Genomic DNA, 115,343 nt, shown 5'->3' with positions numbered 1-115,343 from the left:
TCTTACACGCGATCGCGCATGCGGCGAATCAAATCAGTATAGGCGGTGACCGCGTCTTGGGGGCTCCCGTCGAACACAATACGTCCGCCGTCCAAGAGCAATGCCCGGTCAATCGCATATTCCGGTCTGGTGATCATATCCGTGTCGTGCGTGGCGAATACCACTTGACGGTCAAGCGCAAACAGGGCGCGCGCCACGTGGGCGGTTCCGATTTCGTCAAGTCCCTTCGTCGGCTCGTCGGCGACCAGAACCGTAGGATTAAGGCATAACGCGGCTGCGATGGCCAGCAGATGACGGTGCTCACTGTCGAGTGCGTCCGCCGGCCTGTCCCGCCACACCGACAAATCAAGCTGCGCCAACAGCGAACCGATACGCGCCTGACGCTCCGCATCCGCGATGTGTCGCGCCTGCATATGCGCGTCAAGCGCCTTCGCGATGTTTTCGCTGCGGTAGAAGCTGTTCGGAATCTCCTCGCGTCGTACGCAGCCGACCAGCTGTTCGACACGTTTGCGGTCTTTGCGGGGGCCGGGGTGCAGCGTGTGCTCGCCCGCGCGGATCGTGACCGAACCTGAAGTGGGGGCGAGCGAGCCGTCGAGCAATTTCAGTAGTGTCGTCTTGCCTGAGCCGTTCAGACCGATTACCGCGGTGCGTCGCGTGTCGAGGGTCAGGGTCGTGTCGTGCAAGCCCGTGTTGCCATCCTCATACGTGTACGAGGCCTGTGCCAACGTGAACGTCACATGGTCGGGGCGGGGCGTGTTATCCCTGCGCGAGAACAATCCTGAGAAGATACCCATACCAGTCATCCTAGCAGCGAGAACCAGGCTTGAATCCGCGCGAAAATGTCCGGGGCCGAGCGTTGCAGCGAATCATCGCGGCCGGTGACGAAACACGAGGCGAGAAGGAACAGGATGCTCGCCAGCAGGAGCAGCATGATCAGGGTGCGCCTGGTATCAAGCGCAAACCGTTGCCAGCGTCCCGTCATGCGACCGTCTAGCACATGTGTGCCGGTGTCTCCTGTGCCGCCTGTGACCCCTTGTTCGGGCAGTTCGCCGAGCACCCACAGTAGTCCCGGCAGGCTTGCCAGTGTGATGAGCCACCCGAAATCGCAGATATACCGCCAGCCCAACCCGGCTTTGAACGCATCGACCAGCATGATGGCGATGCCGAGCATCAACATGCAGGAGAACAGCGCGCCAAATCGCTCACGACGATGCCGACGCAACAGCGGAATGAGGAAGGCCAGCAACGCCATCGGACACATGGCGAACAATCCGGCGACCATCGGCTCGGCGAAGCCCCAATGTGGCAATGGCGTGGGGTTGATTGCCACGAATGGGAACGTCGATTGCAGTCGGGGCGGCAGCAGCAGATAATAGCCGATGATCCATGGGATATTCGCCACCGGTTCGCTGTATGAGGTCATGTCGTTGACGGTGATCTGATACGAATTGCCGAAATTGAACAGCGAGCCGAAACGTAGCGCGTTGTAGACGCACACCGGAATCACCACCGCGATTGCGGGCAGGATCACCGCCGCGGGGCCGGCCAATAGTTGGCGCGTCGCCTTGCGCGTCCTCACCAATCTCGCCATCTGCCTGATTTGCCGCCAGAACATGGGGAAGATCAGCAATGCGCTCAACGCGAAGGTCGGGCGGCATCCCGCGTTCGCCGCGATGCAGGCGGCGCCGCAAGCCAACCGCGGCAACGACAATCCGGGCGCGTCACCCACATGCCACAGCCGGCGGGAGCCTTCCGGACGTTCAGCTCCCGCCCACAGCCACAATCCAAGCGTCGTGAACATCAGCGAGGCGGCGATCGGCACGGAATAGAAGTTCGTGCGAAGCCACAGATACCCTACGTTAGAACCCAACAGCAGTGTCACCAAGGCCATGCTCATGGCGGCCACCGAGCAATTGGGGGCAACATGCCGCAGCATTCTGATTGTCAGCAGCGAACCGAACAGGACGAATCCGAACAGGAACACCAGCACCGCGCTTGCCGACGGCAGCATGGCCGGCATGCCGTCTATCACGTGTGACAGCGCCTGATAGGGTACGAACAGAATAATCGCCGGAATCACACCAAAATACGAGTACCAGTGCCCGTGATAGAACGCGTAATCCCAATAGATGGGGGATCCCCCCGCGTCCAGCAGACGTTCTCTCAGGGCAGGATCGTACGGATTGGCACTCTGCGCAAACGTTGATGACACCGGCAGATCAAGCCAGACCTTGCCTTGCAGAAGCGCATCGGCGATATGACCATACTGGTCGAAATCGTACGTGTATCCGTTCGGGGCTTGGAATACCAATGGTTTCCAGATGGTGGCGATAATCGCCGCGCCGGTGAGCGAAATCACCCCGACAACTGCCATCACCGCGAAAAAGGCCAAGCGCTGGGCGGCGCTCGCCGGGTTGACGCGAATGCGCCACAGCGCCGAACGAGGTCGCCAACAGGCGATGAGGACGGCGATGGCGGCCATCACGGCGACGCGCAGCCAATCGACTTGGAATGCGACGCGAACATTGGGACGGACCGCGAAAATCGGAACCTGGGTGCCGGCGGGAGCCTGAATCCACAGTTTCACCATATGCTTCGCGTCCGTGCGCAGATACAATGAGCGCGGCTGGGATATGTCGACCAGCGTGGACGAGCCGGCGCGGCCGTCCGAATCAAGACGGACACGAACAACGGATACGATGCGTGAGCGCGTCGTCCCTGCTGCCCCGGTGACTTGCGCCAGATCGAGGCGAACATAGTGTGAACTGCCGTCCACAGGTACGGACAGAAACGCCTTCGTCTGATCGGTCACTTCCAGCGTGCCGGAGGCTTCACGCACCAGTCCTGAGCCTATGGTGTTGAGCGTGGCGGGTGAATCGGTGCTCGCCGCCACGCCTGTCCAATACGGCAGGTTGAACACCACGCATTCGAGCACGGCGATGATGAGTACAGATACGAGGGCGAACCGCGCCGCCGGATGGGACCGGCCGCGGCGGACAAGAGGTTCGTGGACAGACAGCACGGTTTTATTCTAAGAGCAAGACCACCCCGCCATGTCTGCGCGCATTGGGACAATCGCCGTATGACACGATTCAGGAAGTATACGGACGCACACGGCAGCCAGCCGAAACCATCGATGTTCGCCAAGCTGAAAGAATCGATTCGCCATTCGGTATTCGGCCAGTCGGATGGCAACGGGCACGGCTCATCCGCGCCGGCGAATCCCTTCGGGCGGGCGCTGTCGAATCCAGACAATGTGGTGGACGAGCTGAGCCGTCACGCCATCAAACTCACGCCAATCGTCAAGCGCCGGGTCTACGAGGGCCTGTCGGGCGTGCCTGAGGGTTTGCGCCTTGGATGGGCGCAGTTGCCGCAGACACGCGGGCGGGCGTTCTCTCTGGGCATGTTCATCGGGGACGATCGTTTCGCCCAAATTGCGCTCGCCGACGATCGCGGCCGTGTATTCGCCGGAACAGACCCGACGATGGATATTCAAGGCGCTGAAATCCGATTCATGTTCAGCAAGGACGGCGAATCGCGGTTGCCGGACCATACACGGCTGGGAACAGGGGCTCGCGCGCAGGCGTCCATGGGCGTACGTGCCGGCGATTTCCTGCGCGGTGTAATCGGAGGCGAGCGCAACGACGAATCCGAGGTCGATGTGTTGCAAGGCAGCATCGTCGGGCGTGGACAGGACGGGCGGATGATGTGGCTCGCTTCGTGGATCAAACGTAACAACCGCTATACGCTGGAACAATTGCGCGCGGAGCTCGACCCCCAGATGCGTTGCGACCTCGAATACCGCGACGCCATCGCTATTGCCTTCTTCACCGCCTATTTGCTGCTCCAGATGAGTGGCTTACTTATCGGCTTCGGATCGGGCAATATCTTCCGCAGACTCAACCGTGAGGCCCCGATGGGGGCAATCCGGCGTAGCGTCCGCGACACGTTGGAAGCGCGGGCGCATGGCTTGCGCTCTTCTGGCCTTGAAGACTACTTCTCCGACCTCATGCGGGAGGCCGGAGCGCTTCAACCGGTCGCCGGTCTGGAGGCAGTTCATGGCGCCGAGCCGCTGCACTTGTACACTTCGAGTTTCTCGGGGAGCTATTTCTTCAGCTGGGATTCCTCGCTTGAATTCTCGCCGGCGCTTGCATCCTTGGTGATTGAAGGTGGGCTCAACCGTTTCGCCGCCGTCAGCGCGGTGTTGGAACGCAACGCGAGAGTCGGACAGCAGCCGATTGAAGACAATGTCACCCGTGCGCAGGCGGCGCAGCTTGATATGGCGTTGCTCAACGATCCCGCGCTTATCGCTCTGCGCAGCGACGACCGCACGCCGTTGGACCCGTTGCATGACGACGGTGTCGCCCCGCTGCATACCATGATGCGTATCGCGCGGGATGCCGCCGAGCAGACGGCCCATGATTTTCCCGACCCGACAGGGCGTGCGATGACGGGCACCAAGGATGCCGCGGGGTCCGAATGGGTGTACCGCCAGACGTTGTCCCTGCTGCTGCGCAGCATGCGTCTGCCCTTCCGGTTCGACGTTGATTTCCGCACGAACCTGCATGACGGCAACGTGGCAATTGCCTTCACCACGGCGGGCGCCGCGATGATGCCGAAAAGCCGGTACAGCGAACGCCGGCATGACTGGGTGAAACTCGAGGAGCATGAGCGCGCCGCGATGAGTGCGGCATACAACCTGCGCGTCGGCCTGATGATGGCCGGTATGGCGTTCGCCGTGGACACACGGGTGCGGCAGGTGTCCGTGACCATCGATTCCATCGGGCTTGAGGAAGCGGTTGCCGAACAGGACAGCGCCATCGCCAAACTCATGGGCGAGGCGCTTAAAGCGTTCGAACGCATGCGCACCCAGGAGCCCGGAGCGGTGATGGGCGGCAAATCCGCGCCGAAGGACGGCGATGTGCACGGCGATCCGTCGCTGGCGTCCCCCAAGCCGGGAGACGGGTCGCATGATACCGCCGATTCACAAGCGGGGGAGGGGCGTATTCCTGCCGACGGGCTGAGCACGCAATCCTCGTTCGAACATGGCGAAGGTCATGGCGAGGGTCAAGACGAAGGTCATGGTGCGCCGGATTATGCTTTGAAATCCGCGGAAGAGCAGGAATTCGAGGATTTGATGCAGGGCGCCGACATCGACGAAGCGGTATTCAGCGTTCCGCAAGGCAATAACGAGCGAGATGGGTCCGGAGCTGAATCTTTCACCATTGCCGATTCCGGTTCGACATCGAGCACATTGGACGCTGTGAACGGGGCTGCCGGGCAGGACAGGTCGGACGGATCCGACGACCGAAACAGTTCGCTTGGGCAGAATGAACCGGACGAATCGAACGGAATCGCGGGCAACGCCGGAATCGCGGGCAACGCCGGGAACGCTCACACGGGCAAACGCGGCGACGACCCGCTGGAAGCCCTGCGCAGCAACCCGACCGTACGGCATATGGTCGCGGTCACGTTTAGCCGGGACGCGTTCCTAGGCTATGTGCACAATCATGGGCTCAACGACCCGCTCACCACGTACCGCATGTTTGATGCGGTCATGTCGGTCGATCCCGATGGCGCGCTTGAACCGGTGGACACCGACCTTGATTTGCGCGACGCCAAGTTCAGTCCGCTCGCCTCGCAGCAGGAGCCGGAGTTCTCGGAAGCCCATTTCGGCCCCCAGACCAGCCGGGTTCTGGGATGCACGGATGCGACCGGATTGTCCATTCAGCGAGTCGATCTGCTGCAGCGTGCCGTTACCGATTTCCATCATCTCGCCTCGGATGACAGCATGCCGTCGGTCGCCAAAGCGCAACACGCCATGCGCATCGTCGAGCATATCGGCGATCCGGAACTCTCCCAGCTCGCCCCACAGGTCGGGGCCGCGCTGATTGACGGCAAGGACACCCCCGACTTCGATTTCACTCTCGCCAAACGCTTGGATGCCGAACGTGTCAAAGCGCGCGACCTGCTGTTCTCAGGGCAGCCTGACCAGGCGATCGAGGTCCAGGAAGCGGCGGTCAGCCGGGTTGACGCATTGTTCGCGCAGTCGAAAGGCGTGCCCCGATACTTCAACTCCTACGCGGAACGGGTGGTGTACAACCGCCTGTTCGCCACGGCGGGGGAGCGCACGGTCTTGATTCCCGACAGCCTGTTCTACGCGCATATGGAGCTTGCTGACATCCTCTCCCAAGTCAAGGGGGCCAAGGCATCGCTGAAGCATCTCAACGCGATGGTCTCGTACGCGCCCGCCTACCCGCTGTCGCATATGCGTTTGGCGGTGCAGCTGGCCAGGGACGAGGATTGGGATTCCGCACGCGCCGCCTGTCTCAACGCGCTGCGGGTTGCCCTCGACCGGGCTGATGCGGCGTTCGCATACTATCGGTTCGCATACTCCGAATGGATGCGCGACCGGTTCGACACCGCTGCCGCCGCCTACCTTATGGCCGCCCATATCGCCCCTGGACAGTTCTCCACACTTCCTGCGGAGTTGGATGAGCTCATGGAACGGGCACGTTCGCAATGCATCCCCGTGCCGCACGATGTCGTGGATGCGGCGACGGTGCTGACTGAACATGATCTGCCGGTGTGGCCGCACACCGAAGTCGAACCGATTGTGCGTCAGGCCGCGCGGGTGTGCGTCGACAACGGCATGTTCGTGCCCGCCCGCACGCTGTCCATCGCGGATGCGCGGTTGAACGACGGGCAAAGCGACGGTATCGATATGGCGCAGGCGCAGTTCCTCCGGTCCCTGGACGCATGAACCGGTGATGTCGCGGCGATGCCGGCGCTGATCGGCGGGGTGCGTGACGCGCGGCGGAATCGGTTGTGTGACGCGGCCGTGTGAAGTCCGGCATAAGGCGACACACGGCGGCACGCGGTGACGCGCGACGAAAAACGCTAGTGGCGACGCGCGGCGGAATCGGTGACCGCTCCTGAAGCCGGGCATCATCATGCGCTCATGGTGACGGGCTTCTACTATCATCGAGTGCATGGAAGCGGGCGTTCGGCTCGCGCAACGATGACGAATGGCGGGTTTGGCATGACTGCACATGATGCACACAAGGCTGGCGAGGCTGAAGGGGAACAGCTGGCATGGGATTTCGACGCTCCTGATCAGGAGTCTGGAAATACGCCTGCAACGGGCACACAAGGCATTCCGGTGGCCGCAGACGAAGGCGTGCGCAAGTACGCGCCCGGCAGTGTGCAGTGGATTGCGGCTTTGCGTGCGGATGACGAGGATGCGCTGCGGCTCGACCGGCTTGATGTCAGCGTCATGGATGCGGATGCGGCGGCACGGCTGTGGGCGAAGGTCGCCGCGTGGGTGGAAAGCGACCAGGTCGCCTACTATATCGACGATTCGCCGGTTTCCTCGGATGCCGCCTATGACGCGCGCATGCGCTGTCTGCAACGTCTTGAGGCTGCGTTCCCCTCGCTTGATTCCCCGCAGTCGCCCACCCACCGTGTCGGAGGGGCGTTCTCCAATGATTTCGTGTCGGTGCGTCACCCTTCGCGGATGATGAGCCTCGACGACGTGTTCTCGATTGAGGAGCTGCACGACTGGTACAACGGTGTGCGGGAAGACCTCGAATGGCCGGAAGACAAGCCGCTGCCGATGACCTGCGAAGTCAAAATCGATGGACTCGCCTTGAACCTCATCTACCGCAACGGCGTACTCGAACAGGGCTTGACACGCGGCGACGGCGTGGTCGGCGAAGACATCACGATGAACGTGCGCACGATTTCGACCATCCCGCAGAATCTTGCCGGCCCTGCTTCGGATATCCCTGAATTCGTGGAGATTCGCGGCGAAGTGTTCATGCGGTGGGATGATTTCCACGCGCTCAACGAACGCAACGAGGACGAGGGACACGCCCCGTTCGCCAACCCGCGCAATGCGGCCGCCGGTTCGCTCAGGCAGAAGGACCCGCGGATCACCGCGACCAGACGATTGAGCTTCTACGCGCACGGCCTGGGCACTTTGCGTTGGGGTGAGGGCAACGCGCATCAGGGGCACGACCAGGTGGACGATCAGTCGCAGGCGTACGACCTGTACAAGAAGTGGGGAATTCCGGTATCCCCGCATAACCGCGAGGTCACGGATTTCAGCCAGATTCTCGACATGATCGACTACTACGGCGAGCACCGAGGTGATATCGAGCATGCGCTCGATGGCATTGTCGTCAAGGTTGACGATTTGGCGTTGCAACGCCGGCTGGGCGCCACCTCGCGCGCCCCGCGCTGGGCGATCGCCTACAAGTACCCGCCGGAGGAGGTCAACACTGAGCTGCTCAACATCATTGTGCAGGTCGGGCGGACGGGGCGTGTCACGCCGGTCGCTGTACTCAAGCCTGTCTATGTCGCTGGGTCGACGGTGGCGCGCACCACGCTGCATAATCCGTTCGAGGTCAAGCGCAAGGGCATTCTCATCGGCGATACCGTGGTTGTGCGCAAGGCTGGCGATGTGATTCCGGAGCTTGTTGGACCGGTGCTGGAACGGCGTAAGGGCAGGGAAGACCAGTTGCGTGAGTTCGTGATGCCCACCCGCTGCCCGTCCTGTGGAGCGGTGCTCGCCCCGGCGAAGGAGGGTGACAAGGATATTCGCTGCCCGAATGTCGAATCCTGCCCGGCGCAGCTGACCGAGCGGATTATCAACCTGGGGTCGCGCAAGGCCTTCGACATCGAGCATCTGGGCGACCAGAGCGCAATCGCGTTGACCAATCCGGAGGAGAACCGGCCGGATTCCGTGGCATCCTACGACCCGTACCGCACCGAGATCGACGTGAAGCCTGGCCAAGAACCGGAGCCCTATGAGCCTGTGGAAGGCTTGCAACTGCCGCCCATGCAGACGCCGGTATTGTCCAGCGAAGCAGGACTGTTCGGGCTGGACGCCGATATGCTGCGCGATGTGCAGGTGTGGCGTGAGGCGCCGATTATCGAAGTGCGCGAGCAGACTGACGAAAACGGAAAGAAACGCAAGATACGCCGTCGGATTGGCGGATCTGGCCTGTGGCATCAGGTGCCGGCGTTCTGGACGACACCGACGAACGCGAAAGCCGCGACCAGTGGGAAGGCGATCGAACAGGCGAACGCGCGCGGGGACGATCTGGAATCCTACCCGGGGTACGCTGTGCCGCGCGACGCGCATGTCGTGCGCGAGCTGACCCGGACCCTGCGCGACGGCACGGTTGCACGCCAGCCGGTGTACGTGCGGCCGATGGAGAACACGTACAAGCTGCTCGAAGAGATCAACAAGGCCAAGCAGGCGGATTTGTGGCGTGTACTGGTTGCATTGTCCATCAGGCGGTTGGGGCCGCCGACCGCCCGCACGATTGCCGACCATTTCGGCTCGCTTGAGGCGATTGAGCATGCGAGTGTCGCAGATTTGACTGAAATCGGCGGTATCGGCGAGGAAATCGCCAGTTCGGTGGTCGACTGGTTCGCCAAGTCACGCGAGCCAGGCGATTGGCGCGGCAGGATTCTTGCCGCCTGGAAAGCCGCCGGAGTGGGGCAGGTTGAGCATGAGAACACCGAACCGCAGACCTTGACCGGCATGACGGTCGTGGTGACCGGATCGTTGGAGGATTTCAGCCGGGAATCCGCCAAGGAGGCGATCGTATCGCACGGCGGCAAGGCCGCGGGGTCGGTCAGCAAGAAAACCACATACGTGGTGGTCGGCGAGAATCCTGGCTCGAAAGCAACGAAAGCCGAGGAACTCGGCCTGCCGATTCTCGACGAAACCCAGTTCCACCGCCTGCTGGACACCGGCGAACCGGGAGAACCCACTGCTCGTGCTGGCGCTGGCGCAGCCGATACGACCCAACCCGAACTCGCTGACTGATCTCTCCCAACCTTCTGCCGACACTGAGACCGCCCTCAGCGTCGGCAGAAGCAGCAGCTGCACAAACTGGCTATGCTGACAGGGCTGTTTGCGTAGACGTTTTGGGAAGAGGCTGCGTTGGAGTATTGGGATGGCGTTGCACACCCGTGTTGTTCGGTGCTGTTTACTTGGCACTGGACATGAGGGATTGGGCGAGGGTGGTGAATTGGGCGGCGAGCGGAGTATCGGCCAACTCGCCGGATGGCGTCAGTACGGCCGGTCGCCCGGAATCGTCGATTTCGCGGATTTCCGGCTCGAGCGGCAGCTGGGCAAGCAGCGGCACATCATATCCGAGCGCGCGGGTCAGCTGTTCGCTGACACGCTGTCCACCGCCGTGTCCGAAAATCTCCAGCCGTTCGCCCTTGTGCTCGAAATAGCTCATATTCTCAACGACCCCTCGCACTTTCATCGGCACCTGCAGGGCGACCAGACCTGAACGTACCGCGATTTCCGAGGCACTCGGCTGCGGGGTCGTCACCACCACAAGTTCGGCATTCGGCAAGGTCTGCGCGACCGAAATCGCCATGTCACCGGTGCCGGGAGCCATATCGAGCAGCAGCACGTCCGGGCTGCCCCACCACACGTCCGACAGGAATTGCTCAAGCGAGCGTTGCAGTCTCGGCCCGCGCCACAGGATTGCGCGCTCCGAGCCGGCGAACATGCCAATCGACATGAGTTTGACGCCCCACGAGACCACAGGCATGAGCATGCCGTTCAGATTTGTGGGTTGCGTGTGTACACCAAACAGCCGCGGAAGCGAGAATCCGTAGATATCCGCGTCGATGGCAGCGGTATCGTAGCCGAGCGCGGCGAAGGTGGCGGCGAGATTCGCCGTGACCGAGGATTTGCCGACCCCGCCCTTGCCGGAAGCGATGGCGAAGATTCGCGTCTTGATGCCCGGCTTGGTGAACGGGTTCTGCCGGCGTTCGGCCTTGAGCTGGGCGACGAGGTTCGCGAGCTTGTCTTGGCTCATCGCGCTTACTTCGATGTGGGGGATGAGCGTGGCATCCGGGTAAGCCGCCACAGCCTCGTTGATTTGGTTCGTGATGGTTTTCGACAACGGGCATCCCGCCACGGTGAGCTCCACGTGCACAATCACGTCGTAGGTCGAAGGGAGTGCATCGTGAGGGGTCGCCTCGATTGCGGCGATCATGCCCAGATCGGTGATGGAACGCCCCAATTCTGGGTCGATGATCTTGCTCAACCGGTGGTAGATGGCGATTTCGATGGCATTCGGCTGACTGTTCGGGACGTGCGCTGTGCCGTCAGTGTTGTCAGTGCTGTCAGCGCTGCTGGTATTGCTCGTGATGCCGGTGGTGCCGTTGATGCTGTGCGTCGTCTGCTGGGAAGTCGGGGTGTGTGCCATGGTTCCTCCTGATTGTCCTTGAACACCGTAGCGCGCTTCCGTCCGCCACGCCAGTGGCGAAGCGCGTATACGGGGACCGATTACCGGACAAACGTCCCGATGACAACGATGTCATGCTGTGATCAGGCGTATCCCGCACACATGCCGGAAGACCTCACGCACCACTGAAAAGCGTGACAGAGAACATCCCGCACACATACGAAAAACGGGAAGCAAGCCCAAACTTGCTTCCCGTTTCAGCTACTGATTAGCGAAATCAGATGTTGAAGTACAGCTCGTACTCGAGCGGCGTCGGCTGCAGGCGAGCCTGGTCGATTTCACCGCGCTTGAGATCAACCCAAGTCTCCAGCAGATCGTCGGTGAACACATCGCCGGCGGTCAGGAAGTCGTGGTCTTCCTCGAGGGCGTCGAGCGCCTCGCCGAGGGAGCCTGGCACCTGCTTGATGCCCTCATGCTCTTCCGGCGGCAGCTCGTAGAGGTCCTTGTCCACCGGAGCCGGAGGCTCGATGTGGTTGAGCACACCGTCAAGGCCTGCCATCAGCTGTGCGGAGAAGGCGAGGAACGGGTTGGAGGACGGATCCGGAGCGCGGAACTCGATGCGCTTGGCAGCTGGGCTCGTGCCAGCCAGCGGAATACGGATGGCTGCGGAGCGGTTACGAGCGGAGTACACCAGGTTGACCGGAGCCTCGAAGCCCGGAACCAGACGATGGTAGGAGTTCAGCGACGGGTTGGTGAAGGCGAGCACGGAGGAAGCGTGCTTGATCAGGCCGCCAACGTACCAACGAGCGATATCGGAAAGCCCGCCGTAACCCTTCTCGTCGTAGAACAGCGGCTTGCCGTCCTTCCACAGGGACTGATGGCAGTGCATGCCGGTGCCGTTGTCGCCTGCGATCGGCTTCGGCATGAAGGTCACGGCCTTGCCGGCGAGGGCTGCGGTCTCGTGAACGACGTACTTGTACTTCATCAGGTCGTCGCCAGCGTGCTGCAGGGTGTTGAAGCGGTAGTTGATCTCCTGCTGGCCGGCGCCCGCGACCTCATGGTGCGAACGCTCGAGGATCAGGCCGACCTTCTGCAGGTTGGCAACCATGTCGTCGCGCAGATCCTGGTAGTGGTCGGTCGGCGGGACAGGGAAGTAGCCGCGCTTGACGCGGTTCTTGAAACCGATGTTCGGGGTGCCGTCATCTTCGGTGTCAACGCCGGAGTTCCACGGAGCCTCGATGGAGTCAACCTCGTAGAAGGAGCGGCGCATGCTGTTCTCGTAGCGCACCTTGTCGAAGATGAAGAATTCGGCTTCAGGCGCGAAGGACGCGGTATCGGCGATGCCGGTGGACTTGAGGTAGGCCTCAGCCTTGCCTGCGACCTGGCGCGGATCGCGGGAGTAAGGCTCATCGGTGATCGGGTCGACGATGGAGAAGGCCACGTCGAGCGTCTTGTGCTTGCGGAACGGGTCAATGAACGCGGTGGAGACATCCGGCACCAGCTTCATATCGGACTCGTTGATGGCCTGGAAGCCCTGGACGGAGGAACCATCGAACGGCATGCCGTCGGTGAAAGCATCCTTGAGGAACTCGCTGGCGGGAACCGTGAAGTGCTGCTGAATACCGATGAGATCGGTGAAGCGAACGGAGACGTACTCAACGCCCTCTTGGTTGATCAGGGCCTCGACGTCTGCTTTGGTTTCGAGTGCAGTCAAGGGACCGCTCCTTTCATGTGAACTTACAGGCTCCAAGTCTAGGTTCGTCGGTTTCGGCCACTCGCCGTTTGCGTTACGAACATGTTTCGTACTTTGGTAACATTTGGGTGAAATCGTTGGAAAATCAAGGTTCTGTATTTTTTAATCCGTAAGGATTTCGTGCATTTGGCGTTCGAAACATGGACATGTGAGCGTATCTGGGCGTCTTGGGCGGACGATGTGCGCATGCGTTGGCGCCGTCTCGGGCGGCGTGCGGAACGACGAATGCCCGGCCGGAGACAAGTCCGACCGGGCATTCGTGTGGTGTTGTTATGTGATGTCGCTGTGCGTTTAGTGTTGCCGCGACCAGCGATATGGGTCAGCGACCGCGCAGCGCTCGACGATTGACATGCTGGGCGCGCGTCGGGTCGATGCCCTTCGGGATACCGTAGCCCTGCTTGAGCTGCAGGGTGCGCAGACGCTCGTTGAGCGTGTTGAGTTCGGTTTTGGTCAGGTAGAAGCGGGTGCGCGGGTGGATTTTCTTCGCGATCCACAGCTTGTGGTGGGTCGGTTCGTAGCTCTTGCACTTGAGCACGGCACGACGCACGTCCTTTAAGCGCACCTGATGTTCGCCGGTGCCCACGCAGATGCGGTAGACCGGGATTGACGAGCCGGCGGTGACGCCCTTGATCTTGCGCTCTTCGCGGTCCATCGCGCGGCTGACGCGCTGCTCGTCGCCCTCACCGAGCAGGTAGATGCCGGAATTGCTGGTGCCGCGCCAGATCATATCCTTCGTCTTCGGATCGACCCACACCGGTTCCTGCGGGAAGGAGTAGCCGGCCTTGCTGATATTGCCCAGCACACCGATGGCGGCGCCCGGCTGGCCTTCGAGCTTCGCGTAGCCGACTCGGTCAGCGCGGTTGGTGAGCACCATGGTGAAGAACAGGGCGCCCAACATGACCGCGGTGATCATGAGCAGGATCCAGGCGATGACCGACCAGTGGAATACGATGCCGAGCACAATCGCGACGACAATCGGCGCGATGAAGGCGCCTGCGGCCAGCCAAGGCAGCTTCTTATCCTCTTTGTAGGTGAACTTGAACAGCGCGATGATATTCTTCACCATGTTCTGGCGCTTGCCGCCATTGCTCTTTTCAGCCTTGTCTGCCATTTGCGATCCTTATCTTCTGGGAAACGGACACACTGGGCACCACTCTATCAAACGGTGTGGAAGCGCCGGAGGCTGCCCGCGGGTAGCGAAATCGCTGTCTGCGGGCAGCTTTCCGCGGTCGGTTCTGGCTCGCGGTGTTGCGTGCGGCTCAACGCGTATGCAACGGCCGCCCGTCCGCCTTGAGCATCGCCTCGCCGAGCGTCTCGCTGAAGGTCGGATGCGGGTGGATGAGCCGCGCCGCCTGGCTCAGCGGCACATGGTTGCCGACCAGTTGCTCGGCTTCGGCGATCAAGTCGCTGGCCACAGGCGACATCATGTGAACGCCGAGGATCACCTCGGTATCCGGGTCGCTCGCCCGCATGCCGCTCACCACGGACATCGAACCCGCGGAGCCGCTCATCAGCATGCGCGCGTTCGACAGCATCGGGTACAGGGTTTCCTTGACTTCCTGCACATCGTCACGCTTCTGCGCCTCGTCAAGCGTCATGCCGACGGACGCGACCTCTGGCGTGGAGAATACGATCTGCGGCACGGCGTCATCGTCAACCGGCGGGGGATTGAGCCCGGCGATCGATTCCGCGATGACGATGCCCTGCTCGTACGCGCGGTAGGCGAGTGCTGGCCCGACCGTAATATCACCCACCGCCCACACGCCGGGCACATTGGTGCGTCCGTATGCGTCGGTGACGACGAAACCGCCGTCGGTCAGGGCGATCCCGTTCGAAGCGAACCACGGACTCGACGTATTCGGCGTCCGGCCGATCGCGGCGAGTACCACTTCGCCGTATGCGGTGTGATCCGCCGCGTCGTCGCCACGCGTGTAATGGACCGTCGCGCCGAGATTGACTCCCGTATCAACATGGCTGACGGAAGCATGGTCGATGATGGTGATGCCATGCCGTTTCAGTTCGCGCGTCAACGCCATGGACGTCCGGCGATCCCACGCCGACAACAGTCGGTCCTTGCGGATCAGCATGGTCACGTCGGTGCCCGCCGCATGCCACATCGAAGCGAATTCGATGGCGATGGCCCCCGCTCCGATAATCACCGCACTGGACGGGAACTGGTTGCGCGCCAACGCTTGCGTCGAGTCGATAAGCGCCCCGCCGAACGGTTGGCCGGGCAGCGGCTTGGGCTCCGACCCGGTGGCAAGAATCACATGATCCGCGCTGAAGACCAACGTCTGACCGGCTTCCTCCGGAACCTCAGCATTACGGAACCGTTGCACCTGCTGCTCTCCGGCGCTCGGGGTGACGGTGACGGTCGAGTGGTCCGTCAGCGCCGCCTGCCCGCGGATGACCGTGACCTTGCGGTGGGCGAGCAACCCGGCCAGCCCCTTGGTCATCGTGTCAACGATATGCAGCCGATAATCGCGCAGCGCACCATAGTCCACGCCGCTGAGCGTGGCGTCGATACCCAGCTGCCGGGCGCGGCCGATCGTGCCGATGGTTCGGGTTGCTGTCAGCAGCGCTTTGGACGGGATGCACCCGCGGTTCAGGCACGTGCCGCCGAGCGTGGCGTCCCGTTCAATCAGCACAACGGATTTGCCGAGTTGCGCGGCTCGTAATGCGGTGGCGTATCCGCCGGGGCCTGCCCCGATGATGACGATGTCGGCATGTTCACTCATATGGCCTCCTTGCGCATGGCCCGCCGCGCTGCCGTGTGCGCCGGGCTTCGGTTCAGGTTGCAATGTCTTCCAGTCTAAGGTGACGCTTCTACCTGCCGGTCGTATCCGCCCGTGGCGAAGCGTGCGGTTGGCGGACAACATGCCACCACATACAACAACCCCGCTGCGGTGGTATGCCGCAACGGGGTGTCAGACAAAACCGGAAAAGCGACCGAACGAAACTCAGTCCGGCCAGTTGCCGCGCTTCGGGGAGGTGGGCTTGGGCAGACGCCACCGGCGGATCTGGATTGACCGGCTCCACGCGTACATGCACGAGCGCGAACCGCGGGCTACCGCGCGGTCACCGAACTTGGCGACCAGCTTCTTCTTGAGCTTATGCCACATCACCACGATGTCGATGATTACCGCGAACAGATACGCGTACATGAGAATCGTCAGCACGATCACTGCTTGCGGGCTGCGGGAGCTGAACACCATCATGACGACCATCATCACGACAATCACCGGAATGAAGAACTCGCCCAGATTGTACCGGGCATCCACATAATCGCGGATATACACACGCCACGGCAGCTGCTCCGACTTCGGCATATGACGGACGTCGCCGTTCTGCATCGCCTCGTATTCCGCGTCTTCCCTCGCACGAATCCGCTGCTTGGCGGCCTTCGCACTCGCCTGACGATCCTTGGGAACAAGCGGACGCAAGTTCTTCGCCTGTGCTTCCTTGCGTTTGGGGGTCGGACGCCCCTTGCCCTCAGTGGTTTTCGCGCCTGATTCCTTCGACGCGGCCGGTTCATCCTGCTCGGCCGGCTGCTCGTCGGTGGTCTTCTTGAACGGGTTCCATGTCATGCTTGCAGGTTACGGTGACCACTAGACGCTCGCAGCCCGGCAATCCGCCCGGAACCGCCGAAAACCAGCCCGATGGGAACTGCCGAACGCCACGGTATCACGGTAATACGGTATGCGGATGGTGCGCGGCGGCGACACATCACACATCGCACACACGATGACCAGATATATAAGGAGAACCCATGACCGCGTTGAATGAACAGACCGTCCGCGCACGCGTAGAAGCCGACTGGACCAGGATCGTCGACCTGCTCAAAGAGAAAATCGCGCTTAAAGCCGTGTCAGCGCAAGGCATCACCGGCGAGCATATGAAGCGTTCGGCTGAATTCGTCGCCGGCGAAATGCGCAAGGTCGGTATCGATGCGCATGTCGAACAGTCCACCAACCCAGACGGCACCCCGGGAGCATGGGAAGTCATCGGCTCGCATATCGTCGACCCGAAAGCGCCCACCGTGCTCCTGTACGCGCACCACGATGTGCAGCCCGCCCCGAATCCTGCGGACTGGAACATCGACGACCCCTTCACCGCCACCCAGGTGGGCGACCGCCTTTACGGGCGCGGCACCTGCGACGACGGCGGCGGCATCGCCATCCACTCAGGCGCGCTCAACGCGCTCGGCGATGACCTGCACGTCAATATCAAAGTGTTCTTCGAAGGCGAAGAGGAAATGGGCTCGCGCAGCTTCATCCCCTTCATCGAAGCGCACCGCGACGAATTCGAATCCGACGTCATCATCGTCGCGGACTCCGGCAACTGGACCCCGGACATCCCCAGCCTGACCACCAGCCTGCGCGGCAACACCACGCTCGACGTGAGCGTGAAAGTCCTCGACCATCCCGTCCACTCCGGGCAGTACGGCGGGCCGATCCTCGACGCGAACACGCTCGCAGCCATGCTCATCGCCTCCATGTACAACGCGGACGGCGAGCTCAACATCCCCGGACTGCTCTCCCAAGAGCCGGTCGGCGGCCTGCAGCAGGATCTCGACCCCGACAAGGTGCGTTCCGACACGTCCCTCGTGCCCGGCTACCGGTTCGCCGGCACCGGTTCGCTTGCCTCTCGCCTGTGGACCAAGCCGAGTGCCACGGTCATCGGATTCGACGCGCACCCGGTTGACGGATCGTTCAATGTCATCGCCAACGAGGCACGATTCCGCCTGTCTGTGCGCACCGCCCCCGGTCAACGACCTGAAGAGGCGCAGCAGGCGGTCGCCGATTTCCTCACCGCGCACGCGCCATTCGGTGCGAGCGTGACCGTGACCCCGCTGGACAACGGCATGGGGTGGGCCATGGACCCTGACGCCGAAGCGACCGAGGATGCGCTCGCCGCCATGCGTGAGGCGTTCGGCGTGGAGCCGATCAACAAGGGTGAGGGCGGTTCCATTCCGTTCATCCCTGAATTGCAGCGGATCTTCCCGAAGGCGCAAGTGCTGGTGACCGGGCCTGAAGACCCGCAATCCAATGCGCACAGCCCTAACGAGTCGGTCAGCCTGCCCGGATTGAAGAAGAACGTGGTCGCCGAGGCGCTACTGCTCGCCAAACTCGGGCAGTGATGCGGCGGCGGGTGCCGCGGTCGAAGTGATCGATCGCGCTTGTCCGTTCCCTTCGGTGAGGCGGTGGTGCCGGTGCTGGCGTGGATGCCGGTGTCGGCACCACCGCCTGTTGTGTGGTTGCGGGTGGTTGCGTATGCCTTGGCATGCGTGACGGTGCTGATTGGTTGGTTCGGGGAGCTGGTTGAGGTGTGTTCGGGGTGCTGCGTATGTCTCGGCATGCGTCAGAGGGTGGATTGGCTGGTGTTGGTCGTTGGTTGCAGGGCAAATGTCATGTTGCGCATGTTCTGGCATACATAACAACACAGATTCGCTCGCATAACGATCCCCACCAGCCTGCCGCCCGCAGCCTGTCAGCTTGCTGGCACTTCGTTGACGGTCAGCGTTGCGGGCAGGTTGTCGCCGGAGTCGCTGTTCACCCGGTTGAAGGTCTCCCCGCTGATATCCTGTTCGGTTGCCGTGCCGGTCTGCGCCTTCGCCTTCGCAGTGTCGGGGGCGAGGTAGATGCCGGCGTCCGCGCCTGTCACGTAGTATTGCGAGGCGAGGTCGCCGGACAGTCCGCTGTGTACGAGGAACAGCAGGTAGGTCGATCCGGTTTCCATCATTGCCCCCGCGGTCTGGTTCTTGGTTGAACCGGTCTGGCGGACAACGACGGTCTCATCGCCGGCATCGCCTTTCTTCGTCGTGATGACTTTGACCGTGGAGAGGGTGAAGTCCGTCTCATCGTCGATGTCCTGGACGACTTTCTGATCGGCGACGGTGCCGACGACCACCAAATCGGAATCATCCGTGATCGCTTTGACGGAGTCGTACATTTTAGCGCGGGATGTTCCGTTTTCGCTTGCCGTAGTGCTCCCACCGGTCTGGGTCGGTGTGCTGCCGGAACCGCAGGCGCCGACGCCAAGAGCCAGCGAGAAGGCCGCCATCATTGCCAAAATCGGCTTCACGAGCCGTGGTTGTTTCTTCATTTCAGCACGCTTTCCATAGTTGGGTTGGTATTCACTGCCGTAATACTCTGCAAATTCCGTATGCAAACACCCCTCCTTTGCTCTGCTCGATGTCTGACGCCAATGTCAATTCACAATGATATTTCATAAATGAACCCGGAAAATACGGCAAACGTTCCCGGCAGTCTGCCTGGTGAAATACGGATACTCTGCGAACGACGCGCGAGATGAAAGCGCCTACTGGAAACCGCTGGGATAGGCTATACTGAAAGCAATATGTTCCTTTGCTGGTTAGTCAGTGGGGGGGCTTGGCATAACGACTCCGATGGCGGAGCGCATAGGAAGGGGAGAATGCCATGAAGCCCAAGATGATGCATGTTGTTGCGGTTGGTCTTGCGATGGCGATGGTGCTGTCTGGCTGTTCGATGCGCACTTCTGCACAGAAGCAGGAAACTACCTCGTCTCCTTCAGCGTCGGCGTCACAGACGGGCGGGAAGATAGCGTCGTCCTTGCAAGAATATGCTCAATTCTTGCTGGATGCGGATGCAAAACACCCGTCGATGGCCGACGAGCAGAAAGAAACCATCGAGCGTGCCGTCAAGAACAACGGTAAGCTTACACGCGCTGACTATGAGCAGGCGTGGAGCACATATCGCACGTGCATCACTTCACGGGGATGGACGTCCCCGCCCGTGATACAGCATGGGGACTTGTACGGTGAACCACAGGTCAATACGAAAGGGATGAGTAAGGAGCAGTCAGACAGATTGTTCGAAGACATTCAGGATTGTGCATTCAAATACAAGACCAATGTAGACTCGCTGTACCGTACGCAAGTTGGTAATCCTGGTTTGTCTTCCGATACGGATCAACTGATTGTTGACTGCCTCATCAAGAATGGTGTAGTTCCCGTGTCGTTCACTAAGGAACAATACAAGAAGGAAATGGGAGATGACTGGTCCCCAGGAGAGAAATACGTGGGACCGACATCATTTTCCATAAGCGATGAGCGCGTCCAATCCTGCTTCTTCGCCCAAGGCTTCTATTTCAACGACGATGCGGGAACGTCGGAACCGGTATGGAAACCGATATCTTGAACAAGCCAGAATAGTTGATATCAGTATTCGATGATGAAATCTGCAATAGTCCAAAGAAGGTGATGGGTGATGAGATGTGTATGGCAGAGAATAATCGGTATTGTTGCCGTTATTGTTTGCGTCGGGGCCTGCGCCAGTGCATGTTCCGCGCCGTGGTCTGGGAAGACGCAGGCAGGCAAGGCTAACACTTCAGGGGAACCTTCTGCTTCTCAATCCAGTGCTGATCCGGATTTTGGGGAAGATAGTGGCCATCTTGCTTCTTCACTGCAAGCGTTGGCAAAACGAATGCTGAATGATGACAATACCTTGAAAAAAGAGAAAAAGGACAGCGATGATGTTATGAGCACCCAGCAGCGGGACATCATCGTACGTGCGACAAAGAACAATGGTAAAATATCGCGTTCGGACTACGAGCAGTCTTGGATGAACTTTCGTTCCTGCATCGTGAATCGTGGCTGGACCGATCCGAAACCCCTTTCATATGGTGGGTTCTATTCCATGCCCGCTATGAATTATGCTGGCTTGACAGATTCGCAAAGCAAGAAACTTGACAAAGATTTATCGTATTGCATCGGGCATGAAATGATGAATGTTGATTTACTGTATCGTACGCAGGAGGGCAATGCCGAACTGTCTACGGATTATCATCAGCTTATTGTCGATTGCCTGATTAAGAAAAACGTTGTCCCGACATCGTATTCGAAAGACCAGTTCTCGAAGGATACGTCGAGCGACTCGGCCCCGGAATTCTTCCATAGTGCAGAAGCACAGGAATGCTTTGCGCTGTATCAGTACGGGTATGCCGAAACGTCAGATCAGGCGTCGTACTGGAAACCGTTGGGATAGACCGCGCATCATCCACACCGATTGCCGGTATACGATAGTCCGTTAGCAACAAGAGAAGGGGAACATCGATGTTTCGTCATGAGCGTGGTGTCAAAGGCAAAGTCGACAACAAACGCCGCCGGCATGTCAATATTGCGGCGTGGGTCATCATGTCCATCGTGGTGGCCGCCGCAATCACCGCGGGGGCGTGCGCGATGTTCATGCCCGACCGTCCGCCCGCACTACTGGGCACATCCGGAGAAGTGACGCAAGCCAAAGTGTCAACGCAGCAGTACAATGGCGCGCAAACAGTCACACTGATCCCCAGCATCGCCAGCGACAGGACCATTCTGGGCAACAGCACCGGCACCGTGACAGCGGATTATTCAGGCAACGGGCTATCTTCCGGCCATGCCTGCATGCGCGTCAACGACCGTGCCGTCATCGCCCTGAACACGGCCCTGCCGTTGTACCGTGACCTGCACGTGGAAGACCGGGGGCAGGACGTGCGTGCGCTGAACAATGAGCTGTCCCGGCTCGGCTATCAATCCGACGCCGACAGCGACCGGTACTCATGGAACACCCAGCAGGGGTGGAAACGCCTCATGGCGGACAACGGTTCGGACAGCGACGGTACGCTCCTGCTCAGCGACATCCTATGGATTCCCGAGCAGAGCGTCACTGTCAGCAACTGGCAGGGAACCACAGGCGCAAGCGTCACCCAAGGGTCGCAGATCGGCGATATTCCAGGGGCTTTGGTCAAACTCAGCATCAAGAACACGAACCCCTCGGACCAGGATCGGGTAATCACCGTATTCGGCCAATCGACCACGCTGCCCGCAGGCCAGACCGCCATCGACAACGCCGACTACCTCAAACAGGTTTCGGCGACGGAGGAATACAGAACCCAGACAAAGGACACGCTTGCGGCGGGCATCAGTGGCACGCTCTCCCTGGCGCAATCCATTGAAGCGCTTCGCGTGCCCGCGGGCGCCGTATTCGGCCTGAACGGAAGCAAAGGGTGCATCATGACCACGGGCGGGACGAAACATGCCGTCACCGTTGTCGGCTCTTCGCTAGGCGTCAGTCTTGTGCAGCTCAATGACGGCGGCAGCACGGCATCCATCACCTCGGTGGAAATCGGGTCGAAGATCGCGGGCGCAACATGCTCCTGAAAGCAATAGACCTGGCACACCGTTTCCCCGGAACGGATATTCTGTTCGAACATCTCGATTTCGAAATCAGCCCGGGGCAGACCGTCGCGCTGTGCGGGCCTTCCGGATGTGGTAAATCCACCTTGCTGTCGATCCTCGCGGGATGGGTGAAACCATGGGCGGGGCAAGTCGAACGCGACGACATCCACCGCATCGGGTGGGTATTCCAAAACCCCTACGGTGTTCCGGAGCGGACCGCGCTCGACCACGTGGTCTTCCCGCTGCTGTGCCACGGCATGAGCAGGCGTGAAGCGATCCCTGAAGCGTTGCAAGCCATGGGACTGTTCGATCTGGAATATGCGGCGGACCGGAGGTTTTCCGAACTCTCCGGCGGCGAAGCGCAACGGTTGATGCTCGCCAGAGCCGTATGCTCGCACCCTGATGTGCTGCTCGTCGACGAGCCGACCGCGCAGCTGGACACGCGAACGGCGGCATCCGTGAGCGAAGTGTTGGGTAATCTCGCTGGGCAAGGCATGATCGTGGTCGTGGCGACGCATGACCCGCGTGCCAGGGACGCGTGCGACCGGGTCATCGATTTGGCTGATTACGCGCCGGTCGGTGCTGAAAACGCGGATGGGGACGCGGGCCAGAGCGCTGCTGCACGTGTGGACGGGGGCGCTGCAGAGATCGCGGTCGGAAATGTCGATGTGAACGCTGCTGGAAGCGTTGCTGGAAGCGTGGGCGGAAGCGCCGATGGAAGCGAGGGGGTTAGGTCATGAATCTCCGGTCAATCTGCTCCGAAGCCGTGCGAAACATCAGCGCGGGAACCACGCGGGCGGCATGGTTTTTCCTCGTCATGCTCATCACCGGCGTGCTTCTCGGCGGGTACGAAGCCATGTCCATCGTGCAGCTCGAACAGGAAGCGATCACGCGCATCAGTTCGAACGCCGATACGAAAGCCCTTATCGGTGCAAGCGTCGATGGCCAAGCGTGCGACGGGCTTGAAATGGTCCACAACGGGCCAAGTCTTGCAGGAGCGGCCCGCGCTGCCGAAAGCATCACCGCGTCTTCGACGCCCGGCATGGAACTGCCCGCGTACGAAGTGACCCCGGGCTTTATCAAACTGCTGGCATCCGGGCAGAAAACGGCGAACGCGGTATCGTCGTCTGCGTCCTCGTCTTCGTCTTCTGCATCCTCGTCTGCGCAACAAGGGGCGACATCAACGCAACAGGAAGTGAACGAGACCGCCGACACCTCGGGAATATGGATTTCAACCGACGTTTCGCATGATTTCGGACTGGTCAAAGGCAGCGTCATGCAAACCAACCGTGGCGATATGACCATCGCCGGCGTATTCTCCTGGCCCAACGACGGCCGTGACACCAGATTCGCCTATGCCGCGATGATCCCGGTCTCGGCATCCTCCGGCGAATTCACCGAATGCTGGGCGAAGCAGTGGCCGGTCAGCGAACAAACCAACGACCTGCTGTATTCGACGGCGATCGTTTCGGGAACGGGCGGAAACACGACGGTCGCGCAGGTCAACAAATCCTTCGACTCCCGGTACAATGCGTACTCCAGCTATAAGAACCGCATGACGGTATGGTTGCCGTACGTCTCACTGGCGGTCGGGGTGATTGCCGGGGTGATTTCCGTGCGGCGTAGACGACTGGAATACGCGGGTGCCTTGCACGTAGGGCAAACCAAAGGTGCCCAACTGCTCGAAATGACTCTGGAAACGCTGATCTGGGCGGGACTGGCGACCATAGCGTGCCTGGCGTTGCTGTGCGCGTACTGCTGGCGCATGTCCGCCGACGGCTGGATGAACATCTTCATCGCGGCCTGCCGAATCCCCGCCACCGCGTTCGCCGGGGCGATGGCCGCGACGTTCCTCGCCGGACTCAGCGTGCGGGAGTCCCAGCTGCTGCGGTTCTTCAAGAGCCGGTAGGGGTGCGGGTTGGGCGCGCGGTGGGCGGTTCCTGTGTGGTGTGGGTTGCAGGACATCCAAAATACTGGCGTATCTGCGAGCCGCTGGTTCCGGCCGGGCGTAGGTTGGAGAGGGAAGACCGCCGCTCCCGCGTGATACCGCATGTGGAATCATGCGGACCGTGCAAAATCATGGGGTGCCCCTACACTGAACAATCGACACGGGGGCTTGGCTACAGCCAGGCTGAGATGGGGGTTTCCTCCGACCGAATGAACGTGAACCGGGCAATGCCGGCGCACGGACGTCGTTCTTCCCGTGCCTGAGAACAACCGTTCAAGAAAGGCACATATCATGACACAAGCCGCGAATACCGCAGCATCATCCACAGTGAATCTCAAGTGGCGTGTCGTCGACATCGCCGTCGCATCGGTGATCGGCGTGGCCAGCGCGCTGATTTATTGGCTGGTCGCCCTGCTGACCGCCGCACCTTGGACCGCGCTGGACGCGATCGTCCCCGGTCTGCCTGGCCTCTTCAACGGATTGTGGCTGTTCGCCGGCCCTTTGGCCGCCATCATCGTGCGCAAGCCGGGCGCCGCAGTGTATGCAGAGGTCGTCGCCGGCATTCTTGAAGCGTTGATGGGCAACATGTGGGGCGGTCTCGCCACATTCCTCATCGCCTTGGTACAGGGCGTGTGCGCGGAGCTTGCGTTCGCGATTGTACGCTACCGCAAGTGGACCCTGCCGGTTGTCACCCTGTCCGGCGCGCTGTCCGGGGTCGGATGCTGGGCGTACAGCTTCATCGAGAATCTTCAGGGCATCAATCTTGCCGGGTCCTACGGCATCGTCTACCTGATTACCACTGTGGTGTCTGGCCTGTTGATCGCCGGCATCCTCATGTGGTACCTGTACCGTGCGATCGCGCGGACGGGTGCGCTCGACAAGTTCGCGTCAGGGCGTGAGGTGCGCGGTATCAGCGCCTGAGAGACAACACCGTCTGAAATCCACCTCTGAAATCACCGTCTGACAGCACCATCTGAAAGCGTCAACGTCTGAATCCCCGGGGCTTGCGGCGGAGCGCCGATACGGCTTCGCAAGTCAGCGGCATAAGACCCGCCACCAGTATGGGTGGGCGGTTTCGGGATCATTGCAGCGATATACCAACCTGTGCCGGGCATCATCGAAATCCGGCATCGCATAGGAAGACATGAATATGAGCAACAACTCTTCGAACGCATCCAATACATCCAACGCATCCGTCGCCACAGCGACATCTACTGGCAATTCGGCAACTGTTCAACCCGAGGCGACCCCGGTGGCAGCGGGTCGTCCCAGCCTGAGGTGGCGCGTCGTCGATATCGCCGTCGCGTCGGTGATCGGCGTGGCCAGCGCACTGATCTTCTGGCTGGTGTCCCTGATTTATTCACTGGGTGTCGGCGACCTGATCGGCCTGGTTATGCCCGGATTCCAAGGCATCTATAACGGTTTGTGGCTGTTCGCCGGCCCCTTGGCGGCGGTCATCGTGCGCAAGCCCGGCGCCGCCACGTACGCGGAACTGCTCGGCGGGGTCATCGAAAGCCTGATGGGCAACCAGTGGACGGGCATGGACACGTTCAGCACGTCGCTGATGCAGGGCGCGTTCGCCGAACTCGCGTTCCTCATAGTGCTATACCGCGTGTGGAACGTGCCGATTACCATGCTGTCCGGCGCGTTCGCCGGGGTCGCCGTGTGGCTGCATGACATTTTCATGCGCGGCCAGGCGTTCACCGGTCAGTACATCACCATCTATCTGGTCACGTCCGTGATTTCCGGCATCGTATTCGCCGGCATCGTGGTGTGGTACCTGTATCGGGCGATTGCGCGGACCGGTGCGCTGGACAAGTTCGCATCAGGGCGCGAAGTGAGGGCGGCAGCCTGAATAACCGCGAGGCGATGAGTCTCGCTCCAAGCGCCGGCACTTCGACGGAACTGTTCAAGTGCACGGCAGCACAGTATGGCAGTACAGCACAGTAGGCATGGGGTGGAACCGTGATCCGGCGGACGGCGGCTCGCGATACAGTAGCGAACGACGGCAGAACAACGGTTCCGCGCCAGCGCATTCGAAGACGGCAGGACACAGGACGCGATGAAGTCAAGCGAACACGACAACAGCAGCACGATGACGGCAGGATCGATACAACCGATATCGGTATCGACACAACCGGCGCGCCTCGAATTCCATGATTGGGGCTACCGGCATGCTTCACGCCGCCACTTCGCCGTCCGCGGCCTCAACCTGAGCATCGAACCCGGCCAGCGCGTACTGCTGCTCGGGGCGTCCGGCATAGGGAAATCCACCATTCTCGAAGGCGCGGCCGGATTGCTCGGCGGCGATATCGAAAGCGTGAACACCGCCGCCAACGGCACGACCAGCACCATTGACGCGGACGGCGGGCTCACCGAGGGCAGTGTCACCGTCGACGGCACGCCCGTCAGCCAGGCCAGAGGACGCGTCGGCCTTGTTTTGCAGGACCCGGATGCGCAGGCGATTTTCGAACGGCTCGGTGACAATGTCGCGTTCGGCCCGGAAAATCTCAACGTGCCGCGCGAAGCGATCTGGCAGCGCGTCCGCGACAGCCTTGACGCGGTCGGCATGCACGGCATCCAGCTTGACCGTTCCACCATGCACTTGAGCGGCGGGCAAATGCAGCGCCTCGCCCTTGCGGGAGCACTTGCCATGCAGCCGGGCGTCCTGCTGTTGGACGAGCCCACTGCCAACCTCGATCCGGACGGTGTGGACCAGATCGTCGGCGCGGTGAGTCACGTACTCGACAGTACGCACGCGACCATGATGCTCGTCGAACACCGTGCGGAACCATGGATTGACATGATTGACAGGGTCATCGTTCTCGGATTGCAAGACAGCCAGCCTGCGAGCAAGACCGGGGAATCCGGAGGAGCGGGGGAAACGGCGGAATCCGGCGAACAAGGCGAACCGGGCAGCGGCACCGTCATCACCCAGCAGGGCGACGAAGCCGAAGTGGGCCGCCACGGCGACCAGCGTACGGTGATTATCGCCGACGGCACTCCGGACGAGATCTTCTCCGACCGCAGCATCGATTTCGCCGGCCTTGGCATCTGGCTGCCCAAACGCTACCAGCGCCCCGAAGACGCCATCACCCGCATCCACACCGACAGTGAACCCGAATACGATCCGGCAACCGGCACCGGCGAGCCGATTCTGACCACCAGCGGCCTGAGCATCGGGCACAGTGAAGACGCCATTGCACGCGACATCAACCTCGCATTCAAACCCGGGCAGATCACCGCGCTCGTCGGAGCGAACGGCGCCGGAAAATCCACGCTCTCCCTGACCCTTGCCGGCCTGCTCAAACCGCTCGAAAGCTCCGTTAACGCCAGCCGCGAACTCGCCGGGAACGCGCACGGCACCCAGCCAATCAACTGGAAATCAACCGAACTCGCCTCCCGCATCTCCTACGTTTTCCAAAACCCCGAGCACCAGTTCGCCCGAGGCAGCGTCATCGACGAAGTCATGCTCGGACCGCTGCGCACCGGCATCGCACCCGACGAAGCCCGCCGCCGCGCGCACGACCTGCTCGAACGCTTCAACCTCAGCCGGTACGAGAACGTCAACCCGTACACGCTGTCCGGAGGCGAAAAACGCCGACTCACCGTGGCCGCAGCGCTCGCCGCCGCCCCACGCGTGCTCATCCTTGACGAACCGACGTTCGGGCAGGACCGCCGCACTTGGATGCAGATCGTCCACCTCATCCACGGGCTGCGCGGCGACGGCGTCAGCATCATCGTCGTCACCCACGACCATGAGCTCGTCACCGCGCTCGGCGCACGAGTCATCGAACTCATCCCGCAAGGCGGGCACGGCCAATGGGACGACGAGCAAACCATCCGCGTCAGCCCGGTCAACGAACGCCACGAACAGCCGCGTGCCTCCAGCAGGTCAAGCGTCATCGCATCCATCAACCCCGCCTACCGGCTCTTCGGCGCCCTGCTCGCCTCCCTGCCGCTTATTTTCAGCCTCGACTGGGTGTCCGCATGCACCGCACTTGTCATCGAATTCCTGGCGCTCGCTTGCCTCGGGCTCAAACCGCTGCGGGTCGTCAAATCCACGTGGCCGGTATTCATCGGGGCGCCAGGTTCGGCGCTCGCCGTACTGCTGTACGGCAAACAGGGGGGAGCCGTCTGGTGGCATTGGGGCATGATCACCGTCAGTGAACGGTCGGCGTGGCTTGCCTTGGCTACCGGCTTGCGCATTCTGGCGGTCGGTATTCCCGCGATTATTCTGGTGTTGGGCATTGACGCGACCGATCTGGCGGACGCGTTCAGCCAGATTCTGCATTTGCCAGACCGATTCGTCTATGGCGGGCTCGCCGGTATGCGCCTGTTTTCCGTGCTACGCGACGACTGGGCGGCGCTCACCGCGTCACGCCGTTCGCGCGGACTCGGTGACGACAACGCGTTCAAGGCGTTCTTCCCGCAGGCGTTCGCCTTGCTGGTGCTGTCCATCAGGCGTTCGACCACGCTGGCGACCGCGATGGAGGCGCGTGGATTCGGCGGCGACGGGCCTCGCAGCCATGCACGCGTCAGCATGAGCGGGACACGCGACCGGGTGTTCCTCGTGTGCTGCTTCGCGGTGCCAATGATTGCGCTCGCGGTGTCGGTGTGGTTCGGCGCGTTCAGCTTCTTTGGCGGCAAGTGATCGCAGTCATGGTGAACGATGTGGAGGTCTTCCCGGTGCCCGATGACGCATCGGTGTGATACACAGAGGGGCCGCAGATCTGCTGTTATCTGCGGTATCTGTAGTACTTGCCGGAAGATAACGCGCTTAGCAGGGTTCGTTGTATCCGGATTCGGCGGTAGGTGTGTTGATATTCCGCGTGATGTACTTGCGGTGTTGGACATGTGCGAACCCCGATAATGAAGAAACGCTTCCGAAGGTACTACGAAAAGACAAGATATGTGCTCTCTGCCGCCTTGGGTGCGCAGGAGATCGGCGTTGGTTCTGCGTCGGGCGCTCTCAGTCGTGGTGTTGCATGTGGCAACATTTGGGACATGATCTGGGGGACGTGTCGGAGTAGTTAGCATGCTGTTCTGATATATGGCATGTTGAAGCTGCTGGGATGGGAGCGAAAAAGTCAAAGGTTTGACGTTGTTGAAATGTGGAGTGTCTCGCGTGTCGTTACCGAGACGTGTGAGACATTCCGGTACCGTCAAGAGAGAAGAAGGTTGAAGAACAGCGAGTCCTAACGCTTGTGTTGGGGTGGGAAGAGGTTGTCGTGGTGAGGGTCGAGGGTCCGTTCACGTTGTTGTCTCCGCGGGAGATGGATGGTCTGCGCGCGTTGGGCGTGGATCTGGAGCATTGCGATTACTGGGTCGTCGGTGGTGGCGGCGAGGCGCTGCTCGCGGATACCTCCGGTGGCGAGTGGTTGCCAGGCATTTGGGGTCGGGATTTCTATCCCGTCTATGCGTTTGTGTGGCGTGGCGTATTGTTGCTGGCCAATATCGATTGGAAGGGGGGCGATGATGGTTCGGATGAGTATGACGTGTATGCGTTGTCGCGTCCGGATGGTCTGCCGGCTGACTGGTATAAGGCGGATTTCGGTGATGTGGGCCTGTTGGGCGAGACGGTGGAGCCGGACAGGGGGATGCTGCAAGTCTTGGCGGCGATGCTGCGGGTGCATTATCGCGGCTGGCTGTCGTATGGTGGTGTGTGGCCGGATGGTGTGATCTGGGAGGATGTTGACAGGTCTGGTTTGAAGGTGCGTGAGGGCGGCTTGGTTGGCCCGTGGGATGTGCCGTTGACCCGGTATCGGTGGCGTGTCCCGTCCGAGGTGGAGTACGCGTATGCGGCTGGTTCGTCGCCCGAGGGGTTCGCCCGGCGAGTGAAGCCGGGTAGGGCGGTGACGATCGATGATACGGGCCGGTCCGTGCTGTGGGGTATCCCGGTGATGCATAATCCGCATGGCGGCGGCAGCGGGACCATGGGCGGGTTCATTTACGACGGCGTCGCGTATGGGTGGCGTGAGGTCCGTGAGGATTTTGCACGCCCGGTCGGCGAACGGCGGGTGAACGCAAGGCATGTGTTCTTCAATCGCAGGCGTGACTGGCGTGACTGGTATGAGCCGGATGCGGCGTTCCTGCGCGCGTATTGGGATGCGGGTTACGTGTGCAAGTTGCCGTTGAGGTTGACATACCGGGGGGTGTCTGTCGAATTGCCTGAGATTCTTCCCGGGGGTAGTCCCGTGTAAGGCGCGGTTGCGATGCGGCCGGGCGTGGTGTCCGCTTGGGTCATTGTTTGAAGAACAGGTTCTTTTCTGATTGTTTGTTGGCTTTGATTGAAGGGGTATCCGTGGTGAGGGTCGAGGGTCCGTTCACGTTGTTGTCTCCGCGGGAGATGGATGGTCTGCGCGCGTTGGGCGTGGATCTGGATAATTGCCGGAGCTGGGTTGTCGGTGATGGCGGCGAGGCGCTGCTCGCCGGTGTCCCGGGGATGTATCAGACCCTTCGTCCGTCCAGGTGGTTTCATGTGTTTGTGTTTGTGTGGCGTGGGGGGATGTATTTGCTGAACGCCGAGGGGGAGTCATATGTGTTGCATGATCGGCCTGAGCGGTATGAGATCCTGCGTGTGGCTCGTGTGCATGATCTGCCGGCTGACTGGTATGAGGCGCATTTTCGTGATGTGCGCCTGTTGGGCGAGGTGGTGGAGCCGGATGAGGGGATGCTGCAAGTGTTGGCGACGATGCTGCGGGTGTATTACCGCCGTTGGCTGTCGTATGGTGGCGTGTGGCCGGATGGTGTGACCTGGTATGAGGCGGACCGGCATGGCCTGAAGGTTCGCGAGGGGAACCTGGTGGGCCCGTGGGACGTGCCGTTGACCCGGTATCGTGCGCGTGTCCCGTCCGATAAGGAGTACGCGTACGCGGCTGGTTTGTCGCCCGAGGGGTTCGCCCGGCAGGTGAAGCCGGGCGAGAAGGTGACGATTGATGATGCGGGCCGGTCCGTGCTGTGGGGTATCCCGGTGGCGCATAATCCGCATGGCGGCGGCAGTGCGACCATGGGCGGGTTCATCTACGACGGTGTGAAGTATGGGTGGTCGCAGGTCCGTGAGGATTTCGGCCGTCTGGTCGGCGAGCGTCGGGTGAACGCCAGGCGTGTGTTCTTCGGGCAGGGGAATGGGCCGTATATCCCGGATGCGGCGTTCCTGCGGGCGTATTGGGATGCGTGTAACTGGCATACGTTCAAGGAGGTCGTGTACCGGGGGCGGAGGTTCTAGCGGCCCCCGCACGGCACCCAACCACAAACCAAATCATCAAAATGAAAGCAGGGATGATGAACGAACCAACGAACGGCTGGCCGGCGTATGCAAAGCCGATGCCCAAGCCGACCTTGCAAGACAGAATCTATTTCGCGCGGGTGCGTAAGGAGAAGCAGCGCGACCTGTTGCATGGTCTGGCCGTGGCGGAGGGGCCGTTCTACGCGCGTCTTGAGCGGATGTGCTCGATTAACGGTGTTGTTCAGGTCAGTGAGATGGCGGATCCTGTGGCACTCATTGCCGCGTATGCCGCGCAGTATGCGGCAGTGTACTCGGGGGTGCCTTCGGGTTTGCGTCTTGACACGGTGATGGGTGCCGATGGCAGCCGGTGGGTGATGGGGCCGGCGTTGGATCAGTATCTGCTCAATATGCAGGATTACAGCGTGGCGGGTCTCGTGCGGTTCGGGTACCGGAACGTTTACCCGGATGGTGCTGATCTTGACATTCAGGGCATTGCCGACACTGTTGTCGGTTCGATGGTCGGCAATGGGTCACATCAGATTCTTGGCGGAAGCTGGAGAACCACGGTTGCACATGGCAATCAGCTGTGGGATATGTGGGAGCCGTCTATTCGCATGGTGTGCAGCAATCCGAAAGAAGCGATGATCCTGTTCTCATGCCTGATGGTTGATTTCCTTCGTCATATCCAGACGAACAGCGATGGTACCGCTACCGATGTCCGTGAGAATTATCGTACGATGCTCACGCAGACGATATTCATGTCCACTGTTGACTTCGGGCTGCTCGGCAAGACGACTGGGGCGGCCGAATAGTCACGGGCTTGCGGGCTTCCCGACACAGCCCGTGACTGGAGGCCGTCAGGGCCTACATCAGCTTTTCGTCGTAGATCGCGCGGCTGCCGCCGATGTACTTGGGGCGGTATCGTGCGCAGATGATGTGCGCCTTGCCAATCATGTCAATGGAAATGCGCAGCGGAACGACCACCGGGTGGATATGCATGCCGATGAGCGTGCCGCCGATATCGATGCCGGCTTTCGCTTTGGCTTGGATATCTTCGACCAGTACCGGATGATCGAACGATTGGTAGGCGATGGTGCCGAACGCGCCACCCGCATGATTGGGCTGAGGGATTGCGTTGACCTGATCGAAGCCGTAATGTTCCAAGCAGTCCCGTTCAATGACCAGCGCGCGGTTCAAATGCTCGCAGCATTGTGCGGCGAGGAAGATTCCCGCAGGCTTCAGTACCGATTGGGCGCCTTCGAACAGGTACGGCGCCACATCCATGGACGTATGGGTGCCGATCTGCTCGCCGAGCACCTCGCTGGATGAGCATCCAATGACGAAAATATCGCCGGCGGACAAGTGCGCCGCCTCAAGGACCTCGCGCGTCGCTTGCGCGGTCTGCTGCCTGATCTGTTCAAAATCCTGTGTCTGCATACCGCCGATTGTACTAGCGCGTCGTTGCACACCGCCCCTGCGGTTCACCTGCGGTCAAACCAATCATCATTCATCATGTGGATCCCCGGCTTCTTTCAGGTAAATCGGTAGAACCATCCCAGTGTTACGCAATGGGAATGCAAGCTGCGCGGAAGTGTTCTCCCATAATTGCGGCTTGTAACAGTGTCCATCGTGTGAGTGAATCCTCACATGTTGGCCCCTTGTCTCCTTTAATTCTTGGTATTGCAGGTCTTTACCGGTCACTGTGTGAGGATTCGCTCGCATAGTGACCTAATTGGGTGACGGATTCTGTTGATTTTGGCGCCCCGCCCGTCATTGTGTGAGTGAATCCTCACATGTTGGTCTGGTTGAGCGCATGCGGGTGGTCTGGGGGAGTGTTAGTTGGTCATCATGCGAGTGAATCCTCACACGTTGGCCCGGTTGGATGCTGTGCGGGTGGCCTGAGGTGTGATAGATGCCCGCCGTGTGAGCGGATCCTCGCACGCCACGCCAAGTAGCCGCCGCCGCGTACAGTGGGCGGTATGCCGTTGAACAATGAGATACTGAGCAATCCGCATGCCGATCGCGTGCGCAAGATCGCAGGCTTGGAGTCCAAGTCGCAGCGTGAACGCTCCGGGCGGTTCCTCATCGAAGGGCCGCAATCCGTGCGCGAAGCGATTCGCTGGCGTCCCGATGTCATCACCGACCTGTACGTGCAGATGAGCGGGGACGACCCGCAGCCCGCGAACCAGACCATCGCCGAAATCTACCGCGAGGCGCTTGACAACCCGCGGGCGGGCCAGCAGGGCGGCCTGTACATCCACGGCGCCACAGCCCAAGTCATGCGCCAGATCAGCGGGGACTGCCAAGGCATCGCCGCCGTCGGCCTCACCGAACGCATGCAAGACGACCCCGATGACCTCGACTGGTCAGATCATCCCATGGTCGCCGCGTTCTGGCAGGTGCGCGACCCCGGCAACGCGGGCACTGTTATCCGCGCCGCCGATGCCGCCGGCTGTGACGCCGTGATTTTCGTGGATGACAGCGTCGACCGCTTCAATCCCAAGGTCGTTCGCGCCACCGCAGGATCGCTGTTCCATGTGCCGGTCCTGACCATGACCACCCAGGATTTCCTTGGTTGGTGCGCTGGCGAGCACAGCACATTGGTCGCCGCCGACGTACATGGCACGCCGGATCGGGCCCCCGAACAGCTGCCGGGTCTGCTCGGCGAACGCGGCCACATGCTGGAACACGAACTGCAGGACTCCAGCCGTCCGCTTACCGTGCTGTTCGGCAACGAGGCGCGCGGTCTGCCAGCCCACTTGGTCGAGCAAGCCGACCGTGTTGTCGCCATCCCGATTTATGGGAAGGCCGAATCGCTGAACCTGGCGACCAGTGCGGCGGTCATGCTTATGAGCCTAGCTATGTCGAGTCATATTGGGAAAATGTGAAGACGGTACAACGGCTTGAGCAAGAGCGACGTTTCACTGAAATAAGAAAGGGTACTCGTGGCACAGAGCGCGGTATTCGATGCACAGGCGGTGACCGCAGCGGTCAACGAAGGCATCGGGAAGATCGAAAAAGCCTCCAGCTCGGAGGAATTGAAAGCCATCAAAACCCAGTATGCGGGTGCGGAATCGGCAATGACGCAAGCGAGCAAGGCTATTGGCTCGCTCCCCGCCGACCAGAAGAAGGAAGCCGGCAAACTCATGGGCAAGCTGCGCGCCGATTTCGGGCGCGCGTTTGGCGCCAAGCAGCAGCAGATTAAGGCTGAGGAGGAGCAACGTGCCCTCGCCGCCGAGACGGTTGACATGACGCTGCCGATCCGCCGTAAGCCCTTGGGCGCACGCCATCCGCTGCCGAGGCTTATGGAGGATGTCGAGGACTTCTTCATCTCGATGGGCTGGCAGATTTCGGCGGGTCCGGAAGTGGAAACCGAGTGGTATGACTTCGACGCCTTGAATTTCGGCCCCGACCATCCCGCCCGCCAGATGCAGGACACCTTCTACGTCAAGGGCAACCAGGCCAAGGACGCTGCGGGCTTCGTCGGCTCCAACATGGTGTTGCGTACGCAGACTTCCTCCGACCAGGTGCGCGCGCTGCTTACCCGCGGGGTTCCGCTGTATATCGCGTCCCCGGGCCGTGTGTTCCGCACGGACGAGCTCGACGCCACCCACACCCCGGTGTTCCACCAGTGCGAGGCGCTTGCGGTGGACAAGCATCTGACCATGGCCGATCTCAAGGGCGTGCTGGACAAGCTTGCCGTCGCCATGTTCGGCCCCGAGGCCAAGACCCGTCTGCGTCCGAGCTACTTCCCGTTCACTGAGCCGAGCGCCGAGCTTGACCTGTGGTTCCCTGACAAGAAGGGCGGCGCCGGCTGGCTCGAATGGGGCGGCTGCGGCATGGTCAACCCGAACGTGCTCAAGTCCGCGGGGCTTGACCCGGAGGTCTACACCGGCTTCGCGTTCGGCGTCGGCATGGAGCGTACGCTTCTGCTGCGCCACGACATCAACGACATGCACGACCTCGTCGAAGGTGACGTGCGCTTCAGCGAACAGTTTGTGATGGGGGAGTGATTGACCCATGCCTATGGTTGATATTGACTGGCTCAAGGAACACGTCGAGGTTCCCCAGGGTCTGACATACGAACAGCTTGCGAAGGATCTCGTCAAGGTCGGCCTTGAAGAGGAGCAGATCCATGCCTCGCAGGTGACCGGTCCGATCGTGGTCGGCTACGTGGTGGACGCCACGCCGGAACCGCAGAAGAACGGCAAGACCATCAACTGGTGCCATGTGGATGTCGGCGACAAATACAATGCCGTTGACGAGAACGGCAACAAGGTGCCGCGCGGCATCGTGTGTGGAGCGCCGAATATGGCCGCCGGCGAGAAGGTTGTCGTCACGCTGCCGGGAGCTGTGCTGCCCGGTGATTTCCGTATCGAACCGCGCAAGACCTACGGGCATATGTCCGACGGCATGTGCGCTTCCGAACGCGAACTCGGACTCGGCGACAACCATGACGGCATCATCCTGCTGCGCAACTACGGCTTCACGCCTGACGAGTATGAGGCGCTCAAGCCCGGCGACGACGCGATGCACCTGCTGCATCTTGACCAGCCGATCCTCGAGATCAACATCACCCCGGATCGCGGGTACACGCTTTCCTACCGCGGTGTGGCGCGCGAATACCATCATTCCACCGGTGCGAAGTTCACCGATCCGGTGATTGAGCTCAACGAGAAGGCGCCGGATCTGACCGCTGTGGCGGCTGGCACCCCGTCCGACATCGAAGTGTCCATCGAAGATGACAACCCGATTCACGGTGTCCCCGGTTGCGACCGCTATTATGCTCGTGCGGTGCGCAATTTCGACCCGTCCTCGCATACGCCGAACTGGATGCGTCGCCGTCTGATACGTTCGGGCATGCGGTCCATTTCGCTCGCTGTGGACGTCACCAACTACGTGATGCTTGACTTGGGCCAACCGATGCACGCCTACGATTTGGACAAGATCGAAGGCCCGATCGTTGTGCGCCGCGCCAAGGCGGGCGAGAAGCTCACCACGCTCGACGGCAAGGACCATGACCTGAGCCCGGAGGATCTGCTGATTACGGATTCGCCGAACGGCCAGCACGGTTCACGCATCCTCGGCATCGCCGGCGTGATGGGCGGCCTGTATGGCGAAGTGACCGCCGAAACGAAGAACGTGCTGCTGGAATCCGCGCATTTCGACCAGGTCACCATCGCGCGTTCTGCCCGTCGCCACAAGATTCCTTCCGAGGCGTCGAAGCGTTTCGAACGCGGCGTGGACTTCGCATTGCAGCCGGCAGCCGCGCAGATGGCAGCCGAACTGATGACCAAGTACGGCAACGGTGAGCCGTCTGAGCATCCTACCGACGTGAACAACACGCCTGCGCGTCGTCGTCCTATCCACTTCAAGGCCGACGAGGTTCGTCGCGTCGCAGGCCTTGATACTCCGGTCAACAAGATCAGTGATATCCTCACCGATATCGGCTGCATGGTCGCCGGCGGCGGCAATGGCGAATTCTCCGTCACCCCGCCGACGTGGCGTCCTGATTTGAACGAGCCGTGCGATTTGGTCGAGGAAGTCGCCCGTCTGGTCGGCTACGACCAAATTCCGACCACCGTACCGCCGGCCCCCGTATCCGGTGCTGTCGGCCTGACCCCTGACCAGCGTCATCGCCGTGAGGTGGCCAACGAACTCGCCGAATACGGTATGGTCGAGACGCTGAGCTACCCGTTCGTCGGCGACGCCGACTACAAGGCGTTCTCCTATGACGCCGACGCGGTCAAGCCCGTCAGCGTGGAAATCGCGAACCCGCTCGCCGGAGACCGTCCGTTCCTGCGCCGCGAAGTCCTGCCGACCTTGGCTCACACCGTGCAGCGCAATCTGCGTCGCGGCATTGAGAACGTCAGCCTGTATGAAATCGGGCATGTGTACCTGTGGGATCCGAACGCCCCTGCCATCCCGGCGCTCCCCGGCGGCGTCAAGCCGACCGACGAACAACTCAAGGCGTTGGACGCAGGTCTGCCGGACCAGCCGCTTCACGTGGCTGGCATCCTTGCCGGCAAGGCTGAGGAAACCGGCTGGCTGGGCGTGCATCGTGACGTCGATTGGTCTGACGCGGTCGAGGCCGTGCAGCGGATCAGCGACCGTCTGGGCGCGCATCTGACGTTGTCGCAGCCGGCGGCCGCCGATGTTCCTGCGCAATGGCATCCGGGCCGCGCCGCCAAGGTGATGGCCGGTGAAACCGAGGTTGGCATGGTCGGCGAGCTGCATCCGCACGTCAACGATGCGCTCGAATTCCCGGCGCACACCGCCGCTTTCGAACTCAATCTGACCGCGCTGTTCGGCACACTTGATGGCAAGCCCGTGCAAGCCAAGCCGATTTCAACCTTCCCGCCGGTCAAGCAGGACCTTGCGTTCACCGTCCCGGATACGGTGAGCGCCGCTCAGCTTGAAGCCGTGATCCGCAAGGCGGCAGGCGACCAGCTTGAATCCATCCAGCTGTTCGACGTATTCACCGGCGATCAGCTCGGCGAAGGCAAGAAGTCGCTTGCGTTCTCGGTGGTCTTCCGCTCCGCGGACAAGACCTTCGACTCACAAGACAGCGTTACGGTCCGTAAGGCCGTCACTGACGCTGCCGCTGAGCTTGGCGCGCAATTGCGTGCATAATCGGCGGTTACGCTGACAAGGGTGCTATCGTGGTGTGCGCAAGCGGCGCACACCCGGAAGCCCATTGATTCTGCCGGCTCCCGGATTGGGCGCCGGCAGATGTGTATTCAGGCTGTCCGGCCTTGTGACCGGGCGGCGTACAGGCCGGACAACGGCAGCCGCGGTGCGTAACATCGCGCGGCAACGAGGAGGAACCATGAGCGAAGCCGATCGTCCCGGACAGACGGCATCTGAACCGCAGCAGACCACGGGCGAGAGCGCCGGTTCTGCGCAGTCTGCACAGACAAGCCGGTCCGGAGCACTGGAATACGGTGCCATGCGCAGTCAGTTCCCCGCCGATTACAATCCTTACCAGTTCGGCCGCGACGATGACGACAGCGGTAAGAACAAGCGTCAGGACGCCAATTCTTCTCCTGCGGGGCAACAGGGCGGCAACACCCAGCCGGCAATGCCGTGGGCGGGCGCGCCGCAGCAGGAACAATGGCCGGGGAACAATCAACCGCAAGGCCCGTCCCAGCAGTATCCGTCTGGGCAATACACCCAGCCGGGACCGCAGAATCCGAACCAGCCATACGGGCCGTATCCGTACGGACCGCAAGGTGTGTGGCCGCAACAAGGCAGGAACGGTACGCCGTTGCCGGGCCAACCCGGTTATCAGCCACGGTATTTCAACGGTATCGATGTCAACGACCCCGCTTCCAATCCGTTGTACGGGCGCTGGGACAGTTCGGCCATCGTGTCGTTCGTGTTCGCGCTCATGGGCTTGCCTATCCTTCCGGCGATTCTTGGGGCCGTCTCGATCTGGCGTGACAAGACCTTCCATATGAAAGGTCGAGGCTTCGCCATCGCCGCCGTCATTATCGACGTGATTATCACTGTGGTGTGGGTGTGGATGCTGGTCAAAGGCATCACCTCCGCCGATTTGTACCAGATGATCGGCAACCAGCTGTACGGCGGTGGATCGGGAAGCGGAACGGATTCGCTGAGCGCCTGACCGCGCCTGACTGCGCGTGCGCGGCGGGCTGTGGTGTTGCCTGAACGTTGTGCGCGACACACCCATGCATAGTTATACATGGTTCTGTATAGATATGCTATACTGGCGGTATTGATATGCAGCCATCATGCATGGGAAGTGATGTGAAATGGCAAAATACACCGTCGCGGTGGCGGGAGCCACCGGGTATGCAGGCGGGGAGGCGTTGCGCATTTTGGCGGCGCACCCCGATTTCGAGGTGACGTGCGTCGCAGGTCATTCTTCGGTGGGAGACCGACTGGGCAAGCATATGCCGCACATCCCGCAGCTTGCGGATTTGACGGTGCAGGACACCACCCCGGAAGTACTCAATGGGCATGATGTCATCGTGCTCGCCCTGCCGCACGGCGCTTCAGGCGCTTTGGCCGCCAAGCTCGACCCGCAGTCCATCGTTGTCGACTTGGGTGCGGACCACCGTCTCGAAGAGCGGGACGCTTGGGATGCTTTCTATGGCGGTGATTTCTACGAGCACTGGACGTACGGCATGCCCGAGCTCATCACCGGCAAGAGCGCTGACGGCACGTACACCCGTCAACGTGCCGCGTTGCCCGGCGCCAAGCGCATCGCCGGCCCGGGGTGCAATGTCACCGCGACCACATTCGCGTTGCAGCCCGGTATCGCCGAAGGGCTGATCGAACATACCGGCATCGTCGCTGACCTCGCCGTCGGGTATTCAGGTGCCGGCAAGAACCTCAAACGCACCAACCTGCTGGCTGCTGAAGCCTTCGGTTCCGCGGTGCCTTATGGCGTCGGCGGCACCCATCGGCATATCCCCGAAATCCTGCAGAACTTCGCCCATGCCGCCGGTTTGCAGGCGGCGCAGGCATCGAAGTTCTCTCTGTCGTTCACCCCGGTGCTGGTGCCGATGGCGCGTGGCATCCTCGCTACGGTGAGCGCGCCGATGACCGACGCCGCCCGTGATCTGAGCGACGACCAGTTGCATGCGGTCTGGGAACAGGCATACGCAGGGCAGGATTTCGTCACTGTGTTGCCGCAGGGTACGCTTCCGGCCACAGGCAATGTCGTCGGCTCGAACGCGGCGCATGTTCAGGTCGTCGCCGACCGGCATGCAGGCAGAATCATCGCTTTCGCCGCAATCGACAACCTCAACAGGGGAACCGCCGGGCAGGCGGTCGAATCGCTGAACATCGCCTTGGGGCTTCCCGAGGACCAAGGTCTGACCAAGATTGGAGTGGCACCATGAGTGTAACGTTCGCACAAGGATTCTCCGCCGCCGGAGTCGCCGCCGGTATCTCCGCGAAGGCGGGCAAGCTTGATCTTGCCTTCGTGGTCAACAACGGCCCGCTTGACGCGGCGGCTGGCGTATTCACCTCCAACCGATTCTGTGCCGCCCCGGTACAGTGGTCGCGCAAAGCGGTGGCCGACGGCCATCTCAAGGCCGTGGTGCTCAATTCCGGCGGGGCCAACGCCTGCACCGGGCAGCCCGGTTTCGAACAGTCCCAAGCCACCGCGCATGAGGCGGCAGGCCTGCTCGGCGTCGAAGACGGCAAGGTCGCGGTATGCTCGACCGGCTTGATCGGCGAGCTGCTGCCACTGGACCACGTCCTGTCCGGAGTGCACAGCGCTTACGCGGGGCTTGATTCCGGCGAACAGGGCGGAAGCGACGCCGCGCACGCAATCATGACCACCGACACCAAGCCGAAAACCGTGGCGTTGGAAGGCAACGGATACCGCATCGGCGGCATGGTCAAAGGCTCCGGCATGATCGCCCCACAGCTGGCTACGATGCTCTGTGTCATCACCACTGACGCCATCGTCACCCCGGGCGCCATGCAGGCCGCGTTGTCCGCAGGCACCTCAGTGACCTTCAACCGCATTGACACCGACGGCTGCATGTCCACTAACGACACCGTGCTGCTGCTCGCATCAGGCGCTTCCGGCGTGGAGCCGGACCCTGACGAATTCAACGATCTCGTCCGTCAGGCATGCGCATCTCTCGCCCGCCAGATCGTAGGCGACGGTGAAGGCGCCAGCCACGACATCCGCATCAGCATCCACGGGGCAACCAGTGAAGACGCGGCGCTCGCCTGCGGGCGTGCCATCGCCGCATCGAACCTGTTCAAATGCGCGGTCAGCGGCAACGACCCGAACTGGGGCCGCATCCTCAGCTCGCTGGGCACGGTTCCGCCTAGTGTCGCACCATTCGACCCGACGCATGTTGATGTCGACGTCAACGGCGTGCGCATCTGCCAAGGAGGCGGCACCGGGCGTGATCGCTCCGAGGTCGATATGACCCCGCGCGAAGTGGGGGTGGACGTCTACCTCAACGCCGGCGAGGCCGAAGCGACCGTGTGGACCGACGACCTGACCCACGAATACGTACACATCAACGCCGATTACGAGAGCTGATCGGCAAAGGTCGCTTACGAGGCTATGCCTGTCACAGACACGCAAGCGATTACACATACAGAAAGAACGGCATGAGTGATTTGAAAGGTCCGGGATACCACCTGGACGTACACACCGATTTGCGGGCGGACCAGAAAGCTGAAGTGCTGATCGAAGCGCTTCCTTGGCTCGAGGAGTTCGCCGGGCAGCGGATCGTCATCAAATACGGCGGCAACGCCATGGTCGACGAGCACCTCAAGCAGTGCTTCGCCGAAGACATGGTGTTCCTGCGTCAAGTGGGCATGCATCCCGTCGTCGTCCACGGCGGCGGCCCGCAGATTTCCAAGATGCTCAAGGCGCTCGGCATCAAATCCGAGTTCAAGGGCGGTTTACGCGTCACTTCACCTGAGGCGATGGACGTCGTGCGTATGGTGCTCACCGGCAAGGTCTCCCGCGAACTGGTCGGCTACATCAACTCCCACGGTCCGATGGCCGTAGGCCTGTCAGGCGAGGACGGCGGCCTGTTTTCCGCTATGAAGCGCAAGCCTATCATCGACGGCAAACCCACCGATATCGGGCTCGTCGGCGATGTGGTCAGCGTCGACGCCTCCGCTGTTGAGGATCTGATTTCCGCTGGTCGCATCCCTGTCGTGTCCTCGGTCGCGCCAGACGAAGAAGACGCCACCCAGGTGCTCAACGTGAACGCAGACTCAGCGGCCGCTGCCCTCGCCTCCGCGCTTGGCGCCCGCAAACTGGTGATTCTCACCGATGTTGACGGCCTGTACGCGGATTGGCCGGACCGCAACTCTCTGATTGGCCGCATCGGCGTCGAAAACCTGCGCGACATGCTGCCCGATCTGGAAACCGGCATGCGGCCCAAGATGGAGGCATGTGTGCGCGCCATCGACGGGGGAGTGCCCCAGGCGCACATCATCGACGGGCGCAAACCACATTCGATTCTGAACGAGATATTCACCACCTCAGGCGTCGGCACCATGGTCGTGCCCGAAGATGGTGTGGAAATGAGGAGTTCCTATGACGACTGACGGACAGCTCGAGCAACTCGGGACCAAAGACAAAGCGTGGCTCGGCAAATACTCGCAAGTGCACATGAACGTGTTCGGCACTCCGCTGCGCGTCATGGATCACGGCAAGGGCACGCGCATCTGGGATATCGATGGCAATGAATACCTTGATTTCCTCGCAGGTATCGCGGTTAACTCGCTCGGTTACGCCCATCCGGCGTGGGTGAAGGCCGTCAGCGAGCAGGCGGCCAAAGTCGCCCACACCAGCAACTATTTCGCCACCGAACCGCAGATCGAACTCGCAGCGAAACTGGTCAAGCTCGCCGGAGCCCCTGAAGGGTCCCACGTCTATTTCGGCAATTCGGGCGCCGAAGGCAATGAGGCGGCCATCAAGCTTGCCAAGCTGTACGGGCGTACACTTCCGGGTGCATTGCCTGAACAAGGCGGCAAGCCGGCGCGTATCATCTCCATGGTCCACGGTTTCCACGGGCGCACTCTGGGCGCTCTGAGCGCCACTTGGAAGCCCGTGATCCGCGAGCCGTTCGAGCCGCTCGTCCCGGCGGTCGAATTCGTCGAACCCGGCGACGTCGAAGCGCTCAAGGCTGCATTCGACGCGACCGGAACCGCAGCTGACGGCAAAGGCCCGGTCGCCGCGGTCATCATGGAACTCATCCAAGGCGAAGCCGGCGTCATGCCGGTCGGCGCCGAGTATGTACGCCAGGCGCGGCAGCTGTGCGACGAGCATCATGCGTTGCTCATCATCGACGAAGTGCAGACCGGCGTCGGACGTACCGGCAGCTGGTTCGCCTTCCAACAGAAGGAACTCTCCGGTGGTGTGACCCCGGATATCATCACCTTCGCCAAAGGTGTGGCGGGAGGCTTCCCGATGGGCGGCATGATCGCCTTCGGACAGCAATTGTCCGACCTGTTCACTCCCGGATCGCACGGATCCACCTTCGCAGGCAACCCGCTCGGGGCCGCGGCTGCGCTCGCCACCTTGGGCGTCATCGAGCATGATGATCTGCTCGCCAACGCCCAGGCGCGAGGCAAGCAGCTGCGCGAAGGTATCATGGCCACCGGCAATCCGCTGTTCAAGTCAACGCGCGGCGCCGGTCTGCTGGATGCGGTCGAGCTGGCGCACCCGTGCGCCCATGCGGCGATGAACTGGATGCTTGAACACGGGCTGATCGTCAACGCCGTCGCCCCGGATGCGCTGCGCATCGCGCCCCCGCTGATCGTCTCCGCGCAGGATGTGGATGAGGCCGTTTCGATCATGGCCGGCGTGCCGGCGGATCTCGCCGACGACTGACGTCACGGCCTTCGTAGCCGCTACGACCGATGTACAACCGGTTCGCGACCGGTGCAAAGGCGACGCCCGAGTTGGACAGGCCGAAGAGACAGTACAGACCAAAGAGAACCAAAGAGAATGGAGTACACCGTATGGATGGGCAGTTGCGCCACATGCTTCGCGATGATGACGTCAATCATGACGAGCAGAAGCAGATCATCGCACTTGGATTGAAATTCCGTGAAAACCGCTTCTACAAGCGGCCGTTCGAAGGGCCGCAGGGCGTCGCCGTGCTGTTCGACAAGCCCAGCACCCGCACCCGTTCGAGCTTCTCAATCGGCGTGGCGGAACTCGGCGGATATCCGCTGGTCATCGACAAGTCCGGCTCCCAGCTGGGCCGAGGCGAGCCGGTAGCCGACACCGCGCGCGTACTCACCCGTATGGCCTACGGCATCGTCTGGCGCACCTTCGGGCAGGAACGCGTCGAGGAGATGGCCAAATATGCGACCGTCCCCGTCGTCAACGCGCTGACCGACCAGTTCCACCCTTGCCAGGTGCTCGCCGACTTCATGACCATCGCCCAGTTCCGCGGCGGTGTCGATGCGCTTGCCGGGCAGACCATCGCCTACCTGGGGGATGCGGCCAACAATATGGCCAACTCCTATCTGCTCGCTGGCGCGACTGCGGGTATGAACGTCCGCATCGCCGGGCCTTACGGCTATCTGCCTGAGCAGAGCATTGTGGATGACGCCAAGCGCATCGCGGCCGAAAACGGCGGGTCCATCCTTGTGACCACCGATCCGCGCGAGGCAGTCGAAGGCGCCGACTGCGTGTTCACGGACACCTGGGTGTCTATGGGCGAAGAAGCCGAGTATGAGAAGCGCTCCAAGCCGTTCTGGGATTACCAGGTCAACGACGAACTGATGAAGCTCGCCAAGCCGGACGCCCTGTTCCAACACTGCCTGCCCGCGTACCGCGGTAAGGAGGTCACCGCATCGGTGATCGATGGCCCGCAGTCCGTGGTCTGGGACGAAGCCGAAAACCGCCTGCACGCCCAGAAAGCTTTGCTCACCTGGCTGACTGGCCAGCTGCGCGGTGACGAAGGCCTGCTCGCCTAAGCTGCGTGGACGCTATGGAAGACAAGAAAACGCCGTTGCAACGGCCCGCGACACGGGCGGCTCGTCTCAGTGCGATCGAGGAGATGCTGCTGCATCACATCGTCACGTCCCAATCTCAACTCTCCGACATGCTGTCGGATGAGGGAATAGACGTCACCCAGGCGACGCTCAGCCGAGATCTCGAGGAGATCAACGCGACCAAAACACGTCTCGAGAACGGGACGGTCGCCTATGTGTTGGGGTACGGGCAGTCGACGACTCCGAAATCGGCGCAGCAGCAGATGTCGCGTATTCTGTCCGGATTGGTCACTTCCGTGGCGTCGGCGCGCAATCTTGCGGTGATACATACGCCTTCGGGGGCGGCCCAGTATGTGGCCAGTGTCATGGACCGCCAATCACTGGACGATGTGCTCGGCACAATCGCCGGCGATGACACCGTGCTCATCATCTGCAAGGACGACCAATCGGCCGCAACGCGCGCCAAATGGCTGCTGAGCATCGCCTCCTCCAACAGCCAGCAGAGCGCTGACTGATCCTGTGTGCCACGCCCGGTGGACTGTCACCACAATGACAATTCGCCGGGCCTACCTTTTTCTGCGCGGGTTTGGTCATCGCGGCTCGTTTCGGCAAACGGCGGTTTGTATGCAAATCCTGCCCGCAGACGGGTCTGCGCGCGGTCCGATCCGAAAAACGACACGCGGAACACCGCTTTATGCATACTTATGCATAGGTCTGTATATAATTACAGTATCGACATGCAAGAACTCCAATCAGAAAGGGCAGTCATGAGCGACAACAAGCGCATCGTCTTGGCGTATTCCGGAGGCCTCGACACCTCCGTGGCAATCCCGTACCTCAAGGAGCGCACCGGCAAAGACGTCGTTGCCGTGTCTCTCGACGTCGGCCAGGGCGGCGAAAGCCTCGAGACTATCAAGCAGCGTGCACTCGCCTGCGGCGCGGTCGAAGCATATGTCGTGGACGCCCGTGAGGAGTTCGCCGACGAATACTGCATGCTCGCCCTCAAGGCGAACGCCATGTACGAAGGCGTCTATCCGCTCGTCTCCGCCATCTCCCGTCCGCTGATCACCAAGCATCTGGTGCGTGCGGCCCACCAGTTTGGCGCCGACACCATTTCGCACGGCTGCACCGGCAAAGGCAACGATCAGGTCCGCTTCGAGGTCTCCATCCAGTCGATCGACCCGACGCTCAAGGCCATCAGCCCGATTCGCGATCTGTCCCTGACCCGCGACGTCGAAATCCAGTTCGCCAAGGACCACAAGCTGCCGATTACCCAGACCGAGAAGAGCCCATACTCCATCGACCAGAACGTGTGGGGCCGCGCCATCGAGACCGGCTTCCTCGAAGATCCGTGGAACGCCCCGACCAAGGACTGCTACTCCTACACCGACGACCCGGCGTTCCCGCCGGTCGAGGACGAGGTGGTCATCGAATTCAAGCAGGGCGTCCCCGTCAAGATCGACGGCAAGGAAGTCACCCCGCTGCAGGCCATCGAGGAAATGAACCGTCGCGCCGGCGCCCAGGGCATCGGCCGTATCGACCTGATCGAGGATCGTCTCGTCGGCATCAAGTCCCGCGAACTGTATGAAGCCCCGGGTGCTGTCGCGCTCATCACCGCGCATCAGGAACTCGAGAACTGCTGCCTCGAACGTGAGCAGCACCGCATCAAGCGCGATATCGACAAGCGCTGGGCGGAGCTCGTCTACGATGCCCAGTGGTTCTCTCCGGCGGTCCATTCGCTCAACGCCTTCATCGAGGACACCCAGAAGTACGTGTCCGGCGAAATCCGCATGACCCTGCACGGCGGCCGCGCGGTCGTGACAGGACGCCGCTCCGACAGCTCGCTGTACGACTACAACCTCGCCACCTACGATTCTGGTGACAGCTTCGACCAGCACGCTTCCAACGGCTTCATCGAGATCTACGGCCTGCCGAGCAAGGTCGCCGCCGCTCGTGACGTCAAGTTCGGCAACGGCATCGAAGTGCCGGAGAACACCGTCGAGTAACGCCAACCACGGCACGCGCAACCTGCGGCACAGGGTGTTGCGTGCGGGGAAATCATTGGGAAGGCCATGCCGGCACGCCGGTCCATGGCCTTCCCGGCATATCCGGCCGGTTTGACGAATCACCGGTGTAGGGTAAGACACAACAAGCCTGCGGAATACCGAGTCCGGCAACACTGCATCCGACAACGCCGAATCCGACAACCCAGACAACACAGAAAGACGCCAACGTCCATGGAACAGAACAACGAACAGGAACATTCGAACGCACCGGAACATTCAATCGCGCTGTGGGGAGGGCGATTCTCATCCGGTCCCTCGCCTGAGCTGGCGCGGCTGAGCAAATCGACCCAGTTCGACTGGCGGCTCGCCGACGACGACATCGCCGGTTCGCGCGCCCATGCACGCGCTCTCGGTCGTGCTGGACTGCTCACCAAGGACGAGCTCAATCGTATGGAAGCCGCGCTCGACCAGCTGCAGCGTTCCGTCGATGACGGGTCGTTCGCACCCATCGAGGAAGACGAGGACGAGGCGACCGCGCTCGAACGAGGTTTGCTGGACATCGCCGGAGACGAGCTAGGCGGCAAACTGCGGGCAGGCCGGTCGCGCAACGACCAAATCGCCGCGCTTATCCGCATGTGGCTGCGCCGCCATGCCCGCTTCATCGCCGGGCAGGTCCTCGACGTTGTCCAGGCGCTGATCGGCCAGGCCGAACAGGCGGGGGACACCGTTATGCCCGGACGCACCCATATGCAGCACGCCCAGCCCGTTCTGCTTGCCCACCAGCTCATGGCACACGCATGGCCGTTGCTACGCGATGTACAACGCCTGGTCGACTGGGACCGCCGGGCGGACGCCAGCCCGTACGGTTCCGGTGCGCTCGCCGGCAACACCTTGGGCCTTGACCCTGATGCAGTGGCACGCGAACTTGGTTTCAGCCGTGTCACCGAAAACTCGATCGACGGGACGGCAAGCCGCGACGTAGTTGCGGAATTCGCGTTCGTCGCCGCGATGGCCGGCATTGACCTGTCGCGTCTGAGCGAGGAAATCATTATCTGGAACACCCAGGAATTCGCCTTCGTTAAACTTGACGATGCCTATTCGACCGGCTCGTCGATCATGCCGCAGAAAAAGAACCCGGACATCGCTGAGCTCACCCGTGGCAAGTCCGGCAGGCTGATCGGCGACCTGACCGGTTTGCTCGCCACCCTGAAGGGCTTGCCGACCGCATATGCGCGCGATTTGCAGGAAGACAAGGAAGCGGTGTTCGACCAAGTCGACACCCTTGAGGTTGTGCTTCCCGCATTCGCTGGCATGCTGCGCACCATGGTCTTCGACAAGGAACGCCTCGAGCAGGAGGCGCCGCGCGGTTTCGCGCTCGCCACGGATATCGCCGAATGGCTGGTGCGCAACGGTGTGCCGTTCCGCCACGCCCATGAGCTGTCCGGCGCGTGCGTCAAGCTCGCCGAAGGCCGCGGTCAGGAACTGTGGGATTTGACCGATGATGATTTCATCAGCGTGTTCAGCGGTTTCCTGCCCGCAGACAAAGCTCCGCAAGTGCGTGAAGTTCTGTCCACCAAGGGGTCAGTCACGGCGCGTAACGGCCGTGGCGGCACTTCGCCGGCGCGGGTGCGCGAACAGATTCTCGCCGCGAAGAACCTCGCCGTCGAGCTTGGACATTTCGCAACATCGCGCAGTGACGGCAGTGCCTTCAAAGCCCCGGGTTCTTTGGTCTGATAGATATGCTCGACCGAATCCAGATCCAGCGCATCGTCGAGCGTCAGGGCGAGGAAATCATCCTGCATGAGCATATGCGCATCGAGCGTACCAGTTACCAGCATGGGTCGGTGACAACTTTCGCCCATTCCATCCGGGTCGCCTGCCTCAGCATCTGGCTGGCGGACCGGATGCATCTGTGGGACCGGGTCGATCAACGCGCACTGGTACGTTCCGCGCTGCTCCACGACTATTTCCTGTACGACTGGCATGAGTGGGACAACGGTACGCATCGTCTGCATGGTTTGACCCATGGGCAGACCGCGCTGCTCAACGCCTCCCGCGACTTCCAGCTCGGCGGCGTCGAACGTGACAGCATTGCGCGGCATATGTTCCCATTGACACCGATTCCGCCGAAATACCTCGAAGGGTACATCGTGTCACTCGCGGATAAGATCAGCGCCACTCGGGAGACCTTGTCGCCGACGCGATTCAAGCGCCGCAAACGATATGCCAGGCATTCCCGGCGCTCCCGGATGTCCCGTGCATGATGCTCGGCACACTCGAACGGCTGTTCCTGTGGTTCATCGGCTACAGCATCGCCGGGTGGGCTTACGAATCCATACTGGTGTCTGCAGCGAGCCGCCGCTGGGTGAACCGAGGCTTCCTCAATGGTCCACTCTGCCCAATATATGGAGTGGGAGCGGTGCTGGCCGTTTTGCTGCTTGGCGGCATCGCCAACCCGGTGTTCGTGTTCCTCGCGGCGGCCGGTGGCGCCAGTGTGCTCGAATACGTGACATCATGGGCGATGGAGCAACTGTTTCACGCGCGATGGTGGGATTACAGCCGTCGCCGGTTCAATATCCAAGGGCGGGTGTGCCTGCTGGGGGCCGTGGTGTTCGGCGCTGCAGGTGTGCTCATTGTCAAGGTGGCTCAGCCTGTGGTCGCGGGGCTGACACAGGCGATTCCGCCTGCCGTGTTGCATGCGGTATGCGCTGTCTGCGCTGCCCTGCTCGTGGCGGATACTGTCGTGACAATCCGCGGTATGGCCGGTTTCGAGGAGAATCTCGACAAGCTCAAAGCCATGGTTCAGGAATATGCCTCGCGGGCGGGGGAGAGTCTGCCCGTGTGGGACGGACCCACGTTGACGCGCCGAATGCGCGCCTGGTCGGAATCCTCCCAGGAGACGTTTACGCGGCTGCGCGACGCGGCGATGGGTGTGCTCAGCGCGCAGCAGCGTCGTATGATTGACGCATTCCCGCGCCTGACTTCCACCACATCCAGCATCTACGATTCACTCATCGAAACCGTTCGACACCTGATCGACCGCAACGGTGGCGATGCGGCCGACGGCGACAATCAGTGAATATTCAAAATCGAACACGATGATGTGTGCGATTCGACACGAATCTGTCAAAGCATGATGATAACTTGGTGAAAACTGGGAGAGCAGTGAGGCAAGGAATTTCCAAGGGAACCAGTTGGGCACACTTTGGAATCCTGTAAGAGAACGGGGAAACCATGGGTGGTTCTGTAACCGCGAGAGACAAGGAAACCGCCGCGTCAGAAGGATTCGCTCCAAGGGCCGCAGCTATGCGCACAAGACGTGGCGCCGGCGCGGATTGCGCGCTCAGACGGTTCAGTCTGGTCTTCGCATTGTTGTGCGGCATGATTCTGCCCTTGGGCGGCTGCAGCGTCGATACCGGGACAAGCCCGGAGGACTTCTCGAAGGCGGCCCGGGAACACGGCATGATGGTCAAGGATTTGGGTGACGGATGCTCGAATGCCGCCAATGTGATTGGCAGCGACCTCTCGGATTTGTCCGACGAGATTACGTTCAAATCGTGCAGTGCGGCCGCTGACTCCTCAGAAGACGGGATTGTAGTGATCTATGTCGAGGCATTGGATCCCATCGATGCGAAAAAGTCACTGAATAATTACAGCGGCTATCTGAAGTCCAAAGTAACCAACATGACGAATGTACCCAATGGACTTGAATTCTCCTACTCAGGAGATTGGGGAGCCGTATATGCCAAGCGGTATTCCATTCTCTTCGCCTTGGCCAGTACCGCAAACAGGGACCGGGCCAAGGAGTTCTCCCAGAGCATGGGCTACGGTGTCAAATCGATAGATTCCCATGATTTGGTCCGACCTGCCTGCTACGCGCTGGCCTTCGTCATCGGAGTGATTTCCTATGTGTGGAAGATGTTCCGCCAGAAGAGACAAGCAGCGCGGATGGCGAGATTGGCGTGGCAGCAGCAGGCGACCGCGCCCAGCATGCCGATGTCGACGGGGTCCGTCGCGATGCCGGTGATGCCGACGAACGACACATTCACCCCCAATGTCCCTGCCGCCAGCGTTCCAGATGTGAACGTCCCCACCACTAGCGTCCCTGGTGCCGGTGTCGGCATGCCGATGTCGCCGGATCTGTCGCAGACGCAGTTCGGCACGTTCCAGCCGCAATATCCGGCGCAGCCACAATACGCGGGGCAACAGCAGTTCCTGCCTCAGCCGCAGACCGATGAACCGATGCGGGAGCAGTCGCAGAACGTCTATCAGCCGCAGACGTTCGAGCCGTTGTCGTTTGAACCGCAGTCGGCTGGGTCGCAGTCGGCTGGGTCGCAATCGTCCGGGTCGCAACCTCTCGAACCGCAGTCGTTTGCCCCGCAATCGTTCACCCCGCAATCTCCGGAGCCGCAGGCGTTAGAGCCCCAAACGTTCGAGCCGCAGACCTTCTTCCCGCAGCCGAGCCCGGACCAGCAGTTGTCCGCATTGCAGTTTGGCGTCTCGTCCCAGAATGCCGGATCTGCCCCTGATGCTCCGCAGCTGTTCCAGCCGCAGTCGTTCGAGCCGCAGTCGTTCACCGCTCAGCCATCTGGTATCCAGCCGGATGACGACCAGTCGCAATATCCCGAGCGGCAGTAGGCGTGTCGGCCGGGCTTGGGCCATGTCCGGCTGTCGGCATGAGCTGGCACAATAGATGAGATTAAGTGTGTCTGTGCGGCAGTCGCGGTACGTGCCGGTACAGCACACGGCACTGCATGACAACAACAGAGGGAGCATCATGGCCCAGGTAAGGAATTACAGGGATGCCGGCTTCTCCACACCTATGGAGGAGCTGGAGTGGCGCGGACTCATCAACCAATCCACCGACAAGGAACAGCTTGCGGCTGTTCTCAACGGGAATCCCATTTCTTACTATTGTGGCTTCGATCCGACGGCGCCATCGCTCCACATCGGCAATCTCGTGCAGCTCATCGTGATGCGTCACCTCCAGGCTGACGGGCATCAGCCCTATGCTCTGGTGGGCGGCGCCACCGGTCTGATCGGCGACCCGCGGCAAAGCGGCGAGCGTACGCTCAACCCCAAGGAGATTGTCGCCGGGTGGGTTGAGCGTTTACGTACGCAGATTTCGCGTTTCCTTGATACCGAAGGCGACAACGGTGTGCGTTTCGTCAACAACTACGACTGGATCGCCAACATGTCGGTCATCGACTTCCTGCGCGATGTCGGCAAGAACTTCCGGCTCGGCACCATGCTCAGCAAAGAGACCGTCGCCCGTCGTCTCAACTCTGAAGAAGGCATCTCCTTCACTGAATTCAGCTATCAGGTGTTGCAAGGCAACGACTTCCTGCACCTGTACGACGAATACGGTGTGGTGCTTGAGACAGGTGGTGCCGACCAGTGGGGCAACCTCACGTCCGGCCTCGACCTGATCCGCAAGGTGCGGGGAACCTCCGTGAACGTGATGACCAGCCCGATCATCACGGATTCCCAAGGCAAGAAATTCGGCAAGTCCGAAGGCAACGCCATGTGGCTGGACCCGACCATGCTGAGCCCGTACAAGTTCTACCAGTTCTGGTTTAACCAGCCTGACGACCAGGTTGTGAAACTGCTCAAGGTGTTCACCTTCCTGCCCAAGGACGAGATCGAACGTCTTGCAGGCGAGGTCGAAGCAAATCCTGGCGCCCGCGAAGCGCAGAAGACGCTTGCATGGGAGGTCACCAGCTATGTGCACGGTGAGGAAGCCACTCGGCAGGCCATTGACGCGGCGGCCGCGCTGTTCGGCCGTGGCGGCGATTTGCGGACCATCGGCGAAGACACACTGGAAGCCGCCATCGAGGGGCTGAAAGTCGACGACGGTGAAGGCGGCCGGACCTTCGCACAGGTCGCGGCAGGCGACCGTGTGGCTGAGGCGGGCGTGAAGGCCGGACTGTTCAAGTCGGTGTCCGAAGCCCGTAAAACCATCAAATCCGGTGGCGTATACATCAACAACCAGCGTGTCGAAGACCAGGATCAGCTGCTCGCCGAGGATGATTTCCTCGAGGGCGGCTACGCGCTGATCAGACGAGGAAAGAAGGCTTTGGGCGCGGTCCGGCTCGCGCAATGACACCGTCCCGGCATCTGCCGGGTACGCACAGGGACGGGTGAGCCCAATCACCCGCGAAGAACCGATAACGACAATTTCGGCAGACAACACACAGCATCAGAGCATTGGTGTCCTCATGACACCGGTGCACACGAAACACGGAAAGCAGACGTATGGCAGAAGAACATCACGGCAACGGCAAGCGCGGGGACGGAAAATCATTCGGATCTCGTCGTCCCGGATCCCGCGGCGGCAAGGGATTCAAGCCTCGCGGCAATGGAAAGGGACGGTCGTACGACCACGGGCGTGGCGAGCGTGACGGTGAAGGGTACCACAAGGGCCCACGCCGCGACGGGTATCGTAAGGATTTCCACCGTGACGGCGAGCGTCGTGGCGGATTCCGCAAGGACGGCGAACACCGCGATGGCGAACGTCGCAACGACGGTGAGCGTCGTGGCGGATATTCCCGCGACGGGTATCGTAAGGATTTCCACCGCGACGGTGAGCATCGTGACGGTGAACATCGCGGCGGCTTCCGCAAGGACTTCCACAAGGGAGGCTTCCATAAAGGCGGCTTCCACAAAGACGGTTACCGCAAGGACTTCCATCATGATGACCGCCGTGATGACCGTCGTGACGGTGATTCCCGCGAGCCGCGCGAGTATCGCGACCGTGACGGGCAGCGTCGCGACGACCGCGGATATCGCGGCGACCGCAAGGATTACGGCAAGCGCGGCGGCTACGGCAACAAGAACTTCCATCGAGGTGACCGCAAGGGCGGATACGACCGTCCACGTCGTGACGGTGAGGATCGTCGGGAAGGCGGCAATCCACGCTATCGTCATGACGATCATCGCCGGCCGTTCGACGATCATCGCGGCGGCAAAGGTGAACGCCGTCCATGGCGCAACGACGACCGCAATGATCGCAACGACCGCAGGGACCAGCGCCATGATGATGCCGCCAAGCAGGGTGGTGAGGAGCGTCGCGAGTTCAACCGTGAAGAGCGCCAGCAGTGGCGTGAGCGCAAGCGTGAGGAGTATATGTCCAAGCCGCGGCGCAACTCGGACAGCACGGTGTCCTACCCGTCCCAGAACCCGTATACGGACCGTCGCCCGGGCGAACCGAAGATGCCCAAGGGCCTAACGTGGTCCATGCTCTCTTCCGACGAGCGTGAGCGTCTGCGCGGCCTGTCCAAGGAGCACGCCGAGAACGTCGGCCTGCATATCCTCGCCGCATACGCGCTTGAGCAGGACGATCCGCAAGCCGCTTTGGAGCATGCCCAGTGGGCAGCTCATCAGGCGTCCCGCGTGGACTTCGCCCGCGAGGCCCTGGCCTTCGTTGCCTACCGTCAAGGCAAGTACAAGCTGGCGTTGCGCGAGTTCCGCACCGCCTATCGTATGAACGGCTATCTTGATTATCTGCCGCTGATCGCGGATTGCGAGCGGGGCGTCGGCCACCCGAAGAAAGCCATAGAAATCGCGTTGTCTGACGAGGCGCGTGCACTGAGCGGCGAAGCGAAAGCAGAGATGTTCCTCGTGTACGCCGGTGCGCTGGGCGATTTGGAGCTTTGGGACAAGGCCATTGACATCGCACATAAGCTTGGGCGTTCGCAGGGCCTGCCGGGCGCCTACCGCATGCGTGCCATCCAAGCTGAGCAGTATTTCCTCGAACAGGCCGGACGTGACGACGAGGCTGCGAAGCTTGACGATGTGCTTGACCGCCTTGAAGCCCAGTATGCTGAAGAGGACGAGGACGAGCAGTCCGCCGATGACATCGTCATCGACTACGATCTGGAGCATCTGCCGGAAGATCTGATGGAGGAGCTGGGTATTAGCGAGGACGATGCCCAGTATGCGCCCGAAGATCCCGAAAACGAGGATGATGAGACCGAGCTGCCTGCCGAGGAGACCGAGGACGGCGCACAAGCCGACCAGGAACCCCAGCAGACGCAGGACGAAGCCGACGCGAACGCCGCGCAGGCCGATGCCGCCGATGGGCACGACGCGGAGCAGTCCGCTGATGATGGGCAGTCCGAAGCTGAGGCATCCGATGTCGAATCTGCCGATGAATCCGATGAGGCAGATGCAGGTGAAACGGGCGCGTCCTCTGATGCTGCGGATTCCGCGGATGTGACCGATGCCGCCGATACACCGGATGCACAGGCTGGGTCGGACACATCGGACGCGGATGATTCCGACGTCGAAGCGGCTGACGAAGCGCCTGAATCCACTGACGAATCCGCTGAAAACCCGGATGGCGAAGAGGCATGAGCAAGCTGCTTGGCGGCAGCGACAAGCCGCTCGCCGAAGCATACCGGCTCGCGCTGCTCGACCTTGACGGGGTCGTATATCGCGGCAAACTGCCTGTGGAACACGCGGCGGACAGCATCCGCCGCGCACAGGACGCCGGTATGACTGTCGAATACACGACCAACAACTCCTCGCGTTTCCAGCGCGTTGTGGCCGACCAGTTGCGCGGTTTCGGGCTTGATGTCGAACCGTGGCAGGTGATTACCTCGTCGGTGGTCGCTTCGCGTATGGTCGCACGCCATGTCCCCGCAGGCTCGCCTGTGCTGGTGCTCGGTGCGGATCATCTGGCTGAGGAGGTTGCAACCCAAGGATTGCAAGTCGTCCGGCGCGCCGAAGACCATCCAGTCGCGGTCATCCAAGGCTGGTACCCGCAGATGAACTGGGAGGAGATGGCACAGGTCGCGTACGCCGTTGAACGGGGTGCACAATATTTCGTGACGAATCGCGATCTGACCATTCCGCGTGAACTTGGTGTCGCCCCCGGCTGCGGCTCGATGATTCAAGCGGTAATCAACGCCACCGGCGTCGAACCGATCGCATCGGCAGGCAAACCGGAATCGGCAATGTACGATGAAGCCAGACTGCTCGCCGCGCATGACGGCACCACGCCCGTCGAACGGGAGCAATGCCTCGCCATCGGTGACCGCCTTGACACCGATATCGAGGCCGGCAACCGGGGCGGCTATGATTCGCTCGCCGTTTTGACGGGGGTGACTGACCCGCAACAGCTGCTGCACGCACCCGAACATCTGCGCCCGACATATGTGGCGGCGGATTTGCAAGGACTGATCGAGCCGATGCCCAAGCCGGTGCAGCAGGCGGATGGCTCATGGCGGTGCGCCGGCGTCCTCGCACGCGTCGATGGCGGCGTATTGCGCATCGACGGCCCGCACGATATCAACGCGTTGCGGGCCGCCCTGTGCGCCGCATGGTCCTGTAATGATGCCTCGCTGCCTGTTGACACCTCAGACTTGAGGTTCGAGCTGGCATGAACGCGGACACCCTACGAATCCCCGGTGAAGGGCTGACATCGGCCAACGCCGGGGCGCCGGTTGCGCACACTAAGTCTGCCGATACCAGCGTTGTCAATACCGGTATTCCCAACACAGGCGTTTTTGGTATCGGCGTTTCTGACGCCGCCGATGACACCGTGCCCCCGGCACTCGAATCACGGTACCCACAGTTGCATGGGTGGCCGCAAATGGATGACGCGCAACGTATCGAAGCGCTTGGCGGTGTACTCACTGGCTTGCAGCATGCCCTGGATGAGGGGACGGCACGTCGATGAGCGCATCAGCAGCGCCCGTCCGGCTTGATATCGCCATCGTCGATCGAGGCTTGGCACCCACACGCACGAAATCCAGCCGACTGATCAAAGACGGCCACGTGACGGTCAACGGCAAGGTTCAGACCAAACCGTCGTTCGCGGTCAGGCCGAGCGATGCCATCGACGTTGACCGCGGAGACGACTACGTGTCACGCGGCGCCTACAAACTGGTCGGCGCATTCGAAGCTTTCAAAGATTACGGCCTTCCCGAGCCAGTCGGCATGTCCTGCCTGGATATCGGCGCTTCGACCGGGGGATTCACCCAAGTGCTGCTGCGACGCGGCGCCGCCCGGGTCATCGCTCTCGATGTCGGACACGGGCAGCTCGATCAGCGGATCGAGGCCGACCCGCGCGTCACGGACATGAGCGGCGTCAATATCCGTGATGTGACGGGCGACGACCTGCCTTGGAGCCCTGACATGATCGTCTCCGACGTGTCGTTCATCTCCCTGACCTATGTGATTCCCGTGATCGCAAGGATTTCCCGGCCGGGCACGCATGTCGTGCTCCTGGTCAAACCACAATTCGAAGTGGGGCGCGGCAATCTCGGCAAAAACGGCATTGTCGACGATCCGCAGCTGAGAGAACAAGCCCTGCTGCGTGTCAGCGAATGCGCCCAGAACCACGCGATGACCGTGTGTGGCACGGCGGTCTCACCGATTGAAGGGACCTTCGGCAACGTGGAATATCTGCTTTATCTGCGCACCGGGCAAGTTCGCGCCGCGCAGTGAACCGGTGTCGCGCCGCTGGACATCGCCCGCCCTGCGGGAAGCAGCTGCCCGTCGCGGCGTTCGAAGAAGCGGATGCGAGAACCTTCATCGACTGACAGATGGGCTTCGAGCGGTACCGTACGTACATCGCTGGTGTCTTCGAGCATGATGCACTCGGCACTGATCTGGTCGCAGTGCAATCTGCGGGCTTCGACTTGGTGCGCTTCGATTCTGCGAATCGTGCTGTGCTGGTCACGGCGGCGCAGCGTCCGATGCGCCCACAGCCCGTCGCCCAGTGTGTCAATCAGAACTGAGTTGTTCGCCACAAGATGCGGGGCGTTCATCACCCCAGTCATGGCCAAGGCGGATGCGAGCAGCCCGCCTTCCGCTTGCAGCATGCCGGCCATTTTCGCTTCGCCGCAGCATGTGACTTGTCCCGCGCACCGGATGTCGCCGACGAAGTTGAGTTCGCAGCAGGCTGCCTCGCCTTGTACGACAATGGTGCCGTATCCGCTGATTTTCGAGACATGCAGATTGCCATCGCACACAATGTGCGCGTTCTCGCAAATCAGAGTGCCGCCGTCGATTTGCGGCGCATGCAGCCGTCCAAGTACCCTTGCCTGTCGGATGACGAGCGGCTCGTCGCGCCTGATCGTATGGATAATCGTCGTGTACAGCGGGTCATATTCGTGTTCTGGACCCCGCCCGTGCTGCCCGTGTGCGGAATGTTCTGTGGTGTCGTCCCCAATCGTGGGCCGTTGTAAGTGTTGCCGGCTCTCCGTGGTCATCTTCGCCCTTCTGTGAGGTTGCCGGCGTCCCGGTATCCCCACCGGCGCTGGCAGTGCCCAGTGACTTAGGCCGTCCCTGGCCGAACGTCACATGATGAGCTACGAGTATAGCGAATCACCGGGAACGGTGGCAAATCCGCAGTTGCCGCGAACGATGGTGAGGTCCGTGCTCAACCGCGCATGAAATGGTCAATCTGGTCCTGCTTGCCCATAATGACCAGTTCGTCATTGCGGTGCATGACGATATCTTTCGAACCGTATTGGAGTTCCTGGCCGGGGGACTGGACAGCGACGACCGTGATCCCGTAGCGCGAATGGATGCGGGCGTCGCCGACCGAATACCCGACGACCTGCGCAGGTGTGTGGATCTTCACCACCGTATGAGGTCCTTCAAGCTCGATGTAATCCAGATAATCCCCGGACACCAGATGTCCGACGCGTTTGCCCGCGTCCATTTCCGCGTTGATGACATGGCGTGCGCCGATGCGTTGCAGGATACGCGCATGCTCCTTGGATACGGATTTCGCCCACAGATCCGTTATTCCGGCGTCCAGCAGATTGCCGGTGGCGATGACGGAAGCCTCGACGCTGTCGCCGATGGCGACAACCGCGGTGCCGAATGTACCCGCATCAATCTGTTCGACCGCAAGCACATCGGTCATATCTGCCTGGACCGTCGGAATGGTCGACGACCAACGGTTGACCAGCACGGGATCCTTGTCCACCGCCAGCACGTCCTGACCGAGCTCGTCAAGTGTGGAAGCCACCGAACTGCCGAATCGGCCGAGCCCAACCACCAGAACGCTTCGATTATTGTCTGCCATCAATCCATCCCTTTCCGACACATCCGGCGCATACGGCACTTCCTGATGCGCCGACATATCCGACGCTTTCACTCGCCAGCCGTCGCCTGCCACAGCTGCGCCACACTGCCCGACAGTATACCCGCACGGGTATTCAGCCCACGATAATCGGCTCTTCGGGGAAACGCACCGCCTGAGCCTCGGACGGCCGGTTGATCGCATACGCGATGGTCATCGGCCCGATCCTCCCGATGATCATCGTCGTGGCGAGCAACAGTAACGCCGCCGGGTCGCTCTGGTCGGCGACGCCGACCGTGTATCCGCCCAGTCCGAAGGCCGAGCAGGTGTCGAACAGAGCGTTGCTCAACGAGCAGCCGGACACCGCCATCAATGCCAGCGACACCGTGAACACCAGTATTAGACATGTGGTCATGATGCTCACCGCGGTCATCGTTGTGCGCTCGTTGATGCGCTTGTGGAAAACGGTAACATCGCGCTTGCCGCGGAACGCCGCCCGGCATACGAGCAATACCACGGTGAAGGTCGTCACACGGATGCCGCCGGCGGTGGAGGTGCTGCCGCCGCCGATGAACATGAACGCGCTCATGAACACTTTCGTCGGATCGCTCACATCCGGCACCCACGAGGGGTCGAACCCGGAGGTGCGGGGCATGACCGCCGCGGTGAGCGCGTATCGCAGCCGCGTTTGCAGGTCGGCGTGCGAGAACAGGATGTGGTTGTTCCACTCGACGCACCGGAACCATAGCAGCGAGACCGCCACCATGCAGAAGGTACCGATCAGCGTGATTTTGGTGTGCAGAGTCCAGCGTTTCGGCGGCGTGTGTTTGCGCGCGGCGCGCATGAGGTTGAGCAGCACCGGGAAGCCGAGCGTGCCGCAGAACGCGCTGAGCAGCACCGGAAGGCCGACACCCCAGCTGTTGACATGCAAACCCGCGCCATCAGGCGTGAAACCGGCGTTGTTGTATGAAATCACCGCGAAGAACAGTGCTTCCCACAAGGCGTGCCGCACATTGCCGTGATTGACGTGCAACAGTCCGGGGAACAAGGCAAGGAAGGTGATGACCTCGATGAGCAGGGTGGTCACGAGGACCGCGTTGAGTACGCCTTTTGTCTCGCTCAGCTTGGTCGCGCCGAGTTCCCTGGCGGTGAGCATGCGCTGCGATGCCTTGATATGCTTGTTGACCGCCAAAGCAATCAGGGACGCGAAGGTCATGACGCCGAGGCCGCCGAATTGGACCGCCAGCAGAATGACCGCCTGCCCGAACAGAGACCAGTGAGTGGTGGTGTTGACCACTTGGATGCCGCATGTCGAAGCGGCAGAAACCGCGGTGAAGAACGCGACCACAGGATCAGTCACCATGCGGTTATGGGCGCTGATGGGCAGTTCCAGCAGAACCGTGGCCAGCACAATCAGCGCGAAGAAGTACAGGATGGTCAGCCGACCGGGGTGCGACCACAGTTTCGCCGAGAGGTTGCGGCGCGGCGGACGGCGGTCCTGCGCAGCCTGACGTTCGAACGCGTCGCCTGAGAACCACCAGCTGTAGCCGCGCGAGGCTTCGCGGTTCATGGATGACTCGTCGAGGACGAGGTTCGACATTTTCTGCGCTCCTTACGCGTGCCGATACATGGGCTCAGCCGCTATTCTAGATGAAGTTCAGCTAGGATGGAGCAGTAGGACGGGCGCGCCCACCGGTGGCGGACCCGTGTTCGAGGTTGAAAGGGCGGCGTATGGCTTTGCAGCGGCGTGCTGTTGTCGTGACGCATACCAGGTTGCGTCAAAGCGGCACTGTGGTTTCCGAGGCGGTGGACCAATTGCGTGGCGCTGGCTTCGAGGTTTCGATCATCGACAATGTCGAAGCCCCGGGATTCGCGGAACCGACCGCCCAGATCGACGACGATACCGAAATCGTCGTCGTCCTCGGCGGAGACGGGACCATCCTGCGCGCCGCGGAACTCGTACATTGCACGAAAGTGCCGATTCTCGGCGTGAACCTCGGGCATGTCGGCTTCCTTGCAGAATTCGAAAGCTTCCAGATGAGCGATGCGATTCAGCGTGTCGCAGCCCACGACTATTCCATCGACGAACGCATGATCGCGCATGTCGACGTGTGGCTGCCGGGGGCGGACGCGCCATTGAGCGATTGGGCGCTTAACGATATCACGCTGGAACGTTCCGACCGGGGCAAAATGGTTGAGCTGTCCATCCGCGTCGATGACGTGGAGATGAGCTCGTTCGGCTGCGATGGCGTCATCGTCTCCACGCCGACCGGTTCCACGGCCTACGCATTCTCCGCCGGCGGGCCGATCATCTGGCCGAACGTCGAGGCCTTGCAGCTGGTTCCGCTCGCCGCGCACGCCTTGTTCGCAAGGCCTTTGATTATCGGGGCCGGCTCGTCATTCACCATGACCATTCTTGACAATTCGACGTCGGATGGCTGGATTTGCTGTGATGGGCGTCGTCAGCGGGCATTGCCCAAAGGCACGCGCGTCGAGGTGCGTGAATCGAAGAGCCGTTTGAGGCTCGCACGGTTGTCCGGCGTGCCATTCACCCAACGTTTGGTCACGAAATTTGATCTCCCAGTGGTTGGCTGGCGTGAGCATAGCCGCACCCGGCAGACGCACCATACGACCGGAGAAGACACGGCAGGGGAGGATGCCCGCTGATGCTTGAGGAACTTGAGATACGCGATCTGGGGCCGATTCACCACGCGCGCATCGCACCTGCGAGGGGTATGACCGCCATCACCGGTGAGACGGGTGCCGGCAAATCCATGCTGCTGAGCGCGATTCGCCTGATTTCCGGTGGTCCCGCCCAGTCGAGGCGTGTCGGCCCGGGAGCCCAGGAAGCGTGGGCACAAGGCGTATTCGCGGTCGCTGAAGACAATCCGGCCGTCATTCAGGCCAAAGACGCGGGCGTAGATGCCGCCGCGGATGAAGGCGAATTGTACCTGTCACGCACAGTGCCGGTGGCCGGCAGGTCGCGTTCGGTGCTTTCGGGGCATACCGTGCCGCGTTCTGTGCTGCAGCATGTGTCGGAGCACTTGGTGACCATCCACGGGCAGGCGGACCAACTGCGTATCGCTTCTGCCGCCCGCCAGCGTGAGGTGCTTGACGCCTACGCTGGTGATGATGCGCTGTTGGAGGCCTACGGCAAGGCGTGGAACGAGCTCAAGGCGATGGACGACCGGTTGGATGCGCTCGAGCACCAGCAGGCGGATGTCCGGCAGCGTGCCGATTATCTGCGCGAATCCATCGAACGGATTAACCAGGTAGACCCCCAACCGGGGGAGGACGAGGACCTCAAGGCCAAGCGTTCGCGCATCGAAAACGCCGCATCCATCCAACAAGGTGTCAACGGGGCGATCGCCGCATTGGACGCATCGCAACTGGACTCGGACGGCGATTCGAATGGGGCGACCGATTTGGTCAGGCATGCCGCGCAAAGCCTGCGTGCCATCCGCGTCGACGGCGACGATACCTACGAGAAGCTCGCTCAGCGGCTTGATTCGATTGAAGCTGATCTGTCGGACGTGGTGTTCACGTTGTCACGCCAGACCGATGACGATGATGATGAAGGCGATCTTGACGCCATCAATACGCGTATCCATGATTTGGGGGAGTTGACACGGCGCTGGGGGCCTGGGCTCGTCGACGTGATCGCATGGCGTGACAAGGCCGCGTTCGAGGTGGAGGATCTGGATGCCAGCCCGGAAAAACTTGAGCAATTGCGTGCCGACCGGGATCATCTGGCTGCCAAGGCCTTGGACGCTGCGCGCGAGCTAAGCGCCGCCAGGGTGAAAGCCGCAGGCGAGCTGGGTGAGCGCGTTACCGCCGAGCTCGCTGAACTGGCGATGGGCGGGTCCCGGCTTGAGGTCCGGGTCGTTCCGCGTGTCACAGAATCTGGTCCGGATGCTGGTGACGGTGCCGGCGCCAGTGCCGGTGCCGATGTTGCCCAGGTGCTCGACGCCCACGGCATGGACGACATCATGTTCGCATTCACCCCGTTCCCCGGTTCCGAACCGCTGCCGATGGGTTCAAGCGCATCAGGCGGCGAACTGAGCCGTCTGATGCTCGCCCTCGAGCTCACGATTGCGGAGCGGCGCGGCGAAGCGGCCGATATGACCTTCATCTTCGACGAGGTAGACGCGGGCGTCGGCGGCAAGGCCGCGGCGGAACTCGGGCGTAGGCTTGCCAAACTCGCACGATCCTCGCAGGTCCTCGTTGTCACGCATCTGGCGCAGGTCGCCTCGTGGGCGCAGGAGCAGTACGTGGTGAGCAAAGGCCCGACAGCCCCGGACACCCCTGACGAGCCGGGCGCTGCCGGGGTCACCACCACTGTGACCCGCGTGGACGGGGAAGACCGCGTACGGGAGATTGCACGCATGCTTTCCGGCAGCGAATCGGGAACTTCACTCGACCATGCCCGGGAATTGCTCGCGGCGAGTGTAGAGTAGCAATAACGGTATGTCCCGCCGTAATGCGGCGGCGGGATTGACGAAAGGAGCCTCAAATGGGTGCCAACAGCGGCAAGGCGGCAATTTTCGACCTCGACGGGACGTTGCTTGATTCCATGGGTGTGTGGGATCAGGTTGATATTGATTTCCTCGGCAAACGCGGCATCGAGGTGCCAGACGACTACATGACGACCGTGTCCTCGATGCAGTTTCGGCAGATCGCCGAATATACGATCAAACGGTTCGATTTGGACGACACGCCGGAAGATCTGATGAACGAGTGGACCGAAATGGCCACGCACGCGTATGCGACCATCGTCGAGGCCAAACCCCATGCCTTGCAATATCTCGCGTATCTGCGGCAAAGCGGGGCCAAACTCGCGGTTGCCACGACGCTGTTGCCAAGCATGCGCGTCGCCGCAATGAGACATACCGGGCTGGACGAGTATTTCGATGTTGTGTGCAGCGTCGATGAGGTCGGTGACACCGGCAAGGAGGAGCCGGATGTGTATCTCAAGGCGGCGCAGCTTTTGGGCGTCGCCCCGCAGAACTGCACGGTGTTCGAGGATATTCTGATCGGTATCCGCTCCGCGAAGGCTGCCGGCATGCGGGCATGGGCGATGCATGATGACTCATCCGATGCGGACTGGCCGACCATCTGCGATGAAGCTGACGGCATCATGTTCGATTTCAATGATGCCCCGGTGCGTCTGTAGGCGTGAAGCCCGTGGCATACCCGACTTCCGGGGGTTCAGAATCATCTGCTGAGTGATATACTGATTATCAGAACAGTAGAACAGTTTGTGGTGGTGTGTACATCACCGATTGCGTGTGCGCATGCGCACACCACCGCAAACCGACGACACGCATGATAGGGAGCGGCATGAAATTCTCGGTATCCGATGATTCAGACAAGCCGAAATACGAGCAGCTGAAAACCCAGATCAGGTCGGCGGTATATTCAGGCGAGCTCACCGAAGGACAGGCCCTGCCGTCGCTGCGCCGGTTGGCCGCCGAACTCGGGGTGTCCGTCCTCACCGTCGCTCGCGCCTATGATGAACTCGCCGACGAGGGCATCGTGCGCAATGAGCAGGGCAGAGGCACGTTCGTGGCATTGCGCAGCGGTGAAGTGCTGCGCCGTCGCCTGCTGACCAAAACACGGGAAAACTTGGAGGAAGCGTGCGCCGCCGCCCAGCGCGCGGATATCTCCATGCAGGAACTGGAGCGTATGCTCGCCGACGTCTACGCCGACATCGAACAGCAGCGTCTCGGCTAGTCACGTGGATTTCGCGGTCTTCCGCTGCCTTGTCTATAGGGGAGTGCGGGGAGACCTGGGAGACCGGACGGATCGGCTCACATGCCCCTGCCGGTGAGGTCGCGGCGGTGGCGCGACGATGCGCCCATATCCCATTCTCGCCAAGAAAAACAACGGCCCGGGACGAAAAACGCCCGGGCCGTTGTTATCGTGACCGTGTTACAGCCGATCCGCCGCCTGCTCCACGTAGGCGGGCATGCCGTCGATATCGACGACGTCCGTGAACCGGACATCCGCGTGCTCAAGGCCGCGCAGTGCCTTCGGGGCGGTGGTCCCGCTGTGCTCGGCGAGCACATCCATACAATCGAAATCGGAGCCGGACGCATCCCAGCCCAGCGCCTCGTTGACCACGCGCGGGAACTTGTACGGGCTCGCCGTGCTCAGCAGTACGCGTGGGGTGAGCGGGTCGCGCGGCATCTGCTGCATCACGTAATAGCCGCAGGCCGTATGCGGGTCGATCACGTAATGGTTCTTCTGCCAGCAGTCGGCGATCATCTCGCGCACCTGGTCCTCGTCGGCCCAGCCGCAACCGAACAACTGCCGGATTTTCGTCAGCAGCTCGGCCGGCACTTCGTAGGCGCCCCACTGGTTCAAGTCGTTCATGAGCATCTGGATGAGGCGTGTGTCCTTGTCGGACATGTAATACAGCATGCGTTCGAGGTTCGAGGAGATCAGGATGTCCATCGAGGGGCTGATCGTCTGGAAGAACGGGCGCTTGCGGTTGTAGGTGCCGGAGGTCAGGAAGTCGAAGAGCACGTTGTTCTTGTCACTGGCGACGACCAGATGCTTGACCGGCAAGCCGAGCATCTTCGCGTAATAGCCGGCGAGAATGTCGCCGAAATTGCCAGTTGGCACGCAGAACTCGACTTCGTCGCCCGCGTTGATGACCTGACGTTCGAGCAGCTGCGCGTACGCGGAGAAGTAGTAGACGACCTGCGGCACCAGACGGCCAACGTTGATGGAGTTGGCCGAGGAAAGCACCACATTCGCCTGGTCGTCGATGCGGTTGGCGAGTTCATGGTCGCCGAAAATCCGCTTGACGGCACTCTGTGCGTCGTCGAAATTGCCGCGCACCGCGCACACGTTCACGTTCGAGCCCGCCTGCGTGGTCATCTGCAGCTGCTGGACCTGGCTGACCTTGCCTTCCGGGTAGAACACGGTGATGCCCGTGCCCGGCACATCGGCGAACCCGGCCAGCGCGGCCTTGCCGGTGTCGCCCGAGGTGGCCGTGAGAATCATGATCTTCTCGTTCGGATCGCCGGTCGGGGCGGTATGCGCCATAAAACGAGGGAGAATCTGCAGAGCGACGTCCTTGAACGCGGACGTCGGGCCGTTGAACAGCTCGAGGATGTAATCGTCGCCCAAGGGCTTGAGCGGTGTGATCGCCGGGTCGGACCACTGCTCACCGTAGGCGTCGCGCACGCATTGCGCCAGCTCGTCATCGGTGAAATCCGGCAGCAGTGCGCCCAGCACCTCCTGGGCGATCTGCTGGTAGGACTTGCCGGCAAGGGATGCGACGTCGATTTGCGTGTCGCCGAGCGCGTCGGTGACGAACAGGCCGCCGTCGTCGGCGATGCCCTTGCGGATGGCCTGCTTGGAAGTGAGTGAATCGGTGGTGCTGCGGGTGCTATGGAACGTGATCACGAATCATCCTTGCAAAGTTAAGTGGATCTTATGGGCGGTATTCTACCGGGAGCCATGGGCAGGCGGCGCTGCCGTTCCCCGATATGGACACCCTCGTCGGCACCGTTAAGGACGCCGTATCGGCCCGCCATGGTCATCCTTTGGAAATAATTGACCCGCCGTGTGAGCGAAATCAGCGCGATGCCCGCGGCGTGCGCTACTGTTTTGGCTATGACGAACCAAGAAGACAGCGGGCAGGCCGGGCGCGTCGACGCGCAGGTCTTCAGCGCCGTATGCATGATGGCGGACGCCGCCGCCCAGGCCCAGCGCGCACTCGAACAGGCAAACACCGAAGCGAAGAACGAGCTGCTGCTCGCCATCGCCGACGCCCTCGACACGCATGCCGACGACATTGCCGCCGCCAACGAACAGGACATGCAGGAAGCCTTCGAATCCGGCATGGATGAAGGAAAACTCGACCGCCTGCGTTTCGATGTGGACCGCATCGCCGCCAGTGCGCAAGGCATCCGGCATGTCGCCACGCTGCCCGATCCGATCGGGCAAATCGTGCGCGGGTACAACCTGCCCAACGGGTTGCGCCTCAACCAGGTACGCGTGCCCATCGGCGTCATCGGCATGATTTACGAGGCCCGGCCCAATGTGACGGTCGATGTCGCCTCGCTGTGCCTCAAATCGGGCAACGCCGCCATCCTGCGCGGTGGCCATGCAGCCGAACGCACCAATGCGGCCACATTGCGTGTCATCCGCGAGACCATCGCCGAACACGGGTTCGACCAGGCACTTGTTGCCACGGTCGACGCCTACGGCCGCCAAGGCGCTACCGCGATGATGGAGGCGCGCGGCCATATCGACGTGCTCATCCCGCGTGGCGGGGCCGGCCTCATCCAGGCCGTGGTACGCAACTCCAAGGTCCCGGTCATCGAAACCGGCGCCGGCAACGTCCACATCTACGTTGACCGTTCCGGAGATCTCAACAAGGCCATCCCTATCATCCTTAACGCGAAAACCCAGCGTGTCGGGGTCTGCAATGCGGCGGAGAAGCTGCTCGTGCACCGCGATGTCGCCGAAACTTTCCTGCCTCTTGCTGCGCAGACGCTCGCCGAGGCGAATGTGGTGCTGCGCGCCGACGAGCGAGCCTATGGCATCATCGACGCCGCCGGCATCGAGGGCATCGACCTCGAGCAGGCGGACGAACAGGATTGGGACACCGAATATCTCGCGTTGAAAATGGGTGTCAAGGTCGTCGATTCGCTGGACGAGGCGATCGGGCATATCAACATGCATTCGACAGGGCACACCGAATCGATTATCGCCGAGGATTATTCCGCAATCGAGCGGTTCACCCGGCTCGTGGATTCCGCCGTGGTCATGGTCAACGCCTCTACGAGGTTCACCGACGGTGGCGTCTTCGGTTTCGGCGCCGAACTTGGTATTTCTACGCAGAAGATGCACGCGCGCGGCCCGATGGGCTTGCAGGAGATGACCACCACCAAGTGGATCGGCTACGGCACCGGGCAGGTGCGCCGGTAATTCGCGGCGACGCACCGGAAGGCGCGTCGGCGATACATCCCGGTATCCCGGTATGACGGCATCAGGGGCGGTTCGCAGGAACCGTGAAGGAAACGAAGGTGACACAAGTGGCAGTGAATGAAGCATTGGCGCGAGACCGCGGCATCGATCTGGATGACCCTAAGCTCGCCCTGCGGGTTGCGGCGGAACGTCTGAGTACCGTGAGGTATGTGTTCCTCGTGCAAATCGAGGACGGTATCGCCACCGCCGCCCAGCGGGCATCGTTGGAATACGCGGATGCGGTGCTCATCGGGTGGCCGGAGAATGATGCGCCTGACGTGGTCGATCTCGACGAGCAACAGCAGGCGCAGGTCGCCGAGCATATGCGCGTCATGGAAGACCACATCCGCAAGTATGCCGCCATGGAGCGCGAGGGGGATATCGACGGGATGACGGATACGCTGATCCGCATCACCGAACGGGTGGCGGAGATCCGGCGCCTGTATCAGCCTGATTTCCTGTTGCCCACCTTCGCGGAAATCCGGCGGGTCGTCCAGCAGGAATGGGACGAGGATATGGGCAAGATCGATCCCAAGGAGCCTGATCCGACCGCCGAGCAGATCGAGGAGCAGACCGAGGACGCCGACAAGCAGCAGCGCCAGATCGCCGAGCATGCCGAGCAGGCCAATCGTTCCGGGCAACCTGAACAGGCTGGTCAGCAACATGCGGGCCATCACGGCGAGCACCACGGAGACAAGGCATGAGTGGCAGTCCATCTGAGACGAGCATGCCGGCGCCAGGCCAGTCCGATGCAGGCCGGCGTATGTCGGACCTGCTGCAACGCCCGCAAATCGACACGCCCGGATCATCCTCGCGCAGGTCCGCGCGCGGCAATTGGCATAGCCGGCCGCGTATCGGCATCATGGGCGGCACCTTCGATCCCATCCACAACGGGCATTTGGTTGCCGCCTCCGAAGTCGCATGGGTATACGACCTCGACGAGGTGATTTTCGTGCCGACCGGACGCCCGGTGTTCAAACTGGACAGGCATGTCACCAACGCCGAGGACCGGTACCTCATGACTGTTATCGCCACCGCCTCGAACCCAAAGTTCACGGTTTCCCGCGTCGATATCGACCGTCCTGGGGTCACCTACACCATCGACACGCTGCGCGACATCCACGCCCAGCATCCTGACGCCGAATTGTTCTTCATCACCGGAGCGGACGCGGTCGCGGAGATTATGCGTTGGAAGGACGCCGACAAGATGTGGGATCTCGCGCAATTCGTTGCGGTCACGCGGCCGGGGTATACGAGCCCGTCCTCGCAGCTGCTTAGCGAAGGTCATGTGGACACCTTGGAGATTCCGGCATTGGCGATTTCGTCAACCGATGTGCGGCGGCGGGCGGCTCACGGCGAGCCGGTGTGGTACTTGGTGCCTGACGGCGTCGTGCAGTATATCGGCAAGCACGGCCTGTATCGTGGGATTGCCGGCGGCGGCGCCAAGGACACGCACGTGTCCGCCTGAGCCGGTCAATGCGGATGGCTACTATAAAATACGTCCACTTCAGCGAACAACGTTTGGAGACACGGTGAGCGCAATCCTCGAAGGAAAGCCTGATAAAAACCTCATTCTCGTCACCGGCCGGGCGCACCCCAGGCTGGCGCAGGATGTTGCCAAGCAACTTGGCATCGACGTGCTGGAAACTACGGCATACGATTTCGCGAACGGCGAGATGTATGTGCGCTATACCGAATCGGTTCGTGGCGCCGACGTGTTTGTGCTGCAGAGCCACTGCAACCCCGTGAACAAGTCCATCATGGAGCAGCTCATCATGATTGATGCGCTCAAGCGCGCATCCGCCCGCTCCATCACCGCGGTGTGCCCGCTGCTGGGCTACTCGCGCCAGGACAAAAAGCATCGCGGCCGCGAGCCCATCTCCTGCCGTCTCATGTTCGATCTGCTCAAGACCGCCGGCGCCGACCGCATCATGAGCGTCGACCTGCATGCGGCCCAGTCCCAGGGCTTCTTCGACGGCCCGGTGGATCATCTGATCGCCATGCCGGTCCTGGTCGATTACATTCGTGACCGGTTCGCCAACCAGCTTGACAACGTCGCCGTGGTCTCCCCGGACGCAGGCCGTATCCGTGTGGCGGAGCAGTGGGCGCAGCGCCTTGGCGGCGGCCCGCTCGCCTTCATCCACAAGACCCGCGACATCACCCGGCCGAATCAGGTCGTCTCCAACCGTGTGGTCGGTGAAGTCGAAGGCAAGGATTGCGTGCTCGTCGACGATCTGATCGACACCGCCGGCACCATCGCCGGTGCATGCCATGTGCTGCGTGACGCGGGCGCCAAGTCCGTGACCGTTGTCGCCACCCACGGCGTGCTGTCTGGTCCTGCGGTAGAACGGCTCAAGAACTGCGGTGCGCGCGAGGTCGTGCTCACCGATACCGTGCCGATTCCGGAGGAGAAGCGCTGGGATGGCCTGACGGTCCTGTCCATCGCGCCGCTGCTCGCCAGCGCTATCAAGGCGGTGTTCGAGGACGGCTCGGTCGCAGAGCTCTTTGACACCTATCCGGTGCATCACGGGCAGGGCTTCCTGTTCGCTTGAATTCTGCGGTTTGTCGGTCCGGCGGCGCTGAAAGACGCGCGGACGGATTGACGAAACGCCAGAGTATGGCATAATAGCAACTTGGCGGTGAAAACCGCCGATCCCCCATGGTGTAATGGCAGCACACGGGTCTTTGGAACCCTTTGTCTTGGTTCGAGTCCAGGTGGGGGAACCCGAAACGGTTCCGCGCGCGAAACACGGAACCCACGCCGGCCGGGCCCGCGAGTCCGGGTCCGGCAACGGCATCACAAACGCACGAGGCCCAACGGCCCCGTGCGTTTTGCTTTCACCGCCATCCTTCCCACACTCCCTACAAACTGTCTACGCTGAGAGGACTGTCAGCGTAGACAGTTTCGGGGTATCTGCCAACGTGGGCATTCGACGCTGACTTGTCCTTAGGCATTGGCAGAAGCGGAACCAAAGCCGCTTCCGCATTTGGCACTGACATCAGTCAGGCATGGATGACAGCTTGTGCTGACGCCCCCATGTCCGCCCCCGACGGTTACAATCCTCGAAGCATGGCGTGCCGCCGTCAGACGCCTCACGCATGGCCGTCCGGCGCAGCGCCGTTACGAAGAATTGGAGATTTCATCGTATGACATTGTCAGCCGCAATCATTCTTGCCGCAGGGGAAGGCACCCGGATGCGTTCCGCCACGCCGAAGGTGCTGCATACGCTCGCGGGCAAGACCTTCCTTGAGCGGGTCATGGCGTCCGTTGCAGGTCTTGATCCGGAAACCCTCGCCGTTGTCGTCCACTATCAGGCCGATCGTGTCGCCGAGGCGGCACGCTCCTACAACGAATTCGTCGAAATCGTCAACCAAGACGATCTGCCTGGCACCGGTCGCGCAGTCCAGTGCGCGATGAACCAGCTCGCAGCCGAAGGCAAGGCCGACGGCACCGTGCTCATCGCGGCCTCCGACATGCCGCTGCTCGACACCAAGACCTTGTCCGGATTGCTTGACTACCATCGCACAAGCGGCAACGACGCGACCGTACTGACCACCGTGCTCGACGACCCGACCGGGTACGGCCGCATCATCCGCGACAGCGACGGCAGCGTGCTGCGCATCGTCGAACAGAAGGACGCCAACAGCAGCGAACTGGCCGTCCGCGAGGTCAACACCTCCGTGTATGTGTTCGACGCGAAGGTTCTCGCCGCCGCGATTGCCGGGCTTGATTCCCAGAACGCGCAAGGCGAATTCTATCTGACTGATGCCCTCGAAACCGCTCGCCACACCGGTCGGGTGGGCGCGTGGGCGGCTCCCGACCCCTTGAGTGTCGAAGGCGTCAACGACCGCGTACAGCTGGCCGCGCTCGCCGCCGCTCACAACCGTCGCGTCTGTGAATACTGGATGCGTCAGGGCGTGACCATCCTTGATCCGTCCACCACTTGGATTGATGACGACGTGCGCATCGAACGGGACGCGCAGATTCTTCCAGGCAGCTTCCTGCAAGGAACGACCACCATCGGCGAAGGCGCGGTCGTCGGTCCGTACACCACGCTCATCGACGCGCGAATCGACGCCGAAGCGCATGTGGAACGTTCCCGTGTCCAGGAATCGCATGTCGGGCGGGCAGCGAATATCGGCCCGTGGACCTACATGCGTCCGGGCAATGAGCTGGGCGAGGAAACCAAGGCCGGTGCGTTCGTCGAAATGAAGAAAGCCCATATCGGCAACGGCACCAAGGTTCCGCATCTGAGCTACATCGGCGACGCCCAGCTGGGCGAACACACCAACATCGGCGGCGGCACGATTACCGCCAACTACGACGGGGTGCACAAGAACCGCACGAAGATCGGCTCCAACGTCCATGTGGGTGCCGGCAACATGTTCGTCGCGCCGGTCGAGGTCGGCGATGGCGTCACCACCGGCGCCGGGTCTGTCGTCCGTCACGACGTGCCCGACGATACGATGGTATACTCCGAGAACACACAACACAATATCGAGGGCTGGAAGCCCGCTTGGGAGCGCTGATATGACCGCATTGCAAAGTTCCATCGACGCCGTCCGCATCGCCGCAGCCGCGGCCGACCGCATGAAGGGCACGGATATCGTCGCCTTCGATGTGACCGGGCCGATCGCCATCACCGACGTGATGATGATCGTCACCGCGTCCAACGAACGTCAGGTGCTCGCCGTCGCTGAGGAAATCGAGAAGGACCTGTACACCAAGGGTGGCCATTTGCAGCCGCGCTCACGCGAAGGCCTGCAGGAAGGCCGCTGGGTGCTGCTTGATTTCGGCGATTTCGTGATCCACGTGATGCACGAGGAGGAGCGGCGCTTCTACCGGCTGGAAAGCCTGTGGAAGGATTGCCCGGCCATCGATCTGCAGCTGTCTGAAGCACCCGAATCCTCCGGCGCGTCCGAACCCGCGTCCGCGGACGCCGACGAGCAGTGAGCATGGTGAATCGTACCCCCGGTATGGGTGGGGAATACCAAGGTCCTGAGCATCGTCGCGTCCAGCCGACCGGCCCGCATGTCAGGTCGATTATCATCGTGCGGCATGGCCGTACCGCCTACAACGAGCAGCATCGCTTGCAAGGTCAGGTGGATATCCCGCTCGATGAAGTCGGCGAATGGCAGGTCCGTCAGACGGCACAGACCTTGCGCGATTTGTATGTCGATGGTCGTCCGGATATCCCCAAGCAGCTGGTCGTCTGCTCAGATCTTGGCCGGGCCGTGCAAACCGCGCACGCCTTCGCTGATCCGCTCGGGCTTGACGTGCACCCGGATGCACGGGTGCGTGAACGCAGTTTCGGTGCGTGGGAAGGCCTACGGCTTGAGGAGCTTGAACGCGATTTCACCGAGGACTACCAGTCATGGCGGCATTTCGCGGGCGGAGAGCTCAAGCATGGCGCCGAGACGAAAGGCGCGGTCGGGGAGCGTGGCGTCGAAGCGATTGATGACTGGTCGCATCGTGCCGGCCCGGACACCACGCTGTTCGTCTTCTCGCATGGGGCATGGATTTCCCAGACTTTGCAGACTTTGCTCGGCATGGCGCAAGGCAATCATGACTTCGGGGCGATGACCTCCATGTTCAACGCTCATTGGGCGCGTCTGACCGGAGCTGATCAGCCCGATGGCACCGTGCGCTGGCGGATGACCGAGTATAACCACGGCCCCGCGATCGCGGACACGGACCAGTGGGAAGCCCCGACGCTGCACTGATTGCTTGGCAATCTATCCTGCCGCTGCAGTTCCCTCTCCCTCACAAAGTGGCTACGCCAAGAAGCAGTTAGGCGTAGCCAGTTGGTATGCGTACCCAAACTGGTGACGCAACGGAGGTCGTGAGCGTAGATAGTTTGAATAGTTACTCAAACTGGTTACGCCAGGACCGCCGTGAGCGTAGACAGTTTGTGAATGGGCACGCACCGGATCCGAACGTCCGCGCGTCTTGCATGGCAACGGTTCGGTGGTGCCGGCCGTGTCGCTTTGCAGGCCGTGTGGCGATGTCGGCGGTGCATCAGTGTTCGCCGTGCGCTGGTCCCAGCCATGTCGCGTGCCGACCAGGTTGCGGGGCATACCATGCATTGTGTTCACCGCTTGTTCATCTCTTGCCCGTCACTCGATTATCATCGAAGGGGAGAGGTGATCGCCATGACCACACCACATGAGCATATGCCCGGCAGCGACGTCGCGGCAGGAACAGAACGACGCAAGCCGCGCATACCGACGTGCGCGAACCCGATCTGGCAGGGGGCAATCCGCCAACCTGCCGTCGCCGGAACGTTCTACCCGGCCGATTCGGACGCGCTACGCGGCATTATCGACCGCCAACTCGACTATGCGCGCACCTTGCTAGACCACCATAACAATCTGCTCAGCCGCTTGCCTGAAGGAGCCCCGAAAGCCGTCATCGCACCCCATGCCGGGTACGTATACTCCGGCACCACCGCGGCACTAGCCTACAGTCTGCTTGCACGCGGCCGTGGACAAATCCGCCGTGCCGTCATCATCGGTCCCACTCACCGCGTGCCGGTATACGGCACCGCATGCTGCACCGCCGGTTCATGGCACACCCCGCTCGGCACGGTGCCCCTTGACACCGAAGCCGAATGCGCCGCGCTCGACGCCGATACCCCCGGCTTCATCGTCAACGATGACACCCACCGGCGCGAACATGCCGTCGAAGTACATATCCCTTGGATTCAACGTGTCCTCGGCCCGCAGACCAGCATCATCCCGCTTAACGCGGGGGACACCACTCCCGGCGAGCTTGGTGCACTAATTGACCGGTTCTGGACGGACCCCGCGACCGTCGTCATCATCAGCTCGGACCTATCCCACTACCATCCAGAACACGTGGCGCGCCAGCTTGACGATGACACGATTGCGCGCATTGCAGGCGGAATTCTGCCGATTGTGCCCGATTACGCCTGCGGCGCCTACCCGATTAACGGGCTGATTGACGTGTGCCGGCGTCGCGGCCTTACCATCAGGCCGCTTGGCTGCTCAACATCGGGCGACGGGGGAGTGCTGGCGCTCGCGGATTCGGGATTGCCGATGCGCCGCCCGGACATGGCCGACCCTGATCAGGCGGTTGTCGGCTACGCTTCTTTCGCCGTGTGGGAGGGTGACAATGACGGCGACGGTGAAGACCGCGAGAACGATGGCGATTGCGAGCACAGCGGTCATGCCGTCCGCAATGCCGACAGCCGTGCCCGCAATACCGTCAATGCCTGCACAGACCCGCAGAATCAGCAAGAATCCCTGCCGCAGGAAGCCGCGGAAGTATTGCCTCGCCTCGCACGGGCGGCGCTCGCCAGATATTGCGGCATCGACTCCGACGGACCGACCGCAGCGGAAACAAGCGAAATCCACCCGTGGCTGAAGCATGACGGCGCCTGTTTCGTCACCTTGCACGAGCAAGGCGATTTGCGTGGGTGCATCGGATCGCTTGAGCCGACCCGTCCGTTGGGTGAGGATGTCGCCTGTCATACCGTGGACGCCGCCTGCCATGACCCGCGCTTCCGCCCGGTGGAACCGTGGGAATACCCCGCCATCAGCATCGAAGTGTCCGTCCTGTCCCCGAAGCGGGCGTTGCCTGTGACCTCGCGCGCGCAGCTGGAAGCCTCGCTTGTGCCCCGGCATGACGGATTGGTCATCGATGACGGGCGCGGGCACCAGGCCACCTTCCTGCCACAGGTGTGGGATCAATTGCCGCATCCGCATGATTTCGTCGGTCATCTGCTGTCCAAAGCGGGCTTGCGCGCGGACACCACGTGGAATGATGCGCGGTTCGCAGCATGGACGTACACCGTCAGTGCCTACGATGAGAAGGGAATACAGGATACGCGTATCGGCACGTCGGAGACTGATGCAGAAGCCGCCGGTGCCGCCGCCCCCGACACAGCCAACGCAGCCGACACCGATGCTACCGGCAAGGAAAGGAACCACCATGCATGAGCGCGAATCACAGCCGTCACACGGATCCACGGATGCCGGGCAGCCGCTCGATCAGCCCCACCCGGACGAGGTCGCGGCATCGATGCGTGGGGGATTCCAACCGACCAGCCCGTTTTCGCACACCTATGAGGCGCCGTCCCCACGCTCGGACGGCCGACGCGAGGTGACGACGGGTCCAGTTCCCGGCGATCCGGCGATCGGCAGGTGGCAGCATCGTCTGGAGGACGGCCGTGTGCAATGCGACTTGTGCCCACGCGGATGCAAGCTGCGCGACGGTCAGCGGGGCTTCTGTTTCGTGCGCTCCAACCATAACGGTGTCATCATGCTGGACACGTATGGACGCAGTTCGGGATTCGCGTTGGACCCGGTGGAGAAAAAGCCGCTCAATCATTGGCATCCTGGCACCGCGATCTTGAGCTTCGGCACCGCCGGATGCAACAGCGGCTGCCGGTTCTGCCAGAACTGGGATATTTCGCGGTCCCGTATCTGGGATACTTATGCGGTCGATGCTCAGCCTGATGACATCGTGTACGCGGTGAAGGGGTGCGGCGCGTCGTCTGTCGCGTTCACGTACAACGATTCCATTGTGTTCGCCGAATATGCCATCGACACCGCCCACGCCTGCCGCGACCATGGCATCGGCACGGTAGCGGTCACGGCAGGATACATGTCCGCCTGCGCGCGGCCTGAATTCTACCGGTACATGGATGCGGCGAACATCGATTTGAAAGGCTTCACCGAGGATTTCTATTGGCATGACACCGGCACGCATCTGGCTGATGTGCTGGCGACAATCGACTACGCGGTCAACGGCACGGACACCTGGGTGGAATTGACGACATTGCTCATTCCCGGTCATAACGATGACGACAGGACCTTGCACGCCGAATGTGCATGGCTGCGTGAACATTGCGGACGCGATGTGCCCCTGCATTTCAGCGCATTCCATCCCGACTACCGCATGCGTGACGTGCCCCCGACACCTAAGGAGCGGCTCTTGCACGCACGCCGGATTGCGCTACAAGAGGGATTGCGCTACGTGTATACGGGCAACGTGTCGGACCGCGACGGCGGCACCACATACTGCCCGTCTTGCGGGGCGAGGTTGATTGAGCGCGACTGGTACGACATCACCGGATACCGGCTGACCGCCGACGGGACATGCCCTGATTGCGGGGCGATTGTTCCCGGCGTATGGGATGAACATCCAGGCACCTTTGGCGGGATGCACGTGCCGGTTGACATCCGCCGCTATACGGGCCGATAGCGGGGCTGCGGCAGAAGATAAAACAACGAAAAAGCGGCGGCAGACGGGTTTCCGTCATGCCGCCGCTCGCGTTCTTGCCCGCGTTCAGTCCTTTTCAGTCCTTTTCGATGACCGTGCCGGCCTTCGCGCCCGCGGTCAGGTCGTCGATTTCGGAGACCTCCAGCACCGGCACGACCGCCGGCTTCTTGGTGCCGTTGTGCTCCGCGACCTTGACCTGCTCCTCATAAATCGCGTCATCGCTGTGCAGTGTCACCTTGCCGCGGAACCGGTAGCCGGTCTTGGTCTTCAGGTCCGCGACGCCGATGACCAGCTCGCTGCCGTCCAGCAGATTCTGGTAATGCTGGCGGGCGGTGCGCTCGTGGTAGGCGATGTGATGGTCGTCAAGCACGAAGGTGGACATCTTCGGGCCGATGTTGAGCTGTCCGTCCTTGCTGATGGTCGCCACCCAAGGCAGGTGGTTGGCGATGAATTCCTTCATTTCCGGGGTGATGGTGGCCATGATGTTCCTTTCGCTTGTGGTTCATGGTACTGGTCTGCGTGTGCCGTTCGGGCGCCTTGCGCGCCGCCGCATCGCGGCTGCCGACCGGGTCGTCGGCGCTTGTACGAACCGGTGATACCAGCTTACGGCAGTTCCCGGGGCATTGCAGGTATGACACCGCGGATTGTGAGGTATCTCACGACGGTTTCGCCGCGGGCGTCGAGACCTTCGAGTCGACACAGGTCGTCGTCGGCTGGACCCCGTTCGACATTGCCGAGACGCCCCGCTTTAGACGGCGGCGTGAGATTTCAACGAGGTGAACCTTGTGAAAAATCGGATGACTTCCGGGCGTGTTCTTTCCGCGCGGTGGCTATCGTGAGTACGGCGAAACCGACGATGGCCAGCACACCCACGCCGGAATCATCATGCCGAGCATCGAAGCCCGCGAGGCGAAGGAGGAGAGACATATGCGTGCACGCAGCCGCTTTCAGGAATTCCGCAGCCGTATGTCGCGCACCTTCCCGCCGAACCTTGCGCGTGTCATGCTGTTGTGCTGCGCCGCCCTGTGGGGTGGCAGCTATCTGGTCGCGAAGGTGGCGATGAGTGCCATTACGCCCCAATGGCTCATGGCTATGCGTATGACCGGCTCCTGCTTGATTATGTTCGTCCTGTTCCACCGGGTAATTATTCCCGCGCTCACCCGCGATATCATCATTCCCGCGCTGGTTGTGGGCGTCACTTACTACGGCACGATGATCATGCAGACCGAAGGCCTGAAAACCATTGATCCTGGCCGCAGCGCCTTCCTGACCGCCTCGTATTGCGTGCTCACCCCGTTCGCTGCATGGCTGGTCGCCAAACAGCACCCCAAACTGATCAATCTTGTCGCCGCAATCATCTGCCTGACCGGCGTGGGCTTCGTCGCCCTCAAACCCGGATCAGGCTCGCTTGCGCTCAGCCAAGGCGATTGGATGACCATCGCGAACGCGGTGATTTTCTCGTTCAATCTCACCTTCCTGGGACGCTACACCCAGCACTTCCATCCGATTGCCGTCACTTTCATGCAATTCGCCGTCGCCGACGTGTTCTTCCTGGTTGGCGCGCTGCTGACTGAACCGCTTCCGAACGCGTCATGGCTTGCGCCCGATGTCATCATGAGTTTCCTGTATCTGCTGATCGGAGCGACCACGATGGCGCAGATCATGCAGAATATCGGTCTGGCGCACGTGCCGCCGTCGAGCGCGGCCATCATCATGTGCACGGAAAGCCTGTTCGCCGTCGCATTCTCCGCGATGTTCTGGGGCGAAGCAATCGGCTGGACCTCAATCGTGGGTTTCTCGCTGATTTTCGTGGCGGTCATTATGTCCGTGGTGACCAAACGCAAATAATCCCGCCGTCGGTCTTTGCGGCTGTTTCCGAAACTGGTCACGTTAGACGGGACTCGCATATGAGCGGTGCGGGAAACAAACCCTACAGTTGTGTTGCGCGTGTGACCTTCTACCGACACTGAGGGACGCTTCAGCGTCGGTAGAAGCAGAACACCAACCTTCTGCCGACGCTGAAGCAACTTCCGGTGTCGACAGAAGATCGGCAGCCGTCCTGGTTTCTGCACGAATCCAATACCGTGGCGTACTCAGCGGCGGCACCCTACCAGAACGCGAGGCAGCCCAGTCGTATCCAAGTCGTATTGATGCGTGGAACCGGTATCCCCGGCAATCACTTCTCGAGTGAACCGAGCTCCATGAAATTCGCCAGATCGTCGAGGCTAAGTCCTACATAATCCTTGATATTGGTCACCTGAGGGCCGTCGAAGACCACGCCTTCGGGCGTGAACCCGGTGATTGCAACGACGGTCGCGCCGCTCGCGCCGCCGGACTGCAAACCGACAGGGGAGTCCTCGAACACCAGGCAGTTGGCAGGGTCAGCGCCCACGATTTCTGCGGCGCGCAAGTACGGTGCCGGGTCCGGCTTCGCGGGCAGACCGTCCTCGCCGCACACGTATCCGACGAACGCGCCCTGGGGCGCCTGGCGGGCCATGTTGTCGACCATCGCGCGAGGGGAGGCGGACACAATCACGTTCGGGATCCCAGCCTGCGACAGCACGTCAAGCAGCTCGACCGCACCGGTCGCCCAGCAAGGCTTCTCGCGCTCGCGGTCAATCACATAGCCGATGATTTCGGAGCGCAGTGTATCGGGGTCCACATGCGCGGGAATATACTCTTGCACAATCTGGAGCAGACGCGGGGTAGACTGGCCACGTGCACGCAGCGGTACCTCGTCGCTGAACGTGCCGCCATGCAGCTCGATGACATGCCGCTCGGCCGCCGCCCAGTAAACTTCCGAATTGATCAGCGTCCCGTCCATGTCCCAGAACACAGCTTCCGGAAGGCCTTCCGGTGCATCGGGCACGGCGGACGATTGAGAAAATGTCAAGGTGTCGTTGAAAGTCACCCGGCTTATTATTCCCATACGCGCGAACAAACAGCCCGGCCGTTGAACGAACCAGAGCCGACATCGCACCGTGTATACGGCGAGAAGGAACGACGGCTCAACGACTTAACCGATACATCTGACGTTTGCGACACGCATCCGCATTGTGAGCATGGCGCGATTTTTCAGCCCACGCCCAGCGTGTTCCTCCTTTTTCCGATACAGTCAGCAATGTGAAGAACTTTTTCAAGGGAATCTCTGTACCGCAACTTGTCGCCGGTGCGCTTGCGGCGGTCACCTCGTTCCTGCTGTCGGCCAGAATCGGCATCGCCGGATCGGTGATTGGCGTGGCTGTCGGCTCGATTGTATCCGCGGTGTCCTCGCAGCTGTACCAGAACATCCTCAAAGCGTCTTCGGAAAAACTCCAGGATGTCAAAGGCGGCGATGACGAGCAGATCGAGGGGGAGCAAACCGACCAGAGCGCTGATTCGGACGGCTCGAACGGGGAAACCGCGAGCCATCCTCGTCGGATCAGCAGTGACGAGACCACCGTGCTGCCCGTGCAGGGCGACCAGAGTGCCGCGAACGCGAGGAATACCCAGGATGAAGGGGAGACCAAGCCCGATGCAACGCGTGCCATGCCCACGGTTGGTGCTGCGGACGCGACCACGGTGATGCAGCCTGCGGATGATGCCACCCGTGTGATTTCCGGCGTGTCCGCGGCCGCTCATGACCATACTGGTGCGGACGGCCATCAGGGGCGCGTTATTGTTTCCGGCAACGAGACCGGGACGACGGCCGCCCGGCACCTGTCTGGTTCGGCGAACACTGAACGCGCTCGCAAGACCAAACGCGTGGCGATTATCATCTCCGTGGTCAGTGCGCTGGTGGCGGTGGGTATCACCGCAGGCGTCATCATGCTGGTCACCCGCGGCGAGGGCACGGATAGCGTGGTGCGTGACATGGTCGGCAATGCGCGGGTGACTCCGACTCCGACCCCCAGCGATTCGCAGACGCGGCGTGATGACGATCATCAGCTCGAGAAGCCAAGCGACAAGCCGTCCGCGACCGCGAGCCCATCCCCGTCCGCAAGCTCCAGCGCCTCAGCCTCGTCGACTGCAAGCCCGTCCCCGTCCGCGACTGCCAGTGCGTCCCCTTCGGCCAGCGCGTCGAGCAGCTCGAGCTCAACCTCGGGTTCAGATTCTGGTTCGTCGGCGGGTTCAAACGGTGGCGGGACTTCTGATTCCGGCACGACCGACGGATCTGATTCGGGCACTACTGGCACAGACTCGGATACTTCTGGAACCGGTTCGTCGTCATCCGGTTCGACTGATGGGTCTGGTACTGCGACGAAATAATCAATCAATCATATCGATGACAGCAATTTCCGGTGGGCGGTTACGCATTTGCGTGCCGCCCGCTGTTGTTGTGTGGTTGTCCGGTTTGTAACCGATGAATGGCCGGTAGCCGACTGGGTGGCTTGCATTATCTAGCGCCCGACGCAACGATTCGCCCCGGTTCGAGTGCCAGTTCGGTCATATGCCGAACGCGTGCCCCTTGACGAGAATCACCACACCGAGCGCGATGAGCACAAGTGGGAACAGGTACCGGTCCGAACGCTCGAGCCATTCGCCGATTCCCGGTCGGGTCGCGATGAAGCGCGCGAGCAGCACCAGGACGGTGACCAGAACAAGGAATACCACGCAATACACGATGACCACCGGGAGGCTATTGGATACGAATACCGGCACGTACACGCCGATATTGTCTCCACCGTTGGCGAAGGTGACCGCTGCGACTGTCGGCAGGGTGATGCTTTTGCCTTCGCCGGTGTCGTCATCGTCTTCGCCACGGATGCTGTCCCATGCGGCTTTGATGCCCAGTGCCAGCGGAATCAGACCGAAATAGGGGATTGCTTCGGCGGGAAGCAAGGTCACGGCACCGTATGAGGCGACCGCGGCGATGACGAGGATGCCGAAGAATCCGAGATACTGGCCGAGCAGAATAGTTCGTGTGGTGTTGCGTTGTTTTGCTCCGCGGGCGAAGAACAGAGCAAGCACGATGATGTCGTCGATGTTGGTCACGGCGAATAGCGCCACGGCTTGGATAATGGATGCAATCACGGTGGACCTTCCTGTTTGGTTGGTGTGTAGCTGATTCTCGATGTGTGGTGTTCGGTGTTCGGTGTGTGGTTGTCGTTGTTGGCTGCCGGCTATCGGCCCCTGCGTCACCTTTGGTTTCGATAGATTGACATTGTTGACTCTAGTGGACTTCAGAATATCTGTCGAACTCTATTGCCGCCCCTGAACCGCGGTCCCGGAAGCGCGATATCTCAACCAACAGCAACTCTTCAAGCGGTATTCCTGACGAGGATGTGCCGTCGTAGAATCCAGTGCGACACGCCGAGAGGGATGGTCGATTTTGATATCAGCCAATGGTGTTGTAATGTATACGAGGTCCGCGAAGAACGGACAAGATAACTGAAGACCGACCGGGGCTATGGCGCAGCTGGTAGCGCATCTCCATGGCATGGAGGGGGTCGGGGGTTCGAATCCCCCTAGCTCCACGGACAACCCGCATCGCAAGAGCGATGCGGGTTTTTCATTTCGGGTGACATTCCCGAAGTCGCGGATGTCGTCGCCCCGTCATCTGGTCATCTCGTCATCACGCCATCCCGCACGTGTCATGCCATGTCGTCCGTGTACGAAACGTGCGCATAGGAAACAGGCCGCATGGGAGCCAAAGCGAACCAAGGCATATGAAAGCCAACGGTGTTGCCCGAAACGTTCCATCTGGTTGCGTGTGCGGCGGCATGCGCAACGCCGCAGATCCCCGGAGATGATGCCAACAGCTTGCAGCAGACCGACGGTTTGCGTATGCCCAAACATACGCAACTCTGCGGAACGCACTGAAGAACGGCGGTGCCCCGTGACGACTGTCGTATTACGCATGCCGGGACATGCACAGCTGGGCGGATGTTATCGGCTATCGCCATCCCTTGTCAGGTTTTGCCCGATTGCGTACCCGCGGCATACGCGGCCTGACGAACCACCATCGACCATGACAAAGCGGTGGAGACATTCGGCGGTCACGTATGCTGCGGCACGCGCGGCTTGACGAATCCCGCCCGTTGTCGCGGCCGTACACGGTGTTCCGCAGTGTTGCGCGCGTCCGGGCTCGCTACTGTCCCATTTAGACACGCCTGTTGCGATTATCGCGAAATGTGGGTATGATGCGAACGTTGCCGCAATGGAGATGTATGAATCTCCCGTGAGCAGCGACTGCGCCAGTAGCCCAATGGATTAGAGCAGCTGACTACGGATCAGCAGGTTGCAGGTTCGAATCCTGTCTGGCGCACGTTCACACCCCGGGAACAGTCCCGGGGTTTTTCGTTTCCGGCCGATTCTGATTTTGGGGGCTGCCGGTTGTCATTGCTTCAGACGGACGGCTTTCGGTTGTCTGAAGTCCGAACAACTCGCGTCCGTCGGTCGTTTTGACGAGATATTGAGATTTCTCGGCGAGATGAGGACAGGGTAAGTTTCTTGAAAAGTCTGGAATATCAAGGATTTCAGGCTGTCGGTTGTTTTAGATGAGAGTGACTGGTTCTTAAAAAATCGCGGGAGGGCTCCTTCGTGGAGAGATATTGAGACTTTCTTCTCAATTTCTCGATGAAATCGGTCGTATTGGCGAGATGTTGAGATTCTGTCCGACGGTCATATGGCGGATATCGCTGCGGTCGGTATGCTCGCAAGCCTGTGCACCGCGTAGCGTAACCGGTAACCCGCGGTTCCCTGCGGCGTGGTCTTGTGTGTTTTCTCCAAAACGCGTCTCGCGCAGCGCACCCGACAACCCGCGACCCAACCCCCAGGTGACCGTGAAACAAACGCGCGCTGAACATCGCGTTACGTCATGGGGTGAAACCGCGGGAAGACGGTTTCGTCCCAGCCATGAGGGATTATGCTTATTTGGGATTCTTCGGCGGTCGCCGCGACTCGTTTGGAGTCAGGCCGCGGAACATCCACAGAAGGACGGTGGCTCAGGCGCACGATTCGCGTACGGCGAGAGCATAGATGAAAGGCAGGTGAGCGCATGCTGAGAATGTTCAGCACCATCAACGGTCAAGTGGAGCAGATCGAGAAACCGGAAAACGGCGCATGGCTATGTCTTTCGGAGCCGACCGACGTGGAGCTCGCCACGGTCTCCCAGGAAACCGGCATCGATCTGGCCGACCTGCGCGCCCCGCTCGATGACGAGGAACGTTCCCGCGTGGACGCCGAAGACGATTACACGATGATCATCGTCGACATCCCGACCGTCGAGGAACGCAGCGGCCGTGACTGGTACGAGACCATCCCGTTGTCGATTATCGTCACACAGAACCTCATCATCACCGTGTGCATGCAGGACACGCCCGTCCTCCACCCCTTCATGGAAGGCACCATTCGAGGCTTCAACACGTATATGAAGTCGCGGTTCATCCTGCAGATCCTGTACCGCAACGCCACGATGTACCTGCGATACCTGCGCATCATCGACCGCGAAACCGACAAACTCGAACTGCGTTTGCGCCACTCGATGCAAAACCGTGAAATCCTCATGCTGCTCGAATTGAGCAAGACCTTGGTCTACTTCACCACAAGCCTGAAATCCAACGAAATCGTGATGGAAAAACTCACCACGCTCTCACGGATCAAGCAATACCCGGAGGACGAGGATCTGCTTGACGATGTCATCACCGAAAACAAGCAGGCAATCGAGATGGCGAACATTTACAGCGGGGTCCTTGCGAACATGACCGACGCCTTCGCTTCGATCGTGTCCAACAACCTGAACAATGTGATGCGCATCTTCACCATCATCTCCATCGCGTTGTCCATTCCGACGCTCGTGTTCTCCATGTACGGCATGAATTTCCAGACCGGCATGCTTGGTATGCCGCTGACGGCCAGCAAATGGGGCTTCCTTATCGTCATCGTCCTCGCCATTGCCGCGGGCGGCCTGACTGCATGGTTCCTCGCCCGTTCCCGTCTATTCAAGTGATGTGAGCCTGAGCCCGGGCGCCTGCCGATCGGCATACCGCCTAGGTAGACACCAGAAGGTAAGGTCAGACACCAGACGCTCGCCATCGCCGCCGGTGATTCGCAGGCCGGTGACACACGGCAGCAGCATATGGCGGCGACACTCACAACGGCGACGCATACCACTGCGACACGCGTAGCCGCGATACGCGCAACGGAGGTGATCAGATGCGCACACCACGACGAATACTTGCCACTGTGCTTTGCTGCGCCCTCGCGGCCGCATCCCTGACAGGCTGCGAAGGCGCCTCAGACGCGTCCGCCAATCTGCCGGAAGGCCCGACCATCACCATCGGCGTCGCCGCAGACATGCCGGGATTGAGCCGCTTGCACGACGGCTCCTACTCCGGATTCGACGTGAATGTCGCCACCTACGTGGCCAATGAGCTCGGTTATGCGAAAAAGCAGATCATGTTCAGGTCGGTCACCGTCTCCGATTACAGCAAACGGCTCAACGACCGCTTCGTCGACATCGTCGCGGCACCCCTGCCGATTGGAATCACCTCCAGCGACGACGCCACAACCTTCGCCGGCCCGTATTTGAGCGCCGCGCAAGGACTGCTCGTCCGCGCCGACGACGCCGACACGATTACCGGCACCGATGACCTGGCAGGCCATACCGTGTGCACCGTCACCGGGTCGGGAGCTTCCGACGGCATTCGCAGCCTCCAGCCCAAGGCGCGCATCCAGGAGCGTGCGACCTACCTGCAATGCGTCACCGCGCTGCTCGTCGGGGAGGCTGACGCAGTCAGCGGCGATGACGCGGCGCTCGCCGGTCTCGCCGCGAACGAAGGATCGCAGTATCTGCACGTTGTATCCGGCCGATTCGGCACGTCCTTGCACGCCGTAAGCGTCAAGGCGGGGGAGAGCGCACTCGCCTCGAAAATCGACGCGATCCTCAAGCAGATGGTCACCTCCGGCACTTGGCGCTCTTTTGCCGATGAGATGACCAATCAGCTCGGTTACCACCCGTCCGCGAAGCTCAATCCGCCGACAATACGTTCGGATAATGGATAGGCACTCGCGTCGTGTCCCGTTGTGCGGCAATAATCCTTGTTTATGACCGACAACACGCAAGCACACGAAGGCGAGCCAGCGTACCGCTATAACGCGAAGCTCGCACAGACCATCGAGGAAAAGTGGCAGAAGACCTGGGAAGAGCAGGGCACGTTCTGGGCGGCGAATGTCAAGGGTGACCTGACGGACGGCAACGGCAAGAACGCCGACGGCCGCACCCCCTACTTCGCCATGGACATGTTCCCCTACCCGTCCGGCAAGGGCCTGCACGTCGGCCACCCGCTCGGATATCTGGCCACCGACGTGGTCAGCCGCTACCACCGCATGAAGGGCGAGAACGTCCTGCATGCCATGGGTTATGACGCTTTCGGTCTGCCGGCCGAGCAGTATGCGGTCCAGACCGGCCAGCATCCACGCGTCACCACGGAGCAGAATATCGCGAATATGAGCCGCCAGCTGCATCGCATGGGACTGAGCTTCGACAACCGCCGCAGCTTCGCGACCATCGACCCTGATTACATGCGCTGGACGCAGTGGATTTTCTCCCGCATCTACGATGCTTGGTACGACCCTGATTTCGTCCGCCGCGACGGCGGCAAGGGTTCCGCCCGCCCAATCAGCGAACTGGTCGAGAAGTTCAAGTCCGGTGCCAAGCCAATCCCCGGCTTCGAAGACAAGGCGTGGAGTGATCTCAACGCCCGCCAGCAGGCCGACGTGCTCAACGATTTCCGTCTCGCCTACATCTCCAAGTCCCCGGTCAACTGGTGCCCGGGCCTTGGCACGGTTCTGGCGAACGAGGAAGTCACTGCGGAAGGTCGCTCCGAACGCGGCAACTATCCGGTTTTCCAGCGCGAGCTGCGCCAGTGGTCGATGCGCATCACCGCGTATGGCCACCGACTGATCCAAGATCTCGACACCATCGACTGGCCTGAGAAGGTCAAGCTCATGCAGCGCAACTGGATCGGCGAATCCCACGGTGCTGCCGTGCATTTCCCGGTCGCCTCGGAAGACGGCGAACAGGATATGGAAGTCTATACGACACGTCCCGATACCCTGTTCGGCACCACCTTCGCGGTGGTCTCCCCGGAACACGAACTGCTTGAGCATGTTCCCGCCGCTTGGCCGCAGGATGTGCCCGAAGCATGGAAGGGCGGGTACGCGACTCCGAAGGAGGCTGTGCACGCGTACCGGCTTGCTGCTGAGGCGAAAACCGCCAAGGACCGTGTCGACGAGGGCGGCGAGAAGACCGGCCTGTTCACCGGCCTGTACGCGACCAACCCGATCACCGGCAAGCAGCTGCCAATCTTCACCGCCGACTACGTGCTCATGGATTACGGCACCGGCGCGATTATGGCGGTGCCTGGCGGCGACCAGCGCGATTACGATTTCGCCGCCAAGTTCGGTCTGCCGGTCATCTACACCGTCAAGCCGCTGCCCGGCTCAAACGACGACCTCGCCAACTATGAGGGTAAGGCCCCGTTCGTCTCCCATGATGGCATCGTCGTCAACTCTTCGACCGACTCCACTTATGCGAAGGGCGACAGCCTGTCGCTCGACGGTCTGCGTGTTGACGAGGCAATCGACAAGGTCATCGGTTGGCTGGAAGCCGCCGGCGTCGGCAAGGGCACGGTCAGCTACCGTCTGCGCGACTGGCTGTTCAGCCGCCAGCGCTACTGGGGCGAGCCGTTCCCGATCGTCTACGACGAGGACGAGGTGCCGCATCTGCTGCCCGACAGCATGCTGCCGATCAACCTGCCCGACGTGCCGGACTACAGCCCGAAGACCTTCGACCCTGAGGACGCCGAATCCAACCCGGAGGCGCCGCTCAGCCGCAACGACGACTGGGTGAACATCACCCTCGACCTGGGCGACGGTCCCAAGCAGTATCATCGCGACACGAATACCATGCCGAACTGGGCGGGGTCCTGCTGGTACTACATGCGCTACATCGACCCCAAAGACGCCGAGCACATGGTGGAGACCGACGAGTTCAACTACTGGATGGGCCCGCACCACAACAAGACCGCAGGCGAATCCGGCGGTGTCGACCTGTACATCGGCGGCGTGGAGCATGCGGTGCTGCACCTGCTGTATTCGCGCTTCTGGCACAAGGTCCTGTACGATCTGGGATATGTCAGCTCGCCGGAACCGTTCCACAAGCTGTTCAACCAGGGCATGATTCAGGCTTACGCCTACACGGACGACCGCGGACAGTACGTGCCGGCCGACGAGGTCGAGGAAGGCCCGGCCGGCCCGGACGGCGAACCGACCTTCACCTGGCACGGCCAGCATGCGAACCGCGAGTTCGGCAAGATGGGCAAGAGCCTGAAGAACATCGTCACCCCGGACTACATGTACGAGAACTACGGTGCCGACACCTTCCGCCTGTATGAAATGAGCATGGGCCCGCTGGACGAGTCCCGCCCGTGGAACACGCGCAACGTGATCGGCGGCATGCGTTTCCTGCAACGCCTGTGGCGTAACGTGGTCGACGAGAACACCGGCGAAGTCAAGGTCTCCGACGATCCGATGGACGAGAAGACCTTGAAGCTCCTGAACAACACGATCGCCGACGTGACCGTGGAAATGGAGAACATGCGCCCGAACACGGCAATCGCCAAGCTCATCGTGCTCAACAACCACCTGACTGGTTTGAAGGCCGTCCCGCGCGCCGCCGTGGAGCCACTGATTCTCATGCTCTCGCCGATCGCCCCGCATATTTGCGAGGAACTGTGGAACCGTCTGGGGCACGCCGAGTCGCTCGCCCATGAGCCGTGGCCGAAGGCTGATGAACGCTACGTCGGTCAGGATACGGTCACCGCGGTCGTGCAGATCAAGGGCAAGATTCGCGCCAAGCTGGAGGTCAGCCCGGATATCGCGCCCGAAGAGCTCGAAAAGCGCGCGCTCGAAGCGGTTGCCGACCGTCTCGGCGGCAAGGAACCGCGCAAGGTGATTGTCAAGGCCCCGAAGATCGTGTCGATCGTCCCGGCGGAGTGATTCGCCGGCCAAAGGTGTTCCCGCATCGGGGAAGCATCCTTTGACCACATTTGCCTTGACGGCGTGCAAAGCACCCATGTCCCCGGCATGCTGGAGACATGGGTGTTGTATTTTCCGAGTATGATGACGCGTCCCCGGGCAGTCTGCTTTCGCCGCCTCCGCCGCCTTGTAGAGCAGGGGCGGCGGCCGAGTCCGCCGGCGGGACCGAAACGAACACTGCCTCAGTAGCCGCATCTGAGACAGGTCTGGCCCCTGCCGGCGAATCAGCCGGACCAGCAACCGGCACGGGGTATACCAGCCTCGCCGCGCTCGCCGGCGTGAGAAGCACAGACACGGACGCGGCATGCCAAGACACGCCGGGGGAACGTCGCCCGCGACTGACCTGCACCCCCGGTCAGGCAGCCATCATCATGCTCATACTCATTGGCGCGTTATGCGCCAGTTTGGGGCTCCTGATTCGGCAATCCGTCAATCTTGCACGGCTTGACGGGCACGATGCCGCCACCCATGCACCCGCCGCCCCTACCACGGGATCGGCCTTCGCGTCCCCGAACGACGCGACACCAGATGCCGGCACAGTCGCCGGCGGGCAGTCGCAAGCAGGGGAAGACGGGCAGAGCGGGCAATCCGGTGCCGTACAACAGTCGGACGCGCCTGCGCCGACACCGGCTGCAACGGATGACGGGCGTATCGACATCAACACTGCGGATGCCGCACAGCTGCAAACCTTGAACGGCGTCGGTCCGGTCACCGCGCAACGCATCATCGACTACAGGAATGAGCATGGCCGGTTCTCCAGCGTCGACGATCTGCTCAACGTCAGCGGCATCGGGGCGAAAACCCTCGAAAAACTGCGAGCCCAGGCGGTCGTCCGATGAGCCGGACGTCAACCGGAGTGCGGCTCGATGGCCGCCACGATTTGAGACTGCTGCCCGTCGCCATTGCCATGTGGGCGGGGGAGCTCGCCGCCTCGGCAGTCTGCAACCGTGCCAACCTCGCTTCCGGCGCCTCCCCGGGCGCCACGGTATGGACGGCGTCCATGATGCCCGTTCTTCTTGTGGTTTTTCCTGCCAGCCTCGCATTGCTCGCAGCGATGATATATGCCCGACGCAGCCTTGCCTGCATTATCCGCACCGCATGGCGGGGCACGGTTCCCACAGGCGCAGGCATCGTGCTGCTAGTCATGGTCCTTACGGCGAGCGGGGCGGGAATACTGGTCTCAAGCGCCCACCAGCGGACGCAACAACGTGATCCGGCCATGCGTATTGCCCAACAGGCATCAGCGTCGCGACTGTCCACGCTTGATATGCACATCGACACGCCGATGACCGCATCATCGAGACGCGGAGCCGATTGCCAGGCGGACGTCACCATCATCGGCGTGCATGAAGCCGCACGCGTGACACCCTCGCATGCGAGCGCACGGCTGTTCGCCAACGGCGACACCTGTATCAGCCTTGACCACGGCATGCGGATTCGCACACAAGCAAGCGTGAGCCCAGCCGCATTCGGCAGTCGACCGTTGTGGGTGGATGACCTTACGCACACCGGGATTACGCGCGCGCCGCAACCTGCCCGCTCTCTTGCCAATCGGATGCGCCACCGCTTCGCCGCCGTGACCGCGAGACTATCTGATCAGGGCAGGATTCTCGTGCCGGGATTGACTTGCGGTTTGCTTGGTCAGGATTACATCGGTCCGGGATCTTTGGAACAGCCGGACGCCACGTATGCGGCACGGGTCGAACAGGAATTCCGCACGAGTGGCATCATGCACCTGATGGCCGTGTCCGGTGGGCATTTCATCCTCATCGCCCAACTGGCCCAATGGCTGGGCGCCGCCATTCGCCTGCCACGCCCTGTTGCCGCAATTGGTGTTATCGCAGCCTATCAGGGGCTCGCCATCCTCGTGTACCCGTCGGATTCCGTGCTGCGCGCCCAGATTATGGGAACGTTCAGCGCCATCGGCATGCTTTTCGGTCGTCCGCCGCAGACCGCCAGTGCGCTCGCATGGACCACGATTATGGTGTTGGCGCTTGCTCCGGGAAAATCCGCAAGCTACGGGTATGCGCTTTCCAGTGCGGCGGTGCTCGGCATCACTCTGTGCACCCCGCCGTTGCAACGGCGATTGGATCGCCGACTGCCGCACACAGCAAGTCAAGCGGTCGCAACGACCCTGTCCGCGCAGATATTCACCTTGCCCATACAAATCCTTATGGAACCGCAGATCCCGCTGCTGTCCGTCCTTGCCAACATCATGGTGGCGCCGTTTGTCAGCTGGGCCACCATCACCGGGCTGATTGCGCTGATACTCGCGCCGTTCGTGCCGGCTTTGGCGTTCGCGGCCGCATGGCTGGCTAGTTGCGGTACCGCCATCATGGCGTGGACCGCCCATGTGTGCGCGGCCCCGGATTGGACAGCGTTGGCATGGCCGTCCGGCATCCCGGGGGCGCTACTGGCACTCGCCGTGCAAGCGGTCATCGCGTTGCTGCCCGGCATCATCCGTTTGGGTGCGCATGCCATAGGCGACCGTGCAATCCGCTATGGTCGCCCGCGAGCGGGCCGGGAACAATCCGGGCAGGATACATGCACCTTCATGAATCCCGGACACGCACGACGGCCGCACCCGCCGATCGCGGGCAACAGCCGTGCGGGTTGCACTCCGGCGGGACGCCCATGGCGGGCATGCGGGAAGATTGGGGCATGGCTTGCCGAAACACGCGGTATGATCGACGACCAATGGCACCGGCACAATCGATGACTTGTCGCATCCCGATACCTCACACACCCGAAGATGTCCACCGATACAGCGAGATTGGAACCATGGCAGCCACGAAACACACTTTCCCGCCGTTTTACATTGTCTGTGGCGGGGATTCCTACCTCAACGAGGAAGCCGTACGCGATATGCGCCGACAGGCCTCAGCCGCGCGGCCCGACGCAGAAACCGTGGAGCTCGATGCCTCAACGACAGACCGTTACGCCTTCGACGAAGCCGTCAGTCCCTCGCTGCTGTCGCCCGTATCCATCGTGACCGTCACCAATATGCAGAACGCCGACGAACAGCTCGGCGACAGCATGGTCGCCTACTGCAAGCAGGCAGTCGCCGACCCCGGGCAGGCAAGCATTGTCATCGCCCAGCATGAAGGCGGCCCCAAAGGCAAACGGCTGCTCGACGAGCTCACTCGCGCCGGAGCGCGTGTCGATAAGCCAGCCGACCTGAAAAATCCGAAGGCGAAAGTCCAGTTCGTCACCTCGCAATTCGAACAACGGCACCGGCGGATTGAGCCTGCGGCCGCGCAGCAACTTGTCGCGGTCCTTGGAGAGCGTACTGGCGAGCTCGCCGCCATGTGCGAACAATTGTGCTTCGATTTCGACGATGACCCCATCGGGCTTGATCGTGTGAACCAGTACCTGACCGCCAACCCGCAGGTCACCGGCTTCACCGTCGCCGACACCGCCATGGCGGGCAACACCACACAAGCCATCATCGCCATGCGATCGGCTGTCCAACAGGGCACCGACCCGATCGCGCTCATCGGCGCGCTCGCCCTGAAACTGCGCACCATCGCCAAGGCGTCAGCCGTGCGAGCGGGCACCATTTCCGTGGCTGAAGCGAAAACCAACCCGTGGGTCATGCGCAACACCATGCGCCAGCTGACCGGTTGGACCTCCGCAGGGCTGTCCGCATGCATCCAACAGCTCGCGTGGGCCGACGAACAAAGCAAAACCAACGGCGGCGACCCCGTATACGCGCTCGAACAAGCCATCCAACTCATCGCCCGCAAAGGCAGGCCAGTGGCCTGAACAAGAACCGGACACACCGAACAACCAGACATCGAGAACACGCCATGACACACACCATCAATCCAAACACCAGCGATGCTGGCACAACCCATACCAACGTGGGCGACGCCGACACAACCCACAGCGAGACCGGCACGACGCTGAGCGTCGAAGTCCCCACCGCCGACGCGATGCGCGCGCTCGGCATCCGCATCGGCAGCATGCTGCACGGCGGTGACGTCCTGCTCCTGTCCGGGCCGCTGGGAGCCGGGAAAACCACACTCGCCCAAGGTATCGGCGCCGGACTGCACGCCGACGAGCCCGTCGTGTCGCCCACGTTCACCATCGCACGCGAACTGCACGGCCAATTCGCAGACGGTACGCCGGCAACACTCATCCATGTCGACGCCTACCGGCTGGGTGGAAACGCGTACGCGCCGGGACAAGACAGCGTGGACCGGCTGCTTGACGAGCTCGAATCCATCGGCCTTGACGAAGAACTCGACAACCCGAGCGACAACACCGTGATCCTCATGGAATGGGGCGAGCAAATGGCTGCCGCGCTCGCCGACGAACGGCTCGACATCCACATCGGCAGGCCCTTGCCAGCCGCCCCGCACACTGACAGGGGAGCAGAAAGCGCCACGCCGGAACTGACCAGCGACGGCATCAGAACCGTCGAACTCATTCCCGTCGGTAAACCATGGCAGCGACGGATTGACGCCATAGCTGACCTCCGGTAAGCGCCGTTCACGTTTTTGCCCGGGCGCTGCAAACTTCAACGCCCGAGCATCACCCGCGCGACAAGAGTAAAGTAACTGAGGATCCGCAAACACGCAGGAGGCACCATGACGCATACGCTGGTCATTGACACATCATATGGTTCGACGGTGGGGCTCGTCGGGCACGAGCCCATCATCGAAACCGACTCACGAACCCATGTCGAACGCCTCCAAGTCAATATCAGCCGCGCCTGCGAGCAGGCGAACATCCAGCCGCAGGACATTAGCCGCATCATCGTAGGCACCGGTCCGGGGCCGTTTACCGGGCTCAGGGCGGGAATCGTCACCGCCAAGGCGCTCGCTTTTGCGACCGGTGCCCAGCTGATCGGGCAGAACATTCTCGACGCGCAGGTGCTACTCGGCCTCCTGCGCAAGGAAGACGGCAGCCTCACATCTATCACCGGCGAACAGGCGCAAGATGACGACCCCGATCCGGATGGGCCGCACAGGCTCATTCTTGCCGTCAACGATGCCAGGCGCCGCCAACTGTACTTCCAGCTCGTCGACGCGCAAGCCTACCTCAACGCGTTGCGCACCTCGCAACCCGTGGAAGAACGCGGCCGTATCGCCACATTGATCGGCATGGATATTGACTATCCGAACAATATCGTGCAACGGGTGAACGCCGTCGTCCAACAGCTGCGGGAGGCCGACGGGCGCGGCAGACAGATTGACATCATCGTCGACGTCATCGGACATGGTGCCCAACGCTACAGCCAAGCTTGGAACCAGCTTGAACACCCGGGCACCGTCCTCGATGCATCCCTGCCGGAACAAGGCGAACCAGGGTTGCGGGCCTTCTCTGAACTGGCCCTGACCCAGCTCAACGCGGGAGCAACCCCGGCAAGCGCAGAACCCCTGTATCTGCGCCGGCCCGACGTGTCCATCCCCAATCCGCTCAAACACGTGCTCAACCACGGCGCCGCAACCGCAGCCGACATCCGTTGACCACGTAGCTGAACCGGAACACAAGACATACGGACCGACAGCCATGATTGTCGACTACACCACACTCGAACGCGAACCGCTGATCGCCACGCTCGCCGGGCTCGAACGCGACCTGTTCGGGCGCGGATCGTGGACAAGCACCATGATTCGCCAAGAACTCGACGCACCCGCGCGCACGTATCTAATTGATATCGTTTCTGATTCCGACATCGACCATTCGACGGCGGCACAGCCCGGAACCCTGCCCATCCGCGGATATGCCGGCTACTGGTACGACGGTGATGACGCTGAAATCATGACCATAGGCGTCGCCCGCCAATACCAAGGCCAGGGCATCGCCACACGGCTGATGGGCGGGCTGATCGGCCGCGCGCGAACGCAAGGTGCCCGTCGCATCCTGCTCGAAGTGCGCGTCGACAATGAACCCGCACTGGCGCTGTACCGGCATCAAGGGTTCACCACGCTCGGCAGGCGCAAACACTACTATCAGCCGGACAACGTCGACGCCTACACTATGGCGCTCGATTTGACGCCGCATATCGCCGGATTTGCGCTTTCCAGTGATGATGCGACGGGCGGCATGCGGCATGATCCGTGAGACGCCTTGAGAAACATACGAACAGCACGAAAAACAGCAAGCGTGAACGGCACGCAGCGCAACGCATATGATCAGCATCCAAAGGAATCAACCATGAACCAGCCAACCATTCTCGGCATTGAATCCACCTGCGACGAAACCGCCGCAGCCATCGTTCAGGGCAACACTCTGCTTTCCAACGTCGTCTCCTCATCCATGAACGAGCATGCGCGCTACGGCGGAGTCATCCCCGAAATCGCCTCACGCGCTCATGCCGAAGCCTTCGTCCCGTGCGTCCAACAGGCGCTCGCGGATGCCGGGCTTGAGCTTTCCGACGTCGACGCTATTGCCGTGTCCGCAGGTCCAGGCCTCGCCGGATGCCTCGCCGTCGGGGTTTCCGGGGCCAAAGCGCTTGCGTGGGCTGCGCACAAACCGATTTACGGTATCAATCATGTCATCGGGCATATTGCGGTTACGCAGCTGCAATTCGGCGCATTTCCGCCGGACACGCTCGCGCTGATTGTTTCCGGCGGGCATACGTCACTGCTGCATGTCGAGGATGTCGCGCGGCATATTGATGTCGTTGGCACCACGCTCGATGATGCGGCGGGGGAGTGCTTCGACAAGGTCGCTCGCCTGTTGGGATTCCCGTATCCGGGTGGCCCGCATATCGACCGGCACGCGCAGCAGGGCAATCCGCATGCCATCCGCGTGCCCCAAGGGTTGACGCAGGGTAAGGCCGGACGGGAGCATCCGTACGATTTCAGCTTCTCCGGTGTGAAAACCGCTGTCGCCCGGTGGATCGAGGAGCAGCAGGCCGAAGGACGAGCCATCCCGGTGGATGACGTGTGTGCGTCGTTGGCGGATTCCGTGGCGAGCGTGTTGGCCCGCAAGGCGATGCACGGCTGCGAACAATATGGGTCGAAGACGTTGATCGTCGGCGGTGGTTTTTCGGCGAACTCCCAGTTGCGAGCCAAGCTGCTTGAAGAAGGAGAGCGTTGCGGGGTGGAGGTTCGTATCCCGCAGATCAAGCTGTGCACAGACAACGGGGCGATGGTCGCGATGCTTGGTGTGAATCTGGTCGAGGCTGGAGTCAAGCCGTCCGACCCGGATTTCCCGATCGACTCGGCCATGCCGCTGACGACGATTAGTGTGTGAACGGATTCTCGCAACTCTCACAATTGTGGGGGCTTGGCTCGGGGAATTGGCTTGGGAGACTGACTTCTGCTTGTTCTGCTTGTTCTGCTTGTTCTGTTTGTGCAGCGGGGCTCTGTGTGAGCCAATCCTCACATGGATTGTGTCTTGACCGGTCATGGGGCTAATTCTGATTGAAATATCCGCTGTTATGTGAGTGAATCCTCACATGGTGGTGCATGGATTGGCCAAATGGGTGATTACGGCCGTCGGATGGGCCGTTGTGTGAGTGGGACCTCACAAGGACAGGCATTGGATTCATCCGATTGATTTGCAGATAAACCCGCCTACGGTGCGATTGGATGTCACACCGCAAGCGGGTTTATTTCATGATGTCGAATCGTTGCGATTGATGCACCGGATGCGATTTTCGTTGAAACCACGGGCGACACGCCGAATGCTCGCTCGATTTGCGTATCTGCTCGCTGCGTGTAATATATATCAATTGTGCGCGGGAGTTAATCCCACGGACAAAGCGAAAGCAGATATTCCTGCGTAGCTCAGTTGGCAGAGCATCCGACTGTTAATCGGACGGTCGCTGGTTCAAGCCCAGCCGCAGGAGCTCCATCAGCCCCCGGGTCACCGGGGGCTTTTTCCGTATCACCCTCATGCACCTTCCGTGGCGTATAGGAACAACGTGGTGCTTTAGGCTCCGTTCTTTGACTCCTATATGCCTCATTCGATGACATGGAACAGGTCGGCACAACCCTTACACCCCTGCGTGGATCTGTCGGCGCAGTCCGTGATCCAGCGGCCCCCGTCCCGGTCACCGTTCTGATGCTCGCGAGCTGTTCGTTCGACAGGCTCCTGTGGAACCCGTCATGTCACCAGGCATGGTGCGCCTCAACCGGGCATGCAGTCGATCCGCACGGGCTGGGCCGCGCATGGCCGCCGCCTGTACCATGGGTGACCTTGATGACGACGCATGTATCTAGTGGTTCAATGGTGTCGAGACTACTACATGTACGGAGTGTATTCTTTTGACGCGATGGTGTTTGACCGATTAGTCTTTATTTATGTTAAAAGCCACCAATGCCTCTCACTGAAGCACACTAGGGTGGCATTTTTCTTATCGGAGGGGACCATGGACGACGACGGTATTCAGCAGTTGCACCCCTAGTGGTGCCGGTTCCCGGCTGAATGTCACCGATGGCCCGTATTCCCTTTGCCGACGATGCGCGCGGGCACTCCCACCGCCGTCGCGTGGCATGGGACGTCATCGAGCACGACGGCATGCGCGCCGATACGGGCATCGTCGCCCACGCGGACATGTCCGAGTATCGCGGCACCTGCCCCGATCAATACGCGATTGCCAATGTGCGGGTGCCGTAGCATTCCGTGATTATCAACGCTTCCCAATGTCACACCTTGGTAGATGACTACATCATCGCCGATTACGGCGGTTTCACCAATCACCGTGCCGGTACCATGGTCGATGATAAGTCTTTTCCCGATTCTCGCTCCAGGATGGATTTCAACGCCGGTGAGAATTCTGGCAAGCTGGGAAATTATCTGTGCACAGAACTTATGGTTATGTATCCATAGTCTGTGGGCAAGCCGGTGAAGCCATACCGCGTGCAGTCCGGAGTATGTGAACGCAACCTGGGCGTCGGACGTGACTGACGGGTCGTAATCCCGTATGGCTTGGATTTCTTCTCTTGCAGTCTGTGACGCTGTGTGGGTTCTCGTGCACGGCAAGACGAGCATGACGATGGTGCTAGCAAGAACAATGATGCTGATACTACTATGACTGTGACGCTGTTTGCTGCAATACCTTGTTGCTGTATCAGTCTTGGTTTCTAGGGAATCCATCGTCATGCTTAACCTCTTGGCTGGAATGGTGCATCGCGTTGCTAAGCATCAATCGCGGTATCGTCCTGTTTCGACATCTGAAATCGCTTGGTCGAGAATTGTCAATCCATCATCAAGTTCGGCGTCACTGACCGTCAAAGGAGGTGCGATACGGAATACGCCGCCCATGCCGGGCAGGCAGACAATGTTCATATGAAGTCCGAGTTCATAGCATCTGCGGGTGATGAGGTCACCAAGAGCGGCGGAGCGTTCCTTGCCTTGCTTGTCTTTTACGATTTCAATGCCTTGCAGGAGCCCTCTGCCTCGTGCGTCACCGACTATGTCGTGCGTTTCGACAAGCCGTTGGAGTCCTGCATGCAGACGGTCACCTTTCTGTGCTGCTTTGGACGGAAGGTCATCGCGTTCGATGACATTCATCACTGTGCACCCTACTGCGGCGACAAGGGGGTCATTGACGTGTGACGTGTAGAATGTGAACCCGCGTTCACGTGCGGTTGCCTCGATTTCATCGCTGGTGACTAGCGCCGCAAGGGGTAGTCCTCCGCCGAGTGTCTTGGACAAGGTCAGGATATCCGGAACAACGCCATCGTGTTGGAAGCCATACCATGTTCCTGTGCGGCCGAAACCTGTCTGCGCTTCATCGAATATCAAGAGCATGCCGCGTTCATGGCATTTCTTCTTGAGCTCGGCCAGATATCCGTCTGGAGGTACCAGAATGCCGCCGCCGGACAGTATTGGTTCGACGATGCATGCGGCGAGGCTGCCTGATGATTGGGCGTCCACCATGTCGAAGCCGAAGTCAAGTTCCTTTCGCCAGTCGAGTTTGCCTTCCGCATCGGTGAAATCGGGACGATACTCGTACGGTGTGGGTATGGCGAACTGCCCGGGCGCACAAGGAACGCCGACTTTGCGAGCTGAAGAATACGTCGCTGCGGCGCTGGCCTGTGTCAAGCCGTGCCATGATCGGCTGAACGAGACGACTTCGAACCTGCCGGTTACCGTCTTCGCCATGCGGATCGCTGCCTCATTCACCTCCGATCCTGTAGACAGGGGAATGACCTTGTTCAATGGTTCGGGAAGGGTTTGCGCAATATGCGTGCACAGGTTGATTGATGGTCGTGACAACATGCCGCTATACAGGTGGTCGAGTCGGCCGATAGTCGTACGGATAGTCTGGACGACTTCCGGGTTGTTGTGGCCCAGCGTTGCACACATCTGACCCGAAGTGAAATCGAGGATTTTCCGCCCGTCCTCCGTGTATATATAGCTTCCTTCAGCGCGGTCGATGATATCGGGGGCGAAATAGGGGGCTCCATAATGCCCGACATGTTGTTCCACTTCATGCCACGGGTCCGTGGAGCGTTCGAATGGTTCGATGGTCATGGTGTGTCCTTTCGTTGTGCTGTTGTACCGGTGATTCTTCAAGTATCGGAATGATGACTTGTCGGTGTGGTTTCCAACGTGGAATATTGCCGAACAGAATGTTCAGAAAATACGAACGAAGAGGTATTGACGGTACGGGTTGATGCAACAGACTTGCCATACAATGCATTCATCGTCGGTTCGGCCGGCGGAAGGAGGATGCATGCTGAATGTCTGGCGTTTGCAGCTACTCATGCAATTCGAGGTGCTGGGTACCATGCAACAAGTCTCGAAGATCATGAATGTTAGTAAGTCCACGGTTTCGCAGCAATTGAATGCCCTGGAACACGAGACGGGGACCGTGCTGTTCGAGCGTGCCGGTAGGCAAGTCCGTCTCACTGCAGCCGGACATGATCTTGCGGCGAGGATAAGGCCTGTTCTGGGGCAGCTGGAATACATCGGCAATTCGCTCGGCAAGACGAACGGGGAAATCGCTGGGACAGTACGTATTGCTGCGTTCTCTAGCGCACTGGAACGTATTGTGCTCCCGTCTGTTGCCGTGATGCAATCCGGCTACCCGAATCTTCGTATCCTCGTGCAGGAGATGGAGCCCAGCGAGAGCCTTCCCGCTTTGGACTCGCATCAGATTGACATCGCTGTTGTCGCATATTTGGGATTGGGCGGCAACCTGCGTAGGTATGACCGAATGATTCATGAACTGGGTGTTGATGATCTGAGGATTCTGATGCCTTGCGAGCACCGGCTTGCCGGACGTACCGTGGTGAATGTGGAAGATCTGTCCGAGGAAGTCTGGGCAATGGAGAGTGGCGGGGCATACCTTCCCGGATATGTTGAGAGTCTGTGCAAGGCAGCGGGCTTTTCCCCCAAAGTAGGTGGTTTGTTTACTTCCTATTCCGCAATGCAGTGTGCGGTGGCTACGTGTGGCATGGTATGTGCTTTGCCCACCTTGGCGATTGACAGGCATGGAGGAATCGCCGCAGTTCCTCTTGAACGGGCTCACAGAAGACGTATGTTCATCGTGACAAGGGCTTCGCAACAGATGGTGCAATCCATTCATGCCGTGGCGACGGCGATTGAGCAATATGCTTCTGAAGTGCTTGATGATGATACAGGAACGAACGAAGACGAAGCGGCGATGGGGTAGTCGCGGTCCCTGCAATATGGCATGAAGACAGGGCGGGTTGGCAATGCCATCCTGCCCTGCCGCGAGTGTTGGTCATGTTGTTGGTTGGAGCTCAACTTACCTTGCCGGTCTGGGAGTGGTCGAATTGTGGCAGATTGGATGCATCGTAAGTGAATACTCCGATGCTTGCCGAACTTGGGTCGTGTTTCGTATTGAATGGTCCAATTCCTGCGAGCCCTGAGTAAGTGATATCCTTTCCGTTTTTCAATGCGGTGATGCACGCTCGGTAACTTGTGCACTTGGTGCCGCCATCCGTGCCGGATACTGAAGCGAGATTGTCCTTGACTGTTCCGCTGTCTGTACTTCCGCCCTTCTGCGCGGCAAGCGCGGCGAGTACCACCGCATCATAGGTTTCTGCGCTGAAGGTATATGTTGTCAATGAAGAGTCGATGGTCTTGAGGCGTTTGCGGAATTCAGCGGTCGCGATGGCTCCCGGAACCGTACCTTTGTCTCCTTCAAGCATGCCGGCGTCGAGTGTCTTCGAATAATCGGACATGTTGCCGTCGAAGAAATACAGATGCTTGGTGTTTACTCCGACAGAAGACAGGCTTTTGATCAGTGGAACTGTTTGGTCAAAGGTGATGACCAGGACTGCATCAGGATTTGACGCCTTGATGGAAGACGCCAATGATGAGAAATTCTTCTCTGTGGGATCGAATGACTCCTTCTCGCCATAGACAATATCCACGCCAGCTGATTGCAGGTGCTTGACGACGACATCGCGGATGCCGTTGCCCGCTTCGTCGTTGAAACATGCGATGGCCAGCTTCTGCACGCCGTCTTGGGTGATGGTATCGGCAAGCACGGCGCCCTGGACGGTGTCCGGCGGGACGGTTCTATAGAAGTAATCGCTGATTCCCGATAGCGATGCCGCTGTGGCTCCATTGGAGATCATTACGACCTTCGATCCTTCGGCCTCGTGATATGTGTTCTTCACGACACCGCTGGAGGGATTGCCCACGATAACACTGGGGTTCTTGGACAGTACTGACTGTAAGCCGGCGGTGTTCTGGTCGGCGTGGTCGGCGTCACTGACGTCTGCGATAGTCGTTGTGATGGACTTCCCGAGTACGCCGCCGGCGGCATTGATGTCCTGGGCGGCAAGTTTGAACGCTGCCATCTGCGCCGGTGCTACATAGCTCAAGGAACCGGTCTCGGGGAATAAACCGCCGAGAACGAAATCCGTTCGTTTCGAGGTGCTGGCCCCTGATGACGATGTTTGGCTCGACCCGCAGGCGGCCAGTCCGCATGTCGCGGCTAGTGCGGCGGTGCAGAGCATTGCTGTGATTACTCGGGTTGTGATTCGGTGCGTTGATCGCATGATAGGCTCCTTACGTATGTGTGCACTCCTGCTTTGACATCACGGGTGTTTTGTCGCGCACGGTGGCGGAAAGCGCGGAAATGCGGTTTGTTGTATTTGGAAGGCCTTTCAGGGTTCACGATAGACCGATGTCGCAATCGGGGGATTTCGTTGCTATGACACGATGGTGAAGTCCGTCAGGAACTGTTGACCCGTATCGTTCGGAGAATCCGAACGGTTTATGTTAGCTGCCTACTGCACTCATAGTGCCTCAACCCCATTCCGCAATAAAGTGAAAATTCCGGCATATGGACACAACGGCAGAAAAAAATACGGCGGCAAACGGTTGCGGAACGGTGAAAATATCAAGTTTTCAAGTCTGAGTTTACATGTTCGTAGCACAAGTGTCGATAGTCGTACATCTGCGGAACTTTTACTCTCTCGTGTATCCACTAGCGCCAAGCAGGAGATAACAGATGGTTAATGGTATCCGTAAGGCTGCGTTCTCGTGCAGCAAGTATGTGTCCGGCAAGAGCATGGATGAAGTCATGCGCGAGTATGGGCTGGACAGTGTTGTCAAGCTCGGATCGAACGAGAACATGTACGGCCCGTTCCCGCACGCTCTCGAGGCGATGCGCGACGAGGTCGCAATGATTAATATCTATCCGGAACGCAATTACATCAAGCTCAAGGAGCTGCTTGCCGACCGTTTCGGGCTCGAGGATGCTAGCTGGGTGTCGCTCGGCCATGGTGCCGGCAATGTGCTCGATTCCATTGCGAAAACCCTGCTTGAAGATGGCGACGAAGTCATCATCCCGCAGCAGTCTTATCGCCTGTATCCTGAGATCTCGAAGATCATGGGCGCAAAGGTTGTGGAAGTGCCGCTCGATGAGCACTATCGTATAAGCCTGCAGGATTTCGCCAAGGCGCTGACACCGCGTACCAAAATCGTGTGGCTGTGCAACCCGAACAATCCGACTGGCACAGTGGTGAACCGTGAGGACTTCGCATGGTTCATCGACCAGATGCCGACGGATTGCTGGCTGGTCGTCGATGAGGCATATGCTGAATTCGCCGACCAGAACCTGCTTCCGGACGTGGTCTCCTTCATCCGTGAAGGTCGTCAGGTCATTGATGTGCGGACCTTCTCGAAATACTATGGTCTCGCCGGTGGCCGTATCGGTTATCTTCTTGCGGATCCTGAATTCGTCAACTGGTATGACACAGTCAGCGAACCGTTCAACTCGAATCGTACCGGTCTTGCGGGTGCCGTCGCGCTGCTCGAACACGACCTGCCCGAATGCCAGCGTTGCTGTGACCTGATGAAGGCGGACAGAACCCGCTTGAATCAAGAGTTGACTGCCATCGGTTGCGATTGCATTGATTCCCAGGCGAATTTCCTGTTCTTCTCGACACCATTCGATGCCAATGAACTTGCCGAACGTCTGCTGCGGAGAGGCGTTATCGTCCGCCCGTGCGCCGGTTGGGGGTATGACAAGCATCTGCGGGTCAGCATCGGTACCACCGAACAGAATGATGAGTTCCTCCGACAATTCAAGGCCGTGTACAGCGAAATGCTCCAGGCAGCGGCCTGACCTCAATCCGAATCTTGCCAAAGAAGGATCACCATGAACACCACAGTTCGTAAATACCTCACACTCATCGCGCTCGGATTCTCCGCTGGAGCGGTGTATTGCCTGCCATACATCAAATACGTGTTCTATGACGCCATGCTCGACGTCATGCATATCTCGAACACCCAGTCAGGCTTCCTGCTGTCCATGTATGCGTTCGTTTGCATATTCCTCTATATTCCGGGAGGTATGCTCGCAGACAGGATATCCGCCAAGAAGGCCATCGTATTCTCACTCCTGGGCTCTGCGCTGATGGCGCTGATTTTCATGTTCACGTTCAACTACGTTGTCGCGCTTGTCGTCTGGCTGCTCTACGCGTTCGGCTCCGGCTTCGTGTTCTGGTCAGCGATCCTCAAAGCGGTACGCATGATCGGCACCGAGGATGAGCAGGGCTTTATGTACGGCGTCTACTATGCCGCCAACGGCGCCGGCGGGGCGATCACCAACGCCGTCGCGCTGAAAGTGTTCGACGGGTTTTCCGATGCGAGGCAAGGGATGTTCTGGGCCATTGCCGTCATGATCACCTTTGTCGCGCTCGCCGCCATCATCCTGCTGGGCCTGCTTGATGAACCGAGCGCGAAGGAACAGGCAGCCACGCCGGAAAGCGAGCGGTTCCACTTCTCCGACCTCGGGGCAGTACTCAAGAATCCCGCGGTGTGGCTGATTTCCATCGTGTTCTTCTGCATTTACGCGCAGTACAGCTGCTCGTCGTTCTTCACCCCATACCTTACCGATGTCATTGGTTTCGATTCCACGACATCTGGGTATCTGCAGATTGTGCGCTCCTATGTCGTCATGCTCATCGCTGCTCCTGTTGGCGGCTTCATCGCGGACAAACTGTGCCATTCCACGTTACGATGGTTTGTGATTGGATCAGTCATCCTCGGCATCTCCATTCTGGCTGTCGTACTCGCGGGGCCACACGCCAACGGCTGGCTCGTCGCCATCCTGACGCTCATCCCCGGACTGTTCAGCATGTGCCTGTATGGCGTGATGTTCTCCTCGATGCAGGAAATCAACATCCCGGTGAAAGTAGCAGGCACGGCCATAGGCATCGCATCAATCGTGGGATATCTTCCGGATGTCATTCTCCAGCCGTTCTTCGGGAGCCTCATCGATAATCGTGGCAACAACGGTTATACGGTTATCTTCCTGTATCTCGCAGCATTCTGCGCGGTCATCGCGGTGCTCAGCGTGGTACTGTTCCGTCGATTCGCCCATCCGGCGGGACAGGACGCGCCGAGAGTCGTCGAAAACAGCGCTATTGGTGACAACGCCATCGATGACAGCGCTATCGAAAATAGCCGCGTAGAAACCGCATGATGGCAGGTCGGGGCTTGCGCCACCTGGGCTTGCAAGCCTCCGACCGAAGTCCTCACACGCATGCCCGTCTCGCATATTTCACATCGCTGACGGCACGGCATATGCCATCGCTCAATACGCATACCCATTAGGAGTCTTCGAACATGAAAATAGCAATCTGCGATTATAAAGAGCCATTGAACCGTGATCTTGATCTCGAACGGCGTTTCTTCACTGAAGCCCTCGGTGAGAATACCCAGGTCGAGGTTTACGAACATCACGGCGACAACGAAGCGTTGAAGAACGCGATCAAGGATGCCGACGGGGTCTTGACATCCTATCTGGAATTCCCCAAGGACGTCATCGAATCGGCGCCGAACTTGAAGGGCATCTCCATCGAGGCGACGGGTTACAACTATGTCGATGCCGATGCGGCTCAACGACACGGCACCGCGGTCGCGGTCATCGGGGAATACTGCACGCAGGAAGTGGCGACACACACCATTGCGCTCGTCCTCGCGGTCGCCCGGAGCTTGAAGCATTATGATCGCCAGATTGAATACCGTCACAGCTATGACTGGAATTCGACCAGCGGAATGATTCGCCTTGATGATTCGACGCTCGGCATCATGGGTTTGGGCAAGATCGGTCGTGCGGTCGCACATCGAGCGCAGGCGTTCGGCTTGACTGTTATCGCGTACGACCCATATTGCCCGCCTCAAGCGGCCGCGGATGCGGGAGTGCGTCTGGTGTCCAAGGAAGAGCTGTTGCGCACCAGCGACATCATCACGCTGAATATGCTGCTGACACCAGAAAACGAGCATATTCTCGACGACAACGCCTTCTCGATGATGCAACGACGTCCCGTTATCGTCAATGTATCCCGTGGACAGCTTATCGACGAGGCGGCGCTTGTCCGTGCGCTGGATTCGGGCAGGATTTTCGGCGCCGGACTTGACGTGCTGGAGGACGAGTCTGATGCAGGTGTCGCGGCTTCTCCTCTTGTCGGACGCGACAACGTGATTCTCACGCCTCATAGCGCTTTCTACTCGGACAAGGCGTTGTACGAATGCCAGCGGATTGCATGCCAGAACCTTATCCATATCCTGCGTGGTGAAGGAGATGATGTGTTCCGCATGGTCAATGACGTGGACGTGTCCGTCAACTCGCGTTGAACATCGCGAATTAACGATTGCACACTGAATGACTGCACATTGAATATTCACACCTTGAATCCGAGGAGGCCGATGATGGACGCGACATATGATGATGCCGAACGGGCGCAGTCCCTTCGCGATACGTCACAAGAGACCGGGGACCACCGTTCTTTAGGCGAAGGACGGGTACGATCGACCCCGCCGATGATCGCATTGTCCCACGTGTCGAAATCCTATGGCGACAAGCTCGTACTTGACGGTATCGATCTGGCCGTAGAACAAGGCGAGTTCGTTGTCCTCATCGGCCCATCGGGATCAGGCAAAACCACCCTCCTGCAACTGCTCAACAAGCTTCTGCCCGTGGACTCCGGGGGAATATATATCAACGGAAAAGCCATCAATACCATGGACGGAACCGTTTTACGCCGCTCAATGGGCTATGTCATCCAAGGCGGGGGACTGTTCCCTCATATGAGTGTTGCCCGAAATATCGGCATCATGATGGAACTGTCAGGTCGCCCCCGCAAGGAAATCGAGGAACGTGTCGACCAGATGATCGACATGGTGGAGCTCAGCCGATCGCTCAAAGACAGCTACCCGAACCAGCTGTCCGGTGGACAACAGCAACGTGTCGGCGTCGCGCGGGCTTTCGCATGCGATCCGGACATCATCCTCATGGATGAGCCATTTTCCGCCTTGGACCCTATCACCAGGACGGATTTGCAGGACCAGATTGTAAAGCTGCATCGCGCATACCGGAAAACTATCGTATTTGTGACTCATGATATGGCTGAAGCGGTCAAATGCGCCGATAGGATCTGCGTATTGCAGCATGGCACAATCGTCCAATACGACACCCCTGCCCGGGTGCTCGCCCATCCCGCCAGTGATTTCGTTCGCGAATTCGTAGGTCGGGCCCGCGATCTGGAGAGAACCCTTGGGGCGGCACTTGGATGCAAGGAGGAACAATGAATGCCATAGCGCAGTTCTGGGTGGTTGCAACACAGCGGCATGCCGAACTTTGGCAGTTGTTTGTCCAGCACATGCAAATGACTTCCAGCGCGGTCCTGCTATCGTTGATCGTTGGAGTGCCGCTCGGCATCATTATCACACGGCATAAGAAGCTCGCCTCTGTTGTCATCGGACTGGCAAACATCACCCAGTCCATTCCAAGCCTCGGTCTGCTCGCGATTCTCGTGCCCATTGTCGGCATCGGGCAACCCGCAGCGGTCATCATGGTCATCATCTACGCATTACTGCCGATTATCAAGAACACTTATGTAGGCGTGCGAAGCATCAATCCCAGCATCATGAAGGCAGCGGAAGGCATCGGCATGTCTTCAGGCCAGATTCTGCGGAATGTGCAACTGCCTCTCGCCGTGCCCTACATTATGAGCGGCGTGAGGATCTCCGCGGTCACCGCTGTCGGCACCGTGACCATCGGCGCGTTCGCCGGTGCAGGCGGGCTTGGCTGGATGATCAATCTCGGCTTGAATGCAAACGATGTCAATCTTGTGCTTCTCGGTGCTATTCCCGCGTGTCTTCTCGCTCTTGCGCTTGATTTCGTGCTGGGCATGGTCGAACAGGCGCTCACTCCGGAAGGTATCCTGCCTGCGAGTGTCGGATCCACACCAGCAAGCAAACGTCGCGCTCATCGTATAATGCGTCACGTCGCCGCGGCGGTCGCTGTGACCATATCGCTAATCGTCCCGTGCGCCTCAAGTATCGTTTCGGCTATCGGCAACGATCCAGACGACACGGTCACCGTGGGGGCGGAGAATTTCACCGAGGCAATCATCCTTGGCAACATCTACAGCCAACTGATACAGCACAAGACCAATCTCAAAGTCAACGAGAAATTCAATCTTGACGGGACGCTGGTCACCATGGCCGCCTTCGATGCGGGCACTATCGATACGTTCACGGACTATACCGGGGTGATCACTGCCAATGTGCTCAAAAAGAAGCTGTCTACGGATACCGCCAAGGTCTATCGGCAGGTACGTGATGGCATGGCGGAGAGTCACCAGGCTACGGTCTCCAAGCCTCTCGGGTCGACGAACGATTATGTGCTTGCAATGACCAAGGACACGTCACGCAGAATGGGCGTCACGAAATTATCGCAGCTCATTGCCCAGTCGGGTTCATTGCGGCTGGGGTGCACGACAGCCTTCTCGCAACGTTCTGATCTGTTGCCGAAGATGGAAAAGCAGGGAGCTGATTTTGCGTCGGTCAGCGGGTTGGAAGGCAATGTGCGTTATCAGGCGCTCACATCGGGCAAGATCGATGTGACCGATGCCTACTCCACTGATGCCATGGTGAAGAAGCTCAATCTGCAACTGATTGAGGATGACATCCATTTCTTCCCTCCGTACCAGGCGATATCCATCACGCGTAATGCCGTCCTGCGGAAGCATCCGGAATTGAAGACTGTCATTTCAAGCCTTGATGGGGTACTTGATAACGATTCCATGATGAATATGAACTACCAGGTCGATGTCGAAGGGAAAACCGCCAAGGAAGTGGCCATCAAGTTCCTGCAGGAGAAGAATCTGATTTGAGACCGGTTCACGGCGTTGTCATGAACCGCTAGAATGGGACAGTATTGCGGCTTTATCGAAGCCGTCGTCACAGAGGAGGGCGCATTGTCAAAGTCATCAAAGAAGGATGCCAATGAGATGCCGAACAATTACACGACATCCAGTGAAGACGGAGACACGGTGGCAAGCCCGCGTCCCAACGATGGGATATCCGCCCTGCTTCATGCGGGATTTGATGTCACTGATGCGGTGATTGTCTCGACGCTGCGCCATGACGGCCGGACGACCTTGGCGGAATTGGCTAAACTCACGTCGTTGTCGGCATCATCGGTGCAGTCCCGGATTCAGAAACTTGAACGGCGTGGAGTCTTGACCGGTTGCCGTTATCAGGTCAACTATGATGCGGTGGGCTTGGGGGTCAGTGCGTTCATCTCGGTGTTGCCGCTGGATTATGAGAAAGAGGAGGTCACTCCGGACCTGCTCAGGCAGCTGGAGGGCGTGGTTTCCTGTTATTCGGTTTCCGGCGAGCCAAGTTACATGCTCTTGGTGCGAGTCCCTTCGACCCAAGCCCTGGAGGATTTACTGACCACTATTCACAAGACCGTATCTGCAGCCACGAGAAGCATGGTGATTCTCAAGCCGTATTTTCGTGATTTATTTTGAGAGTAGCGCTTTATAATGTGCTGCGCCCTTATTCATTCATGAATAATTCACGGTGATGTCCCCTGTTGTGGTGTATAGCGATGTTGGCTGCGAAGGTGACTGTTGCAATTTTCCGCGATTCGTACCTGGGTTGATGCAAATATAGTGCTTATTTGCTGTATGGGGGTGTGCACCTCGACTATCTGTAATATCTCCGGATTGGATTGTCATTCTTTGTCTACGCAATGCCGGATTCTTTGAGGGAGACCAGCGTATTTCCAATGACACTACTTCAGGTATCGCGTGTCTGAGTACAGAGATAAGCGATTAGACAGGTGCTCGGGTGCTGCAGATAGACATCCCAGGCGCAATTGTATTCCGCTTTGCCGTACCATGTCCGCTTGGCTTCCGATTGTCGGGAACATGACCCAATCACCAACCAAAGACACCAACACATTATCCGATGGAATGGGTGAAAGATGATAGTAGGTTGCAAATTCTAAGACGATTCATTTGAAAGGGTTGCCTAGCTGGTGATCATCTCAATTGCTGTATCCGCTCACCTTGGTTATTGAATGATAGGTGTATCTGAAACAGTCTTCGAAGATTTTTTGTAAAATTTCAATAGTGCACAACCCTCACCCGTATCCAATCCTCCCGCTACAATATCCACCAACTGCGCAACGTCAGCGTCATTGATGGAGGCGGAGATGGGGAACGGCCAGCACACGTGCAAACTTCAGGATTTTTCGTCACTTTTCGACCAGCGGATTCTCGACCGTGCGTATGGGTACCGTGATGCCGGCATGGTCACCGATATCAGACAGTCCACGGACGACACCGATTTGTGGCATGCACAGGTGGCAGGCTCGCTCGGATTCTATGATGTCGATATCCGCATTCACGGTGGAGCGGTCATGTCCGCCGCGTGCACCTGCCCCTATGGCCAGAAACATTCATATTGCAAGCATGTCGGTGCGGTGCTTCTGACGATTGCGGACCAGCAAGATGAGCGGCAGACCGATGCCGCTCTCCCGAACGACGCTTCAGAGGCCGTTCGTTGGTATTGGAATGATCAGTTTCCGGGCGCGGATGGCTGGAAAGCCGTGGACGTGCTGGACGAGCAAGATTGGAAAGCGGTTCGCCGCGTGCTGGAAACAGCTTTGGGATTGCCTGATTCACAGTTGCACTTGGTGTCGTTGATTCGCGCGAACGATTCATACACCAAACGGTCATCGACTTCTGCCCAGAGGAGCAATCAGACGAATGCCAACATGCGGTTGTTGGTTCCGCTGTTCCACCCCACAGATGTTGCACAGCTGCCTCACGGTTGGTTCACTTTCCTTGAAGCCGCATATGAGCGTCTTGGTGATCGCGAGGGACTGCGGCACATGTACAGCAGGTACACCCTCATGGCCCGCACCCTGCCCGAAGCGGTGTACGTGCAACGGCTTCGCCAGGTCTCGGGGGAGCATTGGCAGGAGGACCGAGACGCCATCGTTGATTTCGCATCCCGGCATTCGCTGGAGATTTCCTATGGCGGAAACAATCCGGCATATGAACGATTGCTACGGGAAGAGCATTTGCCGCAAGCTGCCGCAATATATTGCCGGCACAATGCGAATCCCCGGGTATTGCTGAATCTGCTTGATCTGGTGGCGCAAACCGATCCGGAACGGTGGAAGGACCGGGTGTGCACGATGCTGCTGCAACCTGATTCGGAGTTCTACCGAGTGAATAACGATGCCTCGGTGCGGTATGTGGCGGCGTGGATCAGCAGGATTGAAACGGTGTTCGGTGAGGAGCTGGCCCATGAATTGGCTACTCAGATTGTTTGCATGTTTCCGCAGCGCGAATGGTTGCATACGCGGTTGCTACCGTACTGCGGCGTCACGGAGAGCGAGCAAGAGCCGGAAACAACAGATGAAGATACCGATGACTCTGACGGCGGGAATGAGGAGAGCAATGAGCAAGAACAATGACTTCCATGATGAGAATTTCATCGAGGAGCGGCCACACGGAACTATGGAATCGTTGCTTGCTGCGACGATGAGCTACCGGTTCGGGTACCGTTTTCTCCAGCAGGATCTGCTTACCGACCCCCAGTGGGAAACGGTCAGAGATATTCTTGAACGCTACTTCGGGATGAAGGATGTCACCACCGCGTTGCGCTACGCAGCTGAGCGCGTACATGATGGGCTGCAGCGAAATCCAGGCGTGCCAGGGCATGCGCGTTTTCGGCAGGATCTGGACTCGATGCTTTGCGCTGGCGAGAATGATTATCGCAAGGGTACCGGTGGCGGCGTTGCCGGTGATGGCAAGGTTGGCAATACCGCAGAAAATACTGTCCCTCCAAGCCCGGGTGAGATTGCCAGGCATGGCCTGCCCGGAGGAGTGTTTGACGTATTGGAGGCTGCGTATGAGCATTTCGATGACAACCAGGGCTTGCTGAGAATCGCAGTGTACGCGATTGTGTCCGATATCGTTCCCGCGCACCGCTACCTTGCCATGGCGAAGGACCTCGCCGGCGATGAATGGCCACAAATTCGCGATTGCATTGTCGAATTGTTCGAGGAATTCGACAACAAGGTATACATCGGGTATGACAATCGCAGTGTCGCATACGAACAGCTGCTTGTGCAGGAGCAGCTGGGTGATGCCGCATGGAATTATCTTCGTCGGCGGAAACCTCCCGTCGGTGGATGCGAGCCGATTCTCATGAGCGATAGTGTCGAGGACTGGGATTCTTTGTTCAGTACGCTTGCGCCGGTTGCGGCGCTATCTCAGCGCGAGGCAGTGGTCTCGATGCTGATGCATCCGTTACAGGACGCCGATGGCGATCTGCTCCATGAGGATACCGAGAAGAACCGGGCGAAGATTCAGTGCATCTTCAGGCAGTGCATACGTTTTGGCGCTCGTGACCGCGCGGTACAGGAGCGAGAGCGGTTACGGATGATGTACCCACGCCGCCCGCAACTGCAAATGATGCTGGATAATGCGCTCGAGGAGCATGATGACGACGTTTCATGGGGGCGGGACAGCAAGTGACAAGCCCGCATTGCTGTATTGCTGTCATGTAATACAATGATACAGTATGCTGCTTGCTGACATGAAGGCCTGTTTGTTGTCTCAACTGGTATTCCGCCCGCACTGTTATCCAGCTTCCCCTCTCTCGCAGTGTTTCTTTGACGTTCAACTTGTTGCCATCTCCTGTTCGCGACGGGTAGGTTTTTATGCCTTAGCCTGCCGGTGGGAGGACTGCTCACGTATAAGACTGTTGGAATTGGGTATCATCCGAAAGCCAGCGATATGGCTGCAGCGATCGAGCACGCTGCGAATGAACTTGCCGCGCAAGGCCATCGTGTTGTGTCGTTTTCTGTGACGGGCAGCGCCAAAGCCATTGTGCTCGCTGAAAGAGAGTCCGATGATGCCTGCACGGGGAAGGATATTCATCATGAATACTAACCTGCGCAGGGCGCTGCTCATCATCGGTGTCATCGGCATCGTCTTCGGGTCGTCGGTTATATCGGCCTTCTGATTGGCAGCAACTTCGGTGCGTTCGCCAAGGGCATGACCCCTAGCATCCTGCTTGGTTTCTCTGCACTGGTGATTATCGTTGTCACCGGCAGGGGGCAACGGCACGGCGACTGAGTTTACAATCACCGGTGTGTGGGTTGAAGCACATCGGTGACTCTTGACTCTTCGCATGTTTGTGCCAGTGACACTGTGCGCTCAACAAACTGTGGAACTAGAACACCCTCGCAGTTGTTGCCGCTTGTCAATGATGGACGCCATGATTATGAGCCCCGCTTGGGTAGAATCAGTGAACCTATCTTGTCACGACAGGTGGGTTCGGTCGTGACCGGCTTTCGGGCTGTCCGAACATACGAACACCTTACGAACATCATGATGGCTTTCAAGCCGGTCAGACTGCCGAACTTCATATGCACTGTATTGCATTGCCCCCTGTTTCAACACCGAAATGTATTATGCCTTGTTACGGTTTTTCAGAAGTATGATCCATAGGTGTTCATCTCGACCACTACTCTGTCCCCATCAACTGTGTATTTCCCCTCGACCGAGAAAGTCTCGTACCCTGTCCACATTCTGCGTATTTCCTTGTTGAAGTCATCCGGTGCCTCGAACGTGCGTTTCACCCTTCCGTCGTATCTGGTGCTGTAAGTCCCATCTATGCCGACATTGTCGATTGTCGGATAGAAATCCATCGACCAGCTGATGTTGCTGATGGCGGGATCTTCACCTGACCAATAGATCGGTGTGAAACCGAAAGGACATGCTTCGCTCCTCAGCGTTTTCATGGTCGCGCATTCATTCAATGCGCTTCGCATCTCCTTTGAGATTGCGGCTTCCAAATCCGCATTGGGTTCCACGTCAATCTCCCTGTCAAACAACAGGGTGTTCTCGTTCGTACGAATGGTCACCGTACTCGTATTGAAATACCGCCCGACATCGGCTTTGACGACATACGTTCCCGGATAGGCAGTAAAAGTCAGCGTCCTGTCATCAACGACATGCCCTGTGGTTTCAGCTTGTTCCGCGTTAAGCTTCACGTCGTTGACAAGATAGTCGTCCTGTCCTTTGGGCGCACCGAAAGAGACCTGCTTGAGTAGCGGCCTGATGATTTTCCAATTGTCGAAGACCGCATATCGTGAACCATCCGGGGCAAGTATAATTTCGTCACTGCAGGTTTCCCCGTTCAATTCATATGAGATATCTACAGCCAATGTCTCGTCGGAACGTGGACGAATCGAAACGACGCGAGGCTCGGAGATTCTCGAGGATTCGGTCCGCCCAACCTTGTCGGCGAGCATCGCTCGTTTGTTCGCTTGAAGCTTGGGCTCTGCGAGTTGTGTAGCACGCTGATAGTTACCAGAGGCAATCGCTGCCAGGTATTCATTGACAAGGGTGTTTGGGCTGAAAATCGTGCGAGACAATACTGTGTAGCATCCGTAACCAGCAGCAGCTACTACTGCGAGAACAACCATGATAATCACCATCTTGTTCCTGAACAGTTGGTGCAACCGTGACCGAGTCGTGGTGAGTAGCGCTGAAAAACGTCCGGGTATGGATTGCCGATGCCCAACATCACCGATGGTTGTCGGCGAACCGCATCGCGGGCAGGACGATGTTGGATGATCAATTGAGAACTTACATGTGTTGCAAAGCATATATTCCCCCTGGCCATTATCGTGTATGGATCATTCCATATGGTCGCGGGCGGATATCCGTCCGACGATGAAGGACAGCTTATCCAAAATCAGGGACCCATGGGAGGAGCAGATCTGGCACAGTGCGATAAATGCAAATAGAATACTCGAAGATCTCGGCGTGTCGGGAGGGTGGAGGATTTTTGTTGTTGTTTTGGTGTGTGGTGTGTGGTGTTTTCGACACGCCGGTGTTTGCGTGTGTTTTGTAGGGTTTGTGGGGTGGTGGTTGGGTGGTTGGTTTGCGTGGGTGGTGTTGGTGGTGTATGTTGTTCTCTTGCTGCCGCTCGCCGGCCGGCTTCCCTTGGGGGGTTGGTTTTGTCGGGTGTGTGGTGGTGGTTTGAGAACTCAAGAGCGTGTCTGTACTACTTCTTTATAGTCAATGATTGCCAGTCCGGTCCCCGCTTCCGTGCGGGGTGTTTGATTGTCCTGCGTGGGAGTCCGCGAGGGCGGTTGATGGGGGTCGGGGTTTTCGTGCGAGTCGCCTTTCCTTATTAGGCGACCGTCAATTATTTTGTGAGAGTCTGTTTTTGGCTTTCCGCATTGTTTTTTTGTGGAGGGTTCGATTCTGGCTCAGGATGAACGCTGGCGGCGTGCTTAACACATGCAAGTCGAACGGGATCCTGCAGGCTTTGCTTGCGGGTGAGAGTGGCGAACGGGTGAGTAATGCGTGACCAACCTGCCCCATGCTCCGGAATAGCTCCTGGAAACGGGTGGTAATGCCGGATGTGCCGGGCTCCTGCATGGGGGTCCGGGAAAGCTCTGGCGGCGTGGGATGGGGTCGCGTCCTATCAGCTTGTTGGC

Annotated in this window: 88 protein-coding genes, 4 tRNA genes, 1 rRNA gene and 1 riboswitch; of the genes, 72 read left to right on the top strand and 21 right to left on the bottom strand. The window is 60.4% G+C overall.

Annotated elements, in window-relative coordinates; genetic code table 11:
- Positions 1-2 precede the first annotated feature (2 nt).
- Positions 3-794: an ATP-binding cassette domain-containing protein gene (locus CQR48_RS08860; RefSeq protein ID WP_101452683.1), complete on the bottom strand. Its 792-nt coding sequence runs from the start codon at positions 792-794 to the stop codon at positions 3-5.
- Positions 795-799: 5 nt separating this feature from the next.
- Positions 800-3,022, bottom strand: coding sequence for a glycosyltransferase (locus CQR48_RS08855; protein ID WP_101452682.1), 2,223 nt, complete (start codon positions 3,020-3,022; stop codon positions 800-802).
- 60 nt (positions 3,023-3,082) lie between these two features.
- Here CQR48_RS08855 and CQR48_RS08850 point away from each other — a divergent pair, with 60 nt between their 5' ends.
- Together CQR48_RS08850 and ligA are read left to right on the top strand one after the other, a co-directional pair.
- A complete protein-coding gene (locus tag CQR48_RS08850; protein ID WP_101452681.1) occupies positions 3,083-6,763 on the top strand; it encodes a tetratricopeptide repeat protein in 3,681 nt (1,226 codons plus the stop codon).
- 279 nt (positions 6,764-7,042) lie between these two features.
- A complete protein-coding gene (gene ligA / locus CQR48_RS08845; protein WP_101452700.1) occupies positions 7,043-9,841 on the top strand; it encodes an NAD-dependent DNA ligase LigA in 2,799 nt (932 codons plus the stop codon).
- A 163-nt stretch (positions 9,842-10,004) separates the two neighbouring features.
- Here ligA and CQR48_RS08840 read toward each other — a convergent pair whose 3' ends face one another.
- The 5 genes from CQR48_RS08840 to CQR48_RS08820 all read right to left on the bottom strand — a co-directional run bounded on the left by CQR48_RS08840 (position 10,005) and on the right by CQR48_RS08820 (position 16,565).
- Positions 10,005-11,246, bottom strand: a complete 1,242-nt coding sequence (locus CQR48_RS08840; protein ID WP_101452680.1) for an Mrp/NBP35 family ATP-binding protein — start codon at positions 11,244-11,246, stop codon at positions 10,005-10,007.
- 256 nt (positions 11,247-11,502) lie between these two features.
- A complete protein-coding gene (gene glnA, locus CQR48_RS08835) occupies positions 11,503-12,939 on the bottom strand; it encodes a type I glutamate--ammonia ligase (RefSeq protein WP_033493394.1) in 1,437 nt (478 codons plus the stop codon).
- A gap of 358 nt (positions 12,940-13,297) precedes the next feature.
- Positions 13,298-14,089: a DUF4191 domain-containing protein gene (locus tag CQR48_RS08830; RefSeq protein ID WP_101452679.1), complete on the bottom strand. Its 792-nt coding sequence runs from the start codon at positions 14,087-14,089 to the stop codon at positions 13,298-13,300.
- Between the two features lie 148 nt (positions 14,090-14,237).
- Positions 14,238-15,716, bottom strand: a complete 1,479-nt coding sequence (locus CQR48_RS08825; protein ID WP_101452678.1) for an FAD-dependent oxidoreductase — start codon at positions 15,714-15,716, stop codon at positions 14,238-14,240.
- A gap of 222 nt (positions 15,717-15,938) precedes the next feature.
- Positions 15,939-16,565, bottom strand: coding sequence for a DUF3043 domain-containing protein (locus tag CQR48_RS08820; RefSeq protein WP_101452677.1), 627 nt, complete (start codon positions 16,563-16,565; stop codon positions 15,939-15,941).
- 182 nt (positions 16,566-16,747) lie between these two features.
- Here CQR48_RS08820 and CQR48_RS08815 point away from each other — a divergent pair, with 182 nt between their 5' ends.
- Positions 16,748-18,118 carry a dipeptidase gene (locus CQR48_RS08815; RefSeq protein ID WP_101452676.1) on the top strand — a complete coding sequence of 457 codons (1,371 nt, stop codon included), beginning with the start codon at positions 16,748-16,750 and terminating at the stop codon, positions 18,116-18,118.
- 350 nt (positions 18,119-18,468) lie between these two features.
- Here the strand turns inward: CQR48_RS08815 and CQR48_RS08810 are convergent, their stop codons facing one another.
- Positions 18,469-19,083: a hypothetical protein gene (locus CQR48_RS08810; protein ID WP_101452675.1), complete on the bottom strand. Its 615-nt coding sequence runs from the start codon at positions 19,081-19,083 to the stop codon at positions 18,469-18,471.
- 335 nt (positions 19,084-19,418) lie between these two features.
- Between CQR48_RS08810 and CQR48_RS08805 the strand changes: the two genes are divergently transcribed.
- From CQR48_RS08805 to CQR48_RS08755, 11 genes are all read left to right on the top strand, one after another.
- The gene (locus tag CQR48_RS08805) at positions 19,419-20,159 is read left to right on the top strand and encodes a hypothetical protein (protein ID WP_101452674.1); all 741 of its coding nucleotides are present in this window, start codon (positions 19,419-19,421) and stop codon (positions 20,157-20,159) included.
- Positions 20,160-20,228: 69 nt separating this feature from the next.
- A complete protein-coding gene (locus CQR48_RS08800; RefSeq protein WP_143252516.1) occupies positions 20,229-21,005 on the top strand; it encodes a hypothetical protein in 777 nt (258 codons plus the stop codon).
- 68 nt (positions 21,006-21,073) lie between these two features.
- Complete coding sequence (locus CQR48_RS08795; protein WP_033507312.1) at positions 21,074-22,159, top strand: hypothetical protein; 1,086 nt, start codon at positions 21,074-21,076, stop codon at positions 22,157-22,159.
- Positions 22,150-22,917 carry an ABC transporter ATP-binding protein gene (locus tag CQR48_RS08790; RefSeq protein ID WP_101452672.1) on the top strand — a complete coding sequence of 256 codons (768 nt, stop codon included), beginning with the start codon at positions 22,150-22,152 and terminating at the stop codon, positions 22,915-22,917. The genes CQR48_RS08795 and CQR48_RS08790 overlap by 10 nt, the downstream gene beginning before the upstream one ends.
- The gene (locus CQR48_RS08785; RefSeq protein ID WP_101452671.1) at positions 22,914-24,086 is read left to right on the top strand and encodes a hypothetical protein; all 1,173 of its coding nucleotides are present in this window, start codon (positions 22,914-22,916) and stop codon (positions 24,084-24,086) included. The genes CQR48_RS08790 and CQR48_RS08785 overlap by 4 nt, the downstream gene beginning before the upstream one ends.
- A gap of 189 nt (positions 24,087-24,275) precedes the next feature.
- Positions 24,276-24,385, top strand: a riboswitch (TPP riboswitch).
- Between the two features lie 31 nt (positions 24,386-24,416).
- Positions 24,417-25,046: an ECF transporter S component gene (locus CQR48_RS08780; RefSeq protein ID WP_101452670.1), complete on the top strand. Its 630-nt coding sequence runs from the start codon at positions 24,417-24,419 to the stop codon at positions 25,044-25,046.
- Between the two features lie 229 nt (positions 25,047-25,275).
- Positions 25,276-25,980, top strand: coding sequence for an ECF transporter S component (locus CQR48_RS08775; RefSeq protein WP_244898986.1), 705 nt, complete (start codon positions 25,276-25,278; stop codon positions 25,978-25,980).
- 207 nt (positions 25,981-26,187) lie between these two features.
- Positions 26,188-28,779: an ATP-binding cassette domain-containing protein gene (locus CQR48_RS08770; protein ID WP_101452669.1), complete on the top strand. Its 2,592-nt coding sequence runs from the start codon at positions 26,188-26,190 to the stop codon at positions 28,777-28,779.
- Positions 28,780-29,356: 577 nt separating this feature from the next.
- A complete protein-coding gene (locus CQR48_RS08765; RefSeq protein WP_143252515.1) occupies positions 29,357-30,328 on the top strand; it encodes a hypothetical protein in 972 nt (323 codons plus the stop codon).
- 305 nt (positions 30,329-30,633) lie between these two features.
- On the top strand, positions 30,634-31,353 hold the full coding sequence (locus tag CQR48_RS08760; RefSeq protein WP_143252514.1) for a hypothetical protein: 720 nt from the start codon (positions 30,634-30,636) through the stop codon (positions 31,351-31,353).
- Positions 31,354-31,409: 56 nt separating this feature from the next.
- Positions 31,410-32,165, top strand: coding sequence for a hypothetical protein (locus tag CQR48_RS08755; protein ID WP_143252762.1), 756 nt, complete (start codon positions 31,410-31,412; stop codon positions 32,163-32,165).
- Between the two features lie 52 nt (positions 32,166-32,217).
- Here the strand turns inward: CQR48_RS08755 and CQR48_RS08750 are convergent, their stop codons facing one another.
- Positions 32,218-32,790 carry a TIGR01440 family protein gene (locus tag CQR48_RS08750; protein WP_101452665.1) on the bottom strand — a complete coding sequence of 191 codons (573 nt, stop codon included), beginning with the start codon at positions 32,788-32,790 and terminating at the stop codon, positions 32,218-32,220.
- A 542-nt stretch (positions 32,791-33,332) separates the two neighbouring features.
- Between CQR48_RS08750 and CQR48_RS08745 the strand changes: the two genes are divergently transcribed.
- The 19 genes from CQR48_RS08745 to CQR48_RS08650 all read left to right on the top strand — a co-directional run bounded on the left by CQR48_RS08745 (position 33,333) and on the right by CQR48_RS08650 (position 57,275).
- Positions 33,333-34,241: a TrmH family RNA methyltransferase gene (locus CQR48_RS08745; RefSeq protein ID WP_101452664.1), complete on the top strand. Its 909-nt coding sequence runs from the start codon at positions 33,333-33,335 to the stop codon at positions 34,239-34,241.
- 57 nt (positions 34,242-34,298) lie between these two features.
- Positions 34,299-35,366, top strand: a complete 1,068-nt coding sequence (gene pheS, locus CQR48_RS08740) for a phenylalanine--tRNA ligase subunit alpha (RefSeq protein ID WP_033493423.1) — start codon at positions 34,299-34,301, stop codon at positions 35,364-35,366.
- Between the two features lie 7 nt (positions 35,367-35,373).
- Positions 35,374-37,986: a phenylalanine--tRNA ligase subunit beta gene (gene pheT, locus CQR48_RS08735; protein ID WP_101452663.1), complete on the top strand. Its 2,613-nt coding sequence runs from the start codon at positions 35,374-35,376 to the stop codon at positions 37,984-37,986.
- A gap of 196 nt (positions 37,987-38,182) precedes the next feature.
- Positions 38,183-38,980: a hypothetical protein gene (locus CQR48_RS08730; RefSeq protein WP_244898985.1), complete on the top strand. Its 798-nt coding sequence runs from the start codon at positions 38,183-38,185 to the stop codon at positions 38,978-38,980.
- Positions 38,981-39,128: 148 nt separating this feature from the next.
- Complete coding sequence (gene argC / locus CQR48_RS08725) at positions 39,129-40,223, top strand: N-acetyl-gamma-glutamyl-phosphate reductase (RefSeq protein WP_101452662.1); 1,095 nt, start codon at positions 39,129-39,131, stop codon at positions 40,221-40,223.
- Positions 40,220-41,389, top strand: coding sequence for a bifunctional glutamate N-acetyltransferase/amino-acid acetyltransferase ArgJ (argJ, locus tag CQR48_RS08720; RefSeq protein ID WP_033493428.1), 1,170 nt, complete (start codon positions 40,220-40,222; stop codon positions 41,387-41,389). Before argC ends, argJ begins: the two co-directional genes overlap by 4 nt.
- A 71-nt stretch (positions 41,390-41,460) precedes the next feature.
- Positions 41,461-42,414, top strand: a complete 954-nt coding sequence (gene argB / locus CQR48_RS08715; protein ID WP_101452661.1) for an acetylglutamate kinase — start codon at positions 41,461-41,463, stop codon at positions 42,412-42,414.
- Complete coding sequence (locus CQR48_RS08710) at positions 42,404-43,702, top strand: acetylornithine transaminase (RefSeq protein WP_101452660.1); 1,299 nt, start codon at positions 42,404-42,406, stop codon at positions 43,700-43,702. The genes argB and CQR48_RS08710 overlap by 11 nt, the downstream gene beginning before the upstream one ends.
- A gap of 131 nt (positions 43,703-43,833) precedes the next feature.
- Entirely contained in the window at positions 43,834-44,799 is a 966-nt protein-coding gene (gene argF, locus CQR48_RS08705; RefSeq protein WP_101452659.1) for an ornithine carbamoyltransferase, read from the top strand.
- Positions 44,800-44,813: 14 nt separating this feature from the next.
- Positions 44,814-45,332 carry an arginine repressor gene (gene argR, locus CQR48_RS08700; RefSeq protein ID WP_015451275.1) on the top strand — a complete coding sequence of 173 codons (519 nt, stop codon included), beginning with the start codon at positions 44,814-44,816 and terminating at the stop codon, positions 45,330-45,332.
- Between the two features lie 252 nt (positions 45,333-45,584).
- A complete protein-coding gene (locus CQR48_RS08695) occupies positions 45,585-46,823 on the top strand; it encodes an argininosuccinate synthase (RefSeq protein ID WP_015451273.1) in 1,239 nt (412 codons plus the stop codon).
- 231 nt (positions 46,824-47,054) lie between these two features.
- Positions 47,055-48,557 carry an argininosuccinate lyase gene (gene argH, locus CQR48_RS08690; protein ID WP_015451272.1) on the top strand — a complete coding sequence of 501 codons (1,503 nt, stop codon included), beginning with the start codon at positions 47,055-47,057 and terminating at the stop codon, positions 48,555-48,557.
- A gap of 5 nt (positions 48,558-48,562) precedes the next feature.
- On the top strand, positions 48,563-49,087 hold the full coding sequence (locus CQR48_RS08685; protein ID WP_033493434.1) for an HD domain-containing protein: 525 nt from the start codon (positions 48,563-48,565) through the stop codon (positions 49,085-49,087).
- Positions 49,087-49,902: a putative ABC transporter permease gene (locus CQR48_RS08680; RefSeq protein ID WP_180335146.1), complete on the top strand. Its 816-nt coding sequence runs from the start codon at positions 49,087-49,089 to the stop codon at positions 49,900-49,902. The genes CQR48_RS08685 and CQR48_RS08680 overlap by 1 nt, the downstream gene beginning before the upstream one ends.
- 227 nt (positions 49,903-50,129) lie before the next feature.
- Positions 50,130-51,461 carry a hypothetical protein gene (locus CQR48_RS08675; RefSeq protein WP_101452657.1) on the top strand — a complete coding sequence of 444 codons (1,332 nt, stop codon included), beginning with the start codon at positions 50,130-50,132 and terminating at the stop codon, positions 51,459-51,461.
- 139 nt (positions 51,462-51,600) lie between these two features.
- Positions 51,601-52,926, top strand: a complete 1,326-nt coding sequence (gene tyrS / locus CQR48_RS08670; RefSeq protein ID WP_101452697.1) for a tyrosine--tRNA ligase — start codon at positions 51,601-51,603, stop codon at positions 52,924-52,926.
- A gap of 152 nt (positions 52,927-53,078) precedes the next feature.
- On the top strand, positions 53,079-55,178 hold the full coding sequence (locus CQR48_RS08665) for a helicase (RefSeq protein WP_101452656.1): 2,100 nt from the start codon (positions 53,079-53,081) through the stop codon (positions 55,176-55,178).
- Positions 55,175-56,209 (top strand): HAD-IIA family hydrolase, encoded by a 1,035-nt coding sequence (locus tag CQR48_RS08660; protein WP_033493442.1) that lies wholly within the window; start codon positions 55,175-55,177, stop codon positions 56,207-56,209. Before CQR48_RS08665 ends, CQR48_RS08660 begins: the two co-directional genes overlap by 4 nt.
- A 292-nt stretch (positions 56,210-56,501) precedes the next feature.
- The gene (locus CQR48_RS08650; RefSeq protein WP_101452654.1) at positions 56,502-57,275 is read left to right on the top strand and encodes a TlyA family RNA methyltransferase; all 774 of its coding nucleotides are present in this window, start codon (positions 56,502-56,504) and stop codon (positions 57,273-57,275) included.
- Here the strand turns inward: CQR48_RS08650 and CQR48_RS08645 are convergent.
- From CQR48_RS08645 to CQR48_RS08635, 3 genes are all read right to left on the bottom strand, one after another.
- The gene (locus CQR48_RS08645) at positions 57,239-58,042 is read right to left on the bottom strand and encodes a hypothetical protein (protein ID WP_101452653.1); all 804 of its coding nucleotides are present in this window, start codon (positions 58,040-58,042) and stop codon (positions 57,239-57,241) included. The two genes, CQR48_RS08650 and CQR48_RS08645, sit on opposite strands and share 37 nt — an antisense overlap.
- A gap of 170 nt (positions 58,043-58,212) precedes the next feature.
- Positions 58,213-58,866 carry a potassium channel family protein gene (locus tag CQR48_RS08640; protein WP_101452696.1) on the bottom strand — a complete coding sequence of 218 codons (654 nt, stop codon included), beginning with the start codon at positions 58,864-58,866 and terminating at the stop codon, positions 58,213-58,215.
- Between the two features lie 133 nt (positions 58,867-58,999).
- Positions 59,000-60,463, bottom strand: coding sequence for a TrkH family potassium uptake protein (locus tag CQR48_RS08635; RefSeq protein WP_101452652.1), 1,464 nt, complete (start codon positions 60,461-60,463; stop codon positions 59,000-59,002).
- A 131-nt stretch (positions 60,464-60,594) separates the two neighbouring features.
- Here CQR48_RS08635 and CQR48_RS08630 point away from each other — a divergent pair, with 131 nt between their 5' ends.
- From CQR48_RS08630 to CQR48_RS08615, 4 genes are all read left to right on the top strand, one after another.
- A complete protein-coding gene (locus CQR48_RS08630; protein ID WP_101452651.1) occupies positions 60,595-61,530 on the top strand; it encodes an NAD kinase in 936 nt (311 codons plus the stop codon).
- A complete protein-coding gene (recN, locus tag CQR48_RS08625) occupies positions 61,530-63,320 on the top strand; it encodes a DNA repair protein RecN (protein WP_101452650.1) in 1,791 nt (596 codons plus the stop codon). The genes CQR48_RS08630 and recN overlap by 1 nt, the downstream gene beginning before the upstream one ends.
- Positions 63,321-63,376: 56 nt before the next feature.
- Positions 63,377-64,036: an HAD family hydrolase gene (locus CQR48_RS08620; RefSeq protein WP_015451258.1), complete on the top strand. Its 660-nt coding sequence runs from the start codon at positions 63,377-63,379 to the stop codon at positions 64,034-64,036.
- Positions 64,037-64,203: 167 nt separating this feature from the next.
- Positions 64,204-64,596, top strand: a complete 393-nt coding sequence (locus tag CQR48_RS08615; protein ID WP_101452649.1) for a GntR family transcriptional regulator — start codon at positions 64,204-64,206, stop codon at positions 64,594-64,596.
- A gap of 198 nt (positions 64,597-64,794) precedes the next feature.
- Here the strand turns inward: CQR48_RS08615 and thrC are convergent, their stop codons facing one another.
- Positions 64,795-66,279, bottom strand: a complete 1,485-nt coding sequence (gene thrC, locus CQR48_RS08610; RefSeq protein WP_101452648.1) for a threonine synthase — start codon at positions 66,277-66,279, stop codon at positions 64,795-64,797.
- 210 nt (positions 66,280-66,489) lie between these two features.
- On the opposite strand from thrC, the gene CQR48_RS08605 reads away from it, so the two are divergent.
- The 10 genes from CQR48_RS08605 to amrS all read left to right on the top strand — a co-directional run bounded on the left by CQR48_RS08605 (position 66,490) and on the right by amrS (position 77,077).
- A complete protein-coding gene (locus CQR48_RS08605) occupies positions 66,490-67,809 on the top strand; it encodes a glutamate-5-semialdehyde dehydrogenase (RefSeq protein WP_101452647.1) in 1,320 nt (439 codons plus the stop codon).
- Between the two features lie 98 nt (positions 67,810-67,907).
- Positions 67,908-68,552, top strand: coding sequence for a phosphoribosylglycinamide synthetase (locus tag CQR48_RS08600; RefSeq protein ID WP_101452695.1), 645 nt, complete (start codon positions 67,908-67,910; stop codon positions 68,550-68,552).
- Complete coding sequence (gene nadD / locus CQR48_RS08595; RefSeq protein ID WP_044288542.1) at positions 68,549-69,316, top strand: nicotinate-nucleotide adenylyltransferase; 768 nt, start codon at positions 68,549-68,551, stop codon at positions 69,314-69,316. The genes CQR48_RS08600 and nadD overlap by 4 nt, the downstream gene beginning before the upstream one ends.
- Positions 69,317-69,380: 64 nt before the next feature.
- Entirely contained in the window at positions 69,381-70,400 is a 1,020-nt protein-coding gene (locus CQR48_RS08590; RefSeq protein ID WP_015451252.1) for a ribose-phosphate diphosphokinase, read from the top strand.
- Positions 70,401-70,501: 101 nt separating this feature from the next.
- Positions 70,502-70,572: transfer RNA gene (locus CQR48_RS08585), tRNA-Gln, on the top strand.
- A 423-nt stretch (positions 70,573-70,995) separates the two neighbouring features.
- Positions 70,996-72,378, top strand: coding sequence for a bifunctional UDP-N-acetylglucosamine diphosphorylase/glucosamine-1-phosphate N-acetyltransferase GlmU (gene glmU, locus CQR48_RS08580; protein WP_101452646.1), 1,383 nt, complete (start codon positions 70,996-70,998; stop codon positions 72,376-72,378).
- Position 72,379: 1 nt separating this feature from the next.
- Positions 72,380-72,802 carry a ribosome silencing factor gene (rsfS, locus tag CQR48_RS08575; RefSeq protein ID WP_101452645.1) on the top strand — a complete coding sequence of 141 codons (423 nt, stop codon included), beginning with the start codon at positions 72,380-72,382 and terminating at the stop codon, positions 72,800-72,802.
- A 23-nt stretch (positions 72,803-72,825) separates the two neighbouring features.
- Positions 72,826-73,572 carry a histidine phosphatase family protein gene (locus CQR48_RS08570; RefSeq protein ID WP_101452693.1) on the top strand — a complete coding sequence of 249 codons (747 nt, stop codon included), beginning with the start codon at positions 72,826-72,828 and terminating at the stop codon, positions 73,570-73,572.
- 429 nt (positions 73,573-74,001) lie between these two features.
- Positions 74,002-75,810 (top strand): AmmeMemoRadiSam system protein B, encoded by a 1,809-nt coding sequence (gene amrB, locus CQR48_RS08565; RefSeq protein WP_101452644.1) that lies wholly within the window; start codon positions 74,002-74,004, stop codon positions 75,808-75,810.
- On the top strand, positions 75,803-77,077 hold the full coding sequence (gene amrS, locus CQR48_RS08560; protein ID WP_101452643.1) for an AmmeMemoRadiSam system radical SAM enzyme: 1,275 nt from the start codon (positions 75,803-75,805) through the stop codon (positions 77,075-77,077). The genes amrB and amrS overlap by 8 nt, the downstream gene beginning before the upstream one ends.
- Before the next feature lie 94 nt (positions 77,078-77,171).
- Here the strand turns inward: amrS and CQR48_RS08555 are convergent, their stop codons facing one another.
- Positions 77,172-77,576, bottom strand: coding sequence for a pyridoxamine 5'-phosphate oxidase family protein (locus tag CQR48_RS08555; RefSeq protein WP_101452642.1), 405 nt, complete (start codon positions 77,574-77,576; stop codon positions 77,172-77,174).
- A 446-nt stretch (positions 77,577-78,022) separates the two neighbouring features.
- Between CQR48_RS08555 and CQR48_RS08550 the strand changes: the two genes are divergently transcribed.
- The gene (locus tag CQR48_RS08550; protein ID WP_026650654.1) at positions 78,023-78,943 is read left to right on the top strand and encodes a DMT family transporter; all 921 of its coding nucleotides are present in this window, start codon (positions 78,023-78,025) and stop codon (positions 78,941-78,943) included.
- A 328-nt stretch (positions 78,944-79,271) separates the two neighbouring features.
- On the opposite strand, the gene CQR48_RS08545 is transcribed toward CQR48_RS08550, so the two are convergent.
- Complete coding sequence (locus tag CQR48_RS08545) at positions 79,272-80,006, bottom strand: HAD family hydrolase (protein WP_180335145.1); 735 nt, start codon at positions 80,004-80,006, stop codon at positions 79,272-79,274.
- Between the two features lie 212 nt (positions 80,007-80,218).
- On the opposite strand from CQR48_RS08545, the gene CQR48_RS08540 reads away from it, so the two are divergent.
- Positions 80,219-81,343, top strand: a complete 1,125-nt coding sequence (locus CQR48_RS08540; RefSeq protein ID WP_101452639.1) for a hypothetical protein — start codon at positions 80,219-80,221, stop codon at positions 81,341-81,343.
- 177 nt (positions 81,344-81,520) lie between these two features.
- Here CQR48_RS08540 and CQR48_RS08535 read toward each other — a convergent pair whose 3' ends face one another.
- Positions 81,521-82,108 carry a cadmium resistance transporter gene (locus tag CQR48_RS08535; RefSeq protein ID WP_044091314.1) on the bottom strand — a complete coding sequence of 196 codons (588 nt, stop codon included), beginning with the start codon at positions 82,106-82,108 and terminating at the stop codon, positions 81,521-81,523.
- Positions 82,109-82,478: 370 nt separating this feature from the next.
- Here CQR48_RS08535 and CQR48_RS08530 point away from each other — a divergent pair.
- From CQR48_RS08530 to CQR48_RS08470, 13 genes are all read left to right on the top strand, one after another.
- Positions 82,479-82,551, top strand: a tRNA-Ala gene (locus CQR48_RS08530).
- A 717-nt stretch (positions 82,552-83,268) separates the two neighbouring features.
- A tRNA-Arg gene (locus tag CQR48_RS08525) sits at positions 83,269-83,342 on the top strand.
- Between the two features lie 732 nt (positions 83,343-84,074).
- The gene (locus CQR48_RS08520) at positions 84,075-85,025 is read left to right on the top strand and encodes a magnesium transporter CorA family protein (RefSeq protein ID WP_015451239.1); all 951 of its coding nucleotides are present in this window, start codon (positions 84,075-84,077) and stop codon (positions 85,023-85,025) included.
- 206 nt (positions 85,026-85,231) lie between these two features.
- Positions 85,232-86,080 (top strand): transporter substrate-binding domain-containing protein, encoded by an 849-nt coding sequence (locus CQR48_RS08515; RefSeq protein WP_101452638.1) that lies wholly within the window; start codon positions 85,232-85,234, stop codon positions 86,078-86,080.
- Between the two features lie 42 nt (positions 86,081-86,122).
- Positions 86,123-89,077 carry a leucine--tRNA ligase gene (leuS, locus tag CQR48_RS08510; RefSeq protein WP_101452637.1) on the top strand — a complete coding sequence of 985 codons (2,955 nt, stop codon included), beginning with the start codon at positions 86,123-86,125 and terminating at the stop codon, positions 89,075-89,077.
- Positions 89,078-89,175: 98 nt separating this feature from the next.
- A complete protein-coding gene (locus tag CQR48_RS08505) occupies positions 89,176-89,955 on the top strand; it encodes a ComEA family DNA-binding protein (protein ID WP_101452636.1) in 780 nt (259 codons plus the stop codon).
- Positions 89,952-91,835: a ComEC/Rec2 family competence protein gene (locus CQR48_RS08500; RefSeq protein ID WP_101452635.1), complete on the top strand. Its 1,884-nt coding sequence runs from the start codon at positions 89,952-89,954 to the stop codon at positions 91,833-91,835. The genes CQR48_RS08505 and CQR48_RS08500 overlap by 4 nt, the downstream gene beginning before the upstream one ends.
- Before the next feature lie 62 nt (positions 91,836-91,897).
- Positions 91,898-92,881 (top strand): DNA polymerase III subunit delta, encoded by a 984-nt coding sequence (holA, locus tag CQR48_RS08495; RefSeq protein WP_101452634.1) that lies wholly within the window; start codon positions 91,898-91,900, stop codon positions 92,879-92,881.
- Positions 92,882-93,051: 170 nt separating this feature from the next.
- Positions 93,052-93,603: a tRNA (adenosine(37)-N6)-threonylcarbamoyltransferase complex ATPase subunit type 1 TsaE gene (tsaE, locus tag CQR48_RS08490; RefSeq protein ID WP_101452692.1), complete on the top strand. Its 552-nt coding sequence runs from the start codon at positions 93,052-93,054 to the stop codon at positions 93,601-93,603.
- Positions 93,604-93,708: 105 nt separating this feature from the next.
- The gene (tsaB, locus tag CQR48_RS08485; RefSeq protein ID WP_015451232.1) at positions 93,709-94,590 is read left to right on the top strand and encodes a tRNA (adenosine(37)-N6)-threonylcarbamoyltransferase complex dimerization subunit type 1 TsaB; all 882 of its coding nucleotides are present in this window, start codon (positions 93,709-93,711) and stop codon (positions 94,588-94,590) included.
- Between the two features lie 43 nt (positions 94,591-94,633).
- On the top strand, positions 94,634-95,188 hold the full coding sequence (rimI, locus tag CQR48_RS08480; protein WP_033493474.1) for a ribosomal protein S18-alanine N-acetyltransferase: 555 nt from the start codon (positions 94,634-94,636) through the stop codon (positions 95,186-95,188).
- Positions 95,189-95,281: 93 nt separating this feature from the next.
- A complete protein-coding gene (gene tsaD, locus CQR48_RS08475; protein ID WP_015451230.1) occupies positions 95,282-96,325 on the top strand; it encodes a tRNA (adenosine(37)-N6)-threonylcarbamoyltransferase complex transferase subunit TsaD in 1,044 nt (347 codons plus the stop codon).
- A 525-nt stretch (positions 96,326-96,850) separates the two neighbouring features.
- Positions 96,851-96,923, top strand: a tRNA-Asn gene (locus CQR48_RS08470).
- A gap of 581 nt (positions 96,924-97,504) precedes the next feature.
- Here the strand turns inward: CQR48_RS08470 and cysE are convergent.
- Positions 97,505-98,068 (bottom strand): serine O-acetyltransferase, encoded by a 564-nt coding sequence (gene cysE, locus CQR48_RS08460; RefSeq protein WP_101452691.1) that lies wholly within the window; start codon positions 98,066-98,068, stop codon positions 97,505-97,507.
- 153 nt (positions 98,069-98,221) lie between these two features.
- Complete coding sequence (locus tag CQR48_RS08455) at positions 98,222-99,556, bottom strand: aspartate aminotransferase family protein (protein WP_101452632.1); 1,335 nt, start codon at positions 99,554-99,556, stop codon at positions 98,222-98,224.
- A 202-nt stretch (positions 99,557-99,758) separates the two neighbouring features.
- Between CQR48_RS08455 and CQR48_RS08450 the strand changes: the two genes are divergently transcribed.
- Complete coding sequence (locus CQR48_RS08450; protein ID WP_180335144.1) at positions 99,759-100,700, top strand: LysR family transcriptional regulator; 942 nt, start codon at positions 99,759-99,761, stop codon at positions 100,698-100,700.
- A 91-nt stretch (positions 100,701-100,791) separates the two neighbouring features.
- Here CQR48_RS08450 and CQR48_RS08445 read toward each other — a convergent pair whose 3' ends face one another.
- Positions 100,792-102,060: an ABC transporter substrate-binding protein gene (locus tag CQR48_RS08445; RefSeq protein ID WP_244898984.1), complete on the bottom strand. Its 1,269-nt coding sequence runs from the start codon at positions 102,058-102,060 to the stop codon at positions 100,792-100,794.
- Positions 102,061-102,515: 455 nt separating this feature from the next.
- Here CQR48_RS08445 and hisC point away from each other — a divergent pair, with 455 nt between their 5' ends.
- From hisC to CQR48_RS08405, 8 genes are all read left to right on the top strand, one after another.
- A complete protein-coding gene (hisC, locus tag CQR48_RS08440) occupies positions 102,516-103,634 on the top strand; it encodes a histidinol-phosphate transaminase (RefSeq protein ID WP_101452630.1) in 1,119 nt (372 codons plus the stop codon).
- Positions 103,635-103,667: 33 nt separating this feature from the next.
- Entirely contained in the window at positions 103,668-104,996 is a 1,329-nt protein-coding gene (locus CQR48_RS08435; protein ID WP_101452629.1) for an MFS transporter, read from the top strand.
- Between the two features lie 143 nt (positions 104,997-105,139).
- Entirely contained in the window at positions 105,140-106,150 is a 1,011-nt protein-coding gene (locus tag CQR48_RS08430; protein ID WP_101452628.1) for an NAD(P)-dependent oxidoreductase, read from the top strand.
- Positions 106,151-106,222: 72 nt separating this feature from the next.
- Positions 106,223-107,104, top strand: coding sequence for an ATP-binding cassette domain-containing protein (locus tag CQR48_RS08425; protein WP_101452627.1), 882 nt, complete (start codon positions 106,223-106,225; stop codon positions 107,102-107,104).
- Positions 107,105-107,181: 77 nt separating this feature from the next.
- Positions 107,182-108,693: an ABC transporter permease/substrate-binding protein gene (locus tag CQR48_RS08420; RefSeq protein WP_180335143.1), complete on the top strand. Its 1,512-nt coding sequence runs from the start codon at positions 107,182-107,184 to the stop codon at positions 108,691-108,693.
- Between the two features lie 33 nt (positions 108,694-108,726).
- Entirely contained in the window at positions 108,727-109,335 is a 609-nt protein-coding gene (locus tag CQR48_RS08415) for an Lrp/AsnC family transcriptional regulator (RefSeq protein WP_244898983.1), read from the top strand.
- Positions 109,336-110,024: 689 nt separating this feature from the next.
- A complete protein-coding gene (locus CQR48_RS08410; protein ID WP_180335142.1) occupies positions 110,025-111,296 on the top strand; it encodes an SWIM zinc finger family protein in 1,272 nt (423 codons plus the stop codon).
- Positions 111,280-112,362, top strand: a complete 1,083-nt coding sequence (locus CQR48_RS08405) for a hypothetical protein (protein ID WP_101452624.1) — start codon at positions 111,280-111,282, stop codon at positions 112,360-112,362. Before CQR48_RS08410 ends, CQR48_RS08405 begins: the two co-directional genes overlap by 17 nt.
- A 183-nt stretch (positions 112,363-112,545) precedes the next feature.
- On the opposite strand, the gene CQR48_RS08400 is transcribed toward CQR48_RS08405, so the two are convergent.
- Together CQR48_RS08400 and CQR48_RS08395 are read right to left on the bottom strand one after the other, a co-directional pair.
- Positions 112,546-112,977: a hypothetical protein gene (locus CQR48_RS08400; RefSeq protein ID WP_143252513.1), complete on the bottom strand. Its 432-nt coding sequence runs from the start codon at positions 112,975-112,977 to the stop codon at positions 112,546-112,548.
- Between the two features lie 344 nt (positions 112,978-113,321).
- Positions 113,322-114,332: a hypothetical protein gene (locus CQR48_RS08395; protein ID WP_101452622.1), complete on the bottom strand. Its 1,011-nt coding sequence runs from the start codon at positions 114,330-114,332 to the stop codon at positions 113,322-113,324.
- A gap of 757 nt (positions 114,333-115,089) precedes the next feature.
- Here CQR48_RS08395 and CQR48_RS08385 point away from each other — a divergent pair.
- Positions 115,090-115,343: ribosomal RNA gene (locus CQR48_RS08385) — 16S ribosomal RNA — on the top strand; the annotation flags it as partial.

Origin of the sequence: Bifidobacterium thermophilum (genome assembly GCF_002846655.1) — a bacterium.
GTDB lineage: Bacteria > Actinomycetota > Actinomycetes > Actinomycetales > Bifidobacteriaceae > Bifidobacterium > Bifidobacterium thermophilum.
This window is presented reverse-complemented; position numbering and strand designations above follow the sequence as displayed.

What these genes read in the sequence shown, in the direction of transcription:
- CQR48_RS08860 (WP_101452683.1), bottom strand. Translation starts at nt 794, where the DNA reads ATGGGTATCTTCTCAGGATTGTTCTCGCGCAGGGATAACACGCCCCGC.
- CQR48_RS08850 (WP_101452681.1), top strand. Translation starts at nt 3,083, where the DNA reads ATGACACGATTCAGGAAGTATACGGACGCACACGGCAGCCAGCCGAAA.
- ligA (WP_101452700.1), top strand. Translation starts at nt 7,043, where the DNA reads ATGACTGCACATGATGCACACAAGGCTGGCGAGGCTGAAGGGGAACAG.
- CQR48_RS08840 (WP_101452680.1), bottom strand. Translation starts at nt 11,246, where the DNA reads ATGGCACACACCCCGACTTCCCAGCAGACGACGCACAGCATCAACGGC.
- CQR48_RS08830 (WP_101452679.1), bottom strand. Translation starts at nt 14,089, where the DNA reads ATGGCAGACAAGGCTGAAAAGAGCAATGGCGGCAAGCGCCAGAACATG.
- CQR48_RS08825 (WP_101452678.1), bottom strand. Translation starts at nt 15,716, where the DNA reads ATGAGTGAACATGCCGACATCGTCATCATCGGGGCAGGCCCCGGCGGA.
- CQR48_RS08820 (WP_101452677.1), bottom strand. Translation starts at nt 16,565, where the DNA reads ATGACATGGAACCCGTTCAAGAAGACCACCGACGAGCAGCCGGCCGAG.
- CQR48_RS08815 (WP_101452676.1), top strand. Translation starts at nt 16,748, where the DNA reads ATGACCGCGTTGAATGAACAGACCGTCCGCGCACGCGTAGAAGCCGAC.
- CQR48_RS08810 (WP_101452675.1), bottom strand. Translation starts at nt 19,083, where the DNA reads ATGAAGAAACAACCACGGCTCGTGAAGCCGATTTTGGCAATGATGGCG.
- CQR48_RS08805 (WP_101452674.1), top strand. Translation starts at nt 19,419, where the DNA reads ATGAAGCCCAAGATGATGCATGTTGTTGCGGTTGGTCTTGCGATGGCG.
- CQR48_RS08800 (WP_143252516.1), top strand. Translation starts at nt 20,229, where the DNA reads ATGAGATGTGTATGGCAGAGAATAATCGGTATTGTTGCCGTTATTGTT.
- CQR48_RS08795 (WP_033507312.1), top strand. Translation starts at nt 21,074, where the DNA reads ATGTTTCGTCATGAGCGTGGTGTCAAAGGCAAAGTCGACAACAAACGC.
- CQR48_RS08790 (WP_101452672.1), top strand. Translation starts at nt 22,150, where the DNA reads ATGCTCCTGAAAGCAATAGACCTGGCACACCGTTTCCCCGGAACGGAT.
- CQR48_RS08785 (WP_101452671.1), top strand. Translation starts at nt 22,914, where the DNA reads ATGAATCTCCGGTCAATCTGCTCCGAAGCCGTGCGAAACATCAGCGCG.
- CQR48_RS08780 (WP_101452670.1), top strand. Translation starts at nt 24,417, where the DNA reads ATGACACAAGCCGCGAATACCGCAGCATCATCCACAGTGAATCTCAAG.
- CQR48_RS08775 (WP_244898986.1), top strand. Translation starts at nt 25,276, where the DNA reads ATGAGCAACAACTCTTCGAACGCATCCAATACATCCAACGCATCCGTC.
- CQR48_RS08770 (WP_101452669.1), top strand. Translation starts at nt 26,188, where the DNA reads ATGAAGTCAAGCGAACACGACAACAGCAGCACGATGACGGCAGGATCG.
- CQR48_RS08760 (WP_143252514.1), top strand. Translation starts at nt 30,634, where the DNA reads ATGTATTTGCTGAACGCCGAGGGGGAGTCATATGTGTTGCATGATCGG.
- CQR48_RS08755 (WP_143252762.1), top strand. Translation starts at nt 31,410, where the DNA reads ATGAACGAACCAACGAACGGCTGGCCGGCGTATGCAAAGCCGATGCCC.
- CQR48_RS08750 (WP_101452665.1), bottom strand. Translation starts at nt 32,790, where the DNA reads ATGCAGACACAGGATTTTGAACAGATCAGGCAGCAGACCGCGCAAGCG.
- CQR48_RS08745 (WP_101452664.1), top strand. Translation starts at nt 33,333, where the DNA reads ATGCCGTTGAACAATGAGATACTGAGCAATCCGCATGCCGATCGCGTG.
- pheT (WP_101452663.1), top strand. Translation starts at nt 35,374, where the DNA reads ATGCCTATGGTTGATATTGACTGGCTCAAGGAACACGTCGAGGTTCCC.
- CQR48_RS08730 (WP_244898985.1), top strand. Translation starts at nt 38,183, where the DNA reads ATGAGCGAAGCCGATCGTCCCGGACAGACGGCATCTGAACCGCAGCAG.
- argC (WP_101452662.1), top strand. Translation starts at nt 39,129, where the DNA reads ATGGCAAAATACACCGTCGCGGTGGCGGGAGCCACCGGGTATGCAGGC.
- argJ (WP_033493428.1), top strand. Translation starts at nt 40,220, where the DNA reads ATGAGTGTAACGTTCGCACAAGGATTCTCCGCCGCCGGAGTCGCCGCC.
- argB (WP_101452661.1), top strand. Translation starts at nt 41,461, where the DNA reads ATGAGTGATTTGAAAGGTCCGGGATACCACCTGGACGTACACACCGAT.
- CQR48_RS08710 (WP_101452660.1), top strand. Translation starts at nt 42,404, where the DNA reads ATGACGACTGACGGACAGCTCGAGCAACTCGGGACCAAAGACAAAGCG.
- argF (WP_101452659.1), top strand. Translation starts at nt 43,834, where the DNA reads ATGGATGGGCAGTTGCGCCACATGCTTCGCGATGATGACGTCAATCAT.
- argR (WP_015451275.1), top strand. Translation starts at nt 44,814, where the DNA reads ATGGAAGACAAGAAAACGCCGTTGCAACGGCCCGCGACACGGGCGGCT.
- CQR48_RS08695 (WP_015451273.1), top strand. Translation starts at nt 45,585, where the DNA reads ATGAGCGACAACAAGCGCATCGTCTTGGCGTATTCCGGAGGCCTCGAC.
- argH (WP_015451272.1), top strand. Translation starts at nt 47,055, where the DNA reads ATGGAACAGAACAACGAACAGGAACATTCGAACGCACCGGAACATTCA.
- CQR48_RS08685 (WP_033493434.1), top strand. Translation starts at nt 48,563, where the DNA reads ATGCTCGACCGAATCCAGATCCAGCGCATCGTCGAGCGTCAGGGCGAG.
- CQR48_RS08680 (WP_180335146.1), top strand. Translation starts at nt 49,087, where the DNA reads ATGCTCGGCACACTCGAACGGCTGTTCCTGTGGTTCATCGGCTACAGC.
- CQR48_RS08675 (WP_101452657.1), top strand. Translation starts at nt 50,130, where the DNA reads ATGCGCACAAGACGTGGCGCCGGCGCGGATTGCGCGCTCAGACGGTTC.
- tyrS (WP_101452697.1), top strand. Translation starts at nt 51,601, where the DNA reads ATGGCCCAGGTAAGGAATTACAGGGATGCCGGCTTCTCCACACCTATG.
- CQR48_RS08665 (WP_101452656.1), top strand. Translation starts at nt 53,079, where the DNA reads ATGGCAGAAGAACATCACGGCAACGGCAAGCGCGGGGACGGAAAATCA.
- CQR48_RS08660 (WP_033493442.1), top strand. Translation starts at nt 55,175, where the DNA reads ATGAGCAAGCTGCTTGGCGGCAGCGACAAGCCGCTCGCCGAAGCATAC.
- CQR48_RS08650 (WP_101452654.1), top strand. Translation starts at nt 56,502, where the DNA reads ATGAGCGCATCAGCAGCGCCCGTCCGGCTTGATATCGCCATCGTCGAT.
- CQR48_RS08645 (WP_101452653.1), bottom strand. Translation starts at nt 58,042, where the DNA reads ATGACCACGGAGAGCCGGCAACACTTACAACGGCCCACGATTGGGGAC.
- CQR48_RS08640 (WP_101452696.1), bottom strand. Translation starts at nt 58,866, where the DNA reads ATGGCAGACAATAATCGAAGCGTTCTGGTGGTTGGGCTCGGCCGATTC.
- CQR48_RS08635 (WP_101452652.1), bottom strand. Translation starts at nt 60,463, where the DNA reads ATGTCGAACCTCGTCCTCGACGAGTCATCCATGAACCGCGAAGCCTCG.
- CQR48_RS08630 (WP_101452651.1), top strand. Translation starts at nt 60,595, where the DNA reads ATGGCTTTGCAGCGGCGTGCTGTTGTCGTGACGCATACCAGGTTGCGT.
- recN (WP_101452650.1), top strand. Translation starts at nt 61,530, where the DNA reads ATGCTTGAGGAACTTGAGATACGCGATCTGGGGCCGATTCACCACGCG.
- CQR48_RS08620 (WP_015451258.1), top strand. Translation starts at nt 63,377, where the DNA reads ATGGGTGCCAACAGCGGCAAGGCGGCAATTTTCGACCTCGACGGGACG.
- CQR48_RS08615 (WP_101452649.1), top strand. Translation starts at nt 64,204, where the DNA reads ATGAAATTCTCGGTATCCGATGATTCAGACAAGCCGAAATACGAGCAG.
- CQR48_RS08605 (WP_101452647.1), top strand. Translation starts at nt 66,490, where the DNA reads ATGACGAACCAAGAAGACAGCGGGCAGGCCGGGCGCGTCGACGCGCAG.
- nadD (WP_044288542.1), top strand. Translation starts at nt 68,549, where the DNA reads ATGAGTGGCAGTCCATCTGAGACGAGCATGCCGGCGCCAGGCCAGTCC.
- glmU (WP_101452646.1), top strand. Translation starts at nt 70,996, where the DNA reads ATGACATTGTCAGCCGCAATCATTCTTGCCGCAGGGGAAGGCACCCGG.
- rsfS (WP_101452645.1), top strand. Translation starts at nt 72,380, where the DNA reads ATGACCGCATTGCAAAGTTCCATCGACGCCGTCCGCATCGCCGCAGCC.
- CQR48_RS08570 (WP_101452693.1), top strand. Translation starts at nt 72,826, where the DNA reads ATGGGTGGGGAATACCAAGGTCCTGAGCATCGTCGCGTCCAGCCGACC.
- amrB (WP_101452644.1), top strand. Translation starts at nt 74,002, where the DNA reads ATGACCACACCACATGAGCATATGCCCGGCAGCGACGTCGCGGCAGGA.
- amrS (WP_101452643.1), top strand. Translation starts at nt 75,803, where the DNA reads ATGCATGAGCGCGAATCACAGCCGTCACACGGATCCACGGATGCCGGG.
- CQR48_RS08555 (WP_101452642.1), bottom strand. Translation starts at nt 77,576, where the DNA reads ATGGCCACCATCACCCCGGAAATGAAGGAATTCATCGCCAACCACCTG.
- CQR48_RS08550 (WP_026650654.1), top strand. Translation starts at nt 78,023, where the DNA reads ATGCGTGCACGCAGCCGCTTTCAGGAATTCCGCAGCCGTATGTCGCGC.
- CQR48_RS08520 (WP_015451239.1), top strand. Translation starts at nt 84,075, where the DNA reads ATGCTGAGAATGTTCAGCACCATCAACGGTCAAGTGGAGCAGATCGAG.
- CQR48_RS08515 (WP_101452638.1), top strand. Translation starts at nt 85,232, where the DNA reads ATGCGCACACCACGACGAATACTTGCCACTGTGCTTTGCTGCGCCCTC.
- leuS (WP_101452637.1), top strand. Translation starts at nt 86,123, where the DNA reads ATGACCGACAACACGCAAGCACACGAAGGCGAGCCAGCGTACCGCTAT.
- CQR48_RS08505 (WP_101452636.1), top strand. Translation starts at nt 89,176, where the DNA reads ATGGGTGTTGTATTTTCCGAGTATGATGACGCGTCCCCGGGCAGTCTG.
- CQR48_RS08500 (WP_101452635.1), top strand. Translation starts at nt 89,952, where the DNA reads ATGAGCCGGACGTCAACCGGAGTGCGGCTCGATGGCCGCCACGATTTG.
- holA (WP_101452634.1), top strand. Translation starts at nt 91,898, where the DNA reads ATGGCAGCCACGAAACACACTTTCCCGCCGTTTTACATTGTCTGTGGC.
- tsaE (WP_101452692.1), top strand. Translation starts at nt 93,052, where the DNA reads ATGCGCGCGCTCGGCATCCGCATCGGCAGCATGCTGCACGGCGGTGAC.
- tsaB (WP_015451232.1), top strand. Translation starts at nt 93,709, where the DNA reads ATGACGCATACGCTGGTCATTGACACATCATATGGTTCGACGGTGGGG.
- rimI (WP_033493474.1), top strand. Translation starts at nt 94,634, where the DNA reads ATGATTGTCGACTACACCACACTCGAACGCGAACCGCTGATCGCCACG.
- tsaD (WP_015451230.1), top strand. Translation starts at nt 95,282, where the DNA reads ATGAACCAGCCAACCATTCTCGGCATTGAATCCACCTGCGACGAAACC.
- cysE (WP_101452691.1), bottom strand. Translation starts at nt 98,068, where the DNA reads ATGCTCGTCTTGCCGTGCACGAGAACCCACACAGCGTCACAGACTGCA.
- CQR48_RS08455 (WP_101452632.1), bottom strand. Translation starts at nt 99,556, where the DNA reads ATGACCATCGAACCATTCGAACGCTCCACGGACCCGTGGCATGAAGTG.
- CQR48_RS08450 (WP_180335144.1), top strand. Translation starts at nt 99,759, where the DNA reads ATGCTGAATGTCTGGCGTTTGCAGCTACTCATGCAATTCGAGGTGCTG.
- CQR48_RS08445 (WP_244898984.1), bottom strand. Translation starts at nt 102,060, where the DNA reads ATGCGATCAACGCACCGAATCACAACCCGAGTAATCACAGCAATGCTC.
- hisC (WP_101452630.1), top strand. Translation starts at nt 102,516, where the DNA reads ATGGTTAATGGTATCCGTAAGGCTGCGTTCTCGTGCAGCAAGTATGTG.
- CQR48_RS08435 (WP_101452629.1), top strand. Translation starts at nt 103,668, where the DNA reads ATGAACACCACAGTTCGTAAATACCTCACACTCATCGCGCTCGGATTC.
- CQR48_RS08430 (WP_101452628.1), top strand. Translation starts at nt 105,140, where the DNA reads ATGAAAATAGCAATCTGCGATTATAAAGAGCCATTGAACCGTGATCTT.
- CQR48_RS08425 (WP_101452627.1), top strand. Translation starts at nt 106,223, where the DNA reads ATGATGGACGCGACATATGATGATGCCGAACGGGCGCAGTCCCTTCGC.
- CQR48_RS08420 (WP_180335143.1), top strand. Translation starts at nt 107,182, where the DNA reads ATGACTTCCAGCGCGGTCCTGCTATCGTTGATCGTTGGAGTGCCGCTC.
- CQR48_RS08415 (WP_244898983.1), top strand. Translation starts at nt 108,727, where the DNA reads ATGGGACAGTATTGCGGCTTTATCGAAGCCGTCGTCACAGAGGAGGGC.
- CQR48_RS08410 (WP_180335142.1), top strand. Translation starts at nt 110,025, where the DNA reads ATGGGGAACGGCCAGCACACGTGCAAACTTCAGGATTTTTCGTCACTT.
- CQR48_RS08405 (WP_101452624.1), top strand. Translation starts at nt 111,280, where the DNA reads ATGAGCAAGAACAATGACTTCCATGATGAGAATTTCATCGAGGAGCGG.
- CQR48_RS08395 (WP_101452622.1), bottom strand. Translation starts at nt 114,332, where the DNA reads ATGGTGATTATCATGGTTGTTCTCGCAGTAGTAGCTGCTGCTGGTTAC.